Here is a 115,343-nt window from a genome sequence, read left to right as displayed (position 1 = left end):
CCTTCATTAAGCTGTATGCCTCAAGCAAAAATGATGGATCTTCCTTAAATCCGAGCTCATTCATAAAACGCTCAACCTGTGTAAAGGACGGCGCCATTTCGGCTTCCCAATGTTCAAACTGCTGGATGACCCTTTCATACGCCGCCTCCTTTTGCTGGAGCGCTGCACGCTGTGTGAGAAGGTGCTGCTTATTGCGGTCATCCTCCCATAACGCTTCTCTAAGCATTTCAGCTTCTGCTGGTGAAATATCCGTCATGGGTTGTCTTGTCTCTCGGCTGTTTCGAGAAGACGTTTTTCCTGATACAAGCCAATACACAATAAGTGCAGCGCCGAAACTTATGGCAGGAATCCATTGCTGCAGCAGAGAAAAGAGAACGATAAACAACATACCAGCTGCAATGACAGTCTTTTTCTGTTTAGCCTGCTGTCTTTCAAAAAACGTTAGCTGTTCTCTGAGCTTCGCTTGCTCTTGGTGCTGCCCCTGTGTTTCATCATATGCTCTAAGAGCTGCTTCTTTATCTTTTCTTTGGCTGTTTTCAAGAATCGCGGACGAAGCGGCACGAACGGCCTTTTCCGCGTCTTCCAGCTCATGCCGGGCAAGTTCAAACGTCTCGTCAAGCTGCCGTTTTCTGTCTCTTGCCTGTACATATTGCTGCACCGCTTGCTGAAGCTGCCATTCATAATCATATGAGGTGTTCATATTCAGGAGCTCATTTTCATCCGTTTTATTGAGCTGTTCCAGCCCTGCCGCTGTCTGCGCAGACGTCTGGCGCAGCTGTGCCTGAATGGCTGCCAGCTGTTCTCCCCAGGATTGGTACATATGAAACGCTGCCGAAAGCTCTTGTATCAGCGTTTCTTTCGCCAATAGTTCTTTATCGGGGATAAGCTTTTGCCTCTGTTTGTCCAACTCCGCCATCTTCACCCGAAGCGCCTCAAGCTGTGCTGATTTCGGGTGAAGATGGGATTCATATTTTTCCAGCTGATGCAGTCCGTCAGCAGGAAATTGTCCTGCATGTTCCGGACATTCTGCAATCACCTGTTCGAGTGTCGCTTTTTCATTTAGCAGCGGCTTTCGCTCAATCGCCCCCTCAATCATTCGGATATGTCCTGCCGTCTCTTTCAATTCGATTTCCGCGGCTGCAAGGCGGGCTTCAAGCGTTCGTTTTTCCTCGAGAAGCTGATGATAGCCCGCTTCCTCTGCTTCAGCCTGTTTTAGCTTCACTGCCAGCTGCTTAAGCGTTTCCAGCTCCTGATTCAATTGAGGGTTTCGCCCATTTGGTTTATAGAGCCTTTCGCTTTCCTTCGTCAGCCTTGTATCAAGCTTTGATACGGCTTCAGCACCAAACAAGCTGGAAAAGAGCAAAAATTCCCCTATCTTGTCCCGATTAAAGGCGTGAATTTCCTGCAGCCCAAATACGTCAAACGAATAAATGGCTTTGTACAACGACCTGTCTGTGCCCTGGAACAGCTGCTTTAAAACATCTCCCTGCTTTACTTCGCCCTTTTCTGTGTACACGCTTAGTTTTTCGGCAGTCCCTTTCGTCCGTTCGATCTTCAGCACCCCATACTCAGGATGTTCAGCTTCTAGAACACCGCCGTAGACACCGCCTGTTTTCGGTTCATATTTTTTCGTTTTCGGAAAACCGAACAGCATGCTTTCAATAAATGACATCATCGTCGTTTTTCCTGCCTCATTTAATCCGTAGATGACTTGGACAGGAGAGGCGGAAAAGCGAAAGGTCCGATTAGAAAATTTTCCGTATTGGTAGATATGTAAAGATATAATTCGCAAAGCTGTCACCGCCTCATGTATCAAGCACCTTAAGCTGTTTTTTCAATAATATCTGTGCCTGCTCTTTTATTTCCTTTACCTCCTCTTGTCTAAACCGGTCCGCGTGCCTTCTATACACTGGATGCCGCTCAAGCCCTTCCAGCACGTCTGACAGATCGCTGCGATCAATGTCTCCAAATAAACCGCCAAAAAAAGGATCAAGGTTTGTTAGGTTTGCTTCGTTTTCAGTCTCATCATCCAATCTAAGAGGCCAAACGAAATGTTCCTCTTCCGCTTCTTGTTCCTGAAGAGCTTCAAGAAACTCATCCAAGGTGCCTTTTGGCGCCTCCAGCAGCCATTCCGGCGCCGTCCCTTGTAAAACAAGCCTTACACAAACAGGGCTCCCCTTTTGCCGCAGCTTCGAAAACGTGTTCTCCACCATTTGGAAGAGGGCGGTCATATTCTTTGCCTCCGTCACATCAACCGCCGCTTTTTCCCACAGGACATCATGCGCTCTCTGAAATTCATAAGATATATCTCTGTCTGTCACATGAACAAGATAATAGCCTTTATCTCCCGTCTCCTTCATATGGCGTGCTTGCGTGTTTCCCGGGTAAATGACTGCCGGGTGATCGGCAGATAGAACCTGGCGTTTATGTATATGGCCAAGCGCCCAATAATCCATCCCGCTTTTCACGAGGTCGTCATGTGTAAACGGGCAATACGGATCGTGTCCTTCAGATCCTGACAGCGTGCCGTGGAGCATGCCGATATGAAACGGTGCGTCAGTTGATCTCCGATAGCGGGCGGCTTGGTTTTCCGTCACTGCTCTGGCTTGATAGCTGAAGCCGTAAATGCTTGCTATGCGCCTGCCTTCTTTAAAAAACGATTTTTCTTCTGGAACAGCGGACGAAAAAATATGGACATTCTCAGGCCATTCAATCGGCGTCCACTCCCCGCCAAGATGATCGTGATTCCCAAAGATGACGTATACCGAAATCCCGCACTCTCTGAGTCTTTCAAACTGTTTTTTCAAAAAGAGCTGAGCCTTTAAGCTTCTATTGGCTTCATCAAACAGATCTCCCGCCAGCAAAATGAAATCAACGTGTTCTCTCACTGCGGCGTCTATCATATGTCTCACGCTTGCAAACGTGCTTTCTTTAATCCGGGCAAAAATCGGCTCCGGCAGATGCGATATCCCGTAAAACGGGCTGTCAAGATGAAGATCTGCCGCATGAATAAAGGTTAGATCAGTCAACATTCTGCTCCTTTCCAGGATGAAGTACCCTTATTTTAGCACCGAATTCTTGCGAATGCACGTTCTGTCAATAAAGAAACAGCCTGAGAATCCCCAGGCTGTTTTCCAATCAGTTTTTCGCTAAACGAAGCGCTTGTTTGATCGCTTTGAACGCGCTTGAATTGCCGTAAATTAATACACCGCCTTTATAAATTCTGGCGCCGATAACGGCCAGTATGACAATGGTGAGCAGTGTGATTCCGATTCCGACAGCCGCCTGCCAGAACGGAATATCAAGCATGCCGACGCGCAGGAACATAATCATTGGCGTAAAGAACGGAATAAACGAAGTTACCGTAATAAATCCTGCGTCAGGCGCATTCAAACCGAACATCGCGATCATAAAACCGGCGACAACCAAAAGCGTCATCGGCGTGATCGTTTGCTGCACGTCCTCTATTCTGCTGACGACACTGCCGAGAAACGCGGCAAGTGTCGCGTACAAAAAGTATCCGAGCAAAAAGAAAATGACAGCATAGATGACAGTGGTTGCAGATACGTCGGTCAAATTAAGGAATCCGCCGACAGATGAAGCCGTTTCGCTCTTTTGGTTCAGCTTAAGCGACAGAGAGCCGGCTCCTATTATAATAGCAAGCTGTGTGATCCCGACAAGCCCAATACCAAGCAGCTTTGCAAACATTTGCTGGATCGGCGGCATACTTGAGATCAGGATTTCCATAACTCGCGAAGATTTTTCGGTTGCGACCTCCATCGCTATCATGCTGGCATACATAATTACCGAAAAATAAATGACGAACAGCATAATGTAAACAAGCCCTACCGTCTGGCCAAGCTCTTCCTCAGACTTTGCCCCTTCTTTCAGCGCCTTCTGCCCCACAGTAACGGGCGCATAAAGGCTGCTGATCGTTTCCTGCGACACGCCGAGCTCCGCTGTTCCGACAGCTGTTTTGGTTTGCGTCAGCGCCTGCTGCAGCGTTTGATACGTGCTTTCATCAGAAATCGTTAACGCTTTATATGTTCCTGAAATGGTCCTTTTTTCATCTCGTTTGATGATGAGCATGCCATCGAGTGATTCATCTTTGACTTGCTTTGTGACCTCATCCTCCGATTGCTTCGACAGCTTCACATCAAGATCGCCATCTGTATCCACCGCTTTCAGCTGCTTTGAAAAAACCGGATATAATTCGTTTGTTTCATCAACAACGGCAATTTTTTCTTTCGCATCGTCACCTTGAAACAAAGAAATGATCGACTCCAGATTCGTTACAACTAAAACAAGCAGCACCGTGATGACAGTCGATATAATAAAGGATTTTGCCATAATCTTATTTTTGTATGTATGAGAAAGCATGATCCAAAATTTATTCATAGACGGCCCCCACCTTTTCTATAAAAATATCATGCAGTGACGGCTCTTCAAGCTCAAACTTTCTGATAAACCCTTTTCCTTGGAGCATCGCAAAAATCTCTTGAGAAATGTCTTCATTGGCAATCTGCAGCTTGACGCCGTCTGCCGTTTCCTTCCATTGAAGAATGCCTTCATGAGACTGCAAAAAGCGCAGATCGTCATCGGAGTGAATCGTAACATTCTTTTTACCGAAAGAACGCTTGATCTCCTTCAGCTTGCCTTGTACAACCGGTTTTCCTTTCTGCAATATGCAAAGGTTCTCACAAAGCTCCTCCACATGTTCCATCCGATGGCTTGAAAATAAAATAGAAACACCGCTGTTTTTCAGCGAGATCACAGCCTCTTTTAACAGCTCAACATTGACAGGGTCCAAGCCGCTGAATGGTTCATCAAGAATCAGGAGCTCCGGCTTATGCAAAACTGCCGAAATGAATTGGATTTTCTGCTGATTCCCCTTTGAAAGCTCTTCCACCTTCTTATTCTCGTAATCTGTGATATTGAAGCGTTCAAGCCATGTCCCGAGCTCTTTTACAGCCTCCCGCTTCTCCATCCCTTTTAATCTGGCAAGATAGACGAGCTGATCCCTTACCTTCATTTTCGGATAAAGGCCCCGCTCTTCCGGCAAATAACCGATTTTGTTGCTGATATGATAATTCACAGGACGGCCCTTCCAGCTGATTGAGCCCTCCGTAATGCTTAATAATCCTAGGATCATGCGAAACGTCGTTGTTTTTCCCGCTCCGTTTGCGCCTAATAGACCGAACATTTGCTGTTCCGGAATATCTAAGTCCAATCCGTCTACGGCTTTATAATCTCCAAATGTCTTCGTTACGTGATCAATTGTAAGCACTGAATCTCCTCCTTCCCTGACCCATTATATACTAATTTTGGATTAAGCATAATAAAGGATTTTGATTTCCTATTTAGAATATAAATGAAGAAAGACTGATAAACCTTAAAATGGAGGAGAAACCTGATGGCTGATTATTTCCTTACCGTATTTGATCCTTCGGGGAACACGCTGGTAAACGAGCAATTCGAGGCAGAACATGAAGAAGCGGCAAAAACGCATGGTGAAGCCCTCTTAAAAGAAAAAGAGCTTCATAGTCATACTCATCGTTTAGTCAATGCAGCCGGAAAGCTGATTTTGTTTCACAGATGATCAGCTTTCCGGCTGATCTGTTACGCTTGAAACTTCGGCTCCCGTTTTTCTAAAAAGGCACGGATTCCTTCTTGGTGATCCTTGGTCCTTCTCATTCTCTCTTGGGCGCTGCGCTCAAGGAATAGCACTTTTTTCAGTTCTTCAATTTGGAGGCTTTGAAAAATAGCTTTCGTTTCGATCATCGCCAAAAGAGGGGAGGCCAACAGGGTTTCGATAATGGGTCTTGCGCCTTCGGCAGGGTCTCCGGCAAATGTCCCATCAAGAAGCCCCATATCGTCAGCTTCCGAGGCAGATAGTTTTTTTCCGCTCCAAATCAGTTTTTTCGCTTTTGCTTCACCGATTCTTTTCTTCAGCAAATAATGTCCTCCGCCGTCCGGAACAAGCCCAATGCCGATAAAATTCATCGCGAGGACGGCGTTTTTTTCAGCGAGCACAATGTCCGCACAAAGCGCCAAACTCAGGCCTAGTCCCGCAGCAGCGCCATGAATGGCTGCAATTGTCACTTTCTTCATCTGATATAAATTCAGGGTGACAGCCTCAATCGTATCCATCAGCCGTTTAAATTGATCAGAGTCATGCTCTGATGTCATCATCCTGATATCACCGCCGGCCGAAAAGCCTTTCCCGCTTCCTCTCAGGAGAACGATGAGCGCCTCGCTTGCAGCCGCCATTTCGACTGCCTCCTTCAATTCAGACAGCATCTGTTCATTCAGGGCGTGATGGGCATCAGGCCGATTCAGGATAATCTCTGCAACGGCCCCATTACATGCATATTGAACAAACTCCATATGAAGCACCTCCATGTATGCGCTTGCTTTTTTCTTTCTCCTATACATTCCCCGCCATCCTCAAATAAACCTTTTTATTTTTCAAGGTCAATAGATACTGAAAAATGCATATTGTTTGAATGGAAACATAAAGTTTTATATAGTGAAATAGAAGGGATATCTTGATGAGAAGGGAGGAAAGGAACATGGATAAATTGCTGATCAGTTTTCTGTTAAGTTTATTTATGGTGTACTTTCCCCCTTCGGACGTGGTTCTGCCTTCCCAGTTTGAAGCAAGCACTGACAGCTATGTGCCTATGTCCTCATATCCGCAGGAAACACAATCGGCAAAAACGCCGTCGCCGGGCAGCATGCACCCGGCTGAGCTGATCAAAGAGTACAGCCCGCTGGCGCAGTCTGTCAGGCAGCTCTCTGTCAAACCACTTGACGAACCGCTGATAAACAGGCTGGAAAAGGCTTGGGCCGTCCCTGTCAAATACCAGTCTAATTACCTCCGAATATAATTTGCTCAAGTTTTATTTGTAACTCACCCCATACTGCCAACACTACATTCGGAGGGATTTTCATTGAATATTAAAGAAAACGATCTGCCGGGCATCGGCAAAAAGTTTGAAATCGAAACAAGAAGCCATGAAAAAATGACGATTATCATTCATGATGACGGAAGAAGGGAAATTTACCGGTTTAATGACCGGGACCCGGATGAGCTTCTTTCAAATATTTCATTGGATGATACTGAAGCAAGGCAAATTGCAGCTATTCTCGGGGGTATGGTCTATAAACCGCAAGCTCTGGAGTCCATCGAGATGGCCTTCAGCGATCTTATTATTGAATGGTTTAAGGTCGAAAAAGGCGCCAAATCGATCGGACGCACACTCGGAGAGCTTGATGTTCGCCAGAATTACGATGTCACTGTGATTGCCATTATCAAACACAACCAGGAAAAGCTCCTAAATCCCGGAGCCGATTCGATTATTGAAGAAAATGACACCCTTGTCCTCTCAGGTGAGAGAAAGCATCTGAAGAAACTGATTCACGATTTTCTTTCTGGAGAGGGCGTGTGAGCCCCGATGGACCATCTTGTATTTGAAGTCGGAACTGCACTTGTGCTTGTGGCAATCGCCAGTGTGATCGCCAATAAAATTAAATTTTCGATTATTCCGTTTCTGATTGTGCTGGGAATGCTTGTTGGACCGCACGCGCCGAAAATAGGGATTATTGATCTAACATTTATTCAAAGCAGTGAAATCATCGAGTTTTTCGGGCGAATGGGCGTACTGTTCCTCCTCTTCTATCTCGGACTCGAATTCTCTGTCGGGAAGTTAATCAAATCTGGAAAATCAATCGCGGTCGGCGGGACGATTTATATTTTGATTAACTTCAGCCTCGGACTGCTTTACGGGTTTATCACCGGATTTTCCTTTCTGGAAGTCCTCATCCTCGCAGGCGTCATCACAATCTCGTCAAGTGCGATTGTCGCAAAAGTGCTCGTTGATTTAAAAAGAACCGCCAATCCGGAAACCGAATTGATTCTCGGCATCATCATGTTTGAAGATATTTTCCTTGCCGTATATCTGTCCGTTGTTTCCGGCCTTGTGCTAGGTGATGCGACATCCGTAGGGAGTGCACTCTTGTCCATTTTGATCGCCTTCGGTTATATGCTGCTGTTTTTTATCGCAGCAAGAAAACTCCCGCCGCTGTTGAACAAACTGTTGGACATTCGCTCAAACGAAGTGTTTATTATCGTCATTTTCGCAGCGCTCTTTTTTATCGCCGGGTTTTCCGAGACGATTCATGTAGCGGAAGCAATCGGCGCGCTGTTGCTCGGTTTGGTCTTTTCAGAAACAGAGCATTCCGATAGGATTGAACACCTCGTCGTTCCGTTTCGCGACTTCTTCGGTGCGATGTTCTTTTTCAGCTTCGGCCTCAGCATCGATCCGTTTTCGCTCGGTGAAGCGGTTTGGCTTGCGTTGGGTGCAGTGATTTTGACCATTCTGGGAAATTTTATCGCCGGAATGGTGGCAGGACGACGCGCAGGGCTTTCTCATAAGGCTTCATCGAATATCGGGCTGACGATCGTATCGCGGGGAGAATTTTCGATTATCGTTGCGAATCTCGGAATAGCAGGCGGACTGTCGGCCACATTAAAGCCGTTTGCCGCATTATATGTTCTCATTCTGGCGATTTTGGGACCGCTTGTAACAAAGGAATCAAAACGAATTTACCGCTTGCTGAACAAGGTATTTAAATGGAAGCCTGAGGTTCAGCCCGCAAAAAAACAGGGATAAAAAAAAGCAGCACTGTGATCAGTGCTGCTTTGTCGTCTTCTCAAAAATCTGCTCTAAATATTTGATTTTTTCGTCCGTGTAGTGCTCGAAGCGCTCATTGTACGATTTCGGATCTTTCGGATTCGCAAAATGCGTGATTTTCCCTGTATCCCGATCAATAAATTTACTAGCAGCGCCGCAGCCGATTCCGATAATCGTCTGGACCTCTTCCATAATCATAATGTTGTAGATGCTTTCTTGTCCCGGCAAAGAGTATCCGACGTTTTCAAGGTTTCCAAGAATGTTTTTCTGGCGGTATAAATAATAAGGCACGTACCCATGCTCTTTCGTCCAGGCTACCGCGTCTTCCATCATTTGAGAAACCTCTTCCCTGCCGGCAACTTTGTACTTATGCTTGTTTCTCGTCATTTCTGACGCCCGTTTAAATGAAAGAGTATGAACGGTAAGGGATTCCGGCATCAGTTTTTCTGTTTCTGAAAGACTGTGCCTGAACTCCTTCACGCCTTCCCCAGGCAAACCAATAATCAAGTCCATGTTGATATTATTCATGCCGTACTGGCGTGACAGATGATATTTCTCAATGGTCTCTTCAACCGTATGGTGCCGCCCGATCGCCTTTAGCGTTTCGTTTTCATAGGATTGCGGATTGATGCTGATCCGATCAATGTCATATTTGTTTAAAACGGCGAGTTTTTCTTCTGTAATCGTGTCAGGACGACCGGCCTCCACCGTAATCTCACGAATGTTTTTCACATCCGGGAAGGAGCGGACCATTTCTTCATACAGCAGATCCATCTCCTCCGCTGTAATGCTTGTCGGCGTCCCGCCGCCAAAGTAAATGGTTGTAACCTTAACATCATGCTCCTTCAGCCATTCACCGATTTTCTGCATTTCGTAATGCAGTCCCCATAGGAATGAGCCGACTCTGCCCGCCTGTCCCTGGATGGCATACGCAGGGAATGTGCAATACGCGCATTTTGTCGGGCAGAACGGAATGCCGATATAAATGCTGACTTCATCCTTTACTCGGTACAAATCCGGAACTGCCGCCAGCTGACGGTCAACAATTTCCTGCATTAGCATGATTTTTTCATCATGAATTAAATAGTCTTTTTTCAACTCAGCATGCGCTTGCTCCTTGGACATTCCGCTTTGCAGTTTTTTATGAAGCAGCTTTGTGGGCCGGATTCCTGTCAGGATTCCCCACTTCTGCGTAATGCCCGTATGCGCCTGAAGAAGATTGAGATACACATAAGAAATTGTGTTTTTCACTTGCTTAAAAGCTTCTTTTTCAGTCATGCCGGGAGAAAAAATTTTTGTATGCTGTTCCTTTATGCCAGTACCCTTCACTTCTCCCGAAACCGTCACATGCTCATCCGTTTGTGACAACGCTAAAGAAATGACAAAATCTGCGGGCTCCTCTCCGCCATACGCAAGCTCGCACTCTTCATAAAACAAATTTGCAATATTTTGCAGAGGCCGATGCAGGCGGTCATCATGTATGCCTTCTATTTTAATTTGCAACTTCATCACCTAATTTATCAGATTCAAAACTTTCTTTAGTGTACAGAAATAAACTGCTAAAATCAATCCGGCAAAAAAGCCGCCGCACCTGTCAGGGTGCGAGCGGCTTTTTTACACACGTTTCATGTGGAACTTATCAAGAAATCCTTTTCGCTGCTGCATTCGGAAATATTCCTTCATCATATAAGCGACACCTTGCTCGTCATTGGACCTTGTAACCCAATCTGCCTTTCTCTTAATTTCCGGAACGGCATTCCCCATCGCTACCCCAAGACCTGCAAGTTCGATCATCGGCAGATCGTCATACTGATGCCCAATGGCCACGACATCTTCCATACTCAGGCCCAGCTCTGAAGCGACGAGGGCCAACCCCGCTTCCTTCGAGACACCTTTCGGGACGATATTCAGCTTCTCATCGTTTACGCGAATCACGTCCACCGCAGGGAAGGCTTTTGTAATCGTTTCTGTAATGTCATGCTGAATGTCGTGCTCCGTGTACACCTCGATGACGGGTGCACTCACCGGCTCATCCATGAGGAGATCGCTTAATGATTCAACGAACTGGACTGGATAAAAGATCGGGTCAGACGGATGAATGAGTGCTTTCCCTAATAAATTCGAATTCACCTTTTTCTTGTTTCCGATGGAATACTTTTCGTGAAGAAGCCGAATATTGCATTGATAGCTCTCCAGCACTTGAACAATGTTAAAGGTATGATCATCAGAAATTCTTTTTTCAAAAAACGGGGCGTCAATTTTCTCAGCGATATATGCCCCGCTATGGGTGATCAGCTTGGCATCAAGCTTTAGCGATTTCGCTATTTTCTGTGCTGAGCGAAAATGACGGTTGGTCACAAGTGTGACGTAAATCCCTTTTTTCTTTACATATTCAATCGCGTCTTTCGTTGCCTGATGAATCTTCCCGTTCGACCGAAGCAGCGCTCCATCTATATTTAAGGCAAGCAATTGTTTTGACACAGAGATGTCCCCCTCCTTGATGACTGTACTTGTGTATAGGATATGACCCTGTCTCTGTGTTTAGAACAACCTTTTCTTAAAGCAAAAAAAGCCTGGCTCAGCAGACTTTATGTATGGCTTGTTGATAGGATACGATCGAAGCAGCCATTCTCCCTAATATCGTTATTTCGATTTACGAAAAATCATGTATCAGGAACCCCTTGTTTGACCAATGATGCGCTCCGAACACTTACTCTCTGTTGCTTATCCCCTCTATATAACGGCATGATATGCGACCGTATCCATTTGAAATAGGTAAGTGTAGGCGCTTTCAATTTTATTATCTCAGTTTTCCTTGCCGATGACAAGGGTTTTTTTAACTAAAAAAAGTAACCAACTTTTGTATATCCGTGGTAGGATCAGTTGTTAATTTTTAGGACCATACGCTTGATTCAGAACGTATATTCCCATACAATATAAATAATAAACGAAAAAGCGGTGTTTATATGGCTGATTTAAAAGAAATATATAATGAAGAACTGATATCTCAGTTGATCCATCATGTAAGGTCATCCTATCCTGATTTTAACAAAAACAGATTCTTGGATACATTACGGCTGGAGGACTGGCCTGAACTCACTTTAAAAGAGCGGATGCGCCGCATGACAGTTTCTTTATACGAAACTTTGCCAAAGCAATACGTTGAAGCGCTCGCAATTTTACGAGATACAGCCCCTCATTTTAAAGGACTCAGCGGAATTTTATTTCCGGATTATGTGGAACAGTACGGGTTAGCGCATTGGGAAGAATCAATAAAGGCATTGGAATACTTTACGCAATATTCGACCTCAGAATTTGCTGTAAGGCCTTTTTTGCTGTTAGATCAAGAAAAGATGATCGCACAATTGCTTGCATTGTCTGAGCATAAAAATGAACACGTAAGAAGACTTGCGAGCGAAGGCAGCAGGCCCCGACTGCCATGGGGAAAATCGATACCGGCTTTGAAATCGGACCCTTCCCCCGTATTACCGATCCTTGAGAAGCTGATGCAGGACAAGTCCTTATATGTAAGAAAAAGCGTGGCCAACAACCTTAATGATATATCAAAAACGCATCCTCATTTACTGAGAAAAGTCGCAGATCAATGGTACGGAACACATCCCCATACAGACTGGATTATCAAACATGCCTATCGGACCCTATTAAAAAAGGGTGATAAACAGGCCTTAGCGCTTTTTGGTTATGAAAATGCTGATTCGATACAACTACATGATTTAACATGTCAGCCCAAACGTATAGTTATTGGCGAAAGCCTTGAATTTTCTTTCTATATTCATTCAGACAGGGATCAAAAAGTAAGAATTGAGTACGCAATTGATTTTGTAAAAGCAAGAGGCCAGCGTCATCAGAAAGTATTTAAAATAACAGAAACAAATATACGAAAAAACGAAACAAAGTCATACACAAGAATCCAATCCTTTAAGGATTTAACCACCAGAAAGCATTACAAAGGAATTCATACATTATCAGTCATCATCAATGGAGAGGTAAAAGATTCATTGGATTTCCAAGTTTGCTGAATGAATAAAAAATCCCTTCTTATTCAAGAAGGGATTTTGCTGATTAGCCTTCAACACTGCCGTAAAGCTCTTCTAAAGGCTTCATAATGATTTTGTTCAATTCACCAATCAGCATGCTCATGCGCTGCTCCGCTTCCATCAGCTGAGAAATTTTTTCGTGCTGCTGTACAAGCGCAACTGTTTTTTGAGCCTGCGTCACTTCTTCTTGTGTAATCTCTTCTCCTGCCATTTGTTTTTGCTGGAGTCTAAGCTGTACATCACGGAAGTTTTCGAACATGCGCTTCGCTGATTCATCTGCGTTAACTTCGTCGTAAAGGTTTTTTAAACGGGTGAACTCTTCGCTCCCGCGTAATGCATTTTCCAGATCATACGCTACATCATAAAAATTAACAGCCATTGTAAATAGCTCCTTTCATCATTGCCGTTTGACATACCACTCCACTATAACAGACTATGGAGCTCCTTTCATTAATCAAAAACCATTTCTTCTTAAAAAAGGATGACAAACAGTGCTTGAATCGCGCCTATCATTCCGCCGAGAAGGCCCCCCAAATAGGTAATCATTTTAAATTCTTTTTTTGAAATGGACAGCACCATTTCTTCAAGACGCTCCACCGGGAACTGATCCACCTGCTCCTTGACGATTTCCTCAAGACGCAACCGTTTTAAGACACTTTCAAGGTTGGACGAAATCCCTTCAAGCAATTTGTCTAACAGTGCCGGCAGCATTTGCTGGGTCAGCTCAGATTCATAGCGGACGGTAAGCGTGCCAATCGTATTGTCGAAGAAAGGGGCAGTCGAAAATGCTTGCAGCACTCTTCGTTTCAAACTGAAAATGAGCGCCTTTGCATTCCATTTTTCATCTGCTTCATTAAACGTATACTCCCTCAGCTTGCCCCATTCGTTTTTTAAGAGATCAGAAAGCAATTTATTTGTTTCCTCATTCCGCAAGAATTTCAGCAGCTCCGGCAGCACGCGATCCGCAAGGCTTGAATTGCCAAGAAACATTTGCACCATGCTTCCAAGCATGCCGCGCTCTTTTAAAAAGTCATCAATCATATTGCCAAGACGGATTTTTCCTTCATCACTTTCAAAATAACGGACACTCCGTGACAATATATATCCTGAAATCATCGGAATCTTTTCCTCTAGCTTTTCCTGCACCTCTATAGGCACCAGCTCTTTTAACGATTGGTGCCCGTATTGGCGGAAAAGCTCATTCAGCTTATCATCCGTCCAGCTGCTGATCCATGCATCAGCAGCTTTTTCGGGGCGCTTCATCCCGGCTTTTTCAAGCGCTTCTTTTACTGTCACTTCAGAAAGTGACAGCTTTTGAATCAGCTGTTCCCCCACTCGAAGAGCCTGCGTTTTGGCTGCATCAGAGACGAGCCGCTTTTTAATGCCTTCAGGGGTTAAGAGATGATTGACTACCATCAGTCCCATTTGTTTTGCAAGTTCATCTCGCCGTCTTGGAATCAGCCCGGGCGTAAAAGGAACTCGTTTCCCAAACAAATAGTATGCTTTATACGGCCTAAACAGCATTTGAATTGCTAAATGATTGGTCACCGCTCCAATGGCAGCGCCGATCACGATCATAAAAATAAAGGTTCCTGCAATACCCATTCCTATTCATCTTCCTCCATCTGTGCTTCAGCTTTTTTCATATAGATTATGTACCTATACGTATTATAGAGGCTCATGCAATCACTTAGCAAACGAGGAGACAAATTCCTATTCTTAGAAAATCAGCTTGTTCTTTTGGAATAGGGCAAGGTGGAGAATCGTATTCTGTAAAGTAGAATACCGTCAGCTGCGTTCGTCTTACATGTATTTAGTGTAAAGCTGCGGACACCCGCCGACAGCTTTTGAATAAAAGGGGGAGTCTCACCATGATAACACTCGGTTTTATGTCCTTATCCCGCCAGCATGAAGCGGATTATTCCGCAGAACTGGCCAAAAGAGCACCCGAATTCGGCATACGTTTCATCCGGTTTACACCATTTGATATTTCACCTGACACTTTGCGTGTCAAAGCATCGGTCTATCATTCGGCCAGCAGCACATGGAACGAAACTGAAATGGCGATTCCAGATTATATTTATGATCGCTGTTTTTACGGCAAGGATTCACATTCCCAAAAAGCAAAACCAATCGTTGAGTGGCTCAAAAAATATCCGAAAACGGAATTTATCGGGCGGGGTCTTCCCGATAAGTGGACCGTCCTTCACGATTTGCAGCAGCACTCTGTAATCAATCCCTATATTCCCGAAACGATAAAGGTGAACCGCTACGAACAAATTCACTCCTTTTTATCCAAAGAAAAAGCCTGCATCCTTAAACCGGCATTCGGCGCGGGAGGCAGAGGCGTGATTCTTTTGAAGCTGGGCAAGAAAAACATCACTGCTACTTATCACATCGGAAAGGATAAGCAGACAAAAACGTTTTCCAACCAGACTTCTTTTAAAACATGGTGCAAAAAAGTGCTTCAGCATCAATATTTGCTTCAGCCTTACTTAAACATTCAAGATAAGGAACAATACCCTTGTGATATTCGTCTGTTTATGGAAAAAAACGAAGCAGGTGAATGGAATACAGTCGGAAAGGCAGTAAGACGCGGATACAAACACGGGCTGCTGGCCAATTTGTCAGGCGGATCTGATGCGCTGACATTTGACTCCTGGTTTGAAGATATACCGAAAAAACAGCAAGTGGTTTTACTAGATGATGTGTTTTCAATTACCCAATCGGTTCCGTATTATCTTGACGAGCGCTACGGGCCGTTGTTTGAACTCGGTCTTGATATATGTCTTGCAAAGGACGGGAGAATTTGGATTTTAGATATCAATTCCAAACCGGGCAGGAAGTCAATCCTGCGTGTCTCTCCCGAGCAAAAAGAACAGCTGTACACTTGTCCCCTAAAGCGCTGCCAATATCTGTTTTCTGAGCAAAGCCAGAAAGGAGTTCTTCCGCGTGAATCCTAAACGGTTTTTGATCGGCATAGACAAAACCAGTGAAAACACCCTGTTTCTGCCCTCTTCGCTGAAGCAAGACGGACTTTTGCATGCCGCATTCGGAACGAAGGTTGTCAGATGCCACGTTGCTTACAGACGGCATCTGGAACAAACCGTGCTTCTCTCTGAAAATCTGTTTCATGAGCTTTTGCTTCCCCACCGAAGCAGGGCTGATATACTGATTCATGATCATACAGTGCATATCGGGCCGTTAGTCGGCATCTTTACGGCAGGGTTTACTGTATCTCTTGAACGTCCATTTAAGGATCGTTCCCTCTTTTTTTCTAAGCTTGTCACGTTACACGAGCAAGCCGGAGGCTACTGCTTCGTTTTTGGCGCGCACCAAATCAATTGGGAGGAAGGCACGATTGAAGGCCTCCTTTACAGGGAAAACGGCTGGGAGAAAAAAATCGTTCCATTGCCGAACGTCGTTTATGATCGTTTGCCGAACCGAAAAATTGAAGATTCACTTCTCTTGCAACATACAAAAAAGAGGCTGATCGATGAATATCAGATCCCATGGTTTAATAAAACGTTTTTCAATAAATGGAACGTTCATCAATTGCTCGAAAAAGATCCGAGAACGGCACCCTTTTTGCCTAGATCCGAGCTGACACCATCTGTGGAGCTGATAGATGAGCTCTGTGGCGCATACAAAAAAGTCTATATCAAACCGGCAAATGGAGCACTCGGCACCGGCATTTATCAGCTGACAAGAACAGATGGCGGCCTGACGGTAAAGCATACGAATGACGCCAAAACATTTACTTCGATTGATTATTCCGATGCCGCCTCATTCCTTGCAGAATTTCAAAAACAGCACAACCCGTCCGACTTTCTCATTCAGCAAGGTGTTGATCTCATCGAATTTCAAGGCAAACCAGCGGATTTCCGTGTCCATACCAATAAAAACAGAAAAGGAAAATGGACAGTGACAGCAATTGCCGTAAAAATTTCCGGAAAGAACAGCATTACAACACATCTTTCTAACGGCGGCACTGTAAAGACACTTGCGGAAGTATACGATGATCCCGCTGAAAGAGTTGAGGTCATTAAAAAGCTTTCTGCAGCGGCACTGACGGCAAGCCATGTCCTTCATGATCATATCGAGGGGTTTATCGGGGAGATCGGTTTCGATTTTGGCATTGATCAGAACGGTAAAGTATGGATGTTTGAAGCGAATTCGCGCCCGGGCCGAAGCATTTTTTCTCATCCAAATTTGCATCATGTTGATTCTCTTACAAAACGAAGAAGCTTTGAATACGCGTCCTATTTATCTGAGAAGGCAATCACATCTCCTGAAGCATTGTGGCCTTCGTAACCTGTCCGCTTTTTTAATAAAGCGGGCTTATCTTTATCCAAGGCTGGGACAAACTGCATATTAAGGCCTCTTCAATGATGTTCTGGAACAATGATACAATGAACATAAGCCGTTTATATTCAGGTCAATTGATACCAAATGTAAGGAGCGTGGCCGTTATGATTTCTCATTTCAGCTGGAAACCGTTGTTCCCAAAAGAAAAGCTGCCCGGTTGGAAAATATCATTTTATTATAAAGGGACCCATTATGAAGGCATCTATCATAAGAGCGGTGAGATTGAATGGGGAGACTTGTTTCCCGCCCGCGCTGACGAGCCTGCTCTTACAAACGAGATACATGAACTGATGCTTTTTCATATTTATGACTAGCTTAGCCTAAACGGCTAAGCTTTTTTTGCTTTCTCAAGATTTACCACACAATTCTCCGCATGAGTTTCCGGCCATTTTAACATAATACGTAGTAACAAGCCGGCAAAGCATTGGGTTACGCCGAGGCGGCAGTGACACCCGATAAGGGTTCACAGATCTGGTGCAACTCCAGTTAACCCAACCATACTAAATAAAAAGGAGATTTTACACATGGCTAACCAAAACTCTTCAAATGACTTACTAGTTCCTGGCGCAGCTCAGGCTATCGATCAAATGAAACTTGAAATCGCTTCTGAATTCGGCGTTAACCTTGGAGCGGACACTACTTCTCGCGCTAACGGTTCTGTCGGAGGAGAAATCACAAAACGTTTAGTATCTTTCGCTCAGCAGCAAATGGGCGGCAGAGTTCAATAACAATTCAATATATGGCTATAGAGGGCGCGGTTTCCGCGCTCTCTTTTTTTGTCACCCTTTTTTCCTGCTCCACATATCCTAGAAAAAAAGGGAGGAAATCGGGGTGTCATTCATCACCATTGTGAATTGGGAGCTGGTTCAGTTCGTAAGTGTATCCATGATTCATGAATATGTTTCCCATCGTTCTGTTTATTTGTACAGGTATTCTTTCCCGCGCTGTTCAAACTGAGAACATCCTTTTATAATGAAAGGCGAGGAGGTTTTTTGATGAAAATCGCTTTATTAGGAGCCAGCGGCCGCGTCGGACAGGCCTTTTTAACACAAGCTGCAGCAGATGAAAGATTTGATATTTTCGCTCTGATCAGATCTCAACATGCTGATCTTCCCCTTTCAAAAGACAGAACCGTCACGGGAAACGCCCGCCGCTTAGAAGATGTGAAAAAAATAATGGAGAATGCTGAAATCGTGATCAGCTGTCTAGGCACAGATGGTGATGATACCTTGTCAACTGCTATGGCACACATTCTCTCCGCTATGGAGGAACAGCATATCAAACGGCTTATTACGATCGGCACCGCAGGGATCCTAGATTCCCGATATGAACCGGGAAAATACCGGTTTGAAACAAATGAATCGAAACGAAAGCAGACCCGCGCAGCCAAGGAGCATACAAAAGTATACGAAATGCTTAAAGAATCATCATTAGACTGGACAATCATCTGCCCCACTTACCTCCCGGACGGAACAGCAACCGGCGTATATCGTACGGAGCGTAACGTTTTGCCTGAGGGCGGCACAAGCATTTCGGTCGGCGATACTGCGGACTTTTTATATCGTGAGCTCGTTACAGGTAAGTATGTCGGATACCGTGTCGGACTGGCTTATTGACTACATAAACCAAAAACCCAAAACACGATTGTTTTGGGTTTTTTGAGCGTTATGCAATGGAATGTTTCTGTCCCTTTTGCAGTTCATACATTTGATAATATTGGCCTTCTAATGCCATCAGTTCCTCGTGGTTCCCTCTCTCAACAATTTCTCCTTTATCAAGAACCAAAATCTGATCAGCATTTCTGATTGTTGAAAGCCGGTGAGCGATGACGAAGGTGGTGCGTCCTTGTTTGACGACATCAAGCGCCTTCTGGATTACGGCCTCTGTCTCTGTATCAATATGCGCTGTAGCTTCATCTAAAATCAAGATCGCGGGATCAAACGCCAAAGCTCTAGCGAAAGAAATTAACTGCCGCTCTCCCGAGGATAGCGTGCTGCCTTTTTCAATCACGGGCTCATTAATGCCCTTCGGAAGCTTCTTTAGAAGAGGCTCAGCACCGACTTGCCGCAGTGCATTTTTTATTTCTTCTTCAGTCATTCTTTCGTCATCCAGCCTTACATTAGATCCGATTGTACCCGAGAATAAGTACGGGTCCTGAAGCACAATGCCCATATGGGATCTGAGTTCCTGTCTTGACATGTTGTAAATGCTTCTCCCATCAATCAGAATATCCCCTTTTTGCGCATCATAAAAACGAAACAGAAGATTCAAAATCGAGCTTTTTCCTGATCCGGTATGGCCGACGAGCGCTACGGTTTCGCCTTTTTGCGCAGTAAAGGAAATATGCTTTAATACCTCCTCACCTTCTTGATACGCAAATGACACATCACGAAATTCAACCCGCCCCAGCGCACGCTCCTTCGCCGGTTCACCCGCTTCTTCCGTTTTCTTTTCTTCAAGCAGTTCAAAAACACGCCCGGCGGAGACCCTTGCAAGCTCCAGCTTTGAAAACTGATTGACGATGCCTGTGATCGGCTGAAATAACCGGTTCAAATAATCGACAAACGCGTACAGCACACCGATAGAAACAATCCCGGCCGCATTCAGGCTCGCACCGCCAAAATGCCAGATCAGACAGACGAACGCAAGATTGCGGATGACATTGACCAGATTATGGGACATTAAGGAGTTTAAATTCAGCATCCTGTTTTGGAAATAAAAATGTGATTCATTTAATTCCTCAAATTCTCTCATTGTTTCCTTTTGATGGCGGAAAGCCTGAATAATGGTCATGCCTTGAATTGACTCATTCATTTTTGCGTTAATGTCACTGTTGATCGAGCGGATTTTTTGGTTGTAATATGACGCATATCTCCGGTATATGACCGACCACAGCCAGATAATCGGCACAATTGCCAGACATACAAACGCAAGCTTCACATCAAGCAGAAACAAAGCCGTGAATATCCCGAACATATAGATTCCGCTTGTCACAAATGTTGAAAGCACTGTGACATATAAATCCCTGATAGCCTCCGTATCATTGGTAATCCGCGCAACGACTTTTCCGGCCGGAAGGTTGTCAAAATAGCGAATCGGCATTTTCTGTATGTGCGAAAACACGTCCTGCCTCATCTTTTGAATAATCCGATTGGCACTCATCTGCAGCAGATAATGCTGTCCGTATTGAAAGAATACCGAAAACACAAGCAAGCCCCCATACAGGCAGATCAGTAACACCATTCCCTTTATTTCCGGCTGATAGAACTGGAAAAGTTCCTGCTTAGTCAGCTTTTCGGCAGCATATGCCCGGCTCTTGTCTCCGTTTGTGATCGTCAGTTTCCCGTCAGAAACCGTTCTATGCCCGTCGAAGCTGACAGCCTGATCAACAAAATAGAACGCCATTCCCACTTGATAAATATGCGCTTCTTTTGCTTTTGAAACAGGCTCCTGCAAGCGGTCCTCTCTGACATATGAGACGCCGTGAAACTGAACGGCATTTTTATCTTTTTCCGCAGCTTCATACCATGTTTTCTCAATGCCGAGGATATGGTCGTCTATCATTTTTTTGCCAATAAAGGGCCCAGTCAGTTCTGCACCGACGGCAACAGCTAGCAAAAGGACGGCTGTGATCAGCAATTTTCGATAAAGAAGTGCGTATCTCCATAACGTTTTTCCTATTTTCATGCCCCTGCTCCCCCTTCTTCCGCAGTGAACAGCTGCTGTCTTTCATATTGTTCCCGGTACCACCCATTATTGGCCAACAGTTCTTGATGCGTGCCTCTCTCAGCAATGACGCCGCCGTCCATCACAAGGATCAGGTCGGCGTGCTCTACCGCGGATAATCGGTGCGTCAAAATCATTGTCGTTTTTCCTTTGCGGTTTTCTCTGATGTTCTTGATAATTGCAGCCTCTGTTTTGGCATCTACAGCGGAAAGCGAATCATCCAGGATCAAGATTTCCGGATTTGCCATGAGTGCTCTCGCAATCGAAATTCTTTGTTTCTGCCCGCCTGACAGTGCTACGCCTTTTTCACCGACCATTGTCTCCAGACCGGACGGAAGCATGTGCAAATCTTTTTCAAAATGTGCTTCGGCAATGGCTTGCTGAACCTCTTTATCACTTGCATCCTGTTTTCCGTATAAAATATTTTCTTTTACAGTCCGTGAAAACAGTAAATGATCCTGAGGCACATATCCGATCCACCCGCGGAGCCGGTCAAGAGGGATTTGCTGAATCGGTACGCCTGAAAATGTAATGCTCCCTTCACCTGGAGGATACTGGCGCAAAAGCTGCTTAATAATTGTCGTTTTTCCGCTCCCGGTTTTACCTGCAATCCCGACAGTCTGCCCTTTTCGCACCGTAAATGAAATATCCTGAAGATTGTCACTTGTTGAGCTTGGATATGTAAAGCTGACATGACTGAAAACGATATCTCCAGGCTCTTTAAGATCAGCGGGCTGTTTTGGATCTGTCACATCCGTTTCATAAGAAAGAGTTTCATTTACCCGGTCTAATGACGCATTGCCGCGCTGCATCACGTTAATGAGTTCACCGATTGCAAACATCGGCCAAATCATCATGCCTAGATAAACGTTAAAGGACACTAACTCTCCAAGCGTCAGCTCGTTCCGGAATACAAGAAACGCTCCGTAGCCGAGCCCAATCAGATAGCTTGCGCCGACAAGCAGTTTCACCGTCGGCTCAAACAGGGAATCAATAAAAGCCACTTTCATATTTTTCTGATAAACATCAGCGGTCATTTCATTAAACCGGCGAACATCGTTTGTTTCCTGAACATACGCGCGAATCACCCGCACGCCTGAAACAGATTCCAGCACTCTGTCATTCAGCGCCCCGAACGCGTTTTGGGCCTCAGTAAACCGCTCATGAATTTTACTTCCATATAGACTGATTGCAATCGCCATGACTGGAAGCGGGATAATGGCGGCAAAGGTCAGCTTCCAGCTGATCAAAAACCCCATCGTCAAAAAGATCGTCATCATAAACATCGTAGAATCGACTAACGTCAAGATGCCAAACCCTGTCGTTAAACTGACGGCCTGAAGATCATTTGTCCCTCGTGCCATTAAATCGCCTGTCCGGTTTTTTTCATAAAACGGCGGCGACATAGTCAGCAAATGCCCCATCAGCTTCGTACGAAGAATTTTCTCCATCAGATTCGCTCCGCCAAACAGCTGATGCATCCAAAAATAAGACATGATATACACGGCCGCCGTCAGCACAAAAAAGATACCGATATAAAACAGCAGCCCTTCCGCAGTAAACGCCCCTGCTTTCATATCATCTATGGCGTTCCCCAAGAGCTTAGGCGGAAACATTTCAATGACATTGACTGCTAATAAAAGGACAATCGCAATCGTATAGCGCAGCCAGTACGCCTTAAAAAACCAGCCAAGCTTTTTCAAAACTGAAAACATCTATCCCCATCTCCTCATCAGCCGCCTTCTATTTTTTCCTTGCAGCTTTTTTCATCCAATTTGGCACGAACAGCCCTCGCCTCTGTATTTGTCTTCACATCCCATACACCTGTCTTTCCATAGATTTTGTATATAAAAAAGGCATGAAGCGTCAGCTCCATGCCTTTTTTAACCGATATGTTACGCACAGCGCTTTTCAGCGCGCGGTCCGACCTAAAAAACCGTTCACGAAAACAGAACAAAAGGTTTGCCGCGCCAATATGAAACTGTTTGATAAACATGCAAATTCCTTGGCATAGCAAACCCTCCTTCCATTCTGATTTCATCTTTTTATCATCATATAAACAAAACCTTTTATTGTCAATCATTACTTGAATAGGAAAAGGTTAATTGTGCTCAAATTCGGGTAGTAGTGTTGTAAGACGCTTTGAAAGGGTGAGAAGGATGTTCCATGCTGACCGTATCATTGTTGCGTTTGACGGAAGTGAAAATAGTAAGAAAGCGCTTCAGACAGCCATTGATCTTGCTAAAACCGTAAATGCCACTATTACCGTCGCCCATTCACATGATATGAAAGACAATCAGACCGTCATCGACCCGCCCAGACCCGCAGCTGAGGCAAGCTATATCAGCGGAGGCGTGACAAGTGTTCCTGATCCACTGATATCGGATGTAACATCACCTGAGCCAATGATCTATGAAGACCGTACGGAAGAAGTCATCGCCGAAGCCAGAATGATGCTGAATGAACAGCAGGCAGATGGAGATATCGATATATTAGAAGGCGATCCGGCTGAATCAATTATCGAGCATGCAAACCGCATTTCTGCCGATATGATCGTAACCGGAAGCAGAGACCAAAACAGGCTGAAAAAGCTAATATTCGGAAGTGTAAGTGAAAAGCTTTCAGCAAAATCGGATATACCCGTCCTGATTGTAAAGTGAGCACGCCCTGTGCTCACTTCTTTTATATTCATAATTGTGAAAAAACATAGATTTTCGTTTTTTTCTGTTATAATGCTTTCGTGCCCAAAAGCACAAAAGCATTAAAGATAAATATGGGGTGTTATTTTGGATTCTCAAAAAAAGCTGACGTTTCCGTTAGCCGTCGGTTTATTTATATTCATGTTATGCATTATTATTTCTTGCTTATTCTTGCTTCATGTAGAACCTCATATCCCGCTGTTTTTAAGTGTTGTCATGCTTTCAGCAGCAGCTTTATGGTTTGGATTTTCCTGGAAGAGTATTGAAAAAGGGATTGTAGACGGGATCAAAAACGGCGTACAGCCGATTATTGTTCTAGCGCTGATCGGCATCTTAATCGGCGCCTGGATGTACAGCGGCGCAATACCGACTGTGACAGTTTATGCCCTAGCCTTTATTGAACCAAGCCACCTTCTGTTGACTGCTTTGTTTTCATGTATGATCATCAGCACACTTGTTGGCTCAAGCCTGACAACTGTAAGCACAATCGGAGTAGCGCTGATTGGCGTGGCGAGCGCGGCTGGCGTTCCGCTTGAATGGACAGCAGGCGCAGTCATATGCGGCGCTTGTTTTGGGGATAAAATGTCGCCGATGTCGGACACAACCAACTTTGCAGCCGGGATAGGCGAAATACCGATCTTTGAACACATTCGCCATATGATGGGCACAACCATTCCAGCTTTGCTCATCACTGTCGTTCTGTTTTACTTTCTCGGTTCATCAGTGTCAGCGGACGCTGCTTCAACCGATAATATTCAGCAGGTCATAACCGGAATAAAAGATGCTGCAAACGTGACACCGTGGGCCCTTCTTTCTCCGCTCTTAGTCGTTTTGCTGGCAATTAAACGGGTATCAGTAATCCCCGTTCTGACTGCCGGAATTATTTCCTCGGGAATTTTGACTGCTATTTTTGTACCCGACAGCAGCCTGCAGGCGTTTATGACAGCTTTGCAAAATGGCACAACTTTCGAAACTGACAATGAGGCAGCCGCTAAAATTATCAACAGAGGCGGACTGCAATCCATGATGGGCTCTGTCTCTCTCATTATGATTGCATTTGCACTTGGCGGATTGATGGAGAAAATCGGATTGATTTCTGCACTATTGGAAGGCGTCATGAAAGGCATCCGCTCAAAAGGCCGTCTTGTTGCAGCAACTGTCTGCTCAAGCATCGGCGTCAACTTGGCAACCGGCGAACAGTATTTATCGATATTAATACCGGGACAATCATTTAAATCCTTATATGACAAACAAAACATCCAGCGAAAATTTCTGACAAGGTCATTAGAGGACGGCGGAACATTAATTAACCCATTGATTCCTTGGGGCGTCAGCGGCGCATTTATGGCGAGCGCACTTGGTGTTCCAGTCATAGACTACATCCCGTTTACGTTCTTCCTCTATATATCGCCGATGATCTCCATTTTGATTGGATTTGTTAAAAAATAAAAAGAGCCCCGCTGTATAAAGCGGGCTCTTTTCTTCGTTCATTTATGAAATGCTAGCAGCCTGTTGAATGCTTTCTTGAAAAGCAGCCTGAAGCTGTTTGGTCACCGGTCCGGGTTTCCCGCTTCCGACCGATTGTCCATCGAGCGTCACGACCGGAATAATTTCTGCCGTCGTTGACGAAATAAAGATCTCTTCCGCCTGTTTCAACTCTTCTTCACTGACAGGAGTCTCATCCAGTTTGATCCCATTCTTTTCAATCAGTCCCAAAATATTCATCCGTGTAATTCCATTGAGAATGAGCCGGTTAGCTGGATGTGTTCGCACCGTGCCGTTGATAACGGCATAAACGTTAGAGGATGTACCCTCCGTAACAACGCCGTCCCTAAGTAAAATGGCTTCAAATGCTCCCGCTTCATAGGCCTTTTGCTTTGTCATGACATTATACAGTAAATTCAGACTTTTGATATCACATCTTAGCCAGCGAAGATCCTCATCTGTAATGGCCGCCACTCCGTATGCCTGCTCTTGCTCCGGTTTTTTCACCGTAAACGTATAAGCAGTAGTCTGCGGCTCGAGGCCGGCTTCATACTGGTGTTTTCGCGGGGCCACACCTCTTGTTGTCTGAATGTATACCGCTCCCTCACTGACCGCATTTTCCTGTACAAGTTTTTGCAGGTCCCACTCGAGATCTTCTATACTGAATGGCAGTGAAATTCCGATTTCAGCAGCACTTCTGAAAAAACGCTCAGCATGCTCACGTAAGCCGAACAATACTCCTTTGTACACCCTGATCACTTCATAGATGCCGTCACCAAACTGATAACCGCGATCTTCCAAATCGATTGATGCTTCACTGCGCCCAATCAGCCGACCATTGACTAAAACCTTCATAAAAGCCCTCCCTTTTCGAGATGTCCCTGATGTAATTCAAGCTGTCATTGTCACTAATTCTACCATATTGGACAAGCTGAAAAACAGAAAGATCAAGAGATCTATAGCGGAAAGGAGTTTATTTTTTCCTTAAAATCTGACATTTCGACAAATTTTCTATGTGCTTTCCAGTTTTATTCCTGTATACTTGACTGGTAATACATAGGTTGTAAACATAAGGCATCTTCATAAGCTGCCTGCTGTACAGCATTATGTAGAGATTTTATGCCAATGGAGAGATTGTTATGCGACAAACGAGAGGAGAGGCTTCTCCTTCTGCAGTTTCGCTTGCTTTTAAATTTGCAAGTTTAGCAGTTTTATGTGTGCTGCTTTTGCTTATGGTGATTTTGGGTTATTCCAACAGTTCAACGAAAGCAAAGGAAGTCACTGTCACAACTAACGGACAGCTTCGAGATGAGAAGGAAAGCCTTAAGCTGAAAAACGACTCCCCCGATCTGCTGATAAAACATCTGCAGACAAAGCAGGACATGGGAGATAAAACGGTTTACTTAACCTTCGATGACGGCCCGTCAGCCTTTACAAACCGCTTGCTCGATGTACTGAAAAGCGCTGATGTAAAAGCGACGTTTTTTATGCTGTCACCGCGGATGAACGAATTCAAACAAGCTGTGAAAAGAGCAGAAAAGGAAGGCCACGCACTCGGTTTACATGGCGTTACCCACAATAACAGATTGTTCTATCAAACACCGACATCTCCGCTAAAAGAAATGCAGGAGGCGCGTGACACGCTGCAGGACATTACAGGTTATAAAACCGCTCTTGTCAGAACGCCCTACGGAAGCAAGCCGTCACTAACCCCCTCACAAATCCGCAATCTTGAGAAAGACGGTTTTGTGTACTGGGATTGGACGATTGACAGCATGGACTGGAAATACCGAAATTCAAAGTATGTGTCGGCCGTGTTAGAGCAGCTTGAAAATATGGAACACAGCTCTTCAGGCCGCCCGAATGTGATTCTCATGCATGATCTTCCCGCTACCGTAAACGCGCTGCCGGTACTAATCAATAAATTAAAAGAAAAAGGCTATTCCTTCGGAGTGTTAGAGGACACAATGGTTCCTGTTCATGAATAAAAAAGTGAGGCGCATAAGGCGGCTCACTTTTTTATGCCCAAACTTCGGGCAAACTCGCCGATTTTTTGATGGATGACCATGTCAAACAAGCTGTCGCAATACGTTGGTTCAAGGTTTATGATGACTTTCTTCATGCCGGGAATCAGACTTGCATCCTCAGGCACAAATCTAGCCGGAGCCACTTCGAGAGACGTGCCGATAACCAATAAAAGATCTGCTTGATCCAGCTTTTCATAAAGGGTGTCAAAGTGCATGACGGCGTCGCCAAAGAGAACAACATCGGTTTTTAATACCGTTCCGCAAATGTCCCCATTGTTTCCGGGCGCCGTGCACTCCGGCACCTCCCGCTCCAGCAAATGGGGAAGATCATATCGGGCGCCGCATGCCGGACAAGCTGCTGTCTGGATAGAACCATGCAGTTCGTACACATGCCTGCTCCCCGCTTTTTTATGAAGACCGTCAATGTTTTGTGTGAAAATATCGATCTGCTTCCCTTGCTTCTCCAGCTCAGCTAAAAGCAAATGGCCTTCATTCGGTTCAAAGCTGCCGCTCATTTTCATCTGGAACAATTCTTTGAATTTGGGCCAAAACAGACGCGGATGACTTAAAAAATAATCAAGGCTCATCGCTTCCATTCTTGAGGCATCTTCCGTCCAAATGCCACCTGCTGAACGAAAGTCGGGAATCCCTGATTCTGTGCTCATTCCCGCTCCGGTCAGCACAACAATTCTCTGTGCTTCATGTAGAATACTTTTGAATGCTTCCAACTCAACACCGCCTTTTTCTCTTATTTTACCATGAAAAAGACTCCGCCTCTGTCAGACGAAGTCTCTCTTTTAAGCCCGTTCCTTTTCCTCTTTATTTAGATTCACCTGGAATGGGTCGCTTTCGTGCTTTTGCTTGACAACAACCATTTGGCCGGGATATGCAAACTGGACACCTTCCGCACCTAAAATCTCAATAATTTTATAGTTGATATCCTCTCTAATATTAAGGTTTTCAGCCCAAACTGTCGTTTTTGTATAGAAGTTAAAAAATAAATTGTAGTAGCTGTCGGCAAACGTATCGAAGTTGACCATGATTGTTTCATTATCAACGCCCTCATGCTCTAAGAGCATTGTTCTGAGAGAATGAATGGAGCGTTCAAGGTTCTCAATCGGCGTAGCGTAGGACACATGGATGGAAAACGTAATCTGGCGTTTGGTCATTCTTGTCCAGTTCGTGATCGCTTCCATCGACAGCGTAGAGTTCGGCACCGTTACAAGCGCCCCCTGTGCTGTTCTGAATCTCGTGCTCCTAAAGGTAATATCCTCGACTGATCCTGTTACTGTCGACGTCTCCACCCAGTCACCAATTGTAAACGGCTTTTCAGTAATAATAATAATACCGCCGAAGAAGTTGCTGATGGTATCCTTCGCGGCAAGCGCAAAAGCCAGCCCGCCAAGACCTAGGCCCGCTACAAATCCGTTGACATCATAATTGAATTCCTGAGCGATCACACTGACACTGAGCGCAATGATCACAAAACGAAGCAATTTGGATAAAAACGGAGCCAGAATGTCATCCATGTCAAGCTCGAAGCGCTGATTCACCTTATGGAAGATAAACGACGATGTTGCGGTCAAGTTACAAAGACCCCAGCACAAGAGCGCCACAATCAGTGAGCGGTATATTTTGCTGATGACCGGCATTTGCTCATCTAAAAACGGTGAATACCGGATCGCTAAAAACAGCCCAAGGGCAACAAAAAACCATCTGGCCGGCTTATCAAACGCCAGAACCACCTGTTTAAAAATTTCTGTTTTCGGCCGGTTTGTCAAATTAAAAAGCAGGTTAAAGAAATATCTTGTGAATAATTTTCTAAGTATAAGAAACACCAGCAAAATCGCCAAGCTGATGCCGATTTGAATGATGATATCAAGCGTAAAATACTGCTGCAGATAATCCGGCATGACTGTCTCCCCTCTATCCCAATCAATTGTTTATTATACTAAAATATTCGTAAGGATGTTCATTTAAATGTCTTTTGCAGCACAAAACCCCGGCGAAACGCCGGGGTCATTTCTCAATTCATCTATCAGCCAGATTCAATAGGGACAGTCACTTACCTTTTTTCGTTTGTGTCTGATCAAGGAGAGTTGCTTTTTGCATTTCAGCATCCGTTTCGGCTTTAATTCTTTCCTCCACTCTGATTCTCCCTTTTCCCATGATCTCGCCTCCTTTTTTGCTATTATAAAGGATCATATTTTGTTGTGAACATGTCGAAAGACCTAATTTTCTGACGAAATGTGTTCTGATACGCTGAGTGTCTTTTTTTAGTTATACGCATTCCTCAGCCCGGACCATTCCGATATGGCAGAAAAAATTCACCAGTTTGTATCGCGGTGCATATATGGATTTGATACAATAACAGAAATGCCCATACGAGGAGCTGACTTAGCTTGTACATCATTGCCCATCGCGGAGCATCCGGCTACGCTCCGGAAAATACGATTGCCGCATTTGACCTTGCGGTGAAAATGAATGCAGATATGATCGAACTGGATGTCCAGCTTACAAAAGACAGGCAGATTGTTGTGATACACGATGACAGGGTTGACCGAACAACAAACGGATCGGGCTTTGTTAAGGATTTTACCTTGGAGGAATTGCAAAAACTCGATGCAGGAAGCTGGTACGGCCCCGCTTTTCAAGGAGAGCGTATTCCGACCCTGGAAGCGGTGCTCAAGCGCTACCACAAAAAAATCGGCCTTTTAATTGAACTAAAAGGCCATCCGTCTCAAGTCGGAATTGAAGAAGAGGTGGGGCAGCTATTAGGGCAATTTTCTTTTTCTATCAATAATATTGTTCAATCCTTTCAGTTCCGCTCCGTCCAAAGATTCCGCGAGCTTTATCCATCGATTCCGACAGCCATCATTACAAGGCCCAACTTTGGCATGCTGTCCAGAAATCAGATGAAGGCCTTCCGCTCTTTTGCAAACTATGTCAATATAAAATACACACGGCTCAACCGTCTGATGATCGGCTCCGTCCATAAAAATGGCTTAACCATATTTGCATGGACTGTCAACAATCAAAAGACAGCGGCAAAATTACAAGCCATGGGCGTGGACGGCATCGTTACAGATTACCCGGATTTCATCATAAAGGATGGCAAACATGAAAATATATAGCGCGGTTTTTATCGGAGGCGCGCTTGGCGCCTGCCTCCGATACGGATTAAACTTATGGATACACACCGGTCAGTTCCCGGCGGCAACCTGGCTGGAAAATGCGGCAGGCAGCCTCCTATTAGGCATTTTGACCGGATTTTTTATGATCGGGGCAAAACGGCCTCTGCTGTCGGCTTTTTTAGGCACCGGCTTTTGCGGAGGCTTCACAACAATGTCCACGTTTTCTAAGGAAACAGTGATGATTTTGCAAGGACAACCCTCATTGGCTCTTTTATATGTGGCAGCCTCATTGATATCAGGGATCATATTTGCACTGATTGGTGTTTTTGCGGGACGGCGCATAGCAGGCATTCAGCAAAGAAAGGGGCTGCAGGAAAGATGACACTAGCGGGTATTTTCATAGGGGGCGGACTTGGCGCAATGCTTCGCTTCTGGCTTGGCAATGTCATAACCGCCAAAACCAAAGGTCTCAGCCTGCCCATTGGCATACTGACAGTCAATATTCTCGGAGCTCTCGGGCTCGGAATATTTACAGGACTTCACGTTGCAAATGCTTCGGTCTCGCTTATCATCGGCACGGGGTTTTTTGGCGCCTTTACGACCTTTTCCACCTTCAGCGTTGAAAGTATTCAACTCCTTATGGCCAAACGTGTAATAGAAAGCATCTTGTACATCGCCCTGACACTTTGCGGGTCGCTTTTGGCATTTTGGTGCGGCTGGACAATCACAATATAAAAAAACCTTGAGCTTATTTCTCGCTCAAGGTTGCACTGTTCAGCATCACAGGCTCAGGCAGCGGCAGCTTGTGGTGCGCCATAATCCCGGTTGTGTTGCCGGCTTCTTCTTTTATATCGATTTGCTTGATTAATCGGCCGTCCATCTTCAGCACCTTGATCGTATATGAACCGATGCGAATGGATTCACCAGCCTCAATATCGATGTTTTCTTTTAATATCAGCCCGCCGATCGTATCGACGTCTTCTTGAATCGATGCGCCAAGAAGGCTGTTCACCTGATCGATCCGAACCTTTCCATCCATCACATAATGGCCGTCGCCAAGCTTTTGGATCAGCGGCTGTTCATCTTCATCAAATTCATCTCTGATCTCTCCGACAATTTCCTCAAGAATATCCTCTGTCGTCACAAGTCCCGAGGTTCCTCCGTATTCATCCGACAATATAGCCATATGAATGCGCTCGCGCTGCATTTTAATCAGCAAGTCATGAACCGGGATCGTTTCAATCACTTCGATGACCGGCCTCACATACGGATGGATCGTCATCTTCATTCGTTCTTCTTCTGTCATAAACAGCAAATCAGAAAACAAATGCTTCGTATTGACCAAACCGATCACACTGTCTTTGTCTCCATCTGTGACTGGCCAGCGCGTGTATTTTTCCTTCAGCATGACTTCAAGCATCTCGGCCATTGTCATCTCAGTTGACACAGCAGCCATTTCCTTCCGCGGTATCATAATTTCTTTGGCGATCCGATTATCAAATTCAAAAATCTTATTCACATATTTATATTCAGACGGATTAATCTCTCCGTTTTTTAAACTCTCAGATAACAGCATCCTGAGTTCTTCCTCAGAATGGGAACCATCATGTTCTGACGCAGGCTTCAAACCGAACATCCCGCATAAAAGCCGCGCCGATCCATTGAGGATCCAAATAAACGGAAACAGGAACAAATAGAATAAACGCAAAGGGCCCGCTATCAATAAAGTCAGCTGTTCTGCCTTTTGAATCGCGACCGTTTTCGGGGCCAGTTCACCTACAACAACGTGCAGGAACGTGATCAAGCCGTACGCGACTGCAAAAGAGACTGCATGTGAAACCGATTCCGGCAAGCCGAGCGGTTCAAACAGTGGATGCAGCAGCCGTTCAAAGGCCGGCTCACCCAGTACGCCAAGCCCGATTGATGTCAATGTAATGCCTAGCTGGGATGCGGATAAATATTCATCCAAATCTGTAATGACACGCCTTGCGAGTATCGCCCGTTTGTTTCCTTCTGTGATAAGCTGATCTATTCTGGATCTCCTTACTCTAACAATCGCAAACTCGCTTGCAACGAAAAACGCGGTTAAAGCAATGAGCACGCCAATTAAAATCAGACTGTCAATATCGTCCATTTAACCCTATCCTCTCAACAAAGGATAAGGAGTCACCTCCTGATATAATCATTTTTCCTTAACATTGAGGTACGCGGTGTATTGTTGCCTAAGCAGAGGGCCCCATCATACCACCTCCAAAAGTCAAAGTTTGATTATAAATTGTATATTTTATTGTAACACAACTCATTCCAAAAATGATTTTTAATTTTTAGACTTTTATCATGAAGAAAGCCTTAACTGCATGCCTGCTTGTCAATTCTGCGCCTGTCTGGATTGGAAGAGGAAGGATTTTGCGGATATAAAAAGAAAACAGCCTTGAAAACTGTTTTCTTTTCTTTGCCTTCTTAAGCAAAATCTTTATATAAAGAAATGAAAATGTCCCGTGAGTTTTTAATCTGCTCGATCGGCACACTGAAGGATAATCGGAAATGCCCGCTCATTCCAAAACCGCTGCTCGGCACAATTAATAATTTGTATTTTTGGGCGGCATGCACGCAAAATGCAACTTCATCTTCAATCGGCGATTTTGGAAAAACAAAGAAACCTCCCTTTGGCATTTCAAATTCAAAACCGGCTTCTTTTAAAATGTCTACCATTAAATCCCGGCGCTCTTTATAAGCGCTCGCGTCTACCATTAAATCATCCATTCGTGACACAGCCCGCTGCATCATGACAGGGGCATTCACAAATCCAAGCGTTCGATTACAATACACAAAAGCGTTGATCAAAAGGTCCGCATCCGGCATTCGGCTGTCCAATCCGATATACCCGAGCCGCTCCCCGGCTATGCCGAGATCTTTACTGAATGAGCTAGCCAATATCACACGATGGTACGATTGAAACGGATTTGCCAGCTCTTCATCATAGATTAATTGACTGTACGGTTCATCAAACAGCACATAAATCGTCTGGCCGCTCTTCTCTTCTATTTCTTTTAATAAAGCGCCTAAATCGTCTATATTTTTCTGGCTGAGAACCGTGCCTGTGGGGTTATGCGGTGTATTGAGGATCAGCCCTTTCGTCTGTGGAGTGATCGATTGCCTTACCGCTTCAATGTCGATCTCAAACCGGCCTGTCAACGGGCAGCTGACGGGCTTTCCCCCGTAGTTCTCAATATACAACTTATATTCGGCAAAATAAGGTGCGAGAATAATGACCTCTTCCCCAGGGTTTACGATGCTTTTTAACGCAACATTCAAAGCGCCTCCCGCGCCCACCGTCATGACGATACGCTCCGCTGAGAAATCAGCTTCAAAACGCGCCCCCAGAAATTGCGCGACTTTTTCTCTGGCTGCAGGAAGCCCTTGGTTTTGTATGTATCCGTGGCTGCCTTTTTCAGCTTCCTCTATTAACGCTCTCTTAAAAGCTTCAGGCGGTTCAACAATCGGGTTGCCGAGTGAAAAATCAAATACCTGGTCTTCCCCGAACTCCTTCTTCAGCCTTGCACCTTCATCAAACAGCTTGCGAATCCATGATCCTTTATTTAAATTTTCTTCAACTTCCCGGGATAACCCAGCCAATTTCATCTGTCCCTTCCGCATATAAAAATTTGAAAATTCTATCTTCCTATGTTACTTCAATCAGATGATGAATTCCACAACTTCCAATTCCGGTCCGAAAAAAACAATAAACTTGTGCAAGACACCGTTCATATATTAAACTATTCTCATAACTATAACGTGATGGTTGGGAGGGATATAGATGGGGCTGAGACTTATCGCATCAGTGAACTAGCGGCACTCGCCGGAGTAACGAAACGGACAGTTGATTATTATACGAATCTCGGTCTGCTTACGCCGGCCAGATCCTGTTCAAATTACCGTTACTACGACGAAAATGCACTCAAACGACTTATATTTATTGTAGATTGCAAGAAGCAGCGATTGGCCCTGTCCGATATTAAAGATCGACTGGAGAACCAGTTTCCCTCTTCAGCTAAACTTGATGATGAAATTGGAAATCTGGCATTAGAAATTGATCATATGAATCAAAACATCTCCGGAATCTTGCATCGGTTTGAACGGCTGAAGCCCGAGGATCGTGACAAGCTGAAAAGCAAACTCCCGCCTGAAAAGCTCGCCGTGTTCCAATCATTTATGCTGCTGTTAAGTTAAAACCATTTTATCTAACAGGAGGTGTTACCTTCATTCTCATTGCTAGAGTGAAGGTTCTAATTGGACATAGTGAATTTGATTTTAGTTGCTGTTTTAATCGCCCTGACGGCATTTTTCGTGGCATCTGAGTTTGCCATTATCAGAATCAGAGGCTCACGGATCGATCAGCTGATCGCGGAAGGAAATAAAGCAGCAATAGCCGTAAAAAAAGTGACCACGCATCTTGATGAATATTTATCTGCGTGTCAGCTCGGAATTACATTGACTTCCATCGGATTAGGGGTTTTAGGTGAATCAACGATCGAAAGGCTGCTTCACCCGCTTTTCGTACAAATGAACGTTCCAGGTTCCCTTTCACATGTCATATCGTTTATTTTTGCGTATGCCATTATCACGTTCTTACACGTTGTTGTCGGAGAACTTGCACCTAAGACAGTCGCTATCCAAAAGGCGGAAGCAGTGTCTATGCTGTTTGCGAAACCGCTGATTTGGTTTTACCGCATCGCGTTCCCATTCATTTGGCTTTTGAACAATTCCGCACGGTTATTAACCAAAGCATTTGGCCTGGAGACCGTTTCAGAAAACGAACTGGCTCACTCAGAAGAAGAGCTGCGAATCATTTTGTCTGAAAGCTATAAAAGCGGTGAAATCAACCAATCAGAGTTTAAATATGTGAATAAAATCTTTGAATTTGACGACAGGCTCGCGAAAGAAATTATGATTCCGCGGACCGAAATTGTCAGCCTTCCGCATGATATCAAGATTTCTGAAATGATGGACATCATTCAGATTGAAAAATATACCCGCTACCCTGTGGAAGAGGGCGATAAAGATAATATTATCGGGGTTATTAACATTAAAGAAGTGCTGACCGCCTGCATCAGCGGTGAGGTATCTGTTGATTCCACCATTTCTCAATTCGTCAACCCGATCATTCATGTCATTGAATCTGCGCCGATCCAAGACCTGCTTGTCAAAATGCAAAAAGAGAGGGTCCACATGGCCATATTGTCTGATGAATACGGCGGTACTGCCGGGCTTGTGACGGTTGAGGACATCATTGAGGAAATTGTCGGTGAAATCCGCGACGAATTTGATATTGATGAAATTAGCGAAATCCGCAAAATCGGCGAAGGCCATTATATTCTTGACGGAAAAGTGTTAATTGACCAAGTAAACGACCTGCTAGGCATTCATTTAGAGAACGAAGAAGTCGATACAATCGGCGGCTGGTTCCTTACTCAAAAATACGATGTTGAAAAAGATGATTCCATCATCGAAGAGGGCTGCGAGTTCATCATTAATGAAATTGACGGCCACCACGTCGCATATATTGAAGTGAAAAAGCTTCAAGAAGAAGAACTTCTGGAGACAGCTAACCAGCAGGAAGCATAATAAGAAAAGCACCTTGTATAAGGTGCTTTTCTTATTTTCACAGTTTCAGGGCAATCTCTCATAACGCCTTATAGCTGATCAAGTTTATTCTCTAGTTCTTTAATCCGCTGATTCAAAGCCTCTGTCATTGCTGCAAGTCTTTCCTTTGAAGGCAGGTGGGCAAAATCAGCCTGGTGAAGAGGCTCACCGATAATCAGCTTCATTTTTCCTTTTTTGAATAATTCTTTTCCGCTTGAAGGGCCCTGATATGCAGCGGGGACAAGCGGCGCTTTCCCCATTTGCGCAATCGTCACCGCACCTCTTTTCAAAGGCACATCCTCAGAGGTTCTTGTTCCGCTTGGGAAGATACCGACGATCTCTCCTTCTTTCAGCAGCTTAATCGGCGTTTTAATACTGCTTGGCCCGGGATTTTCCCGATCTACCGGAAAGGCATGAATTTTCTTCAGAAACGAACCGATCCATTTATTTTGAAAAAGCTCTTTTTTCGCCATATAGTGTATTTGATAAGGAAGAATCCCGACTCCGAGTGTAATCACATCAACCCAGCCGGAATGTGTACACGCGATGACAAAACCTGAATCGGCCGGAAGGTTTTCTTTGTTATACACCTTCACCCCTCCGCGAAGAGAAAGAATAACTTTTAAAGCATTTGCACAAAACTTATACATATCGCACTTCCTTTGTCGTAATCAATGATTCTTTCTGTCATCTATTATAACAACATTTTTTATTACCTGGTACTAATTTTTAAGATTTCTCCCGTTAAACGCCAAAAAACTGAGGATTCATCCTCAGCTTTTGTTATATTTCCTCTCTGGTCGGCGGGGCCATAAACTCCGGTCCGACAGGGTCTGATATCGTATTTTCCAATATAGTATTGATATCTTTCTGATCTTCACTGTTCAGCGTCCAGCCTGTAATCTCAGATAGGGCCTCAAGCTGCCCAGGCTTTCTTGCTCCCCAAAGAGCGATATCCGCTCCCGGCTGATCTAAGATCCATCTGACAGCCAAGTGAATCACTGATTTTCCATAACGTGTCTTCGCCAGCTTATCCAATTGATTGACAGCAGAAAGATACTCTTTAAAGCGGGGCTTCTGGAATTTTGGATCGTGATTACGCAGATCATCGCCCAAAAATGTATACTCTTCGGTCATTTTTCCTGTTAACAGCCCTCTGCATAAACTGCCGTATAATAATGTTGTTATCTTGTTATCTTTCGCATAAGGAAGAACACTCTCTTCCATCTCTCTTTCAAACAGATTATATGGAGGCTGAATCGTATGGAGAGGTGCGACGGCGCGAAATGTATCCATTTGCTCAATTGAAAAATTGCTGACGCCAATCGCCCGGATTTTTCCCGCATCATATAATTCCTTCATGACTTCAGCCGTTTCTTCAATTGGCACAAGCGGATCGGGCCAATGCACCTGATAAAGATCAATATAGTCTGTTTGAAGCCGCTTCAAAGAATTCTCAACTTCCTCTACAATTCTCGCTCTGTTCGCATGGCGGAACAGCTGGTTGTTCTTCCAGTCCAGAGCCGTTTTCGTTGCGAGAATCACCTGGTCTCTTTTGCCGTACTCTTTGATTGCCTTTCCGACGATTTCCTCGGACTGCCCGAAGCCGTAAGCCGGCGCGGTGTCAATCAGTGTAATCCCCTGATCAAGAGCGGCGCGGATTGTTTCAATCGATGTTTTTTCGTCAGTGCCTCCCCACATCGTTCCGCCAATGGCCCATGTGCCGAGGCCGATTCTGGAGGCTTCTATTCCTGTATCTGCTATACTGGTATATTCCATTTTGCCACTCCTTCACTTTTTCACTATTTTTTCCCCTCTGGAAAAAATGTTAAACATTTCTCCGCACTATCTTTTGGGGCCATTTTTGGGTACTATATAGTAATGGTGTTTGATTAGGTATAAAAAAGCCGTTTGCATGTAATGTGCAACTTTAAACCTTTCTTATGCGTGTATAACATAGAGGGGAGAAAAGGCAGTGACGATCGATGAAATTTACCAAATGTACATGAATGATGTTTACAGGTTCCTGCTCTCCATGACAAAAGACAAGCATCTTGCTGAAGACTTGCTGCAGGAAACCTTTATGCGGGCATACATACACATTCACTCCTATGATCACAGCAAAGTAAAGCCCTGGCTTTTTCAAGTGGCGCGAAACGCCTTCATTGATTACGTCAGAAAGCATAAGAAAGAAGTAACCATTTCTGATGACTTAATCGGAAGCCTCTTTCAAAATGCTGTTCAAAGTCCTGCCCATCAGGTAGAGATAAAGGAAGTGCTGACTGGTTATATGTCCGAGCTCCCCGATAATTATCGGGAGGCCTTAACGCTATATTATTTAAAAGAGTTAAACTACAAAGAAGCATCCCATATTATGAATATTTCAGAGGCGAATTTTAAAAGTGTTTTATTTCGTGCCAGACAGCGGCTGAAAGCACTTTATAATAGAGGTGTTAATGATGAATGAAGAATTTAAAAAGCGTTTTGATCAATATAAAAATGGGGAAATGAGCGACCAGGAAATGACTGCATTTGAGGAAGAACTTGAGAAGCTCGAAGTATATCAGGAACTGATTGACAGCGAACTAGAGGACGATAACGATTGGGATCTCAGCATCAGTCCTGAAAAACAAAAAGCGATTTTAGCCTACGGCAAACGCAAGTCTTATTTGCGAATTTCTGTGCTTGCCGTCATTTCGACATTGATGATTTTGCCGCTTTGTACGCTGGGAAGCTACCTCTATTACGGAATGGGTGGAAAACACAGCACCGGCAATGAGTTTATGGAAACTGCCGCAGTCACTGTAGCCCTGACCATGCCGAATGTTCTTGTTGATACTTCCGGACTGAAAAGCCAAGTGAAACTATTTGGAATGAATACGGAATTCCCGCTGCAAAAGCAGATTGGCACGAAGACGGCTGCCGTAGGGAATGAACGGGTTGAAATGTTTTATAACAAAGTAAAAGCGCCGGCAGTAAACTACTATGACTTAGAAGTGAATAAAACCGGCCATTACTTTACACATCCTTCAAACAAGTCTGAACAAACGACCGCAAAAGCAGAAAAAACGTTAAGCACATTGCCTGAAGGAACGGTATCAGAGGTCTACCTTTCATATGACCGTGCATATCCGACAAAAGACGTGTATAACAAATTCAAAGGCTATGATGTGAGCTTTTTGTGGAACGCAATCGAAACAGAGAAAAACACAAATAAGACAGCTTCCACAGAACCTCTTGGCTATCCTGGGAAGGATTCAAAGTTCTTGGCCGCCCTTAATACAAAAGGCAAGTCGAATGGCGATCAGTTTATCAACGCCCTGAAATTCATGTCCAAACACGAAAAATGGGCTCAGGTCATTTCAAAACGGAAAGACCTGAATGTAGATAACCGATTAGATTATGTAGAGAAAAACGGTGTCAATGTATACGGTTCGGTCGTTACAGGGCCAACCAAGGAAATCCAGCGCATGCTGAAAAATAAATCTGTAAAATCAGCGAATGTCGGCGAGGTGGAATTATGGAACTGGTAAGAATTTTTAAAGAACACAATGTATTCGGCTGGATCTCTGTCGGGACAGCGGTTCTGTCCCTGCTGTTGCTGAATTTGGCCATTATCAGCAACGTCACGTTTTATTCCTATCAAATGCTTCCATTCGCCATGGCTGCCGTTCCGTTCGGCGTTGTTGAACTCTTCATCAAGAGAGGGCGCACAGGCCCCGGCCTGCTCGGCGTCATCCTTAATCTCTTTGTGATTATTTGTGTGTATACCATTGTATCTGTAGATACGAATTTACAGTTTGGCTTTTAAAAAAGACGCCTTTTCAGGCGTCTTTTTTTTCGTTATACCGGTTTTCGGAACAAATAACTTTCTATAGTAAAACCCATCTTATCTGTATAAAATCGATGTGCGTCTTTACGCTGAAGGCCAGATGAAAGACTGACAAAACCAAGTCCGGCTTTTCTCGCCCAGTCTGAGGCATAATCCAAAAGCATTTTGCCGTATCCCTTTGATCGGCAAGGTGCCGTTGTAACAAGATCCGCAATCCACAAGTGCTCTCCTTTATGAATGGAAACCCTCGGCAGAGCCCCGCACAGCGCTCTGATTGCTGTATCCTCATATAAGGCAAACAGCATATACGATTCTTTCTGCACACAGGCTTCAAGCCTTTGTAAATACGTCTCAATATCCAGTTCTGTTCTCAATTCACTCATAATCGGATACGACTCAGCCCATTCTTCTTTCGAGGTTAATTGTTTCATATGGATCATCTTCTCAATCCCCTTTCCTTTCGTTACAATGATCATAGCTAATAAATGGCATTTGCCAAATAGCCAATATCAGAAAAAATGACCATGCCAGATATAAAGGAGACATGAGATGGATATTACGCCGTTTCTTGATAAAAAGAGCAAAACACCGCTGTATGAGCAGCTTTATACCTTTTTTAAACAAGAAATTTCACATGCGCGAATAACAAAGGGAACAAGACTTCCGTCAAAACGCAGGCTCTCCAGCTTGCTCGATGTCAGCACGGCAACTATAGAACGAGCTTACGAGCAATTAACTGCTGAGGGCTATGTCAAAAGCAAGGCGAAAATCGGCTGGTTCGCGGCGGAAGTAGAACCAGGCTTCCCGACAGCTCCTGACCATTTTCAACAGTCTGTACAGCCGGGATTACATGAAAAGAACGCACCTGCTATTGACTTCCATCAGGGCAACGTTAATCCGACCCTCTTTCCCTTTAACGCATGGAGAAAAAGCATAGTAAAAAGTCTTGATCGCTATTCCGGATCGTTTCACACCTCTGGCGACCCTCAAGGAGAATACGAACTCAGGCACATGATTGCCCGATTCGTCAAGCTGTCTCGGGGAGTAAATTGCGAACCCGGCCAGATTATCATCGGCGCAGGAACCACCGTGCTTCTGCAAATTCTTTGCCTTTCGCTAAAGCCAGGTACAAAAATCGGCTTTGAAGAACCGGGCTTTCACCGTTCAAGAAGGATGTTTGAAGCAAATCACATGGATGTCACTCCGATTTGTTCTGATGCAGAAGGCGTCCTGCCGGATGAGCTCTACCGTAAGAATCCTTATCTCATGTATACGACTCCTTCGCATCAGTTTCCGATTGGGACCATTATGACGATTACCCGCAGACAGGAGCTGCTGGCATGGGCGGCAGAAACAAATTCATTCATTATAGAAGATGATTACGATGGAGAATTTCGCTACAGCGGCCATCCCATTCCGTCTTTACAGGGTCTTGATCCGAATGGCAGAGTCATATATCTGGGCACTTTTTCAAAGTCACTTCTGCCTTCTTTGCGGCTCAGCTTCATGATTATGCCCCCTGAACTCATGGAACCAATCAAAAACAACGCTCAGTTAATGAAGCAGACCGTCTCTGTTCACTCGCAATTGGCACTGGCAGACTTCATCGAAACCGGAGAGTGGCAAAAACACATAAATAGAATGAGAAGCTTATACCGAAAAAAACACGCTGTCCTGTTAGAAGCCATCCGCTCTGAACTAGGAAACACCGTTGAGATTCTCGGTAAAAACTCGGGGCTTCACATTCTGCTGCGCCTTTTGTTTCCAGCAAGTGAGGAAGAAGCAATACAAGCAGCCGCAGACCACGGTGTAACCATCTATCCCGTGTCTCCCTCATATAAAGAACAGACGCCTTTTGCTTCTGTCTTAATCGGTTATGGCGGTTTGTCAGAAGAGGACATCAGGCTCGGCATCCAAAAACTGAAAACGGCATGGGCACCGTTGATATCATCTTATTAAATAAAAAACAGGCCCCAGAAACGGAGCCTGTTTTTTTAAAATGATAAAATTCCGATTAAATTTAAGAACACGATAATAATGGCAAGCGGCACGATAAAACGAAGCAAATAAAACCATGTGTAAAAGAATGCTTTACCTGCATTTGATCCATTTCGCATTTCAGCCAAGAGTTCGCTTTTCGAAATTTTCAGCGGGATAAATAGAGAAATTAACAGAGCGCCTGAAGGCATTAAAACATTGCTGACGGTAAAATCGGCAATATCAAAAAACGTTTTGCCAAATAGGTGCACATCACTCAATACGCCATAAGACAAGCAGCATGGGATTCCGACCAAAAAGATCAAAAGCCCGCTCGTCCATGACAGTTTTTTTCTTTTCTTTTCGTCCCCTTTTCCGATTGTGGCAACGATAATTTCAACCATCGAAAATGCTGAGGTCAAGGCTGCAAATAAAAATGCAACGAGAAAGCCGATAAAAAACAACGTGCCGAACGGAAGCTGTTCAAAAACGGCCGGAAGCACTGTAAACAGCAGTGTCGGTCCTTCATTTGGCTGAAAACCGAATGAGAAAACCGCCGGAAAAATAGCCAAACCTGCCAAGAGTGTCACAATGATATTCATCAAGACAATGGAGGCTGCCGAACGAGGGATATTTTGTGTTTTCGGCAAATAGGAGCTGTAGGTCACCATCACCGAAACCCCCAGTGTTAACGTAAAGAAGGCCTGTCCCAGCGCGAATAATATGGATTCCGGAGTCAGATCACCGAAATGAGGCACAAGCAGAAACTTTACGCCTTCCATTGCCCCGTTAAGCGTAAGAGACCGAAGAACGAGCAGAATAAACAATAAAAACAAAATCGGCATCATCACCGCGCTTACCCGTTCAATCCCTTTTTGAACCCCTCTTGCGACAACGAGTACAGTCAGTGCCATAAAGACAAGCTGAGCCGCGAGCGTCTGCAACGGATTTTGGATTATAGAAGCAAAAAGAGCGCCATACTGTGCCTGAGAAAGCCCGGACAGTGATCCTGACGCTGTTTTCACGATATACAGCAAAATCCATCCCCCGATTACACTGTAAAACGACAGCACTAAGAAACACGCGGCTACGCCGATCCACCCTGTAAGAAACCAAGCTGATCGCGGCGCTTCTTTTTTATATGCATCAATGGCATTCGTCTGGTTCCGTCTTCCAAAAATAAATTCCCCCACCAAAAGCGGATAGCCTAAGAGGATGGTAAATAACACGAAGATAAGAAAAAAGGCTCCTCCCCCATTGGTCCCCGCTACGTAAGGGAACTTCCAAATCGCGCCCAAGCCGATAGCCGAGCCGGCCGCTGCCATGACGAAACCGATTTTCGAAGCCCATTGGACTGGTTTTTGCTCAGACAATAAACGTCACTTCCTTTCCAGCCTATATTATCTCTTATTTTTGTCTTCATTTCTATAGATTCATTTGCCAAGAACAGAAAAGAGAGCGGCCTGTATGGCCGCTCTCTTTATCAAAAGGTTATTTATTGATTTAATTTTGAATGCTTTCTTGAATACAGGAAATAAATTACCAAACCGATTAACAGCCACACTAGGAAGCGGACAATCGTCACCCATCCCAGATTTAAAATCAAGAACAGGCAGAACAGAATCGCCAGGCCTGGGATCACGGGAACTCCCGGGCATTTAAAAGCTCTCGGAAGATCAGGCTGTTTCTTTCTCAAAACGATAACTGCCACAGAAATCAGGACAAATGCCGACAGCGTCCCGATGTTTACCAGCTTTGCAAGTTCATCCAGCGGAACAAGTGAGCCGAGAAGCGCCGACATCGTTCCGAAAAACCAAGTGGCTACATAAGGTGTTTTGTGCTTTGGATGCACTTTAGAAAGTGAGCCTGGCACAAGTCCGTCACGCGACATGGCAAACATGACGCGTGTCTGCCCGTAAAGCATCACGAGCATAACTGTTGTCATTCCCAGCACGGCGCCAATATCAATGATGCCAGCCACCCAGTTTTGTCCTGCGCTTTGAAGAACTAGAGAAACCGGATGATCCACACCCGCAAATTGAGCAAACGGGATAACCCCAGTCATGATCGCTGATACGGTGACATATAAAATCGTGCAGACCAGTAAAGAGAAAATAATGCCTTTAGGCAGATCCTTCGCGGGATTTTTCGTTTCTTCCGCAGCAGAGGATACAGCGTCAAATCCGATAAAAGCAAAGAATACGAGCGCCGCTGCACTGAATACGCCGCCAAAGCCCATTGGCATAAACGGCTGCCAGTTGTGCGGCTTCACGTAAACGGCTGCCACCGCGATAAACAGCAGAACAACCAGTATCTTCAAGATAACCATGATATTGTTGACTCTTTTTGATTCTTTGATGCCTAAATAAAGCAAATATGTGATCGCCATTACAATGACGAATGCAGGAAGATTAAACAGGGTAAAGGTGCCTTTCACTGCGCCCGGTGCCGCTGTTAAAGCAACCGGAAGATGAATGCCGAGCCCAGATAAAAACGATTGGAAATAACCAGACCAGCCGACCGACACTGCACTTACCGCCAGCATGTATTCTAAAATTAAATCCCACCCGATAATAAAGGCCATAAGCTCTCCCAATGTCGCATAAGTGAATGTATACACCGAACCTGAAACAGGAACACTTGACGCAAATTCCGCGTAAGACAGGGCGGCGAATAAACAAGCCAGCGCCGCCACAACAAATGAAATGGTCAGTCCGGGACCGGCCGTGACTGCACCTGTTCCCGTCAGAACAAAAATCCCTGTGCCAATAATGGCGCCGATTCCAAGCAACGTTAAATCAAATGCCCCTAATTCTCTTTTTAAAGATTTTTCCCCGCTCGTCGCAGCGATTAAATCCTGAATGCTTTTCTTCCTAAAAACGCTCCCTTTCATTCCCCTTCAACTCCCGATCATCTATTTTTATATATTTTATTTGAATTTTCTGAATTCATGAGCAACAATGGTCATTTTTCTTTTTTTCTACTATATTTGTACTGGTCGCGAATCATTCCTTTCTCCTACTCAATATTATATATAAAATTGCAAAAATGAAAACAAAATTGTTAGAAAAATCGACAAATTTTTTATTTTGAAATTTTTTACCATACAAAAAAACCAGCTCTGGAGCTGGTTTTTCGTTGATTACGTTGAAATAAAACGGCCGCCATTCACATGAATGGTCTGCCCTGTCATATAGGAAGATTCGTCAGACGCCAGCAGAACATAGGCGCCTGCATGCTCAACCGGCTGTCCCGGTCTTCCCATTGGGGTATCCAAGCCATGCTGTTTCACTTTTTCCTCAGGGAATGTCGCCGGAATAAGCGGTGTCCAAATCGGACCGGGCGCCACCGCATTCACTCTGATGCCTTTATCTGCAAGCGACTTCGCCATGGAACGCGTAAAGGAGACAATCGCACCCTTTGTGCTAGAATAATCAATTAACGCCGTATCCCCTTCATAAGCGGTAATCGATGTCGTATTAATAATGGCACTCCCCTCTTGCAGGTGAGGCAAAGCTCTCTTCGTCATATGAAACATGGAAAAAATATTTGTGCGAAAGGTTTTTTCCAGCTGTTCTGTTGAAATATTGAGAATGCTGTCCTGGGGATGCTGTTCAGCGGCGTTGTTCACTAAGATATCGAGTTTACCAAAATGGTCCACTGTTTGCCGCACAGCTTGTTCACAATGGTTCTCGTCCCCGACATCTCCCGGGATAAGCAGGCAGCGGACATTCTCCTTTTCGATCCGTTTACGTGTTTCCTCTGCGTCCGAATGCTCGTCTAAGTAAAGAATGGAGATATCAGCCCCCTCTTTAGCAAAGGCAATAGCTGCTGCTCTCCCTATTCCGCTGTCGCCTCCAGTAATGATCGCGACTTTTCCTTTCAGTTTTCCGCTTCCTCGATAATCCTCGTCCTCTGACAGCGGCAGCGGATTCATTTTTGACTCAATGCCCGGCTGTCTGTCCTGATGCTGCGGTTCTTGTCCTTCTGTTTGTCTGTCCATTGGGTTCACATTCATCACTCCTAGACATGTGGTTGATACTGAACGTTACCACACGACAGAAATGAATAAACGCCAAAATATGTTATGAAAGAACTTCTTCGGGAATGGCACCGGTATATTTCGCTGACGGGCGGAAAATCATGTTGTTTTCTGCTTGTTCCAGCACATGGGCGCACCACCCTACCATTCGGCTTGCTGAAAAGGTCGGAGTAAACAATTCATCGTCAAAATCGATGGCCTTCATTACTGCAGCTGCGTAAAATTCAACATTTGTGTACAGCTTACGTCCCGGTTTGTAGATTTCTAGCAAACGAATCGCTTCTGCTTCTACATGCAGCGCAAGATCAAGATCACGGTCATTGCCGGCCACCTGTTCTGCTTTCTGTCTCAAAGCTTCTGCCCGCGGGTCTTTTGTTTTGTACACCCTGTGGCCGAATCCCATCAAGCGCTCTCCTTTTTCGAGTTTTTCTTTCAGATATGCTTCAGCATGTTCTTTTTCTCCAATGTCTTCAAGCATTTTTGTCACCGCAGAAGGAGCGCCTCCGTGCAGCGGACCTTTCATCGTGCCGAGAGCAGCCGTGACGGCTGACACTAAATCACTCTCTGTAGATAACGTGACTCGTGCTGAAAAAGTGGATGCGTTCATGCCGTGCTCCATGGCCAGAATCATATAGGTTTCAAGCGCTTTCTTTTTTGCCTCTGAAGGCTGTTCACCTGTGAGCATATAATAGTAGTTTTCGACATGTCCGTACTGGGAAGAAGGTGCAATTGCTTGTTCACCGCGCGTCCATCTTTTTCTGTATGCAATGATGGAAGGCGTGATTGCAATCAGCCTGATTGCTTCTTCTGTTTTCGGATGGAATGTGTACGTATTTTCCCCCAATGCTGAAACAACCGTTCTCAGCACCGACATATCGTCCATGTTGTTTGGCAGTGATTGAATCAAGCGCTCAATATGTTCCGGAAGATTCCGTTCCGCAGCCAGCTTATCTTTAAATACCTGCAATTCTTCAGTTGAAGGCAGTTTTCCAAATAAAATCAAATAAGCCGCTTCTTCAAAGCTGTGATTCAGTGCGATGTCTTTTGCATGATGTCCTCTGTAAATCAGACGCCCTTTTTCACCATCAATATGGCTGATGGATGTTTCCACACATGTAATTCCCTTTAATCCGTAATGTACCATTTGTATTCCCCCTATCCTTTTCTGTTATTATAGTAAATATAATATTTAAAAAATAATGAATATTTTAAAGGGAATTAATTAAAAATATTAATCAGAGGGAGAATAGAAATGGATTTCAAATGGCTTCACACCTTTGTGACCGCTGCAAAATATGAAAACTTCCGAAAAACGGCGGAAACGCTTTTCTTATCTCAGCCCACTGTGACCGTACATATCAAGCAATTAGAAAAAGAAATCAGCTGCAAGCTGTTCGAGCGTAAAGGCAGGCAAATCCAGCTGACTGATGAAGGCAGGGCGTATTTGCCGTATGCGCTCAGGCTTCTTGATGATTATGAAAACAGCATGGCAGAGCTTCACAGAGTGAGACAAGGCTACTCTCAAACCTTACAGCTCGCGGTTTCTCCGCTTATTGCAGATACAGTGCTTCCTTCTGTCATGAAGCGGTACACAGCAATGAATACGGAAACAGAAATGGCGGTTACGATTTTCGAATCAGCGGAAATCGCGTCACTGATTAAAGCCGGGGAAGCAGATATCGGACTAAGCTGTTTAAAGGTACAGTCTTCTTCTTTAAGCTGCCACTGCTTATACAAAGACCCTGTCGTCCTTGTTGCCCCGCCCGATAAGCGTTTCATAGAAGACAACGAAATTGATGCCAAAGAGGTGCTCGAACAATACCTGCTTTTGACCCACAATCATCCTGATTACTGGGACGACTTGCTCCGTCAAGTCAGAATGACTTTTCCATTTGTGAGAACAATGAAGGTCACTCAAACACATATAACGAAACGGTTTATCAAGGAAGGACTCGGAGTTTCATTTCTGCCTTTATCTACAGTAAAGCGTGAGTTAGCAGAGAAACAGATGATCAGAATTCCTTATCAGTCTGTACAGCTGCCCTATGCAGGCGCTTACGCGATTGCCCTTTATGAAAATAAGAAAGAAAAAAAATTCTTGGATTTTTTATCACATTTTCATTTTTAGGAGCAACCAAAACGCCTGTGCTCCGTCTAATGAAAAAAACCCGTTCCAATGAACGGGTTTTCTCTAAAAATTAGAATCTTTTCGCACCGAGGTAACGAGGCTTCCAGTAGCTGTTGTTCAGGCTGCTGACTTGTACGCCGTCAGACCCTGCATGAATGAAACTGTTGTTTCCAATGTAAATCCCCATGTGAGAAGGGCCGGATTTATATGTTGTGAAGAAGACGAAATCACCAACAGACGGGCTGGCAATGCTCTTCATAGAACTCCAGTATCCTGCAGTGCTTGTTCTGCCCACACTTGTTTGTTTATTCAGTACGTACCAAATGAATCCGCTGCAGTCAAAGCCGGAAGTTGTCGTTCCGCCCCATTTATATGGCGTTCCGACTAACGCTTTTGCATCAGAAACCAGTTTGCTCACATTAAGTGATGTAGATGACGTTTTGCTGCTTGAAGATGATGAAGATGAAGCAGGTTTTGAGCTGCTTGTGCTTGTTCCTTTCACCTTCAATACTTGGTTGACATAGATTACATCTGATTTTAAGCCGTTTAAGCTTTTTAATTTGCTAACCGTAGTGCCGTATTTGCTCGCAATTTTAGAAAGGCTGTCTCCGCTCTTCACTTTATAAGTAGAAGTGGAAGATGATGACACTTTTGATGAGCTGGAGCTGCTTGAACTAGTTGAACCTTTCAGTTTCAGGACTTGTCCAACACGAAGCAAATCTGATTTTAAGCCATTCAGCTTCTTCAGTTCATTGATTGTCATGCCGTATTTTTTTGAAATTTTCCAAAGGCTGTCCCCGCTCTTTACTTTGTATGTAGAAGAAGAGGAAGAAGAACTGCTGCTTTTTGAACTTGTAGATTTGCCGTTAATCGATAAAGTTTGTCCCACGTAAATAATGTCTGAACGAAGGTGGTTCTCTGATTTAATTTTACTGATCGTTGTGTCGTATTTTCTTGAAAGATCCCATAACGTGTCGCCTTTTTTCACCTTAATGCTTTGTGCAGATGCCGCTCCTGCAAATAACGTCGATCCTAAAACAACTGCTGTCGTAGCTGTAATGATTTGCTTTTTCATATTTTCCTCCCCAAATGTTAACTCTCTATATATGTATCTCTTTTTTTTAATTATTCTTATTGATTTCTATTATAAGGATAGATTCCCATCAGAAATAGTCTTGACTTCATGTGACAAATTTCTTAATTATTCGTTCTAAAAAAAAGTTTTTAAGGGTATTAAATATTTCATTTTCGTTGCAAAGGTGACAAAAAATGAGTGCTTTTGTCATGTTTTATGGGATGTTTTTCAACATAAAGGAAATAAATGAAAAACTTTCGGGGTCGGCTCACATATCGGAAAAATGAGTGATAAAGAATATTCGAGGAGAGCTGCGGTTATCCGCAGTTTTTTTATTTAAACAAACATATCATGCAAAGACAGAGAGGTAAAGATTTTTCTGAAAAATGAATGCTTTACATCAAATAAGGCAAGATAACGAAAAGTGTTTTTTCATTTCCTTACAAGGCTTTACTTATTGTTTACATAATCAACAGCCGCATTTAACAAAATTTCCCTAACATGATAAATGGAATACATTAAAGGAGGCATGAAAAAAATGAGTTTGTTTCAAAATATGAAATCAAAACTTCTGCCAATCGCCGCTGTTTCTGTCCTTACAGCTGGAATCTTTGCCGGAGCTGAGCTTCAGCAAACAGAAAAGGCCAGCGCCAAAAAACAAGACAAAGCTGAGATCAGAAATGTCATTGTGATGATAGGCGACGGCATGGGGACGCCTTACATAAGAGCCTACCGTTCCATGAAAAATAACGGTGACACACCGAATAACCCGAAGTTAACAGAATTTGACCGGAACCTGACAGGCATGATGATGACGCATCCAGATGACCCTGACTATAATATTACAGATTCAGCAGCAGCCGGAACAGCATTAGCGACAGGCGTTAAGACATATAACAATGCAATTGGCGTCGATAAAAACGGAAAAAAAGTGAAATCTGTACTTGAAGAGGCCAAACAGCAAGGCAAGTCAACAGGGCTTGTCGCCACGTCTGAAATTAACCACGCCACTCCAGCCGCATATGGCGCCCACAATGAATCACGGAAAAACATGGACCAAATCGCCAACAGCTATATGGATGACAAAATAAAAGGCAAACATAAAATAGACGTGCTGCTCGGCGGCGGAAAATCTTATTTTAACCGCAAGGACAGAAACTTGACAAAGGAATTCAAACAAGCCGGCTACAGCTATGTGACAACGAAACAAGCATTGAAAAAAAATAAAGATCAGCAGGTGCTCGGGCTTTTCGCAGATGGAGGGCTTGCTAAAGCGCTCGACCGTGACAGTAAAACACCGTCTCTCAAAGACATGACGGTTTCAGCAATTGATCGCCTGAACCAAAATAAAAAAGGATTTTTCTTGATGGTCGAAGGGAGCCAGATTGACTGGGCGGCCCATGACAATGATACAGTAGGAGCCATGAGCGAGGTTAAAGATTTTGAACAGGCCTATAAAGCCGCGATTGAATTTGCGAAAAAAGACAAACATACACTTGTGATTGCAGCTGCTGACCATACAACCGGCGGCTTTACCATTGGCGCAAACGGGGAAAAGAATTGGCACGCAGAACCGATTCTCTCCGCTAAGAAAACACCTGAATTCATGGCCAAAAAAATCAGTGAAGGCAAGCCGGTTAAAGATGTGCTCGCCCGCTATGCCAATCTGAAAGTCACATCTGAAGAGATCAAAAGCGTTGAAGCAGCTGCACAGGCTGACAAAAGCAAAGGGGCCTACAAAGCCATTATCAAGATTTTTAATACCCGCTCCAACAGCGGATGGACGAGTACCGATCATACCGGCGAAGAAGTACCGGTATACGCGTACGGCCCCGGAAAAGAAAAATTCCGCGGATTGATTAACAATACGGACCAGGCAAACATCATATTTAAGATTTTAAAAACTGGAAAATAAAAAGGATGCAGAACGCTGCATCCTCTTTTTTATAAATATCTGCGGTGAACACCTTTTCCGTCGTACGAAAACATGACTTCCTTATCCTCAAGCACAGACTCAATGTGCACGCTTCTACCCCAAAGCTGGAATAAATAAGGAAGCACCTTCTCCAAATATTTCAAATCTAACTCTATTCCCTCATACCAATGCTTAATATAGAGTTCGTTATTTTTCATATAATCGCCGTCGTTTACTGTCAAATATGGAAATCCGCCATTTACCCGCATGCTTACGAGCTGGTCGCGCACCGACTTCCACTGTTTATCGATGATTTTATAATCTCGGCCCTGTTTTTGAAACAAATAAAGATCCTCGCGCATGACCAATTCTTTGGTTAAATAATTGCGGATGAAAGAGATATCGGATTCAATCTCCCTGACCTCAAACATTTTCTCCCGGCCGGAGTCAGGCTGCACGCCCATTTTCTTCATTTCCTCCGTCGGGTTGTTGTACCTCTTTTCAATGTCTTCAAATATTTTCAGCCCTAAATAATAAGGATTAATGCCTGTTTTGGACGGCTGAACGACACCTGCATTCAGCTTGGCGAACTCGATCGCTTCATCAGAGGTCAAATCAAGCTCACGTATAATTCGCTGGTGCCAATAGGAAGCCCAGCCCTCATTCATAATCTTGGTTTCCAGCTGAGGCCAGAAATAAAGCATTTCCTCTCTCATCATCGTTAATATATCACGCTGCCATGGCTCCAGCTCCCGGGAATGCTCCTCGATAAAAAGCAGGATATCTTTTTCAGGCCGCGGCGGGAACGGTTTTTTCGATTTTTTCACTTGTTTTTTCGGTTTCTTTTCATCCAAAGACCATAGATCATCGTAAGGCGTGGCTGCCTCTTCAATCTCCTCTTCCTCATCATCCACACTCCATTGGAGCTTTGGTCGGACCAACGACGGATCGATATGCTCCTGAATCGAAAGGATCGCATCTAAAAAAGATTCGACTTCTTTAATCCCGTGAACCTGCTCATAGTGTTTTATCCGTTCAGCCGTTGCCGCCATGCTTTCCACCATATCGCGCTTCGTGTTTTGGAAACGGCAGTTGTTTTTGAAGAAATCGCAATGGGCAAGAACGTGTGCGACAATCAATTTATTTTGGATCAGTGAGTTGCTGTCCAGCAAAAAAGCGTAGCATGGATCTGAGTTAATGACCAGCTCATAGATCTTACTTAACCCTAGATCATAGTGCAGCTTCATCTTGTGAAACTGCTTGCCGAAGCTCCAGTGGCTGAATCTTGTCGGCATCCCGTACGCACCAAATGTATAAATAATTTCAGCCGGGCAGATTTCATATCTCATCGGGTAGAAATCAAGGCCGAATCCTTTTGCAATTTCGGTAATTTCCTCAATTGCCCGCTGTAATCCCTTTTTCTCCTCCGCGTTCAACCGAATCCCCCCTACTTGGACTTATCTATAATGTATGAGCCCGCCAGACAAAAGATGATAGCCTCACTCAGGCAGAAAAAAATTCCCCCGGCACATTCAGCTGTTTGCTTATTGGATCAGTGGGTAAACACACACCATACTACGAAAAAAAGGAGCGATACCAATTGAATGTAGCAGACATGCTTTCTTCTTATCTCAGTAAGCTGCCAAACGTAATCATTGCTTTACTCGTCTTATTAATCGGATGGGCTATCGCTAAAATCATTGAAAAAGCGGTATACAAAGGGCTCAGCAAAACAAAAATCGACGACAAGCTCTTTGCTGGGAAAAAGCCTTCACGCTATTCCTCAGAAAAAGTCATAAGCAAGGTCGTTTATTTTATCGCACTGATCATCGTCTTTATTTTATTCTTTAACATTTTGCACCTGACAACAGTGGCATCGCCGTTTGTCAGTATGCTTTCGGCGATTGCAGCGGCGATTCCAAGCGTGCTGAAAGCCGGACTCATTCTGCTGTTAGGATGGGCTGCAGCCTCTGTTTTGAGCTTCCTTGTCAAAAAAATCGGGATGAAGCTGAACACGAGTGACAAACTGCGCAAGTGGAATTTGGTGTCTGAAGGAAAAGATATTCACCAGGCTGTCAATACCGCTTCACAAATTGTCTTTTATCTCGTGCTGCTTGTTTTTCTGCCAGGGGTCTTATCTTCTTTGAAAATCAGCGGCATTTCAGGTCCTTTTACAAATATGATGGAAAGCGTGCTCGCTTTTCTGCCGAAATTATTTGCAGCGGCGCTTATCGTATTAATCGGCTGGCTTGTTGCCCGCCTTGTTCGTGATATCATTACGAATTTCCTTGCAAGCATCGGCACCGAAAGATTCGCGGCACGTATGGGTTTATCAATTTACTTAAAAGATACAAGCCTTTCAGCAGTCATCGGAACAATCGCTTATGTGCTGATTATGATTCCGGTGGTCATTTCAGCGCTTGATCAGCTGGATGTCGCCGGCATTTCAAAACCGGCTGTCTCTATGCTGAATACGATTTTAAACATGCTTCCGAACATCATGATTGCCATCGTGCTTGTTTTAGCGGGTATCTGGGCAGGAAAATGGGTGAAATCTATGGTGTCCGGACTGCTCCATCGCGCAGGCTTTGATTCTGTCTTAGGGAAAATGGGCATGGATGCCGGAACGCCTGCAAAGCTGTCCTTGTCTCAAGTTGTCGGTATGATTGCGCAAATCATTGTCATTCTGCTCTTTACAGCTGAGGCGCTTCAAATTGTTCGGCTGCACTTCCTCGTAGAAATTGCCACTGGCATCATCGCGTATCTGCCGAATGTCCTTGTCGCCGTATTCATTCTCGGACTCGGCCTTTACGCAGGAGAATTGGTGAGAAAAGTGCTCGCAAGCATGATAAAAAGCCAGGAATTCAAGTCTTTAGCGCCTATTGCTAAATATACGATTATCGCACTTGCTTTCTTTATGGCCCTGGATCAGCTTGGTGTCGCTGCGACAATCGTCAATTCCGCGTTCATCATCGTTCTTAGCGGCTTCGCACTCGCTTTCGGTTTATCCTTCGGCCTTGGCGGTAAGGATTTTGCATCACGTTATCTGTCTACATTTGAACGCAAAATGCAAAACACAGAAATCGAAAAAAACCGTAAAAACCAAAATCCGCCGAATGACATGTAAGCAAAAAACATGCACCCAGCTGGGTGCATGTTTTTTCAATTCCTTTTTTTTCATTTTTCAATCGATTATGATAAGATATAGAAAATGTCTTATTCTGAGGTCTTATTATGAAGTTAACCAATTATACAGATTATTCATTAAGAGTGTTGATTTTTCTGGCTGCAGAGCGTCCCGGAGAACTTTCAAATATAAAACAGATTGCCGAAACGTATTCTATTTCAAAAAATCATCTCATGAAAGTCATATACAGGCTCGGCCAGCTCGGCTACGTAGAAACGATACGCGGACGGGGCGGCGGCATACGATTAGGCATGGAACCTGAAGACATCAACATCGGTGAGGTTGTCAGAAAAACGGAGGACGATTTTAATATTGTTGAATGTTTTGATGCGAACAAGAATCTCTGTGTTATTTCCCCGGTTTGCGGCTTAAAACATGTGCTGAATGAAGCGCTTTTAGCCTACCTCGCAGTTTTAGACAAATACACACTGCGCGACCTCGTCAAAAACAAAGAAGATATCATGAAGCTTTTAAAAATGAAGGAATAGATTAAGATTCCTTCTTTTTTTATGCCCTTTTTCCCCCTTATTGTTAAGATAATTTGGCTATTTTTATAAAAAGGCAAAACGATGAGACAAATGTGCCGATATAAAAAAGAAACAGCAAATGCAAAATCATTGGGGGAAAAAGGAGAGCTAAGATGAAAAAGAAATTAGCAGCAGGGCTGACAGCATCTGCGATTGTCGGCACAACTTTAGTAGTGACACCAGCTGAAGCAGCAACGATTAAGGTCAAAAGCGGAGATTCTTTATGGAAACTGGCCCAAACCTATAACACAAGTGTGGCGGCCCTCACATCCGCCAATCATCTTTCGACTACTGTTCTGTCGATCGGCCAGACGCTTACTATTCCAGGCAGCAAATCCAGCACTTCTTCATCTACTTCAAGCTCAACAACCAAGAAGAGCGGAAGTTCTGTTTACACAGTGAAAAGCGGAGATTCACTTTGGCTGATCGCAAATGAGTTTAAAATGACGGTGCAGGAACTGAAAAAATTAAACGGACTAAGCAGCGATTTAATTCGTGCTGGGCAGAAATTAAAGGTGTCCGGTACTGTTTCTTCAAGTTCAAGTTCCAGTACAAAAAGCAGTTCCAATAAGAGTTCAAGCTCAAGTTCAAAAAGCAGTTCTAATAAGAGTTCAAGTTCTTCATCTTCTACGGGAACATATAAGGTGCAGCTTGGAGATTCACTTTGGAAAATTGCAAACAAAGTCAATATGTCCATCGCTGAATTGAAGGTCTTGAACAACTTAAAATCAGACATCATTTACGTGAATCAGGTGTTGAAAACAAAATCGAGCGGCTCTGATACGTCTTCTAAAGACAATTCATCCAAATCGAACCAAACTTCAGCAACAACTAAATATACCGTTAAAAGCGGTGATTCACTTTGGAAAATCGCAAATAACTATAACCTGACTGTACAGCAAATCCGAAATATCAACAATCTGAAATCAGATGTGCTTTACGTTGGACAAGTATTGAAGCTGACAGGTAAAGCATCTTCAGGCTCTTCATCATCGTCGTCTTCTTCGTCAAATGCAAGCTCCGGCACGACGACTACATACACGGTGAAAAGCGGTGATTCCTTGTGGGTGATTGCTCAAAAATTTAATGTAACAGCTCAGCAGATTCGCGAGAAAAACAATTTAAAAACGGATGTCTTGCAGGTTGGCCAAAAGCTGGTCATTTCCGGAAAAGCTTCATCATCGTCTTCATCCGGTTCTTCAAACACCACCAGCTCAACGAGTGCGAAGATTAACACAATGATTTCGGCCGCTAAAGCGCAGCTTGGGGTTCCGTATCGCTGGGGAGGCACGACACCGTCCGGGTTTGACTGCAGCGGATTCATTTACTATGTACTGAACAAAGTCACATCCGTATCTAGATTAACGGCAGCGGGATATTGGAACACAATGAAATCAGTTAGCCAGCCTGCTGTCGGAGATTTCGTTTTCTTTACAACATATAAAGCCGGCCCTTCCCACGTCGGAATTTACCTAGGCAACGGGGAATTCATAAATGCCAACGATTCCGGAGTTGTCATTTCCAATATGAACAACTCTTACTGGAAACAGCGCTATCTCGGTGCAAAACGATATTTCTAAAAACAGAAACTGTGCGGCCTTAACGGCTGTACAGTTTTTTATTAGAGCCTAAAGACGTTGATGCTGATCATATGATTTGTCACCGGATGAAAATAGACTTCGGCCCGAACAGAAAAAGTGTCATCTTTCTGTCTGACTGTCACCCGAAAGACATCTTTCGTCTGCTGATCATTCACCTCTGTACGCCCCATATAAGCATAATCAGAAAATGAAGCGCCCTTATATTCATCCTGAATTTTGCTCCAGGCAAGCTGTTCCCACTTTTGAACGGACTCGTTTGTGTCCGTTGAATGACCTTTTGCAGCCATTGACACGATAATCAATCCGCAAAAAAGAAGCGCAATGGTATACGGCAGAGATTTCATTTTTTCAGTCTCCTGTACCCAGAATATGTTCCCTCATAGGTTTACCAAAAGCGATATCTTCATTCAGGCATTTTGATTTTATGTCTCCCTCATATTGCTACCCCTTTACTGACGCAGACGGCAAGTTTTGCCCCGTCAATAACAGAGGATGCGGCATAAACTAATCATGAACTTCTCACCCAAGAAAGGAGAAGCGATTCATGGATTATGCCGATTACGATAAAGCGCTTTATTACACCCATCGTTCTCAATGGGATAATTTATTAATTTTAATGGTGCGTACAGAGGACGATTTGTTGTCCAAACGAATTGAGCATTTTCTGCATGCGTATCATTTTGAACAGGATTACGCCGTTTTAGAAAAGATGCTGTATTCCCTTCTCCGTTATATTGATCATGCCACAGAGCTGACTTATGAAGATCAAATAGCCCTTCTCACATAAACAAATCCCGGCGTTTAGACGCCGGGATTTCCTGCTTTTGCGAACATGCTGAGTTCTTCGACAAGCTCTTTTAAGCTTTCCTTAATGTTTTCAGCCACTGTAGCATTTTCAACATCAATATGCACCGGATCAAGCACCAGCTGCTTCGGAATGACATTGGCGTAGACACCCCGCATCACAGTTCTCATATTGTTCAGCGCATTGATGCCGCCTTTTCCGCCTCCCGCTACTGCCAATAATGCAACGGGCTTATATTTGAATTGTTCGCTGCTTAGAAAATCCAAGGCATTTTTTAAAGCGCCGCTCATGCCGCTATGATATTCAGGTGATAATAATACAATCGCTTCCGCTTTAGTAACGCGTTGTTTAAGCTCCTGTACCTTCAACAGTTCAGATTGATCCGCTTCACCGTTAAAAATCGGCAATACAAACTCACTTAGATCAATCAAATCCGTGTGATACAGTGCTGAAATATAGGATGCTGCAATTCTTGTCCTGCCATGTTTTCTAGGCGTGCCATTTATGACTAACATGTTCATTTCGAGATCTCTCCATTCAGGTTATATTTCACTGCGAAAAGCGCTGCTTGCGTACGATCAGCCACTTCAAGTTTTGCTAAAAGATTCGATACATGGGTTTTTACTGTTTTTTCTGAAATAAACAAGGCTGCTGCGATTTCTTTATTGCTTTTCCCGTTCGCTATTTCAGTCAGAACGTCTTTTTCCCTTCTTGTTAATTGATAGTATTTTTCTTTTTCCGGGTCGTGCTGATTTTTCATATGTGTCAGCACATGGGGCATAATAGCTGTAGAAAGCTTGTATTCGCCAGCATGCACTTGTCTTAGTGTTTTCACCAATTCCTCGGGCTCCGTATCCTTTAATTGATACGCCTTCGCGCCTGCCTGAAGCGCGGGGATGACGTGCTCCTGATCAGAGTAGCTCGTCAGCACAATGATATTCGTCTCCGGGAATTGCTGTATTGCTTTTTTAATGGCTTGAATGCCGTCCATCTCGGGCATAGACAGATCCATTAGCACAAGATCCGGCTTTGTCTCTTCGATGATACGGAGAGCTTCTATTCCGGTTGCAGCTTCTCCGACAACTTCAATATCATCCTGGATGGCAAAGAAAAAACGCAGACCCTTTCTGACAACATGATGATCATCAGCAATGACAATTTTCATACCGCCCCTCCTTTTCGGCTTTTTAGCGGAAGCCTGATGGACAGCTTTGTTCCAGTTCCAAGCGCTGACTCAATCCAAAACTTAGCGCCGGCTTTTTCCGCCCGTTCTTTCATACCCTTGATGCCAAGTGAAGGCAGACCGGCATGCGCTTCATAGCGAAATCCTGCCCCATGATCGATGATATCCAGCTCCGCATGGCACAAAGAAGCAGTCAGACTAACATACGCCGTATCCGTTCCGGCATGCTTTTTGCAGTTATTTAAAGCTTCCTGTACGACACGCCATAGCATATGCTCCTGCTCATCAGTCAGAACAGGACAGCCTTTTTGTGTAAAAATGATCTTCAATCCAATGAGCGCACCATAGCTTTTAATGGCTTCAGCCAGCCCTTTTTCCAATCCTCCGGGGCGAAGCTGCCAAATTAACGCTTTCATTTCTGCGAGCGCGTCCTGTGATAGGTTTTGGATGAAATCAATCATCTGCTGTAAATTCTCATCTTTTGTTAGTGTCTTCGCAGCTTTGGCAGTTAAACTGACGGAAAACAGCATTTGATTGACTGAATCGTGAAGCTCCTGAGCGAGGCGGTTACGCTCCATTAAAAGAGCATTTTTTTGTTGATATTCAGAAAGTCTCATACGCTGAATTGCCGTTCCGATCTGAAAGGCGACAGACTCGAGTAAATGCAGCTCTTCCTCATCAAACATGGTTTTTCCGGCCGCCGCTACATTTAACAATCCGAATCTTCTGTCCCCATCTTCTAAAGGCACAGTTGCATGATGCGTAATCCCTTCTGTGTCAAAACAATGCAGGTTTTCTGCTGATTCGATGCGTTTGCAGTTCATGATATTTGCAGCCTTTCTAAGCCCTCCGTTATTGAATTTCGTCAGGCAGTAACACTCCCCTTCGCACATCAGCACTTTTTCCTTGCGGCTTAAAGCCGGAGGCAGATACGCGTCGGCCGCTAACGTATAAGTTCCATCTTCTTCGATCAGAAAAATCCATCCGGATTGAAGGTTTGTCAGACTCAGCAACTCTTTTAAAACCTCATCCAGTGTTGCTTTGATATCGTGCCCTTGATTTAAGGTTTCCGCAATCATTTTAAGCGTTTTTAATTTTTCCATCCTCGTTTTGCTCACGTTTCTCACTCCGGCATTGATCTTGTATTTAAGATTATACCAGTTTTTTGTATTTCATTACTTCACTTGTAGGATGATTTTCTTTCAGACTTTTGGATGAGAAAAAGAAAAAGCCGGATCATTTACAATGACCCAGCTCATACTTGAATTATTTTGCTGTCGACTCAACAATTTCATCCACCGTCTTCATTACATCTTCAGAAAGGGAGGCAAGACGCTGTTCACTGTCTTCCAAAGATGACCCTTTTACGGCGAAATAAAATTTCACCTTCGGCTCAGTTCCAGAAGGACGAAGACAGAACCAAGACCCGTCTTCCAGGAAGTATTTCAATACATTTGATTTTGGCAAGTCGATGGCTTCTTCTTTGTTTTCAGTCAGAAGCGTCCGTTTGCTTACAGCGTAATCTTCTGCTGTGACAACCTGTTTGCCCGCCATTTTCTGCGGTGGATTTTGTCTGAAGGAAGCAAGAATCGCTTCAATTTGCTCTGCTCCTTGTTTGCCTTTCAGCGTCAGGGATTTCAGCCCTTCACGATAAAAACCATACTCGTTAAAGAGATTGATGAGCGCCTCATACAAAGACATTCCCTGTTTTTTATAGAACGCGCAAACTTCAACTGCCAAAAGCGCAGCCTGAATGGCGTCCTTATCGCGGGCAAAATCCCCGATTAAATAACCGTAGCTCTCTTCATAACCAAATTGGAAGGTATACTGGCCTGATGCCTCGTATTCCTTGATCTTTTCACCGATAAACTTAAAGCCTGTCAGCGTATCAATCGTATCAAGGCCGAATGAAGAAGCTACAGCACGGCCGATTTCGCTTGTGACGATCGTTTTGAGAACAACACCGTTATCAGGCAGGATGCCTTGTTTTTTCTTTTCAGAAAGCAGGTAATGAAGCAGCAGCGCTCCGGTTTGGTTTCCTGTCAGCACTGTATATTTGCCTTGATCGTTTTTCACCGCGATGCCGAGGCGGTCAGCATCAGGGTCTGTGGCGATGAGAATATCTGCATTCTGCTCCTCCCCAAGCTTAATGGCATATTCGAATGCCGCATGCTCTTCCGGGTTCGGCGATGTAACAGTGGAGAAGTTTGAATCCGGCAGTTCCTGTTCTTTGACAACCGTTACATTTTTGTAGCCGAGTGCTTCAAGACCGCGTCTGACCGGTTTATTTGCAGTTCCATGCAGCGGTGTGAAAACAACCTTTACATCTACTTCTTCCGATAATTCAGGATGTACAGAAATCGACGCCAGTTTTTCTGTATAAACTTTATCAATATCTTCACCGATGATTTTAATTAAGCCTTTTTCTTTTAACTTATTTTCTTCGTCTACTGTGATCGTCAGCTCATTTTCAATCGCGTTTACCTGCTCAATGACAATGTCCGCTTCCTTTGGAGGCAGCTGACCGCCATCATCCCCATATACTTTGTAGCCGTTATATTCAGGCGGGTTATGGCTTGCCGTTACCACAATTCCACCATAAGCGTTCAGCTGTCTGACAGCGAATGACAGCTCTGGCGTCGGGCGAAGCTCATCAAACACGTATGTTTGGATGCCTTGTGTCGCAAGTGTTTTTGCCGCTTCCATCGCGAACTCCGGAGATTTATGGCGGGAATCATAAGCAATGACAACGCCCCGTTTTTTCGCTTCCTCACCTTGCTTCGAGATGTATGCCGCAAACCCGGCCGATGCTTTGCGCACAGTGTAAATATTCATCCGATTTGTCCCGGCGCCGATTTCCCCGCGCATTCCGCCGGTACCGAATTCAAGGTCTTTATAGAAACAGTCCTCAAGGGCCTGTTCATCTCCCTCTAATTCAATAAGGCGCTCTTTTAATTCCGGATCTAAATGTTCTGTCTGTTTCCAGCGTTCATAGCTCTTTCTCCAAGTCATATTCGTCCTCCTATGTATCAGCTTATGCCATTATTTTATATGAAGCGGGTGCCTCTGTCACTTGATAACCTGAGATCTGGCCCTTTCCACGTAAAAAGAAATAACGGGCTGCAGACAGCCCGTTATGATTTATTGCTCAAGCGGTACGACCGCATCGTGTAAAAGCTTGTTGAGGTTTTCTGTATGTTTGTTTTTCGCCTGCTCATCCCATTGGAATCGCTCGCTCATAAAATCAATAACGGCATCTTTATATGTTCTTACCCAATTGATATCAAAAAATAAACGTCCCGTTCTGCGGACAAAGAAGTCAGCAGGGGTTGCAGTCATCTCTTCTTCTATACTGTATTCTGCCTCAGCAAGAATATGAACCGGAATGTTGCGTTTCGCGGCTTCATCTTTCAGCGCTTCTACCCGGTCAAAGACGCGATCTACGTTAGAGCCGTATCTGATCGCCAGCTGTTTTGCGTCTTTTTCTGATAAACCGGCTGCAATTCCTTCTTTTGTTTTCGTGGTAACGAAGGACATGAGATTTTTCGAACCGCCGACGTGCCCGCCAGAGATTGGCATGTTTTTCGTTTTACATGGTCCAAAATCCTTTTCGCCCTCTTCTTTTAAGCGATCACGGACAAGATCAACGATGTGCTCCGCCATTTTTCTGTATCCAGTCAGTTTTCCGCCGGCAATGGTGATCAGGCCTGAGTCAGATGTCCAAATCTCGTCTTTCCGTGAAATTTCAGAAGGATCTTTGCCTTCTTCATGAATCAGCGGACGCAGCCCCGCCCAGCTGGATTCGATGTCATTCGCAGTGATATTCAGTTCCGGGAACATGTAATTGATTGATTTGATGACATAATCACGATCCTCCGTTGTCATCCGAGGATGCTCCAGCGCCTCTTTGTAAACAGTGTCTGTTGTTCCCACGTATGTTTTGCCTTCACGAGGAATCGCAAATACCATCCGGCCATCAGGTGTATCGAAATATACAGCCTGTTTCAGCGGAAAGACAGACTGGTCAAATACAAGGTGAATGCCTTTTGTATGCTGCAAATGCTTTCCGTTTTTCGAATGGTCTTTTTCTCTGAGCTGATCGACCCAAGGGCCTGTAGCATTGACAATTTTTTTCGCATACACTTTATATTCTTTCTTTGTCAGCACATCTTCAATTAATACGCCGACGGCTTTGCCTTTTTCGTAAAGAAGCTCCTTCACTTTGGAGTAATTCACAGGCTCTGCCCCGAATTTCACCGCTTCCTTCATGACTTCGATGGTCAGTCTCGCATCGTCAGTGCGGTATTCCACATAATACCCGCCGCCTTTTAAGCCGTCTTTTTTCACCAAAGGCTCTTTTTGCAGCGTTTCTTTTGCTGAAAGCATGCTTCTTCGTTCTGACTTTTTCACACCTGCAAGGAAGTCATAAACTCTTAACCCGATAGATGTTGTAAATGAACCGAATGTGCCGCCTTTATGAAACGGAAGCAGCATCCATTCCGGTGTAGTGACATGCGGGCCGTTTTCATACACAATCGCCCGCTCTTTTCCTACCTCAGCGACCATTTTCACTTCAAATTGTTTTAAATAGCGCAAGCCGCCATGTACCAGCTTCGTTGATCGGCTTGATGTTCCCGCCGCAAAGTCCTGCATTTCGCTTAGTGCGACCTTCATTCCCCTTGATGCCGCGTCAAGAGCTGTTCCGGCTCCTGTAATTCCTCCTCCGATAATAAATAGGTCATATGTTTTTTTCGTCATGTCTGTCAGCATGCGATCTCTTTCAAGACTTGAAAATTGATGTTTCATCATTACGTTTCCTCCTTGTTGTCACGGTAAATAGAAAAAGAGACCACAACAGCCAAAGTGCATGCTTACACTTTGGTGCTGTGGTCTCTCCTCATCTCAGGACCGTTCTTATTAACTTGTAACCATTATACCATAGTATTACTTTATTTAAAAGCCATAGCTGCTTTCACGGCTTTTTGCCAGCCTTTATACAGCTCATTTCGTTTTTCTTCTTCTAATTCAGGTTCAAACCGTTTATCCAGATTCCACTGGTTCGCGATTTCAGAACGGTCCTTCCAGAATCCCACAGCGATACCTGCCAAATAAGCCGCGCCAAGTGCAGTCGTTTCATTAATTTCCGGACGCTCCACAGGAACATTCAACAGGTCTCCTTGGAACTGCATTAGGAAATTGTTTTTTACAGCTCCTCCGTCTACACGAAGCGTCTTTAATGAAATGTTTGAATCTGCTTCCATTGCGTCAAGCACATCTTTTGTCTGATAAGCCAATGACTCCAGTGTCGCACGGATAAAGTGCTCTTTTGTTGTCCCTCTTGTCAGGCCGAAAACCGAACCGCGCACATCGCTGTCCCAGTAAGGCGTTCCCAGTCCGACAAAGGCCGGAACGACATATACGCCGTCAGTTGAATCCACTTTCTCTGCATATGATTCGCTAAGCGAAGAGTCCTGGAACATTCTCAATCCGTCTCTAAGCCACTGGATGGCAGAGCCAGCGACAAAAATGCTTCCTTCTAACGCATAGTTCACTTTTCCGTCAATGCCCCAAGCAATTGTTGTCAAAAGCCCATGTTCGGACTTAATTGCTTTTTCCCCGGTATTCATCAGCATGAAACATCCAGTGCCGTATGTGTTTTTCCCCATGCCTTCTTCAAAGCATGCCTGGCCGAACAATGCGGACTGCTGGTCTCCTGCCGCTCCCGCAATCGGAATATTTTTTCCGAAGAAGTGATAATCAACAGTCTCCGCATACACATGGGAAGACGGCTTCACTTCAGGGAGCATGGATTTCGGTACGCCTAGAATGTCGAGCAGTTCATCGTCCCATTTTAAATCGTAAATATTAAACATCAGTGTTCTTGAGGCATTGGAGTAATCGGTCACATGCGCTTTTCCGCCTGACATTTTCCAAATGAGCCACGTATCAATCGTTCCAAACAGCAGCTCGCCTTTTTCCGCTTTTTCTCTTGCGCCTTCCACATTGTCTAAAATCCACTTCACCTTCGTGCCGGAGAAGTATGGATCGATTAAAAGCCCGGTTTTTTCTCTGAATTTATCATTATATCCTTTTTCACGAAGTTCCTCACAAATGCCGGACGTCTGTCTGGACTGCCAAACGATTGCATTATAGACAGGACTTCCTGTATCTTTATCCCACACAACCGTCGTCTCGCGCTGGTTCGTGATGCCGATGCCGGCAATTTGAGAAGCGCTGATTCCTGATTCAGAGATGACTGAGGCGATAACCGCGAGGACAGAGCCCCAAATTTCATTGGCATTATGCTCAACCCAGCCAGGATGCGGGAAGTATTGTGTAAATTCCTTTTGAGCAGAGTGGACAATTTTGCCTTCTTTATTAAACAGAATCGCTCTTGAACTTGTCGTCCCCTGATCTAAGGATAAAATGTACGTTTCCATAAGATGTCTCCCCTTTGATTAAATATATTTAGAATTTGATAATGTTTTAGCAGAATGTGATTTCGTATAAACATAGAGTCCTAACAATACCACAACCAATATAACGCTTACAATCCAGAAGCTGCTTGTGATGTGCCCTTTAAATGCAGCGTTGTAAAATACGCCGCCGAATGATCCGCCTAAAATCGGGCCGACTACCGGAACCCATGCGTATTTCCAGTTTGATGAGCCCTTCCCCGGAATCGGAAGAAAAGCGTGGGCTATCCGCGGACCTAAGTCACGCGCAGGATTAATAGCATAGCCGGTGGTGCCTCCCAGAGAAATACCGATTGCTACAATGAGGAAACCGACGATTAAAGGATTAAGTCCTTCTGTAAATTGATTTGCCCCAATGGCCAAGATTCCAAGCACAAGGACAAATGTCCCAATCACTTCGCTTAAAACGTTTGCAAATGTATGCGGAATGCTGGGCCCTGTTGAGAAAACACCCAGCTTGGCAGCGGGATCATCCGTTGACTTCCAGTGCGGGAGGTAATGCAGATAAATAATCACCGCACCGATGATCGCTCCGATCATTTGCGCCGCAATATAAACCGGAACCTCTTTCCATGGAAAATCTCCTACAAATGCAAGCGCTATCGTTAGCGCCGGATTCAAATGGGCGCCGCTGATGCCGCCAACCGCGTATGCCGCCATGGCAACACCCAATCCCCATCCAAATACAACAACAATCCAGCCAGACTGGAATGAAAGCGATTTCTTTAAATTGACACCTGCACAAACACCTGCACCAAAAATGATAAGCAGCATCGTACCGATGACTTCTCCCCAAAATGCTGTCATAGCACATTCCTCCTAAAGTCACGATTAAAAAGCATGATAGAGAAGAAGAGAATAAAAAAACCACAACAAACCGCTTTACGGGTGCATAAACATTTGCCGTAAAGAGCTGCTGTGGTCTCCGAGTTCTCCATCACAATGTATTAACCTAGTGCAATTGTATCAGTGCATGAAAGCGGTGTCAATCACTTTCCGTCAAAAAGTTTTCATATTTTTTCCATAATTTGGCATTAGATGTTGTGACAGCTACAGCCCCCGCTTTCAATGCCTGCTCTACATCCTCTTCCGTACGGATGAAACCCCCGGCAAAGATGGGAATCCCTGTTTTCTCTTTTATTTCCTGAATGAGTGACGGAACGATGCCGGGAAGCACTTCGATGAAGTCAGGCTTATGCTTGCCGATAAACTCCATGCTTTTCTCCATCGCGCTTGTATCAAGCAAAAACAGGCGCTGAATGGCATAAATTTTCTTCTGCTTCGCTTTGGCAATCACGTTCGATCTTGTGGAAATAATCCCAGCGGGCTTGATATCCTGACATATAAATTCCGCACCGTATTCGTCATGCTTAATCCCTTGAATGAGATCGACGTGCACCATCATGTTCTTTCCGTGCTTTTGCGCTTCTTTGATCACGCCCTTCAGCTGGCCGAGATGAATATCAAGAATAACACCGTAAGAGAACGAACTGTTCAAAAACTCATCAAATTGCTTCATATTGCGAATAGCCGGTAAGATCGGCTGGTTGTGAAAACTCATCATGTTCTCCTTTAATAAATCACTTTTATATTATATCGTTTGAAAGCTTTCTTTCACCGTTTTCACGATAAAGGAAAGGTCCTCTTCTGTCAGGCAAAATGGCGGCGCGAGCTGGATGACGTTGTTGTAACCGGCGACTGTATCGCCGTTTTTGCCGATGATCAGCCCTTTTTCTTTGCATGCCGCAACCACTTGGTTTACTTTGGCGGCATCAGCCGGCTCTTTAGTCAATTTATCTTTGACGAGTTCGATTCCGATCAGCAGCCCTTTTCCTCTAACATCCCCGACTGCCGGGTGTTCTCTCAGAGCTTGAAGCTCACCTAAAAGCTTTGCTCCAAGATCGCGGGATCGCTGAATCAGCTGTTCGTCCTCCATAATTTGCAGGTTTTTCAACGCCAAGGCACAGGCAGCCGGGCTTCCGCCGAACGTGTTCACGTGGCGGAAACGGTCATAAGGAGCTTCCCCCTGATACGCTTCGAAAATGTCCCGTTTAACAGCAGTCGCTGACAATGGCAGATACGCGCTTGTGATTCCCTTTGCCATCGTAATGATATCAGGCTTCACACCGTAGTGCATAAACCCGAACGGCTCGCCTGTCCGTCCAAACCCGCAGATCACTTCATCGCAAATCAAAAGGGCTCCGTGGCGCCGGCAAATGTCCTCCACCTTTTTCATATATCCGTCCGGCGGCATTAGGATGCCCCCGCCTGTAATGATGGGCTCCATAATGACCCCGGCAATCGTTTCGCTTAATTCCCATGTCATGATGCGGTCGATTTCATTTGCGCTTTCAAGCGTGTCTGCATCATCAGGATTCCGGTATATATCTGGCGGAGCTACATGCAGAAATCCTTGGCTCAAAGGCTCGTATTTATATTTGCGCTGCGCCTGTCCGGTAGCTGAGAGCGCTCCCAATGTATTGCCGTGGTATGCCCGATATCTTGAGATGAATTTATAACGGCTGTGGTCGCCGTTTTGCAGATGGTACTGGCGGGCAATTTTAAAAGCAGTTTCGTTTGCTTCCGATCCGCTGTTGGAAAAAAAGATAACATAATCGCCGCCAAGCCATTCATTCAGCTTTTCCGCCAGTTGAATTGCGGGTGCGTGACTTTGCGTTAACGGGTAGTAAGGCAGCTCCTTTAGTTGCTCATAGGCAGCCTCCGCAAGCTCCTTTCTGCCGTAACCAATGTTGACGCACCACAAACCGGACATCGCATCCAAATAGCGGCGTCCGTCTATGTCGGTTACCCAGGCTCCTTCGGCCTTCTGGGCTATCAGGCTGTCCGCTTGATGCGCTCCCTTCATGGCATGCCACACAAATTGCTCATCTTTTTGCTTTAATCCCTGATTTTGCTGAATGTTTTCCATCCCCATCATCTCCATTTCATTAGCGTTCCCTATAATGCCAATTCAATTGAAACAGACCTTCTCTTTATGTGATGTCTTGGTGATGATTTCCCTGCCTTCAATATAAAGCCAGACCGGGTCAGAGTCAATAAACCATGTAAATAATAAAACATCCTCTTTCTCAAGAAGAAAGAGGATGCAGCATCCAAAGCAAAACAGGCAAAGTGACAATGCTCAGCATCGTACTGATAAAGGTCGCACTCGAAACGACTTGGACAGCCATTGCAATAGCAATGTGAAGCCTAGCCGTTTTCTGTATGATATAGGAAATGGCGAAAATACAGAAACTCCATAAGCACCTTCTTTTCCACTATACAATTTACTTTTAATTTAAAGAAAGCACCTAAACTATTCCGCTTTTGTTTAAAAAAACCCGCCAATTCAGACGGGTTTTTTGGGATTATTTTTTATATTGAATATGATAAATATCACGCCGTCTGTCTTTTAGCTGGCGCACTGTACCGTTTTGGCGCTGTCTTCTGAGAATTTCCAGGTCAACATCGCCGATGACGACCATTTCAATATTCGGGTTTGTTTCGCCGACAATGCCGTCTCGGGCGAATTCAAAATCAGACGGGGCAAAGATGCCTGACTGGGCGTATTGGATATCCATGTTTTCCGTTTGCGGAAGGTTTCCAACCGTTCCCGAGATAACCGTATAAATTTGATTTTCAACCGCTCTAGCCTGCGAACAGTATCTGACACGCAGATAGCCTTGACGGTCTTCTGTACAAAATGGCGTAAAGATGATTTTGGCTCCTTTATCAGCCGCAATACGGGCAAGCTCAGGAAATTCAATGTCATAACAGATCTGGATCGCGATTTTTCCGCAGTCCGTATCAAACACGCGAACCTGGTCTCCTGCGCTGATCCCCCACCATTTGCGTTCATTCGGCGTAATATGGAGTTTATATTGCTTTTCGATTGTTCCGTCCCGTCTGAACAGGTAAGCGATATTATAGATCTTGCCTTCCTCTTCGACGAAATGAGACCCGCCGATAATGTTGACGTTATACTTAACAGCCAAATCAGTAAACAGGCTGATGTAATCTTCTGTATACTCAGTAATTCTCTGCACCGCCAAGCTCGGTGACCGTTCCTCAAGGAAGGACATCAGCTGGGTTGTGAAAATTTCCGGGAACACCGCAAAATCAGATCTTGCGTCGGAAGCAACATCGACATAGTATTCTACTTGATTCGCAAATTCCTCAAAGGAATAAATTTTCTTCATTTCGTATTGGATCACACAAATTCTAACAGGGAACGCCGATTTATAATAGCGTTTTGTCTGCTGCGGTAGATAATCGACATTATTCCATTCCATCAGCGTCGCATACTTGATCGAAGCTGTATCATCCGGGAGATAGTTCGGGTTAATTCGCATAAGGGTAAAGCCGTTCATCAGCTGAAAAGAAAGAACCGGATCGTAAATTTGGTGGCGTGTCACCTGTTCAACATACTCTCTCGCTGTCATTTCCTCTGCATATTTGTGATAGTTTGGAATCCGTCCGCCTATGATGATGCTTTTCAAGTTTAAGCGTCTGGCTAAGTCCTTTCTCGCCTCGTACAAACGGTGGCCGATCTTCATTCGTCTGTATTTCGGGTGCACCATGACTTCAATTCCGTACATATTCAAGCCGTCAGGATTATGGTTGGTGATATAACCGTCATCTGTAATGTCCTGCCACGTATGGCGGTCATCATATTCATCAAAGTTAATCAGGAGACTTGAGCACGAACCGATAATTTCACCTTCGAATTCTGCACAAAACTGTCCTTCCGGAAAATGCTCCAAATGGCTGATTAAATGCTCCCGCTTCCAAGGCTCCATTCCTGGAAAGCAGTCCTTTTGAAGATCGATAATCTTGTCGATGTCTTTTTCTTCGATATTGCGGATAACCATTTTCTTTTCAAACCGGGTCAAATCTAATTTCTCAGACAACCTACTCGCTCCTTTCTAGTTTTGTGAGTTCAGATGATCAAGCAATAGGGCGAGCTCCATCTCCGCCATTGATTCAAGCCTGTGATCATAGTCTTCAAACATCAAGGTACCCGTTACTTTATTCGGGACAATGACACACTTCATGCCTGCACGTTTCGCAGCAATCGAACCATTGACAGAATCCTCAAACGCGAGACATTCCGCTGGCGATACCCCGAGGTTTTTTGCCGCCAATAAATAGAGTTCAGGATTCGGCTTCACCTCTTCCACATCATCCGCCGTTTGAATAACTTCAAAATCATCAAACAGGCCGATTTGCTTCAAATGGCCGGACACCCATTTATAATCAGAGCTGGAGGCAAGGCCTATTTTTAAGCCTACATCCTTTGCCGCATTCAAATACGCTTCGACACCAGGTCTCGCTTTTTCTGTTTCCATGCGTTTGGCGAACCGCTCTCTTCTCAATTTTGTGAGCTCTTCATGGTTCAGTTTTTTCCCGATCTGCTCTTCTAAATAGTCAAAAGGCCGGAAACCCGCAGCAGTTCCGATGACCTTCCCCCAGACAGATAGCGGCAGCACTGAGCCGTGCTCTTCAAATATTTCCTGAAGAACCTCATATTCGTGTGTTTCTGTATCTAGAATAAGCCCGTCAAAATCAAAAATTAACGCTTTAATCACTGGGTACAACTCCTTTAGTCCGAATTGAGACATATGTATACACTCAACTATACCCCGAAACAAATCTGCTTTCAAAAAGTAAGGTTTTATGTGAAGAAAGAGCCTGCACACTGCAAGCTCTTTCTTATTAATGAATGTTTTGGTGAGAAATGTTTGTCAGCGCTGATCCCGCAGACTCGTTCGACATCTGATTGACTGCCAGGTCTCCAAGCGCAACGATCCCGACTAGATTGTTTTGATCTACAATAGGAAGGCGGCGGATTTGGTGCTGGGCCATCAGCTGCGACGCGTCTTCCAGACTCATATTAGGGTTTCCTGATACGAGTTCTGTTGACATCACTTCTGAAACGGGTGTCTGGCCATCACGGCCCTGAGCTGTAGTTCTTAATGCAATGTCACGGTCAGTCAGCATTCCTTTTAAAACACCTTGCTCTACAACGGGGATCGCCCCGACGTTATGCTGTTTCATTAGAGAAGCCGCTTCCTGAATCGTTTGATTCGGAGAAACGGTTGCCACCTGCGTTGTCATTGTATCTTTAACTGAACTCATTGTCAGCACCCCTTTCAATCATTAGTATGTTCAGACACGAGCCGTTTAAAAAGGGAGTTAGAGGAAAGGTTTTATGATATGATTTCTCTGATACAAAAAAGAGCTTTTCTAAAAATAGAAAAGCTCTTGCCGCATGATTATATCAGCCTTCTTTGACCGAAAAAGGCTTTGTTAGTCTTCTTTTGAAAGTCAGAAAAAGCAAACGGAAAATAAATCCCAAAATCATTCAGCATCTTGCTGTTTTTTTCAAAAATCGCCTGATCACTCAAATCAAAGTGCGGCGAAGGCTTGGTCAGGATAATATGTATCATTTGCAGACAAGCCATAATTTGAAATGCTTCTTTTAATGTTCCTTGGTAATAATGGTTATTTAAAGACAGAACGCCTTTCTTTTTAAAGCGCTGAATGTCCAGTTCGGAGAAATAAAGAGGAAATACATCATGGATCAGCTCCATAGACAGCTCCTTGATAAAGCTCTCCTGTTCTGCAGTTGCTGCGTTCACAATTCTCACGTCAATCACCTTTCTTGCCATCGAATATCCTAAGTCTTACTCAAGAATAGCACAGAAAAAAACGCGAAAGCTAAGGTAAGTGTTTCCTATGAGAAACAGCAGCCTTCCGCTTCGAAAAGGAGCCATTTAACATGAATCAAAAAGGCAGAGGGCTTGAGATCCTCATCAATGAAAAACAGGACGGCCAATGGCTGTTTTCCGTACTCAAAACAGCGCTCAAAGCTTCTAAACCAGTGATACAAGACTGGATGTCCCATCAACAGATAAAGGTCAATCACGAATCCGTCTTAAACAATATGATTGTAAAAAAGGGAGACCGCGTGTTCATTGATCTTCAGGAAAGTGAAGCATCTTCGGTCATTCCGGAGTATGGCGAGCTTGATATTTTATTTGAGGACAATCACATGCTCATCGTCAATAAACCCGCTGGCATAGCGACGCATCCGAATGAGGATGGGCAAACCGGCACACTGGCTAATTTGATCGCGTATCATTATCAGATAAATGGCGAAACATGTAAGGTGCGCCACGTCCATCGTCTTGATCAGGATACATCTGGCGCTATCGTTTTTGCCAAGCATCGTTTGGCACACGCCATCTTAGACCAGCAGTTAGAGAAAAAGACGCTGAAGCGTACGTATACCGCCATCGCTGAAGGTAAGCTACGGACGAAAAAAGGGACAATTAATTCACCGATCGGCAGAGACCGATCACACCCGACAAGACGCCGGGTTTCACCAGGCGGGCAAACAGCCGTCACTCATTTCAAGGTAATGGCCAGCAATGCGAAAGAACGGCTGTCGCTCGTTGAATTAGAGCTGGAAACAGGAAGAACACACCAAATCCGTGTTCATCTGGCGAGCCTCGGCCATCCGTTGACAGGAGACTCGCTTTACGGAGGCGGAAGCAAGCTGCTAAACAGGCAGGCACTGCACGCCAATAAAGTACAAGCGGTTCACCCGATAACAGACGAGCTCATAGTTGCTGAAGCCCCTTTCCCTGCTGATATGAAAAACCTTTGCCGCACATATTTTTCATGAAGAAAAGCCGCAGGCACTGCCTCGGCTTTTTAAGTCACTCGTTTTCCATATATAATATAGCGCTTCGGGGCATTTCCGACGTATGAAAACGGATAACAGGTCGTCAGAATCAGCTCTTCCTTTTCATGCTGGAGCGTGATAATAGATGTGTCATCCTTATCGACAATTTTTGTATTTACAATTTCATATGTGAATTCTCCATATGACAGGAGAATGCGGAGCTGATCCCCCTTTTCCAGCTCTCCCGTCCGGCGAAACACGGTATCTCGATGCCCCGACAGCACAATTTGTCCGTTTTCATCAGGATAATAGCTGTCCTTGTAATGCCCGACACCTTTTTCTAAATCATCAGCATCGGTGCCCTCCACGATCGGAAGCTCTGCCTTGATTTTCGGTATTTCCAAAATGCCGCTCGCTTGGCCGGTCTCAGGCTTAAATGATGCTTTGTTCTTTGCTTGATCTGTGCTATTTTTCGTCCCCAAAGGTTCCTGCGGCTTTTCAGCCGCCAGTTTTGCTTCTTTTAATGTCTGTTCCGTTTTCATATTCGTATCGATCAATTTAAAGCCTCCATAGCCTGCGATCACTAGGCCGGCAGCAATGATGAATAGTGGAATAACTTTTTTCACGTTCTGGAGGCGCTCCTTTTTCTTCTGACATATAGATAAGTTCCTGACAATGTCACCGCCGCACCGATTACCATAAAGTTATAGTAGCCCGCTGACGTATCCGGAAGCGGATGATCAGACCCGCTTTCCGCAGTCTCGGTTTGTAACGGCAATGTGCTGATGCTATTAGCAGTATCAGCGGTTTTTGTGTTGTTGATTGGTATTTCATTGAATCTCGAAATGGCTGAAGGCGGCAGCTGATGAACCGGTGCTGTTCCCGGAGTTTCTTTTATATCAGGCAAATCTTCACCTGGCCTTGGATCCTCTTTAATCGGATCCTCCGTCCCCGGATCATCTCCAGGCTCTTCCGTAATCGGGTCTTCTGTTACAGGGTCTTCAATATCACTGGCTTCAGCAAGCTTAATTCTTCCCTCTTTTGTATACGCAATTGGCTCATCAAAACTCTTCACGTACTCAACTGTCGCTTCCAAATCCTCAGGCCCTGTCACCGGATTTTTTCCCAGCAGTCCGATTGGCTGATATTTGGTTCCTGTCGCCGTCGCCATAAAGTTGTTGACGGTCAATGTATATGTGGCATCGGGCTGGATCTCGGTGCCATCTGCCATTTTCAAATCAACTGCTTTTCCGGTTTCTTTATCCCACGTATACGTAAACCCGCTGATGCTGTAGTCAGGCCCAAAAACCGGTGAGATTTGAGCATTGATAATCTCTCTTAAATCTTTTCCTTTAATCTCAAGCTTCGTTAACACATTTCCAAACGGCTGAATATTGTAAAGATCTCCCCACGTAATCGGGCCCTTCTTCAGCGCTTCACGTATGCCGCCGCCATTCATAAGGGCAAAATCCGTTTTCATGGCAGCTTTCATACCATCCGCAATCAGGTTTCCAAGAGGTGTATCGCCGGCATTTGAATACCCCCCTTCCATATCAACAGCGGCTTCGCCGACTACCTCGCTGATAATCGGTTCCGCAATTGTTTCGTATTTCTTTAAAATGGCTGACGCGCTGACATCCGGTTCGATTTTACTTTGATCAACATATACGATTTCCGCGGACTTTTTGACAATGTCTTTTGTCGTTTTATCGATCTCTACATCAACGACACCTATCGCTTTTCCATATTCAAACGCTTGAACAATCAGTTTTCCATTCACTTCACCGTTAACAACCTTATGATTATGCGCGGCAAAAATCACGTCAATTTCAGAATCTGTTTTGTTTGCAAGATCAGCAGACTCCCCGGAAATGGCGTTGCCGTTTTGTTCAGCTGACATATGTGCGAGAACCGCGATGGCCTTCACGCCTTTTTTCTTCAGCTCTTTGGCCGCCTTATTCACCGCTGTTGCTTCATCTGTAAACTCGATATTTTTTATTCCTTCAGGCATAACCATGCCAGCTGCCGACTGTGTGACAACCCCGATAAAAGCAACGGGTACGCCCTCCACATTTATGATGTCATAAGCCGGCAAAAAGGGCTCTCCAGTTGATTTCATTTTACAATTGGCACATACAAGGGGAAAGTTCTGTCCATCATATCCGCTTGTGCCTTTCGGATGATCACCGCCATTTAAGATCCTCAGCAGTTCATCCGTGCCTTCATCAAATTCGTGGTTTCCCACGGTTCCGACATCAAATCCGATGTCCTCCATCAGTTCTACAGTCGGTTCATCCTGAAGAAGAGAGGAAACTGGAGAGCTTCCGCCGATCATATCTCCAGCGTGCACAATCAGCGAGTTTTTCTTTTCAGCCTTTTTTTCTTTTAAATATGCGGCGGCATAATCCATGCGTCCAAACGTGCCGTCTGCAGTTCCATTTCCATCAAGATCAAGCTCATATTGCTGATCGATTTTGCCATGCAAATCATTCATGCTGAGAATTCTAAGCGGTACATGTTCTTGAGGTGCCGTTTGCCTTTTTTTATATCCCGCGCTCTCCGCTTCACTTGCTGAAGCGAAGAAAATTCTGTTTTCCACAGCTACCTTCTTCCAGTCAGCTGGCTGGACATATGTTTGATTCGACGAATCCCCTACATATCTTGTCAAGCCTTTCCCTTGCTCTCTGGCTCTGAATTCAAACGGCATTTCCATGAGCGGATCGTTTTCATTCCAGATTCCTTTTTGGCCTTTTTTTGCAGCGGCTACTGCGGCCTGAAACTGCTGATAATCCTCTTCATTGTCAACCGGCCAAATAAAATACGTCGGAGCATAGCCATTTTTCACAAGCTCTAAGTTCACGTTTGAACCTGATTCGGTTATGACTTGTCCGAGCAATCTGCCATAGCTGTCCTTGGCTTCACTTCCGACCTTGACAGTAATTTTATCACCCGAGGACAGAACCGTTTTTAGATAGTCAGATGCTTTTTTGCCAAATCTTAATTGATTTTCATCTGCGTCATTTTTTGGTGTGTGATATGTTTCGGGTGTATCTACATTTACAAACCGGATTTTTGTCGTTCCAAGCACCGGAGATTTAAGATGAATGGTATCGCCGTCAACTACCCGGTCAACAATCCCTTCATATTCTCCCTCCGCAGACGGAGGTGCAGGCTGCTCTTCAAGCAGCTTCAGGTCAGCCGATTTTCGCGGAAGCAGCTGAAAGGTTTGGTACCTGCTTAACACACCGGTAAAGTCATACCATTTGCCCTCATCAAGCTCGTCTATCACCCCTGTTTTATTCATAACCCGGAGCGTCATTGCATGATGGTCGTCATCAATCATTGTTACATTGTAACCGCCGCCGGCAGGAGAACTTGGAATTGAGGAAACAAAAGCGGTTAGTTTCACAAGGCGTCCTTCATACTGATCACCTAGGCTGCCGTTAATGAGTTCATTGATTGTTAAGTGTTTTGGGGCGGGGAGGGATTGGTTTGACTGGTTGATTTTGATGCCTGATGAGCTTGGAACGATTTCTTTCAGCCCCTGGTAAGACGTGATTTTCCCTGTCACCGTGACATCCATACCCTCTTTTAATTCGGGAAATTGTTCAGGGGATGGCGAATAAATGTTAATGCCTCCGGTTTCATCTTGCAAAAAGGTCGACAGCTTCCCGCCTCCGATTGCGTTTTGATCAGCTGTAATGATCCCTTTTATCGTTACTTCTTCATTCAGCCTTCCCCGTGCTTCATTTATGGTCACTGGCTGTTCAGCCGGCGGAGTTTTCGTGTCATCGGTTACGTTCATCGACTGAACGTTTTTAAGTCCTGTCGCATTAAAGTAATTTTCAAGCTTTCCTTGAACCGTTATCTTTTTCCCAAGAAGAAGCGGATTGGTTTGCAGCCCAAATTGGCTTCTGAAAGCGGAGGGGATTTGCACAGGAAGGATGTGATCGGGCGATGTCTCATTTTTACGGTCTGCCAGCGCGACATTATAATCATTTGAAAAAGGGCTTGTCAGCTTATAATGCTGCGGGGAAACAGCCTGGCCGACTGCATATCCTTCGACAAGCGCCTGTCCTTCTTTTTGCTGTATTGCCTTCTCAACTGATATAGGCTGTTGCGGTTCAGCTGCCTTTACAGCTTCGAACGTGTACATTACATTTAAGAACATTAATGCCGTGATCAACACAATATGCAGAATACGCCTCATCATATTTCCTCCCTTAATATACACATAATGACAACGGTTTTGTCTGCTTATCATTTCGACAGACAGCATATAATTCCTTTCAGGCTTCTGCATAATACACGGCAGACTGACACAAAATACAGCTGATCTGAAAAAAAAGGAGGAATTCGGTTTGGATCAGTTCAATCAGCAGCAGCAATCCCAAATGAACAAAGGTATTCCTGGCAAACCGCATAAAAACCACGGCGGACATGAAATGTTTGATATGCATGAGGTGCTTTCCGGAACACTTACTGTGCTAGATCAGTTTATGATGCTAAGACAATTCTGTAAGGATCAAGAATTATTAAACATCCTTGATCGTCAACATCAATTCATCACATCTCAATACAATATAACTGCAGAATGCTTCAAAACAGGAAGCGAACCTTCACAAAAAACAGCAACTTATATGATGAAGGAAGACAACCAGACTGTTTACGGCATGCAGCCGTCACAGCCTAAAAAACCTGTTCAATCCATGAATGATATTGATGACAGCATCATCAGCCGACAAATGCTTTGCGCGATTAAAGCACAAGCTTCTATGCTGACAATGGCTTCTCTGGAAATGACAAATCCGGCCGTAAGACGCGTACTGTCTGCGCAAATTCAGGAGTATGTTGAAATGGCATTTGAAATTTTCCTATACCAAAACAAACACGGCTATTACCAGGTTCCTCAGCTTGATGCGCAGGATATGGAACAGCTGAGAAATTCATTCGCCCCTGCCCAAGGACAAATGCCTCCGACACAAGGCGGAATGGGCCAGCAAGGACTTCACTAATAACAAAGGCATTGGATAGATACTATCCAATGCCGCACTGTTTTTTTCAAATTTTTTCTTAAAATCTTTTTCAAATTGATCAAGACTTTCCTTTGTTGCTGATTTAAACCCTTTTTCAAAGTCCCCTTTTTTTGCTGTTTCCTTAATCATTTCTGAAATAACGTCTTTCCCGTATTTGTCCGTCAGCTCATCGATCATATAAAAGCTTTGCAAATAGACATCAGTGTTATATTCGGCTCTGGCTTCCTGCCAGTCTCGATCAGTCTGCAAACGGTCAAAGGGCACGACAGAAAACGTGATCGGATCTATGAGCAATTCATAGTTCGCAATCCACTCGCTTAACCCTTCATGAAACCATAACGGAAACTCATCGGGATCCGTCTCAAGCTCCTTCAATTTCTGGTGAAATGCATGGTGCGAGTATTCATGAATCAACAATCTCTGGTACAAATAAACCGCTACCTCGTCCCCTTCTAACAGTTTCTTTTTCTCTTCAGGCAACAATCCAATCAGCTGCTCCCGTTCAGAATAAAAACCAACTACATCCAATAAACCGGAGTAAGCCTCCATCTGTTTTTCATTAGGAAAAAAAATAATGTCAATAGGCTTTTGATTCGAATATCCAATCATAATCTGATTAATACTGACCGCATATTCAAGCGTTTCTTTCGTCAATGGCAGTAAGGACTTTTCCTTAGAAGTGTAATAAATATCGGCCTGTTTGAATGACTCTTTCTTCATGTGCTTCGTCACTTGTTCTTTTGTTATTCCAGATGCCTGACCTGGAAAAGACAGGATATACATCGCGCTTGATACGATGGCTGAGCTTACAGCCAGCATCACAAGGACTCCGCACAGGAATAGAGCGGATGCCGCACGCTTTCCTATGCCATCCCGCAAACGTCTCCCTCCCTGAGCCGGTCCGTCTTGTACCTTTTTATTTTTACTCTATGCAGCCTGAGTTCGCAGTGTGTCATTAACGCAAAGAAAAAGCCGCACAATTTGTGCGGCTTTTTTCATTTATTCAGCGTTAGGGAATACACGCTGTACAGTTTGTGTAAATTCATCAAATAATCCGGCGATTGGGTCACCATTTTGAATACGCTTTCCATATCCTTGCATACGCTCTACAAAATCAGGGTTAGCTGAAACGTAAACATTATCAATGTTTTTGTCAGTAGATCTTACCTTTTTGGCTATTTTTTTCTTCAAATTGTCTTCTACTGCACCTTTATTTCCATTGGTTAAAACGACTGCAACGTAGGCTTGATTTCCAGCCACAATGATATCGGCATGCTTTACTTCTTTTAGGTCTGTTACTTTATCAGCTGCTTCATCAGCAACCTCAAGTTTTCGGTCGTTGTTATTATCGTCATTTACACGATTGTTATTGACATTATCATTAACATTGTTGTCAACGTTATCCCGATTGTTTACATTGCGCATATCGTCATTGGCCGGATTTCGATAATTTACGTTTCTTACATCATTATTATCACGTCTGCCCTCACCTTGGTCGGCCACACCGCAGCCAGTCATAAGCAAAGGGATAAGAAGCATAGACGCAAGGACTTGTTTTTTTCCAAACATGTGAATTCCTCCTTTATCACTTTACTTATAGGTTTTTCTAACTGGCTTTAATTATGCATGCAAATCTGGAGGAAATGCTTTCCCGGGAAATATAACGGTTAATTTGTCTAACGAGGGGGAAAATATGAATACACTGCAAAGGAGGGATCATGTTGTTCAACCAGCGAAGAGGAATCAGCCCCGCAGCATTGATCATAGGATCAACTATGCTTATTGCTGCATTATCACCTCAGATCCGCCACAGAATCAGCGGGTTTATCACAGGACAAATGAACAGACGAAATTCAGAAAATAGCACGTTTGATGCTTCTAATGTAGGAAACATGGTCAAACAAGCATTTAGCGGAAGCAGCGGTGATAACCAAGACCGTTCGCAACATCAAAGCCAGCGGCAAAATGGCCGTCAGCACCAGCACGCAGGACAGCAGCAACCACAGAATCAGCATACACAGTCTCAAACTAGGCAAACTGAGACAGCCGCGAAAAAAAGACAGCCGCATTATGCTGAACCCATTCATTTTGAACAAAGCGCAATGAATGTCATGGACGACAACACGATGCTGGAAATGCTGGAGGACTTAGAACCCGGCCGTTAAAAAAACGTGTAATCCTGTCGGATTGCATAAGGGCTCAAATAGTTAATTATATTGCCCTTTAAGGTGGTTTTTCCCTTTTAAATTTTCTATATTTCCCCGCCTGTTTTGGAGTGCAATTGATGAGCTAAAAAAATCCTTCTTTCGTTCAATGAGAACGTTTGAAGGATTTTTTTGTTTATGCTGCCACTCTATCCGAAGCAATCTTTATCGATTCATTATTAGCTCCCTCATCAAGCTGAAAAGGACAGAACACTATTCATTTTGTTTCTTGCTTCAACACTCAACATTTAGAATTTTCTCGAGCGTTGGAAAATACTGTTGACTATTCAGTTGAACTGTATTACATTATTATTAAGTTGAACTATATAGTCAAACTGAATAGAGGGTGCAGATATGAAACACAAATTATTACCGTTGTCTGAAACCATGCATTATATTTTATTAGCTCTCCGTGAGCCGCTCCATGGCTATGCCGTAATGCAGAAGATAGAAAAGATAAGTAAGGGTACTGTTATTTTAGCAGCGGGTACATTATACGGTGCAATTGAAAACTTGAATAAGCATGGTTGGATTGAACCTGTTGGAGAGTCAGGCCGGAGAAAAGTTTACATGATAACTGAAGAAGGAAGCGCCATTTTAAAAATGGAACAAAATAGGTTATTGCATATTTTATCCTTGTACGAAGGAAGTGAATCGAATGAAGAAATTTAAGATGTTTTTTGATATTGAAAAAGAGGAACAATGGCTGAACGAGCAATTACAAAAAGGCTATCGTTGTACAAATATTAGTGGATTAGGAATATACACTTTCGTAAAAACCGACAAGAGATATGTAATCAGACTGGATTACCAAGATATTTTACCAAAGAAAAAGTTCAAAGATTACAAAGGGATATATGAAGACTTCGGTTGGAATTATATAAATGGCCCTTGGCTTAGTGGGATTCGATATTGGCAAAAAGAAGATGATGGTCAAAATGAAATCTTCTCGGATCGCCAATCAAAGAGTAATTATTATAAAAGATTGATGAATTATTCTTCTGGTTTAGGTTTCATGTGTTTGTTTTTTTCTTATATGATCTATAAGGATTCAGGTTTATATTTAACTGAAGGTCTTTGGAGTATGAAAGGTGAATGGTTTTGGAAAGCATTTTTATTTGAAACTCCATTTGCTCTTTTGAGGTCGCTTCCCGCCCTTATGGTTGTTTTATTTGCGGCCAGTTTCTATAAAGTGTATCGAAAGTATTCAATGTTAATAGAAAAATAATGCGAAGAGGTTCATTATGAACTTTTTTAATTCAATGAAGCACGATTGAATTAGATTTGGATACTCATCTTCTAGCAGGAATCTTTTATGTGTGCCTCAGATTAGTTGGCGACTTCCAAGATACCATGAATACTCGTTAAAAAAGCAATTTTCATTTCAATTAAATCAATCCATTGATCAGCAATGCCGGCTGATCTCCCCAAAAATGAGAAAAAGAAACCCATGAAACCTTTATATTACAAGGTTCATGGGTCTTATTAACGTGTAATCCTGTCGGATTACACGTTTTCATATGTTACGCTTCTTCAGCTTCAATCACTCTGGATTGATCATGAAATGCCCCTTGATCAATTTCCTTTGTGACCTTACTTGTAATAAGACCGGATGTCATGCTTCCGCTGACATTCAAAGCAGTACGCCCCATGTCGATTAACGGTTCAATTGAGATTAATAAACCTGCGAGCGCGACAGGCATGTTTAATGATGATAAAACAAGAAGCGCCGCGAATGTCGCTCCGCCGCCGACTCCGGCAACACCGAAGGAGCTGATGGCAACGACTGCGATAACAGTGATAATAAACACCGGGTCAAATGGATTTTGGCCGACAGTCGGAGCAATCATCATCGCCAGCATCGCAGGATAAATGCCGGCACATCCATTTTGGCCGATCGAAAGACCAAATGAACCGGCAAAGTTTGCGATTCCCTCCGGTACACCCATGCTTCTCTGTGTTTTAATATTCAGCGGTAAAGCACCTGCGCTAGACCTTGACGTAAATGCAAATACAAGTACAGGCACCGCTTTTTTCAAATAAATCACCGGATTCAAGCCGCTGAACGTCAGCAGCAGCAAATGAATGATAAACATAGTGATTAACGCGGCATATGAAGCAATCACGAACATGCCCAGTTTTAGAATGCTGTCAAGATCACTCGTGGCAATTGTTTTTGTCATGATGGCCAGCACCCCATAAGGCGTCAGTCTCAAAATGAGTGTGACAACACGCATAACAATGGCATAAACGGCATCAACCAGTTTTTTAAATGTTTCTGCCTGTTCCGGCTGTTTGTGCTTTACGCCGAGGAATGCCACTCCAAGAAAAGCGGCAAAAATAACGACAGCGATCGTTGAAGTCGGTCTAGCTCCCGTAAAATCTAAAAACGGGTTTCCAGGCAGCAGTTCAACAATCTGCTGCGGCAGCGTTTTCGCTGTCATATCCTCTGATTTCTGCTGAAGCTCCTGTCCCCGTGAAAGCTCTGTACTTCCTTGGTCAACCTGAATCGCCTGCAGATCAAATGAAAGCGCGGACGCGATACCGACAGCTGCAGCAACTGCTGTTGTTGCTACTAAAATCCCGATAATCAAACCGCTGATTTTCCCAAGATTTTTTGTCAGCTTCAGCTTTGTAAATGCACCGAGAATCGAAATAAAGACGAGCGGCATGACAACCATCTGAAGCAATTTGACATATCCGCCCCCGGCAATATTAAACCAGTCGGCTGTTTGAATGACTATATTTGAAGTCGGGCCGTAAATCAGCTGAAGCGCAAATCCGAATACAATCCCCAGCCCCAGCGCAGTAAATACACGTTTAGAGAAGGAAACATGTTTTTTCTGCATAACAAAGAGCCCTAAGATAAGTAAAAATAAAATAAATACATGTAATACAACCAGTAAAGTCTCCAAAGCAGGTAAACTCTCCCTTCAAATTTTCTCATTTACTATATTACACTAATTCCGATGGGTCAAGTGCGAATTATTTCAACTTATCAATTCAAGTAAAAAAACCTTATATAATGCCTTTTTTGTTCTTTTCTTTCCCTTCCATCTTTAGTACCTTATATAAGGGTGATAATATTTGCTGAAAGAACTGTTTGTAAATTTGACCATTTTAATCACATTTAATTATCTCTTCACCCACCTGTTTAAAGAAAGGCTAGTACATAAAAAAGACAGCATATCTTTTCAAGCTGTTAAAGGACTGGCCTGCGGTTTGCTCGGGGTTATTCTGATGGTTTTTGGATTTACCTATCAGCATTCAATTATTGATCTTCGAAATATCCCTATTATGATTGCCGCTCTTTATGGAGGCTGGGTTTCAACGGCAACGGCTCTGGCCATGATCACTGCAGGCCGCTTGCTGATTACGATGAACACATCTGCACTATACTCGGTTATTATCATTTGTATCGCTGCCATTCCGTCACTCATTGTTTCTAGAAGAAAAAAAGTTCAACTAAAACATGCTTTCTATCTTTTAATCATCACAAATAGCTTGATCTCCTTTTCCTTTTATTTTCTTATAGATTTACATTCATACGAACTTCATTTGTATTTTTGGATCATATCAATAGCGGGCGGCATGCTCAGTTTATATATTATTGATCATGAAACAAATGCACATCTTCTTTTTAAACAATATAAGTTTCAGGCGCACTTTGACTTTTTAACAGGCGTGTATAACCGAAGAAAGTTTGAAGAAACCACAAAAGCTCTGTATCAGCAGGCGGCCGATACCCCGCATTTTCAATTTGCACTGATTTATATGGATATCGATCATTTTAAGACCATCAATGACCAATATGGCCATCATGAAGGAGATCAGGTGCTCAAAGAGCTGGGGTTACGTCTGAAGCAGAGCATCCGAAATACTGATCCTGCCGCTCGGATCGGCGGTGAAGAATTTGCCGTGCTCCTGCCGAACTGTTCTCTTGATAAAGCAGCCCGGATCGCTGAACGGATCAGGAGCACTGTAAGTGATGCACCGATTGTATTAACAAACGGCGAAGAGCTTTCAGTTACGATATCACTAGGGGCCGCTCATTACCCCAATAATACGGAACAGCCAGGATCCTTGCCCATTCTTGCCGATCAAATGCTTTACAAAGCGAAAGAAACGGGACGGAACAGAGTGTGTTTTTCAGAAAAAAAAGAATGAATTCAATGTACGAATTCATTCTTCCAATCTGAAAGACGTTTCAAAGGCAGAAAAGCGGGAACAAGATCTCCCTGATATTCTTTTTCTATAAATGCCGCTGTATCATCAGCTTGATAAAGCTCAAGAATGGTTTGCAGCGCTTCCCGATCTTGATCCTCCGCTCTGACAACAATCAAATTCATCTCTTCCTCAGACATGAGTCCGCCGCTCTTTAGCGTATGCTTTTTCGGGTTCAGGCCCGCTTTTTTTGCTTCTGATGGTTTCATGACAAACACGTCGGCACCGCTCACTGCATCCTGTTGCCGGACAGCTTTTAATTTCAGGTGTCTCGGATTATCTTTAATCATATCAACTGAACCTGTTCCGTTAAATCCGTTTTTCAGCGTTAGCAAACCCGCTTCCTGGAGCACCGTAAGTGCCCTGCCAAAATCTAACGCTTTATCCGGAACAGAAACGACAGCTCCCCGCGGTATATCTCGGATTCGGTCATATCGTTTTGAATAAATGCCCATGGGCGTTATGTATGTCGTCCCGAGCGGCGCCAAATTAAGTTTGTATTTTTGAGTGAACGCCTGAAAATATGAAATGGTTTGAAAGGCGTTGGCATCAATTTCTTTGTTAGCGAGTGCGATATCAGACTCCGCATAATCAGAAAAAGGGATCAGCTGAATATCCAGCCCTGCCTCTTCAGCCTTTTGAGCAATATAGTTCCATATTGCCCCGTCAGACTCAGCAATCCCGATTTTTATCGATTCATGTTCTGCAGACGGTGAACATGCAGTAAATGAAACGAGAAGAACAAGGACGAAACTGCATATAAGCCACTTTTTCATTGTGACCATACTCCTATCTATGTATTAGAGCATGCAAGCAATATCAGACATAAAAATCATACGCTCTCTTAGTTGATAAACGTTGTCATTTGTCATATTGATTAACTTTTACCTTACTCATATCCAATAAGGTTGTCAATTCCTATTACTTATCTTCCCAAAATGAAGGAATACTAAGGCAAACGTATGATCACATATCGAGAAAGCAGATGAATTTCCGCAAATAAATATCAAATTGAAAAATAAATATGGTATCTTCCGAAAAAAGTTTCAATAAGCAGTTGTTTTTTCTGAAGATTACTGGTAGAGTAAAGGTAATTATTTTTGTTCGAACTATCTTTAAGAAGAAAGTTTTGTAAGAGTTTTCGTCTTGAAAGTTTGTTAAGAGCAAGAATAGTGAATTTAAGCGTTATGATCGCTTTAGGAGGAAATTTCATGTTAGAAGGTAAAGTAAAATGGTTCAACTCTGAAAAAGGTTTCGGATTCATCGAAGTAGAAGGTCAAGACGATGTATTCGTTCATTTCTCTGCTATTCAAGGCGAAGGCTTCAAAACTTTAGAAGAAGGCCAAGCTGTTTCTTTTGAAATCGTTGAAGGAAACCGCGGACCACAAGCTGCTAACGTTACTAAAGAAGCGTAAGCATAAATTGATATGAAAAACTGCAGGTGCAAACCTGCAGTTTTTATTTTGACAAAAAAACTGTTTTGCATAAGCAAAACAGCTTTCTTTATTAGTTTGCAATATCCCGCTTCATGAAGATTCCGAAAGCAAGCAACAGGAAGATGATAAAGTAGATCGCCAGCATGACGATAGAAAACGTCATAGTCATCCCTTTTATTAACGGTGTGCCATCCACATACTGAGTCAAGTCGACATTAGCAAACAATATATACTTTGCCCAGTCAAATTTCGCTGCAATAAATGCAGTTGCAGTCGTACCGGCAACCAACAAGAAGATGGAAAAACCAACCGCAAGAGAGCTGTTTCTGAATACCGCAGACAGCATAAACGCCATCGTCGCCACCATTAAAGCCGAGACGGATTCAGAAAGATATGTTGTGGCCAAATGCCCCATCATGTTTTGCTCAATGACATGGCCATCCTTATAGATTAAATGAATATTCGCGGCGGTTTCACCACCCGTCCCGAAGAAGATCAACCCTAATAAAGTAGAACCGATAAATAAAATCAACAGCAATAGGAGCCCAAACAGGAGAACCGTAATATATTTGGACAGCAAAATCTGAAAACGGCTGAGCGGCCGAATCATTAATAGCTTAATCGTTCCCCAATTAAATTCGTTCGCGACAATTCCGGCTGCGATGATAATGGTAAACAGTCCGGTAAGGATGGTAAAACCTGCTGAATCCGTTACATATGACCATACCGTATAGCCCGTGTCACTAGGGATATTATGCTCGATGCGATAGTCGTTGAGTGTGATTGTTTCTTTATATCCATCTTTCAGTGAAGGATCTTCTTTGATTTCTTTCTTTAATTCGGCGTTTTGTGCTTGAAGTTCTTGTTTCCAATGGGAATTTGATTCACCAGCAGAAAAATGGTTCGCCAAAAATGCAAATCCAACCATTGTCAGCCCCAGAATTCCGATCATCACCCATGTTCCGGCACGGTTGAAAATTTTAAGCCACTCATTATAAATCAAATTAAGCATGCTGAACCTCCTCTTTTGTTTCACCAGTCATTTCTAAGAAACGGTCCTCTAATGATTTTGTTATGACCTTGACCTCATAAATACGGATTTGCTGCATCACCAGCAATTCAATAACCGCAGGGACTTCGTCTTTAGCCAGTTTGATTTCTACACCATTTGTCTTACTCAGCAAATCGTACTGATTTAAAACAGCAGCGGCTTCATTCGGCTGCTCAACCTGGAAGAAATATGTATCGTTCTCATCAATGTTTTCATCTTTTACATTTTGAATATCGATCAGCTTTCCTTTTTGCAGAATCGCAATTCGATCACACATCAGTTCCATTTCTGACAGCAGGTGGCTTGAAACGATGACAGCCATTCCTCTTTCTCGGGTCAGCTTCTTTAAATGATCCCTGATTTCTCTGATTCCCGCCGGATCAAGGCCGTTTGTCGGTTCATCCAAAATCAGCACTTTCGGATCGTGCAGAAGGCATTGTGCCAAGCCAAGACGCTGTCTCATCCCCAGAGAATATGTTTTCACCTTGTCGTGGATTCTGTCTGTTAAACCGACCAGCTCAACAACTTCATCAATTTTTTCCTTCGTGACACCCTTGACCATCCTTGCGTATTGCTGGAGATTTTTATATCCGCTCAAAAATTTATACAGCTCGGGGTTCTCTACAATCGCTCCAATATGCTTAATCGCCTTGGCATATTCTTTCGTAATTGATTGGCCGCAAATGAGGACATCACCTTTCGACAGCTTCATTAACCCCACCATCATCCGGATGGTTGTCGTTTTCCCCGCTCCGTTTGGTCCCAAAAAACCGAATACCTCGCCTTCACGAATCGTAAAACTGAGATCATCAATGATCGTTCGGCCTCTGATGTTTTTAGTCACGTTTTTCAATTCCAACACTGTTTTCATCATATTCCTCCTCTTTCTAGCAAACTTCCATTTTTGATTTAAACCATTGCAAAACAGACATGCCTTCCTGTTCACGAATATCTTCTACTTCACGCTGCGCAACTTTTTCTCCATTGGCGAGGATGATTACTTCGTCTAACAAAGTCTCAATTTCATCAATTTCATGTGTCGCAATCACGACAATCTGCTGCTCAAAATCAATGTACGACACAAGGCTGTTTACGATGGAATCCCTGACCATCGGATCAAGCCCGGAAAAAGGTTCATCAAGCAAGATGACGTCTGCCCGTCTCGCTAAAGCAAGAACGATTTTCAGCCGGCCCCGATTTCCTTTTGATAGCTTTTTGATCTTTTTTTCCGGATTCAGCTGCATCTCATTCAATAGCTTATAAGCCTGTTCTGTTTGAAAATCAGTAAACTGCGACTGATAAAAATTCACCATATCTTTAACAGTGAAATGCGGATAAAACATATCAAGCTCAGTAAGATAAGCCGTTTGACGCACCATTTCTCTCGTAACCTGCTCTTCATCAACTTTCACAAATCCTGAAGTCGGAAACAGAAGGCCAGCCATCATTTTCAGGGTCGTTGACTTGCCGCTGCCGTTCGGTCCGATCAGGCCATAAATCCGTCCGGATGATAGGGTGATTGACACATCATTGACGGCCGTATGGCGGCCGTATTTTTTTGATACATGTTCTAGCTTGATTTCCATTTTAGCCTCCCTCTGTGAATGTTTTAATCCCTTCTACCATTTCCTCTTTCGTTAGCCCCAGCTCTTTCATTTGCTTGACAAAGCCTTCCAGCACCTCTCGTGTCAGCTTGTCTTTCAGCTCGTCTACGATTTCTGCTTTTTCCGCAATAAACGTCCCTTGACCTCTTCTTGTCTCCACAATACCCAGCCTTTCCATCTCACTGTAAGTTCTTTGAATTGTATTGGGATTTACCTTCGTTTGAATCGCCATTTCTCTTACAGAAGGAAGCTTGTCTCCTGGGAGCAGTTCTTTCCTGACCAGCCTATAAAAGATCTGATCAGCGATCTGCAGATAAATCGGTTTCGAGGATTGGAATTGATTATCCATATTTACACCTCTACTTTACGATCAAGCAGTTTTGAAGCCATGATGAGCAGCAAGAACGTGATGACTATAGCAATAGGAAACCCTAGCACAGACAGATGGATAGGTTTTAATTCCAATCTCCAAACATTGTGGAAGTGGAAATCAAAATTGCAATAGACTGTTACAGGCCAGAAATGCTTTTGAGATTCAACCAAAGGGCTTATGATGTATTCATCGAAGAATAACCACACTGCGACCAACAGAACCATCGCAGCCCACCGCATTCCGCGCCAATTTCTGAGAGAGTGAAAAACAGTCCAAAACACAATGACTGTTACTGACATATCTAACGAAGAAATAAGCCCATACATATTCAGCAAAGCCACTGTACTCGTTATATCAACTTGATGCTCCAGCAGATTTTTTACAGAGAGCATATGATACATCCATATGCCATAGGCTGTTAATGCCAACTGAATCACAAATTGATAGAGCAAAGATGCTGCCAATTTAGAAGAAAACAGCCAGAAGCCGCCATTTGGATTGTACAGCCAAAGCTGTGATTTCCCTTCCTTGCGAAGGTGATAAAACACAAAAACAGGAGATAAGAAAAGCAGAAAAAAAGCAACTGCAACAAAAAAACCAAAAATGACTAGAGGTTCTTTCGTGCGAGAAGCTATAATATGGCCTGTTCCCAATAAGAAAATGATTCCGCATATCCATACTAGCAGCCACATTCTTGAAAGCTTGATATCTTTCTTTAATAAACCTAAAAAAGAATTCATGTCTTTACCTCCCGGAAAAAATCCTCGGTGTATGAGTAACATAGTACACTAGATCAAGATGGAATACAACATATTCCATGGATTTATTTGATAAAAACATAATTGATGGAAACAGCAAAAAAGGCAAACCCGCCATGAGTAAACGGATTTGCCTTTTTCATTACTTTTTCTTATTTTTCATAGAGAGCAGCGCATCACGATAACTGCGGTCCTGCATTTTGTCACTTTCCTCAGTGACCTCTTCTTCTGCATGAACTTCATCAGAATGCTTAAACTTTTGCAGCGCCTGCCTGTAAATATCATCACCCATTGTGTCACGCTTCTCTTTTGGAGAATCGTTTTTGACAACGGATGGCGTATGCTCGGCAGCCCTTGCTTCAGCAGGGTAATGCGCTTCATTTTTTTCCTCTTCTGGAGGTGCGATTCTATCGGTTGCTTCTTGCTTCTCAGGTCCAGGTGAGGTGTTGCGGACGTTAAATGTAATAAGGGCCGCAATGACAATGACAGCAGCAATTATTGCTATAATAATGGCCATTTCAACCTCTCCTTACTGTCCTGCTGTTAGGTTTCCTGTAACTTGGCTGACACGTCTTCCCAACGCGCGTCCAAGCTGAATACCTTCCTCAGACATTAACTCATCACTGTCTACCGGACAAGTGACACCTGCTCCGTAATAAGAGCCATAAAGTGCGTTTTCAGGCACGTTGCCAGGCAGTCCGACAACAATCATGCCTTGGTGGAACATCGGCGTGATTAAATTGTGCATTGTCATTTCCAAGCCGCCGTGTGTTGTTGCCGTTGTGCAGAAGACAGCACCGACTTTGTTGATCAGCTCGCCTTCAGCCCACAAGTAGCCAAGTCTGTCGATCCAAGTTTTAAGACCGGAGCTGATTGTTCCAAAATGCCCTGGGCATCCCCAAATAATCGCATCCATATCTTTAAGCTTGCGGATATCAGCCTGATCTACATGGTCGATGAACACTTCAGCCGCGTCGTTTTCTCTCGCGCCTTCAGCGATCGCTTCTGCAAGCACTTTAGTATGTTCGCCTTCACTATCATATACTACATAAATTTTCATTCAGGAAACCTCCCTGTACAGATTAAGATTCCTTAGCTTCTTTTGGAGCAGGAAGTAATGAAAGCTCCTCTTTTTTCTTCTTACGCAATTTATCTTTTCTGACGTCACGCAGGAAGATACTTAAAATCAAACCTGCTACACAGAATAAGGTTGCCCACATAAAGGCATCATTTATCCCCATGACATTGGAATCGAGTGACGCGTGTTTATAAATATGGGAGTACACATATGTTTTCGCCGTATCATAAGACACATTCATATTCACCATTAAATTCGAAACTGCATTTTGGAACGCATGGAGGAAGTTCGGGTCCGCCGTGCTTGTTTTATCTGCAATTTGTGAATAATGGAATGTCGTCCGGTTTGTATAAATCGTCGTAATTAAACTTGTTCCGATTGATCCGCTGATTTGGCGAAGCGTGTTACTCATCGCCGTTCCGTGGCTGTTCAGACGGGCAGGAAGCTGGTTCATCCCGGCTGTCATGACTGGCATCATTAAGAGAGACATACCAAATGCACGAATTGAATAGATCAGCATGATGTGTGTATATGGTGTATCAATTGTCAATTGCGTGTATTGATATGTTGTTACCACTGTCACGAGAAGCCCGATAATCGCAAGCGGTCTCGGTCCGAATTTATCGAACAATATACCTGAGATCGGTGACATAATCAGCATAACGATCGCACCCGGAAGCAGAAGCAGACCGGATTGAAGCGCCGTAAAGCCGACCAGGTTTTGCAGATAGATCGGTAAAAGGAACATACCAGTGTAAAGTGCTACTGTAATAATGATATTAATGACACTCGAGAGTGAGAAAATGTCATATTTAAACACTCTGAAATCAAGCATCGGATCATCATGACGCAATTGCTGAACAACAAAAGCAACAATTGCAATGGCTCCGATAATAACTGTAGACAATACAATCGGGTCGGTCCAGCCGTCAGACCCGGCTTCACTGACTCCGTATAATAAGGAGGCGAATCCGACAATCGAGAGGATTGCGCCAAGAGTATCGAGTTTGATTTTTTGCGGCTCCACCATATTTTTAAAGATGAAGAAAGCCACAATGATAACAATTGCGCCGATCGGCACAAGTCCGTAAAACATAATGCGCCATGTATAATGCTCAATAATCCACCCGGAAAGAGTCGGGCCGACCGCTGGAGCAAACATCATCGCTAGCCCGAAAATCCCCATTCCTTTCCCCCTGCTTTCAGGCGGGAAAATTAACAGAATGGTTGTCATAACGAGCGGCTGCAAGATACCTCCGCCCACGGCCTGAATCAAACGGCCGATCAGCATTGTAGAGAAGTTAGGTGCGATACCGCAGACTAACGTACCGAGCGTAAAACAAAACATTGCGACGAGAAAGAGACTCCGCTGGCCAAATCGTGTAATCAGGAAAGCAGATAACGGAATCAATACTCCGTTAACAAGCATGTAACCTGTTGTCAGCCACTGAATCGTCGTTGCACTTACGCCAAATTCAGTCATTAAGTGCGGCATTGCAACATTAAGCAGTGTTTGGTTTAGAATTGCCAAAAATAAACCCGCCATTAGCACAATCAGCAATGACATAGGGTTTTTTGCATTTTTTTCTTTGCCTGTAGCCATCTAAGACAACCTCCTTTCATGGTTTGATGACTGATCTGTTTTACTCAGAAATTTTAACAGATGCATTCATTCCAGGAAGCACCTTATCAGATGGGTTTTTGATTGAAATTTTCACAGGAATTTTTTGTGTTACTTTTGTGTAGTTTCCGCTTGAATTTGTAGAAGGAAGCATATCAAAAGTTGAGTTAGTCGCATAACCAATTTCTTCTACAGTACCGTCAAATGTTGTATCAGGGTCTCCGTCAACTACTACGTCTACACTATTTCCTACTTCAATATCCGCAATATCTGTTTCTTTAATATTTGCTGTGATGTATAGGTTGTCCATGTCAATCGTTTGTGCAATTGTTGTACCAGCTTGTACGGTTTGTCCGTTTTTCACTTCGTTTTTCACAATTGTTCCATCCATAATGGATTTTACGTCAACAGTTTGTTCACCTTTGATTTTTGCAACTGTGTCGCCTTTTTTCACTGTTTTTCCTTCGTCCAGATCCCAGTCAGATACTTTACCTGCTGCTGGAGCAGTAATAGCAGCCATATCGCCCGCTACTTTTGCTTCATCTGTTTTTACATAGTTTGTGCTTTGATAATAGTAGTAAGCACCTCCAGCTATAATTGCAAGAACAACAATCAAACCGATAATGTTGGTCAGAATTAAACGTCCTCTGTTCATTTTGTTTTCTCCTTTCGTTTCATCCTCTATCATTTTGCGGAAAGCTGGTGAAAATATGTGAGAAGTTTTTAATTACCGCTTTTTTCTGAACAGCCTTCAGCAAGCTTCGTTAAGCTTCCGGCTAGTTTGCGCAAATACTGCAGCTGGGAGGTATCAAGCTTTTGGTACAAGCCAGCACCCATTTTTGCATATTGCACAGCGGCTTTTTCTATCAGTTCTTCCCCCTCTTCGGTTAACTGAATCATGACGATACGGCGGTCATCCGGACTGTCATATCGATTCATCAATTGGCGCTTATACAGAATATCTGTCATCCGCGTCACAGAAGCAGGCTTAAGATCAAGCGACATTGCCAGCTTGCTTAGCGGGGTGCTTCCGCTTTGATGAATTTTAAACATCAGCAAATATTGAAGGACTGTAATATCAAAAGGCTCAAGCACAATCTCCAATATCTTCTTCTGTTTTTTATATATCGCCCGAGACGTATCGAAGAGCTGTTCAAAAGTGAGCAAAGCACGTTCTGATTCAGTCAACTCCTTTTCACCTCATTCCTCAATAATAGTTCACAAGATAAAATATTAATAAATGAAAGAAGATTTGTCAAAGGAAAAATTTCTTTTTCTCCCGTATTTTTTTCGCAAACGTTTTCTTGCTTTTATTAAATAAAAAAAAGCCCTGAAATGGGCTTTTCATTACGAAAATTGATGGCTTACACCAGACTCTTCATTTCTGAAAAAATTCTTAAGAGCCTGAAAAACATCAGATTTCTGTTTTAAAATATAGTACTTAAATTTCTCATCTTTTACATTTTTATATGCAGACATTAACGTTGAATGCCTGTTGTACTGATTGACCTCGCCGTAGCAAAACAGATTGGCCTTCTTCATAATATCATTGACCAGCTTCACACAGCGCGCGTTATCAGATGTCAGGTTGTCACCGTCAGAAAAATGAAACGGGTAAATGTTATAGCGGGCGGGATTGTACTTTTCATCAATAAGCTCAAGCGACTTCCGATATACGGAAGAACAAATGGTTCCGCCGCTTTCTCCCTTTGAGAAAAAATCCTCCTCCGAGACCACTCTTGCTTCTGTATGATGGGCAATAAATTCAATTTCCACAGTCTCGTATTTTGTCCGCAAAAAACGGGTCATCCAGAAAAAGAAGCTTCTGGCCATGTATTTTTCCCAAACCCCCATACTGCCGCTTGTATCCATCATGGCTAAAACGACCGCTTTTGATTCGGGCTTTGTGATGTCATTCCACGTCTTATATTTCAGGTCCTCCGGATAAATTGGGTAGAACGACGGTTTTCCTGACATTGCGTTTCGTTTAAAGGCTGACATCATCGTTCTTTTCTTATCAATATTACCGGTTAACCCTGTTTTACGGATATCATTAAACTCGATATCTGTATGAATGATATTGTCCCGCTCTTTTTGCTGGAGATTCGGAAGCTCTAATTCTTTAAAAAGCGCTTCTTCTAAATCCATTAATGAAACTTCCGCTTCATAATAATCCTCGCCTGCCTGATCACCGGCACCCTGCCCTTTTCCAGGCCCTTGTTTTTTGTCTGAACCATCCCGGGCCACAACATCTCCAACCTGGCTCTCGCCGTCTCCTTGCCCTACATGTTTATTTTTATCATAGTTATAACGGATTTTATACTCATCAAGTGAACGGATTGGGATCTTCACTACATCTTTTCCATTAGACATAATAATGCTTTCCTCAGTTACGAGGTCCGGAAGATTGTTTTTGATCGCTTCCTGCACTTTTTTCTGGTGGCGCTGCTGGTCATCGAAGCCTTTGCGATGGAGGGACCAGTTTTCCTCAGAAATCAAAAAATGGCCGCTGTCATTTTGGGACATGAATTCCCCTCCTTAACCATTTGTGGTCGTGATACATACGTATTCCGGCTTGTGCCAGATTATGAAACAAGTCTTTCGAAAAGATTTATATTCATCATATGCACATATGCACGTTTAATTGACAAACTATTTAGAAAATGGGACAAAATAACCCGCCCTATTCGGACGGGTCACGTTGCTTATCGGTTCAGCAGGCTGCCGACATATTTCAGCAGCTCATTGGCGCTCGTCGAGTTGTAGCCGTGCTCATCAATTAAACGGGCCACGACTTCATTTACCTTTTTCAGCTGCTGCTCATCCGGCGTTTTTGTTGAAGTCGTAATTTTAACGACATCCTTCAGATCAGCAAACAGCTTTTTCTGAATAGCTTCACGCAGTCTTTCATGGGAATTGTAATCAAACCGCTTGCCTTTTCTCGCATAGGCCGAGATTCGGATTAAAATTTCTTCGCGGAACGCTTTTTTGGCGTTTTCTGAAATGCCGATCTGCTCTTCGATGGATCTCATCAGCTTTTCGTCAGGGTTCATTTCCTCTCCAGTCAAAGGATCACGAAGCTTGTTTTTATTGCAATAAGCCTCTACGTTATCGAGGTAATTGTCCATAAGTGTTTTTGCTGATTCTTCATACGAATACACAAACGCTTTTTGAACTTCCTTTTTCGCAATGTCATCATATTCCTTGCGGGCGGCAGAAATAAAATTCAAATACCGCTCCCTGTCCTCGCTTGAAATTGATGGGTGCTGATCAAGACCTTCTTTTAAGGAGCGAAGGACATCGAGAGAATTAATCGATTCCATATTTTTTCTGATAATCGTTGAAGAAATCCGGTTGATCACGTACCGCGGATCAATGCCGCTCATGCCTTCATCATTATATTCTTTTTTCATATCCTCAACGTCGACAGAATTATATCCTTCCACACTTTCTCCATCATACAGTCTCATTTTCTTGACCAGATCAATATCCGACCGCTTCGGCTCTTTTAACCGGGTAAGGATTGAGAACATCGCGGCGACCTTCAACGTATGCGGGGCAATATGAACATCCGCCACATCGCTCTCAGCGATCATTTTTTCATAAATTCTCTCTTCCTCAGACACTTTTAAATTATAAGGAACCGGCATCACGATGATTCTTGAGTGCAGGGCTTCATTCTTCTTATTAGCAATAAATGAGCGATACTCCGTTTCATTCGTGTGAGCCACGATCAGCTCATCAGCAGAAATTAACGCAAACCGCCCAGCTTTAAAATTCCCTTCCTGTGTCAAGGAAAGCAAATGCCAGAGAAATTTCTCATCACATTTCAGCATCTCCTGAAACTCCATCATCCCGCGGTTCGCTTTATTCAGCTCTCCGTCAAACCGGTAAGCGCGCGGATCCGATTCTGAACCGTACTCGGCGATTGTTGAGAAATCAATACTCCCCGTCAAATCGGCAATATCCTGAGACTTCGGATCAGAGGGACTGAATGTTCCAATTCCCGTACGCTTATCTTCTGAAAAGAAGATGCGTTCCACCTTCACATCCTCAATTCTTCCTCCGTACTCTTCCTCCAGCCTCATGACATTTAAAGGAGAAAGACTTCCTTCTATTCTAATGCCGTATTCCCTGTAAAAGTCATCGCGTAAATGATGGGGGATTAAATGTAGAGGGTCCTCGTGCATCGGGCAGCCTTTAATCGCATATACAGCGCCATTATCTGTCAGCGTGTACGCTTCGAGACCTTTTTTGAGCATCGTGACCAGCGTGGATTTACCGCCGCTCACAGGCCCCATCAGCAATAGAATCCGCTTTCTGACATCTAGACGTTTGGCAGCCGGATGAAAATACTCTTCCACAAGACGCTCCAGAGATTCTTCAAGCCCGAACAGTTCGCGGTCAAAAAAACTGTACTTCTTGCGTCCATCAATCTCCTCTATCCCGCTGTCTTTTATCATATTAAAAACTCGAGAATGAGCAGATTGCGCGACCATCGGATTTTCTTTAATAATCTCCAAATAATCGGCGAAAGTTCCTTCCCATTTCAGCCGCTGCTCTTCCTCTCTGTACTGTTCAATTTTCTTTAATATATCCATAAGGACCTCCTCTATCATGTTTGATACACTATGCAAATAAGGTACTTTGATACAATCTATGCCGCCATCTCGTGATACATGCTTTGGTTTCTTAAAAATAAAGATACTTATACATCGTTGACAAGGCAGACTGCGACCGTTCATAATAAAGAAAAATACAGAATCATCCAGACTCGGACAGCACGGAAAAATTGAAGAGGGGGAGAGACGGTGAAAACAATCATCATGATGGGTGTCATTGTCACTTTTTTAGTATCAATTTTTACCGCAGGATACGAAAGCAAGCCTGGAAAAGAATAAAAAAGGGTGCTCCTGAAAGAGCACCCTTTTTATATAACAGAACAATGTTTTATAGTTTTGTTTTTTCTTTAATCTGTGAATGCGGATTGCATTCATATTTGTTTTCGTACTCAATTGTTCCGATGCTGCATCCTGGCCCGATGATCACTTCTTTTCCCCTGACGACTGCCGCTTCGGTATTCTCCAAATAAACCCGATCGCCTTCTATGACATCGGCGATCAGCTTCCCTTTCTTCCGGTTAAAAAAACTCGCGCGTCTATTCACTGTAATTGTTGTTCCGCCGATTTCCTGCACATGGCTTATATCATGGCTCAATCCCAGCTTGATCTCACCCGAATTTAATAACCCCGATACATCAACACAGCCTGTGACATGGAACATTTCTGTTTCACAATCACCTTTTACGCTAAGCTTCCCTTTCACATCGCAGGATTCTCCAGTCATATTCCCGCCAATTTCAGTCTGGCCTTTCAGATTGAATCGATCAAATTGAAGTGAGCCGCTGACTTTCATTGTCCCATATATATTGATTTTGCCGGCTGTCAGATCGCCTTTACATTCACTTTCTCCGAGCACACGCAGCCGCTCAGTCTCTGCTTTTCCGAGAAAAAGGCCCGTTCCGTATATGCGGCAGCCTACAGCAGACAGCCCTTCTCCAACTACACCTTCTCCTTTGATGCTGACATTGTGATACGCGCCTCCTGCGGCATGCCCAGCACCATATAATTTTAAATTTCCCAGTTTTGTTGTCTCCATTACGATCCTCCTTACAACTTTGTAGATGTTTCAACCGATGCGCTTGGGTCACAGGTATAGTCCCCGCTGTATTCGACAGTTTCAATCTGGCAATCCGGGCCGATGACCACTTTATTTCCGCGCACGGTTTTCGCCTTTGTATTTGTCAATTCAATCACGTCACCTTCGATCAGCTCTGCTGTTAGAACAGGCTGCGGCATCAATCTGAGCAATGTCAGCATTCCTTTTCTGCAGGTCACTTGAAGATGGCGGCAGCCGATCTCCCGCGCATAGCTTTCCCCTGCAGAAAGCTTAATGATCACCTGGTCTGCATTTAAAAGCCCGCTGATTTTGCATTTCCCTTCTGATTGAAAGGTTTCTGTTTCACAATCTGCTTCCATGACAGCTTTTCCGCTAATGTCAATGGCATCAGCCTTGACAGTGCCGCCAAATGTTGATGATCCAGCGATTTTCAATTGTTTTGCAGATACCTCTCCTTGAATAAAACCAGTGCCATTCATCCGGATAGATTCTGCTTCAACGTCTCCATGTATCTTTCCTGAACCGCTGATGGTTACCGCTTTCGCTTTGACGCTGCCGTCCGCTTTTCCGTTTCCATTAAAAGAAAAAGTGTCACACTCCACGTCCCCGGCCACTGTCCCGCTGCCATTAATCTCAACAGATTGAAATGTTCCTCCCTTTGAACTTCCTGATCCGTTTATCACCAGCTTTTCCACTACATCCATTGATGGCCCTCCTGCATAAATGTTGTTTTTAATTCCTCTGAAGCTTTTAATAAATCTACCCGTTCCACAACCTTTACGGATGATTCAAACAAAATGCTGTCCGCCGCAGCCGCTATAAAACAAGTTGTGACACCGAGCTTGCGGAGCACAATCAGCTCCGTCTGTTTTTCAATCTCTTCAGTATCATGCTTCTTTAATACCTCTGCAGCCATTTTTGCTTCTGCAAGGCTGACATTTCCAGACTGCAGCAGTCCCTCAAGCACATACAGCGAAAGCAAATCGCTGGATGAAAAAACCCGACTTTCTCCGTCTTCTGAATAGGCTTCAAGAGCAGGCCTTGAAACCAAACCTTTATGAAGCAATTCATCAGCGGTCATGCTGACATCCTTCATTTTCGGCGACAGCATTTCCCTCATTTCATCCAAAGACAAATTTTCCTTCATCTTTTGAATCATTGAGATACGTTTTAAAATCTCCTCTCTCGGAAAAAACGTCTCTTGCCCTGTAAATGTGGATTTACGAATAAACCATTCCTCAGGTATTAAGTTTTTCCGCTTCCATCGATACAGCTGACCGTATGAAATCGATGTTCTTTCAAGTAATTCTTTTTTAGAGATTAATTGTTCTTCCATAAGTCCAGCTCCTTTGATGGGTACATTGTAACATAACACTGTTACGTTGTTAAGCCCAAAAACGAAACAAAGCATTTCAACATCTGCAAAAAAACCCGCCCATCATCGATGAGCGGGTTTTTTCACTATTTTAAATCACGGTAATTTTGCTGGCGCAGCGCTTCATAAACAAGAATCGCGGCAGTATTGGACAGATTTAACGATCTGACGTGCTCTGTCATCGGAAGACGCAGGCAGCGGTCCATATTATTTTGAATTAAATCCTTTGGCAAACCGCTTGTTTCTCTTCCGAACACGAAGAAATAATCCTCGTCAAGATCAGTGTAATCAAATGATGTATGAGGCTGCTGGCCAAATTTTGTAATAAAGAAAAACTGGCCTTTTTCATATGCCTCAAACAATTCTTCTAACGAATCATGATACACAACGTTAACAAACTCCCAATAATCGAGTCCGGCACGCTTCAGCATTTTATCATCCGTTGAAAAGCCGAGCGGACGAATCAGGTGTAGCGTTGTATTGGTTGCTGCACAAGTACGTGCAATATTCCCTGTGTTAGCGGGAATTTCTGGTTGATATAAAACGACATGTAATGCCACAATGTTCACCTCTGTTTTTCTTATCCGCCCATCATTATAACATTAATTACTCTTTTGTCGTATCATCAACGATATGAAAAAAGGCATATCGTATTGACGGCGTGTATGCCGTAGAATCCTCATATGACCAATACCTCATCCGGCTGTCATAGGTTTGGGCGTTGACAAGCGGCATATTGCCTTTGTCCTTTGCCACGACAATCGTTGTATGATTAAACCGGCCGTCTCCTTCGAAGTCATAGCAAATCACATCGCCCGGCATCAGTTCTTCCGCTGATTTCACCCGCACCGCACGCAGTCCGGCCTTTGAATTCGACAAATACATTTTCATAGAGTGAGCCACCGTCCAGCTGTAGCTCCATGAGCTTTGTTTCATCCACCAGCCTGATCCCCTGTTCGGATGACCGCGCATCGGCGCGCCTCCTGCATGAAGACACTGAGAAATAAAATTGGTACAGTTATCGCTGAAATTTTTATAAGCAGGATTGCGCTTGTTCCAAAATTTCTCGGCATATTGGACAGCGCCGAGACGATCGTATTGAAAAGCCCTGCCAAACGCTTCTCTTTCCTCTTCAGAATAGTCAATAATACTGGTCCCTTCATGAAATCCAGCCGGCTTTTTCGCAATTTCCTGATCACTAATCAAAATGTGATCATACAGGAAAGCCATTCGCTCCTCTATGTGCTCTTCTATATACAAGCTGTCATCTTGTTCCTTACACACGTATTCGTAATGGATGGTATACGAAAGGCAGGTCGTTCCGTCATCCTCAACCCGCACATGATTAATCACGGCCTTTGCTTTCGCTTTTATGATGTCAACTTTACGTTTTTCCAGAAGCTTTTTCTTACGCTCCATGACTTTAAGGTCTCCGACTTGAGACTCCTGTCTCATAGCATGCCCGTTAACCAGAAAGCCCAGCCGCTCCTCCGCTAATTGTTCTAAAATGTGCTTCAAGCTCACCCCACCCGCCATACTTTTTTATAGAGAAAAAACACTTGGATGATCTCAAGTGTTTTTTCCTTCTGCTCTATACGTATGTCAGGACAGGCCTTGTTTAGTCATGCCTGAAGCTTTTAGCAACTCAATTCCTTTTTCAATTTCCAGCTTTGCCTCTTCATCCTTCTCTTTTTCCAGCGCTTTTTCAAGCTCTTCCGCGTAGTCGGGGTCTCCGATTTTTCCGATTGCCCATGCGGCTGTCCCCCTGATGACAGGACGCGGATCCTTGTGCATCAGTTCCGCCAATTCAGGCAGTGCGGAAGCATCCTTAAAATGCGCAAGCGCGAGAATGGCGTTTCGCTGAATCGGTTTTTTCCCGCGCCAAGAACCTGAGACATGCCCGAATTTCTCCTTAAATTCCCGATTGCTGATGGTCAAAAGCGGCTTCAATAACGGTTTGGCAATCTCAGGATCAGGCTCCATTTCCGGATGAAGATGAAAATCCTTCCCTTTATTGAGAGGGCATACCGTTTGGCACGTATCGCACCCGTACAGGCGGTTTCCGATTTTTGTCCGGAATTCATCAGGCAAAAATCCTTTTGTCTGGGTCAGAAAAGAGATGCAGCGCTGCGCATTAAGCTGCCCGGGATTAACCAGTGCTCCCGTCGGGCAGGCGTCCAAGCATTTCGTGCAGGACCCGCACATATCTTCAATCGGCACATCAGGCTCAAAAGGGATATTTGTGATCATTTCCGCCAAATACACATAAGAGCCATACTCGGGTGTTGTGATCATACAGTTTTTCGCACTGAATCCGATTCCGGCACGTTCCGCAACGGCGCGATCAGACAATTCACCTGTATCAACCATTGACTTCGTTCTGATATCCTCATGCTTGCTTTTTAGAAAATCCTCCAGCAGATCAAGCTTTTCCCTCAGCACATCATGATAGTCTTTTCCCCAGGAAGCTCTGCAAAAAATGCCCCTGCGCTCAGTTCTCGTGCTTCTCGGTGCATCCTTCATTCTGGAAGGATATGCGAGAGCAATTGCCACTATTGATTTCGCTTTCGGCAAAAGAAGCTTCGGCGTCACCCTTTTTTCGATATCCGGCTCTTCAAAGCCGGAGAGATAGCCAAGTGATTCTTGAAGAATCAAACGGTCTTTTAAACTGTCAAAAGTATCAGCGGTCGTAAAACCAATCTTGTCCACGCCAATGCTTTTCGCGTATTCAATTAATTCTTCTTTGAGCTGATAAACGTTCATGTTTTGCACAGCCTCCTTTCTTTGTGATAAAACGATACAGCGTTTATAATAGGTTGATATCACGTAACTGGAGTGAATGCTAGTGAATATCAAACTTGATTCTGTTATTACTGAACGTGCGGCCGGCTTACATGCAGCTGCTGTCATTTATGAGAATATCGAAGTCGGCTCCTCACCGCAAATGCTGAAAGGCAGACTCCGCCTGTTTCAAGAATCCTTGTTTTTCGACTATGCGGACTGCGGTATATCCGATGAATCCTTCGTCAAGGAATGGCAGGAACTCTTTAAACAGCTTAACCCTTCATTTGAGGGAGAAACAACCCCAATGGAGGACATGCTGGTCCCGATATCCAAGGAACAATTCATGGAAAGTAAAGACTCGGCCCATGACACAATCAATTTTTTCGCATTAAAATATTCTCTGCCCATTATGATTTATGATGCCGGCAAGCTTCACGAGCAAGTCCGGATCTCATTGGGAGAAAAAGAAAACATATTGATTTTCTCTGATGAAAACGGCGTATTTGGCGATTTCAAAAACAACGTCAACCACTATCCCGTTTCAAACGAGACTAAGAATATGCTGCAAATCATTTTTTTCCCGCCATCCATTGAGAAAAGCAGCGCTGTTAACCTCTTATCATCATTAACGAAAATGTTTGAACAAATTCACGGCGGCACCCATACAGTACATTGGCTTACGTAAAAGAACACGAATACCGTGTTCTTTTTTACATAAAAAAACGCAATACTTCGTTTATCTGAGAAACGAAACACTGCGTTAATAACGTATGTATGGAGCGGGTGATGAGAATCGAACTCACGACATCAGCTTGGAAGGCTGAGGTTTTACCACTAAACTACACCCGCATTTGTGGTTGTCAGTAACAGTACCGCTCTGACTTTTTTTATATTACATGTTTATTTATTTTTCGTCAAGGGAATATAAAAATTTTGTCGAAAAAAAGTTATCTTTTTGTAAAGTTGTTAAGTTCCATTTACATAATGTTAAGTATACTATACAATATAATCAATCGAGATTGTGAAGGGGACAGACGTCATGATGAAAAATAAAGTAAAAGAGCTGAGGGCACGCTTCGGCTATTCTCAGGAAAAACTCGGAGAAACGGTCGGCGTCACAAGACAGACTGTGGCAGCTATTGAAAAAGGCGATTATGTTCCCTCACTGCTGTTAGCACTGAAAATCTGCAAAGCCTTCTCCATGAAAATGGAGGATGTCTTTTGGTTAGAGGAGGAAAACTAAGATGAGCATGAAAACAAAAGCAGCTTTTCACCTTGTGTTATTTGGCCTTGCATGCTGGACGCTGATTTCATACTTTGAAGCCTCAGAAGGCATAGCATCTTTTTTCGGCACAAAGAGCGGCGGGATGGTATTTGAATTAAACCTCACCCCCTTTATTCTGTTTGTTGCGGCGTCTGCGGTTTATTTGTACTTACAGAAAAAAAGCCGCCCTGCCAGAAAGCAGCTTCTTCTGCCTGATGAGTTTGAAGAGCAGGATGAAAGAGAGCAGATGATGACGGCAAAAGCATGTCGCGCGTCATATATCGCTGTCTACTTCTCGCTGCCTGCCGCAGCGGTTCTTCTCATTTTTTATCCGCTATTTCAATCACGTATTCCGTTTTTCCCTATTATTATTGTGTTTATCATCATGATCATCCAGCACCTTTCCTACGTCATCTCTTTCAAGAAAAACGAAAAAAACTCCGGCGCGCTATAATCGGCCGGAGTTTTTTCTTACCAGCTTGCTTTTTTCACACCGGGAATCTGGCCTTTATGGGCCAGCTCCCTGAAAGCGATTCTGGACATTTTAAACTTCCTCATATATGCTCTCGGGCGCCCCGTTACCATGCAGCGGTTGTGAAGCCTTCCCGGTGCTGAATCTCTTGGCAGCTTGCTGAGTGCCTCGTAATCTCCTTTTTCCTTCAACTCGCTTCTAATACCAGCGTATTGCTCAACAAGCTGTTGGCGTTTTAACTCTTTTGCCAATTTTGATTTTTTAGCCAAGTCACATTGCCTCCCTTTTAAATCGAAATTGTTACGATTTAAAATGTATCATGCACCATTCAAAAAAGCAAGCATACCGCTTTGTAAAACAGACGGCCTGAAGCCGCCCATTCTAATGATGCAATTCCACATAATACAGTAACGCATCTTGATGCTTAATGAGCTCTTTTTTATGTTCAGAGGTGTGCATTGTCTCGTCAGTCCCTCTAATACTGCTGCCGAACAAAGCAGGCTTCTCGAAAGTAATCGGTTCCGGCGATGAAATGTTCTGAGTCATTTCCTGTGTTGTGCTATCGTCGCGTTTCACCGATGAATCAGCCGCTATATTTCCCTGTTTATCTACAATGCCAAAATGAATGGTGGTATGTTTATTCTTTCCTTCCCCCTCTTCATTCTCAAAATAAACAAATTGTATGGTATCGGTTTTTTCCTCTGAATAATCTGCACGAACCGGTCCAAACCTCTCAACAAGCTTTCCCTTTTGATAATGTTCGATGTACATGTCAGCTGAAGAAATACCTTCACCGATATTGACGGCTTCGGCAGTGAATGCCTGTGAAGCTGCGACATCCATTCTGTTTTTTTCAAGATCTGATATGTCCGCCGCTTTGATTTCCATCTGTTTTGAATGTCCGCATGCAGACAGCATAGCTATGAGGCAAATGACTGCCGCGCTTCTCAATGTTTTCAGAAAAAAAGCCCCCTTTTTTTGAATATCATACCATGTTCGGGGGGGCTGTATTTTAGTTAAACTCATGCATTTTTCTCTTTAACAAAATAAGTGTTTCCTACCGCTTCTCCCCTTTTGTTCTGAAGCTTTCTCGTCCGATCATTTTCAAACGGCAAAAGCGGAAATACAAGCTCTGCAAAATAATACGCTTCTTCTAAATGCGGATAGCCGGAGAATATAAACGATTCTATGCCGAGTGCCTGGTACTCCGCTATCCGGTCGGCAATCGTCTGCGGATCACCGACAAGAGCTGTTCCTGCCCCTCCTCTGACCAGGCCGATCCCCGCCCACAGATTCGGGCTGATTTCAAGCTTCGTCCGATCGCCTTGATGAAGGACGGCCATCCGCTGCTGGCCTGAAGAGTCGTAACGGCTCAAAGCTGCCTGCGCTTTGGCAATGGTGTCATCATCCAAGTGGCTGATCAAGCGCTCTGCCGCTTCCCATGCCTCTTGTTCAGTTTCACGGGCAATGACATGCAGCCTAATGCCAAATCGAACGGACCTCCCTTCTTTTGCCGCTTGCTTTTTGACTCTTTCTATCTTTTCTTTTACTTGTTCAGGCGGCTCACCCCATGTCAAGTACACGTCTGTATGCTTTGCGGCAGCTTCAATCCCAGCCTGGGACGAACCGCCGAAATAGATGGGCGGATGCGGCTCTTGCTGCGGCGGGAAAAGCAGATTGCTATTTTCCACTTTTATATGCTTTCCTTCATAGGAAACCGTTTCTCCCTGCAAAAGTCTCCGCCAAACGGTTAAAAATTCGTCTGTTGCCTCGTAGCGCTCATCATGGCTGATAAACAGGCCATCGCCTGCCAGCTCATACGGATCGCCCCCTGCCACAACGTTGATCAGCAGCCGGCCGTCTGAAATGCGGTCTAGGGTGGATGTCATTCTGGCTGCTAAAGAAGGCTGCATTAAACCAGGTCTTACCGCGACTAAAAACTTTAAGTCCTTTGTTTCTCCTGCCAGTGCCGACGCTGTAAGCCACGGGTCCTCGCACGATCTTCCCGTTGGCAGAAGAACTCCTGTATATCCCAGCCTGTCTGCCGCCTGCGCGACTTGTTTAAAGTAAAGATGATCCGCAGTCCGTCCATCACTTTCAGATCCTAAATATCTCGCGTCTCCATGAGTCGGTATAAACCAAAGAATTTCCATATTCATCTCCCCTTTATATCTTTTATCCTTCGTAGCTGTTTCTCCACTTTAACAGCTTTCGTTCAAGCAGCCTGACAAAGGAATCCGTCAGCTTTCCAACCACTGCAAAAATGATAATCCCTGCAAAGACTTTATTCGTTTGTGAAAACTGTCTCGCATCCATGATCATATAGCCGACTCCCGAGCTTGAGCCCATCAGCTCTGCCACAACGAGCCCGAGCCATGCAATGCCGAGCGATAAGCGAATGCCTAGTAATATATTGGGCAGGGCTGCCGGCAATATCACTTTGGATATCTGCTGATGCCATTTAAATTCAAGCACCCGGGCGACTTCAAACAGCTTCGCGTCACCCCCGCGGATGCCGTTAAACGTATTGATATAGACAGGAAAGAAGGCACCGAGCGCAATCAGCAAAATTTTAGATACTTCGTCAAATCCGAACCATAAAATAAACAGCGGCGTGACGGCCAGATGAGGTACGGTTCTAAGCATTTGCAACGACGGATCAAGATACAGCTCCGTCCGTTTGGAGAATCCGGCCAAAATCCCGATCATCAATCCAAGCCCCGCGCCAAGCAAAAAACCAAGCGCCGCCCGATAAATGCTGATTTGCAGATGGCCGAACAGTTCGCCGGACAAAATAAGCTCCTTAAAGGTCAGAACAATCGTAACAGGTGTAGGCAGCACTGTAGCGGACACACCCCCCAGCCCGCCGATGACCTGCCAGATGGCAATGATGACAGCGGGCAGTAAAAGCCCCTTCATCCAGCCGTATCTCTTCCTTCCGGGCTTTTTTCGCACCGCTTCCGCATTCGTTTTGGGCAGCGAGCCCGCAGCCTCTGCTTTCATCATTGATCACCTCCTGAGGAATGTTCCTTTAATGCTTTTTTGATAAAAGTGTTATCGACAACATCCTTCACATCAATCTTCTTATCTATCGCCTTTGTTCGAAATTGAAAATCTGCTGTTTCCTGCTGCGCTTTCACAATGTCGTCACTGATGACCTCATTCAGAGGTTCAGTATTTTTCAGCACATTTTCGACGACCTTTTTATCGAGATCTTTAATGTCAGAATATAAGTCCGCTGCTTCATCCAGATGTTCCTTTTGCCATACAACGGCTTTATTAAACACCTTCAGAAAACGGACCACTTCGTCTGGATGCTCTTCTGAAAACTTTGTTCTTACTAAAGTAAAACCCGGTGAATATAAATCTGTGCTTTCTCCGTTCACAAGGATTTTTGCTCCGTGTTTTATTGTTTCTAAGGACAAGTACGGCTCCCAAATGGACCAGGCATCAACGGATCCGTTTTCGAATGCGGAAGCTGCTTCATCAGGCTGAAGCTGAATAATTGTCACATCGTTAGCTGACAACCCCACTTGATCAAGCGCTTTATACAAAAAATCAAACCCGCTGCTGCCTTTGGCGACTGCAATTTTCTTCCCCTTTAAGTCCTTAACGTCTTGAATGCCGCTGTTTTGATTGACAAGGATGCCGTTTGCTTTCAAACCGTCCTGAGACAAACCGATTTCTTTAAAGTCAATGCCTGCCGCCTGTCCAGCGATCACAGGCGAATTACCGACTTGAGAAAAATCAAGTTTGTCTGCCGCAAGGCCTTCAAATTGGGGCGGACCGCTTTGAAACTCCACCCATTTCACTTTGATGCCTTCTTTTTCAAATGCATCTTCGAACCAGCCTTTTTCCTTTGCGATCAAAAGCGGGCTTAAGCTTTGCTGAATACCAATACGAATTTCCTTCAATTGTTTGTGGTCACCGCTGGCTCCATTTGCTCCACAGCCTGCGAGCAGAAAAATAACGGCAACCAATACAATGAGTCCTTTTTTCATTTCCGCTTCCGCCCTTTCTATATCCCTGATCCTTCTGCGTACTCCAAATCTTCTGTTTTCTCGAATTCCGACAGCACTCTCTGTCTGATCGCTTGGAAATCCGGAGTCGTCCGGTTCCGCGGATACGCCAGGTGAATAGGCATCAGCTTATGGATTTCCCCAGGTTTGGCCTTAAGGATCGCAAGCTCATTTCCTAAATAAACAGATTCATCTATGTCATGAGTGACGAGAATCATCGTTGTTTTTTTCCTCCTCCATATATCCAGCAGCACGTCCTGCAGGTGTTTTCTTGTAAAAGCGTCGAGTGCACCAAACGGTTCATCTAAAAGCAGCACCTCAGGCTCCCGCAGAAGGGCCCGGGCGATGGCTACTCTTTGTGACATGCCGCCTGACAGCTCGCGCGGATATGCTTTTTCCGATCCTTTCAATCTGACAATCTCGATCAGTTCATCCACCTTTTGTTTGACTTTTGGGTCCTTCAAATTCAAGTCGGCTGCAATATTCTGCTCAACAGTCAGCCAAGGAAAGAGGCGGTGTTCCTGAAAAATAAATCCTTGCTGAATACCCGGAGCTGTTACGCTGCGGCCGTTAATTTCAACACTCCCGTCATATTCAGAATCAAGCCCTGCAATAATCTTTAACAGGGTGCTTTTTCCGCACCCGCTCGGTCCGATAAGCGTTAGAAATTCGCCTGGTGCGATTGATAATTCTATGTTCTCTAAGACCGTGTTTTTGCGGCCCTCTTGAACAAATGCCTTTTCTTTGATGCTGATGGTCACAGCCACTTTTATCCCTCTCTTTCTGCCAACCCCGCCTTCAAAAAAAACAAAAAGGCCCCCATCTCTGTTCTTGTAGAGATGAGAGCCTTCGGCGGTCCGATCAGCTGCCCAATTGTTTTTTTGTTTGAATAACATGTTAATTCAAATTATTCCGATATGTCAACTCTTTTTTAAATACGATTTTTGATATCCTTGTTTATCACTTACTCTGCTTGTTTCGCAAATAGAGAAGGAAAAATTATTTCTCCAAAAATTATTAAGTGTCATAAAAAGCTGTTACAACAAGGTTTTTCAACACTTTCGATACTAGATATCGATTAATAGAGATAACTATTTTATAATAATTATAAAATAATATTGACTTTTTACTTAGAGATGATATTATGTTCTTATAAATTCCAAGAGGTGATAACATGAGTTCAAATAAACTGACAACTAGCTGGGGCGCTCCGGTTGGAGATAATCAAAACTCAATGACTGCCGGTTCTCGCGGACCAACTTTAATTCAAGATGTACATTTACTCGAAAAATTGGCCCATTTCAACCGAGAACGTGTTCCTGAACGTGTTGTTCACGCCAAAGGAGCAGGCGCACACGGATATTTTGAAGTGACAAACGACGTAACAAAATACACGAAAGCCGCTTTCCTTTCTGAAGTCGGCAAACGCACACCGTTGTTCATCCGTTTCTCAACAGTTGCCGGTGAACTTGGCTCTGCTGACACAGTTCGCGATCCGCGCGGATTTGCTGTTAAATTTTATACTGAAGAAGGAAACTACGACATCGTCGGCAACAATACGCCTGTATTCTTTATCCGCGATGCGATTAAGTTCCCTGATTTCATCCATACACAAAAAAGAGATCCAAAAACACACCTGAAAAATCCTACGGCTGTATGGGATTTCTGGTCACTTTCACCAGAGTCACTTCACCAAGTGACAATCCTGATGTCTGACCGCGGAATTCCTGCGACACTTCGCCACATGCACGGCTTCGGAAGCCATACATTCAAATGGACAAATGCCGAAGGCGAAGGCGTATGGATTAAATATCACTTTAAAACGGAACAAGGCGTGAAAAACCTTGATGTCAATACGGCAGCAAAAATTGCCGGTGAAAACCCTGATTACCATACAGAAGACCTTTTCAATGCAATCGAAAACGGTGATTATCCTGCATGGAAACTATATGTGCAAATCATGCCTTTAGAAGATGCAAACACGTACCGTTTCGATCCGTTTGATGTCACAAAAGTTTGGTCTCAGAAAGACTATCCGTTAATCGAGGTCGGACGCATGGTTCTAGACAGAAATCCGGAAAACTACTTTGCAGAGGTAGAACAAGCGACATTTTCACCTGGAACACTCGTGCCCGGTATTGATGTTTCACCGGATAAAATGCTTCAAGGCCGACTGTTTGCTTATCATGATGCACACCGCTACCGTGTCGGTGCAAACCATCAAGCGCTGCCAATCAACCGCGCACGCAACAAAGTAAACAATTATCAGCGTGATGGACAAATGCGCTTTGACGATAACGGCGGCGGATCTGTGTATTACGAGCCTAACAGCTTCGGCGGTCCAAAAGAGTCACCTGAGGATAAGCAAGCAGCATATCCGGTACAAGGTATCGCTGACAGCGTAAGCTACGATCACAACGATCACTACACTCAAGCCGGTGATCTGTATCGTTTAATGAGTGAAGATGAACGTACCCGCCTTGTTGAAAATATCGTTAATGCTATGAAGCCGGTAGAAAAAGAAGAAATCAAGCTGCGCCAAATCGAGCACTTCTACAAAGCGGATCCTGAATACGGAAAACGCGTGGCAGAAGGCCTTGGATTGCCGATTAAAAAAGATGCTTAATGTAGAAATGCAAAAACCCGCTGTAGTCAGCGGGTTTTTTTATATTTAGTTACACATTGCGTATGCTTCTCATCAATCTTCATATAAATTTCTTCCATGAGCTCCGCGCTGTTTATAATCTCTCGTTTGTTTTTTTCAATCAGCAGCTCAAGCGGCAAAATCTGATTCCCGTAGGTTTTTCGCTTCCTGAATCGTTTTCTCCCCTTTTCTTTTTTGACTCCCATCAATAATCCCTCCTTTTCATACAAAAAAGGCCCTTATCTAAACGATAAGAGCCTTCGGTGTTCCGATCAGCGCGATAAATTTGAAAAATTTGTACTGACCATGTTAATTCATACAATACCGACCTGTCAACTATTTTTTTGAGAGTGTTGACACTGTATCAGATTGCATCCCCGCTTTTTCCTTATACACTCTTTTCCCCTAACGCATAAGCTAGAGAAACTAGAATACGAGAGAAAGAGAGGTGGGAGTGTGGAAAAGACAAAATTGACCGGACGTATCGTAACACGGGATGATCCGGACTATCGAGAGAAACGATGGGAGACTACATAAATTGGCCAGATATCGAAATCAGAAACTGGCCAAGAACATATTACGGCGAAAACGTTGAACGACTCCGCCGTGTCAAAACGAAATATGATACAGAAAATGTTTTCCGCTTTGAACAGAGTATTCCGCCGCTTCGACGCTCTCTGTTTTTCTAAAAAAAAAATGAAGATGGAGCATTCTCCATCTTCATCTTTTTTATTGATATAAATTGCTTCCCGTATCGACAAACTCTTTTGCTTTTTCTTTTAATCCTTTATTTATGGCTTCTGCTTCACTGAGATCGTTTTTCTTCGCATAATCCCGAATATCCTGTGAAATTCTCATGCTGCAAAATTTCGGACCGCACATGGAACAAAAGTGAGCGGTTTTTGCTCCTTCAGCAGGCAAGGTTTCATCATGGTATTCAAGCGCTCTCTCTGGATCAAGAGATAGATTAAACTGATCCCGCCAACGGAATTCAAAACGGGCTTTCGATAACGCATCATCCCGGATTTGCGCCCCAGGATGCCCTTTTGCAAGGTCTGCAGCGTGCGCAGCAATCTTATATGTAATGACTCCTTCACGAACATCATCACGGTTTGGCAGCCCTAAATGCTCCTTCGGCGTTACATAACAAAGCATTGCTGTCCCGTACCAACCGATCATCGCCGCTCCGATCGCTGAAGTAATATGGTCATATCCCGGGGCAATATCCGTTGTCAGCGGCCCCAATGTGTAAAAAGGCGCTTCTTTACAAATGTCCATTTGTTTATCGACGTTCTCTTTGATTTTATGCATCGGAACATGTCCAGGACCCTCAATCATCACCTGAACATCATGCTTCCAGGCAATTTGCGTCAGCTCTCCAAGCGTCTCTAATTCAGCAAACTGCGCTTCGTCATTGGCATCAGCAATTGATCCGGGACGCAAACCATCCCCAAGAGAGAAAGCAATATCATACGTTTTCATAATCTCACATATTTCTTCAAAATGTGTGTATAAAAAGCTTTCTTGATGATGAGCCAGACACCACTGCGCCATAATCGCTCCCCCGCGTGACACAATACCAGTTGTCCGTTTGGCAGTCAGCGGTACATACCTAAGCAAAACACCCGCGTGAATCGTAAAATAATCCACTCCCTGCTCTGCCTGCTCGATTAGCGTATCACGATAAATCTCCCACGTTAAATCCTCCGCTACGCCGTTTACTTTTTCAAGCGCCTGATAAATCGGAACAGTTCCCACAGGCACGGGGCAATTGCGGATAATCCATTCACGCGTCGTATGAATATCTTTTCCGGTAGAGAGATCCATCATTGTATCTGCTCCCCAGCGGATGGCCCACGTCATTTTTTCCACTTCTTCTTCAATGGATGACGTAACCGCTGAATTCCCGATATTTGCATTAATCTTCACATGAAAATTCCGGCCGATAATCATTGGCTCACTTTCAGGGTGATTAATGTTTGAAGGAATAATCGCCCGGCCGCTGGCTACCTCGTCTCTGACGAATTCAGGAGACACATGCTCACGAATGGCGATAAATTCCATCTCAGGTGTAATGATCCCCTTTTTTGCATAGTGCATTTGAGTAACATTTTGACCTGCCTTCGCCCTCAGCGGTTTCCGCTTTAATCCTGGGTAGCTTACGTTTGGATTTGCTTTTTTATAACCGTTATCTTCTGGTTTTATAGCCCGACCTTCATACTCTTCCACGTCACCGCGCTCTGTGATCCATTTTTGGCGGAGCGGCTTTAATCCTTCTTGAATATTAATGGTTACTTCAGGGTCCGTATACGGTCCGCTTGTATCATAGACACGCACAGGCGCGTTTTCCTCTTCGCCGAACGATCCCGTCGTCGGACTCAATGCAATCTCCCTCATCGGCACTTGGATGTCCGAAGAAGAACCCTCCACGTATACCTTCTTGCTACCTGAAAAACTTGACATAATGGAAATGTTGGCTTGCTGCACTGAATTGTTTTGCATTACTTTTCCTTCCCCTTTCTTCGTTTGAAAGGACAAAATCAAGCCCATAACCAGCACAAAAAACCGGATTCATATAAATGAACCCGGTTACAGTCAGAAAGAAACATATTATTGCCCAGCACGACAATAACAAAAACAATTCCTCTACTTCCCCACGCTGGTACGAACCAGATCAGGTCCAAAGGGTTAAGAAGCTTACCTTCTCTCTCAGCCCGAAAGCGGGCACCCCCAGTAACTATTGATTTCGCCCTCATCTTAACATAAAACCAATCTGAAAAAAAGAGGAATATAGAAAATATTCAGCTAATTCATCCCAAATATTTGACCGGCAACGGGATTTCAGATACTTCATGTTCCCCCATTATCACCCGATATGCCTTTGCACCCGCTCTTGAACTCACGATTTGAAACAGCTGATCATTTATGAAATGGAGAGCAGCCCCATCATCCGCTGCATAGCCACTGCATAAGAACTTGTTAGATATCAACTGGTGGTATGCCGGTCTCCGATCCTTTTCCCCGTCATAATGGGGACAAAAGCTCCCTTGCAAAAAACCTAAACTTTTCAAACCTGTCAGCGGTCCGGCTGAATCTGTCACCCCTTCTTCAAACCAGCAGATCGCACCGGCACTTAATCCAGCTAGGACCACACCGTTCTTCCATGCTTCCCTGAGAATATGGTCCAGCCCCCACTCTTTCCATAACACAAGTAAATTCCGCGTATTTCCCCCGCCAACATAAATCACGTCCATTTCCATAACAAAAGAAGCTAAATCTGTTGATGGCGGCTTAAACAAAGATAAATAGACGGCACACAATCCAGTGTTTGAAATGCATGATAAAACCGCTGAATATAGTTTTGGGAATCTCCGCTCGCCGTCGGCAAAAAACAAATACGAGGCTGCTCTCGTTTTGATTGATTGAGGATATATTGATCGAGGGACAAATTATCCGGCTCCATCGAAAAACCCCCGCCCCCCATCGCAATAATCTGCTTCATCATCACACCCCCCAACAAATTTGTTGCTTATTATAGCATTTTGTATAGAAGCAAGAAACAAAGCCAAATACTTTCTTATCAGGAGCTGCTAAAAAAACAAAGGAGGTGGTTTCCCATTGAACAAAGTCTTTGTCCCAAAGATATTCTTGATTTGTTAACAACAATAAAAACCAGCATTAACAAATACACTGTCGCAATAACAGAAGCCGAAAATCCCCACATCAGAAGAGCGTTGCATGATCAATTAGATACAGCCATTCATCTCCAAGATGAACTGTCAGATTTTCTGTTAGAAAAGGGGTGGCTCGGGTGAGCAATTTCAAATCGATTCGCTTTATCTTACAGCAAAGACCACCAAAAGAGACGGGATCTCAAAGATGAGATGCCGCCTCTTTTTTATTGCTCCACTCTTCTTAAAGCCTCGTTTACCGTTTCTTTTATAAACGCGTCTTCACCGCTTAATCGGTCTAAACTGAGATCGCCGTTTCTCAGCCTTTCGGAAATATTGTTTATATCCTCCTCTACTGTGATTTGCAGCTCACCAGCCAAAAACATTCTGTGTAATTCATCTGCAACCAAACTTTCTTTATTCACTTCCATCCACTCCTTTATTTTCAATATTATTCTTAGTCTGTCCCTAGGCCGAGACGAATAATAGGAAAAAAGTATGAATTAAACGAATCTTTTTTCCTCCTTCTTACGTATATCTGTTGAGAAAAAAGAAAAAGGGGAAGATCTAACATGTCATTTTTTAAAAAGCTTGCGGCAAGTGCCGGAATTGGAGCTGCAAAAGTAGATACAATTTTAGAAAAAGACGCATATTTTCCAGGAGAAGAAGTACGGGGAACGGTACATGTCAAAGGCGGAAAAATCGCTCAGGACATCCGTTATATCGATTTACAGCTTAGCACACGGTATGTCATTGTAAAAGACGATGAAGAGCACCGGAAATACGCTACAATTCATTCTTTCCGGGTCACTGGTTTATTTACCATTCAGCCTGGTGAAGAGCATCAATTTCCGTTCACATTCACTCTGCCTCTAGATACGCCGATCACTGTAGGGAAAGTAGAGGTTGCCGTGGTGACAGACCTTGACATTCAAGGCGGTATCGATAAATCCGATCATGACCGCATTTTCGTTGAAGCGCACCCTTGGATTGAAAATGTGCTTGAAGCAATCGAAAACCTGGGCTTCCGTCTTAACGAAGCAGACTGCGAACAAGCGCCCTACTTCCAGCGTCGTCTTCCGTTCGTTCAAGAATTCGAATTCGTTCCGACTTCCGGATATTATCGTCAGATGCTTGATGAATTAGAGCTCATTTTCCTTTTAGACGAAGACGGTTTGGAAATCATTTTCGAAGTCGACCGCAGAGCTAGAGGACTCCGAGGGTGGCTGGAAGAGATGTATAATGACGGAGAACAGCTTGTACGCGTCCGTTTCAGCCAATCAGAGCTTGAAGATACAGAAGAGCTAGAAGAGGTGCTAGAAGAGATCCTAGACCAATACGCTGAGTAAATAAAAAAAAGGAGCTGAGGCTCCTTTTCTTTAATAAAAAATAAAAACCCGTTTCTGTTAAGAAACGGGTTTTTCAGTATACCGGTGGTCGGGGTCGAACCGACACTCCAGAAGGAACACGATTTTGAGTCGTGCGCGTCTGCCAATTCCGCCACACCGGCAAGTTTTACGTCGTATCTAACCGACGAATATAAATATATCATGGATCTCATAAAGTGTCAACGTATTTCAAAAAAGTTTTTTTGGAAATATAAAATAAAAGTGTTGAAAGACTAGCTAAACAGCCGCTTTATAATAGGCCTCGGAACTTAACTTGTTATGATAAATCAAAGCATTAAAAAAATGATCTACTTATGTAGATCATTAATATGATTAGTTATAATGATAAAATACAAACACCAATTCAACTTACCATGTAAGTAAAATT

Annotated in this window: 115 protein-coding genes, 3 tRNA genes, 6 pseudogenes and 1 riboswitch (2 of these 125 cut by a window edge); of the genes and pseudogenes, 43 read left to right on the top strand and 81 right to left on the bottom strand. The window is 43.9% G+C overall.

Annotated features, from left to right (window positions below):
• From sbcE to AC0OMA_RS05590, 4 genes are all read right to left on the bottom strand, one after another.
• Window positions 1-1,801, bottom strand: partial view of a DNA repair/recombination ATPase SbcE gene (gene sbcE / locus AC0OMA_RS05605; protein ID WP_474221959.1) — the 5' portion only. The gene continues 1,091 nt to the left of window position 1, outside the view; the window shows 1,801 of its 2,892 coding nt (coding positions 1-1,801); the start codon lies at window positions 1,799-1,801; the stop codon falls past the left edge of the window.
• Window positions 1,802-1,805: 4 nt separating this feature from the next.
• Window positions 1,806-3,032 (bottom strand): metallophosphoesterase family protein, encoded by a 1,227-nt coding sequence (locus AC0OMA_RS05600; RefSeq protein ID WP_100506238.1) that lies wholly within the window; start codon window positions 3,030-3,032, stop codon window positions 1,806-1,808.
• A 106-nt stretch (window positions 3,033-3,138) separates the two neighbouring features.
• Window positions 3,139-4,398, bottom strand: coding sequence for an ABC transporter permease (locus tag AC0OMA_RS05595; protein ID WP_474221958.1), 1,260 nt, complete (start codon window positions 4,396-4,398; stop codon window positions 3,139-3,141).
• Window positions 4,391-5,287, bottom strand: a complete 897-nt coding sequence (locus tag AC0OMA_RS05590; protein WP_003233262.1) for an ABC transporter ATP-binding protein — start codon at window positions 5,285-5,287, stop codon at window positions 4,391-4,393. Before AC0OMA_RS05590 ends, AC0OMA_RS05595 begins: the two co-directional genes overlap by 8 nt.
• 126 nt (window positions 5,288-5,413) lie before the next feature.
• Between AC0OMA_RS05590 and AC0OMA_RS05585 the strand changes: the two genes are divergently transcribed.
• Window positions 5,414-5,599, top strand: a complete 186-nt coding sequence (locus AC0OMA_RS05585; RefSeq protein ID WP_003233264.1) for a YhzD family protein — start codon at window positions 5,414-5,416, stop codon at window positions 5,597-5,599.
• A 20-nt stretch (window positions 5,600-5,619) separates the two neighbouring features.
• Here the strand turns inward: AC0OMA_RS05585 and AC0OMA_RS05580 are convergent, their stop codons facing one another.
• Window positions 5,620-6,387, bottom strand: coding sequence for an enoyl-CoA hydratase (locus AC0OMA_RS05580; RefSeq protein ID WP_015483023.1), 768 nt, complete (start codon window positions 6,385-6,387; stop codon window positions 5,620-5,622).
• Between the two features lie 164 nt (window positions 6,388-6,551).
• Between AC0OMA_RS05580 and khtS the strand changes: the two genes are divergently transcribed.
• The 3 genes from khtS (at window position 6,552) to khtU (ending at window position 8,675) form a co-directional block, all read left to right on the top strand.
• Window positions 6,552-6,890: a K(+)/H(+) antiporter modulator KhtS gene (gene khtS, locus AC0OMA_RS05575; RefSeq protein WP_080030652.1), complete on the top strand. Its 339-nt coding sequence runs from the start codon at window positions 6,552-6,554 to the stop codon at window positions 6,888-6,890.
• Between the two features lie 63 nt (window positions 6,891-6,953).
• Window positions 6,954-7,451 carry a K(+)/H(+) antiporter subunit KhtT gene (khtT, locus tag AC0OMA_RS05570; RefSeq protein WP_015383233.1) on the top strand — a complete coding sequence of 166 codons (498 nt, stop codon included), beginning with the start codon at window positions 6,954-6,956 and terminating at the stop codon, window positions 7,449-7,451.
• Between the two features lie 6 nt (window positions 7,452-7,457).
• Window positions 7,458-8,675, top strand: a complete 1,218-nt coding sequence (gene khtU / locus AC0OMA_RS05565) for a K(+)/H(+) antiporter subunit KhtU (protein WP_063334972.1) — start codon at window positions 7,458-7,460, stop codon at window positions 8,673-8,675.
• Between the two features lie 18 nt (window positions 8,676-8,693).
• Here the strand turns inward: khtU and AC0OMA_RS05560 are convergent, their stop codons facing one another.
• The gene (locus tag AC0OMA_RS05560) at window positions 8,694-10,199 is read right to left on the bottom strand and encodes a coproporphyrinogen III oxidase (RefSeq protein ID WP_181218702.1); all 1,506 of its coding nucleotides are present in this window, start codon (window positions 10,197-10,199) and stop codon (window positions 8,694-8,696) included.
• A 111-nt stretch (window positions 10,200-10,310) separates the two neighbouring features.
• Complete coding sequence (locus AC0OMA_RS05555; protein ID WP_181218700.1) at window positions 10,311-11,177, bottom strand: Cof-type HAD-IIB family hydrolase; 867 nt, start codon at window positions 11,175-11,177, stop codon at window positions 10,311-10,313.
• Window positions 11,178-11,662: 485 nt separating this feature from the next.
• Between AC0OMA_RS05555 and AC0OMA_RS05550 the strand changes: the two genes are divergently transcribed.
• Window positions 11,663-12,736 (top strand): DNA alkylation repair protein, encoded by a 1,074-nt coding sequence (locus tag AC0OMA_RS05550; RefSeq protein WP_181218698.1) that lies wholly within the window; start codon window positions 11,663-11,665, stop codon window positions 12,734-12,736.
• A gap of 43 nt (window positions 12,737-12,779) precedes the next feature.
• On the opposite strand, the gene AC0OMA_RS05545 is transcribed toward AC0OMA_RS05550, so the two are convergent.
• A complete protein-coding gene (locus tag AC0OMA_RS05545; protein ID WP_003224239.1) occupies window positions 12,780-13,133 on the bottom strand; it encodes a YlbF/YmcA family competence regulator in 354 nt (117 codons plus the stop codon).
• Window positions 13,134-13,225: 92 nt separating this feature from the next.
• A complete protein-coding gene (locus tag AC0OMA_RS05540) occupies window positions 13,226-14,359 on the bottom strand; it encodes a DUF445 domain-containing protein (RefSeq protein ID WP_063334969.1) in 1,134 nt (377 codons plus the stop codon).
• A 266-nt stretch (window positions 14,360-14,625) separates the two neighbouring features.
• Between AC0OMA_RS05540 and spaC the strand changes: the two genes are divergently transcribed.
• The 6 genes from spaC to AC0OMA_RS05510 all read left to right on the top strand — a co-directional run bounded on the left by spaC (window position 14,626) and on the right by AC0OMA_RS05510 (window position 18,738).
• A complete protein-coding gene (gene spaC / locus AC0OMA_RS05535; RefSeq protein ID WP_003233283.1) occupies window positions 14,626-15,717 on the top strand; it encodes a spore coat associated protein SpaC in 1,092 nt (363 codons plus the stop codon).
• Window positions 15,707-17,068 (top strand): spore coat associated protein YheD, encoded by a 1,362-nt coding sequence (yheD, locus tag AC0OMA_RS05530; RefSeq protein ID WP_015383228.1) that lies wholly within the window; start codon window positions 15,707-15,709, stop codon window positions 17,066-17,068. The genes spaC and yheD overlap by 11 nt, the downstream gene beginning before the upstream one ends.
• A gap of 149 nt (window positions 17,069-17,217) precedes the next feature.
• Window positions 17,218-17,436 carry a YheE family protein gene (locus AC0OMA_RS05525; protein ID WP_010886462.1) on the top strand — a complete coding sequence of 73 codons (219 nt, stop codon included), beginning with the start codon at window positions 17,218-17,220 and terminating at the stop codon, window positions 17,434-17,436.
• A 210-nt stretch (window positions 17,437-17,646) separates the two neighbouring features.
• Window positions 17,647-17,850 carry a beta type acid-soluble spore protein SspB gene (gene sspB, locus AC0OMA_RS05520; protein WP_003233287.1) on the top strand — a complete coding sequence of 68 codons (204 nt, stop codon included), beginning with the start codon at window positions 17,647-17,649 and terminating at the stop codon, window positions 17,848-17,850.
• A gap of 103 nt (window positions 17,851-17,953) precedes the next feature.
• Window positions 17,954-18,079: a hypothetical protein gene (locus AC0OMA_RS05515; protein WP_003245136.1), complete on the top strand. Its 126-nt coding sequence runs from the start codon at window positions 17,954-17,956 to the stop codon at window positions 18,077-18,079.
• Between the two features lie 38 nt (window positions 18,080-18,117).
• Window positions 18,118-18,738 (top strand): SDR family oxidoreductase, encoded by a 621-nt coding sequence (locus AC0OMA_RS05510; protein WP_015383226.1) that lies wholly within the window; start codon window positions 18,118-18,120, stop codon window positions 18,736-18,738.
• 49 nt (window positions 18,739-18,787) lie between these two features.
• Here the strand turns inward: AC0OMA_RS05510 and bmrD are convergent, their stop codons facing one another.
• The 3 genes and pseudogenes from bmrD to AC0OMA_RS05495 form a co-directional block, all read right to left on the bottom strand.
• Window positions 18,788-20,809: a multidrug resistance ABC transporter ATP-binding protein/permease BmrD gene (gene bmrD, locus AC0OMA_RS05505; protein ID WP_015383225.1), complete on the bottom strand. Its 2,022-nt coding sequence runs from the start codon at window positions 20,807-20,809 to the stop codon at window positions 18,788-18,790.
• A complete protein-coding gene (gene bmrC, locus AC0OMA_RS05500; RefSeq protein WP_100506244.1) occupies window positions 20,806-22,563 on the bottom strand; it encodes a multidrug ABC transporter ATP-binding protein BmrC in 1,758 nt (585 codons plus the stop codon). The genes bmrD and bmrC overlap by 4 nt, the downstream gene beginning before the upstream one ends.
• A gap of 122 nt (window positions 22,564-22,685) precedes the next feature.
• Window positions 22,686-22,844 (bottom strand): annotated as a pseudogene (locus tag AC0OMA_RS05495) (hypothetical protein); the annotation flags it as partial.
• Between the two features lie 163 nt (window positions 22,845-23,007).
• Here AC0OMA_RS05495 and AC0OMA_RS05490 point away from each other — a divergent pair.
• Window positions 23,008-23,508, top strand: coding sequence for a universal stress protein (locus AC0OMA_RS05490; protein ID WP_015383222.1), 501 nt, complete (start codon window positions 23,008-23,010; stop codon window positions 23,506-23,508).
• 126 nt (window positions 23,509-23,634) lie between these two features.
• Window positions 23,635-24,996, top strand: a complete 1,362-nt coding sequence (nhaC, locus tag AC0OMA_RS05485) for a Na+/H+ antiporter NhaC (protein WP_181218696.1) — start codon at window positions 23,635-23,637, stop codon at window positions 24,994-24,996.
• Window positions 24,997-25,038: 42 nt separating this feature from the next.
• On the opposite strand, the gene dat is transcribed toward nhaC, so the two are convergent.
• Window positions 25,039-25,887: a D-amino-acid transaminase gene (dat, locus tag AC0OMA_RS05480; protein WP_015483020.1), complete on the bottom strand. Its 849-nt coding sequence runs from the start codon at window positions 25,885-25,887 to the stop codon at window positions 25,039-25,041.
• A gap of 284 nt (window positions 25,888-26,171) precedes the next feature.
• Here dat and AC0OMA_RS05475 point away from each other — a divergent pair, with 284 nt between their 5' ends.
• A complete protein-coding gene (locus AC0OMA_RS05475) occupies window positions 26,172-27,020 on the top strand; it encodes a polysaccharide deacetylase family protein (RefSeq protein ID WP_181218694.1) in 849 nt (282 codons plus the stop codon).
• Window positions 27,021-27,043: 23 nt separating this feature from the next.
• Here the strand turns inward: AC0OMA_RS05475 and srtN are convergent, their stop codons facing one another.
• From srtN to AC0OMA_RS05460, 3 genes are all read right to left on the bottom strand, one after another.
• The gene (gene srtN / locus AC0OMA_RS05470; RefSeq protein ID WP_015383219.1) at window positions 27,044-27,787 is read right to left on the bottom strand and encodes a sirtuin NAD-dependent deacetylase; all 744 of its coding nucleotides are present in this window, start codon (window positions 27,785-27,787) and stop codon (window positions 27,044-27,046) included.
• A 69-nt stretch (window positions 27,788-27,856) separates the two neighbouring features.
• Complete coding sequence (gene mscY / locus AC0OMA_RS05465; RefSeq protein ID WP_015383218.1) at window positions 27,857-28,972, bottom strand: small-conductance mechanosensitive channel protein MscY; 1,116 nt, start codon at window positions 28,970-28,972, stop codon at window positions 27,857-27,859.
• A 148-nt stretch (window positions 28,973-29,120) separates the two neighbouring features.
• A complete protein-coding gene (locus tag AC0OMA_RS05460; protein WP_009966908.1) occupies window positions 29,121-29,228 on the bottom strand; it encodes a YhdX family protein in 108 nt (35 codons plus the stop codon).
• 233 nt (window positions 29,229-29,461) lie between these two features.
• Here AC0OMA_RS05460 and AC0OMA_RS05455 point away from each other — a divergent pair, with 233 nt between their 5' ends.
• The 3 genes from AC0OMA_RS05455 to crcB are packed head-to-tail and all read left to right on the top strand — an operon-like array spanning window position 29,462 to window position 30,928.
• Entirely contained in the window at window positions 29,462-30,193 is a 732-nt protein-coding gene (locus tag AC0OMA_RS05455) for a glycerophosphodiester phosphodiesterase (protein WP_015383217.1), read from the top strand.
• Window positions 30,180-30,575, top strand: coding sequence for a fluoride efflux transporter FluC (locus AC0OMA_RS05450; protein ID WP_181218692.1), 396 nt, complete (start codon window positions 30,180-30,182; stop codon window positions 30,573-30,575). The genes AC0OMA_RS05455 and AC0OMA_RS05450 overlap by 14 nt, the downstream gene beginning before the upstream one ends.
• On the top strand, window positions 30,572-30,928 hold the full coding sequence (crcB, locus tag AC0OMA_RS05445; protein ID WP_003233320.1) for a fluoride efflux transporter CrcB: 357 nt from the start codon (window positions 30,572-30,574) through the stop codon (window positions 30,926-30,928). The genes AC0OMA_RS05450 and crcB overlap by 4 nt, the downstream gene beginning before the upstream one ends.
• 13 nt (window positions 30,929-30,941) lie before the next feature.
• On the opposite strand, the gene AC0OMA_RS05440 is transcribed toward crcB, so the two are convergent.
• Window positions 30,942-32,327, bottom strand: a complete 1,386-nt coding sequence (locus AC0OMA_RS05440; protein ID WP_181218690.1) for a hemolysin family protein — start codon at window positions 32,325-32,327, stop codon at window positions 30,942-30,944.
• A gap of 326 nt (window positions 32,328-32,653) precedes the next feature.
• The gene (locus AC0OMA_RS05435) at window positions 32,654-33,835 is read right to left on the bottom strand and encodes a pyridoxal phosphate-dependent aminotransferase (protein WP_181218688.1); all 1,182 of its coding nucleotides are present in this window, start codon (window positions 33,833-33,835) and stop codon (window positions 32,654-32,656) included.
• A 156-nt stretch (window positions 33,836-33,991) separates the two neighbouring features.
• On the opposite strand from AC0OMA_RS05435, the gene cueR reads away from it, so the two are divergent.
• Both cueR and AC0OMA_RS05425 read left to right on the top strand, forming a co-directional pair.
• A complete protein-coding gene (gene cueR / locus AC0OMA_RS05430; protein ID WP_010886460.1) occupies window positions 33,992-34,423 on the top strand; it encodes a Cu(I)-responsive transcriptional regulator in 432 nt (143 codons plus the stop codon).
• A gap of 60 nt (window positions 34,424-34,483) precedes the next feature.
• A complete protein-coding gene (locus tag AC0OMA_RS05425; protein ID WP_009966903.1) occupies window positions 34,484-35,818 on the top strand; it encodes a hemolysin family protein in 1,335 nt (444 codons plus the stop codon).
• Between the two features lie 68 nt (window positions 35,819-35,886).
• Here the strand turns inward: AC0OMA_RS05425 and AC0OMA_RS05420 are convergent, their stop codons facing one another.
• Together AC0OMA_RS05420 and akrN are read right to left on the bottom strand one after the other, a co-directional pair.
• A complete protein-coding gene (locus tag AC0OMA_RS05420; protein WP_003233335.1) occupies window positions 35,887-36,486 on the bottom strand; it encodes a 1-acylglycerol-3-phosphate O-acyltransferase in 600 nt (199 codons plus the stop codon).
• Between the two features lie 133 nt (window positions 36,487-36,619).
• The gene (gene akrN, locus AC0OMA_RS05415; protein WP_181218686.1) at window positions 36,620-37,615 is read right to left on the bottom strand and encodes an aldo/keto reductase AkrN; all 996 of its coding nucleotides are present in this window, start codon (window positions 37,613-37,615) and stop codon (window positions 36,620-36,622) included.
• Between the two features lie 196 nt (window positions 37,616-37,811).
• Between akrN and sigM the strand changes: the two genes are divergently transcribed.
• From sigM to AC0OMA_RS05400, 3 genes are read left to right on the top strand one after another with little or no spacing between them, the layout of a single operon-like run.
• Window positions 37,812-38,303, top strand: coding sequence for an RNA polymerase sigma factor SigM (gene sigM, locus AC0OMA_RS05410; protein ID WP_003224177.1), 492 nt, complete (start codon window positions 37,812-37,814; stop codon window positions 38,301-38,303).
• Window positions 38,293-39,369, top strand: coding sequence for an anti-sigma factor (locus AC0OMA_RS05405; protein ID WP_010886459.1), 1,077 nt, complete (start codon window positions 38,293-38,295; stop codon window positions 39,367-39,369). The genes sigM and AC0OMA_RS05405 overlap by 11 nt, the downstream gene beginning before the upstream one ends.
• Complete coding sequence (locus tag AC0OMA_RS05400) at window positions 39,357-39,647, top strand: anti-sigma-M factor (RefSeq protein ID WP_003233341.1); 291 nt, start codon at window positions 39,357-39,359, stop codon at window positions 39,645-39,647. Before AC0OMA_RS05405 ends, AC0OMA_RS05400 begins: the two co-directional genes overlap by 13 nt.
• A gap of 32 nt (window positions 39,648-39,679) precedes the next feature.
• Here the strand turns inward: AC0OMA_RS05400 and AC0OMA_RS05395 are convergent, their stop codons facing one another.
• Window positions 39,680-40,108: a GNAT family N-acetyltransferase gene (locus AC0OMA_RS05395; RefSeq protein ID WP_015483014.1), complete on the bottom strand. Its 429-nt coding sequence runs from the start codon at window positions 40,106-40,108 to the stop codon at window positions 39,680-39,682.
• Between the two features lie 109 nt (window positions 40,109-40,217).
• On the opposite strand from AC0OMA_RS05395, the gene pdxR reads away from it, so the two are divergent.
• The gene (gene pdxR / locus AC0OMA_RS05390; RefSeq protein ID WP_181218684.1) at window positions 40,218-41,627 is read left to right on the top strand and encodes a MocR-like pyridoxine biosynthesis transcription factor PdxR; all 1,410 of its coding nucleotides are present in this window, start codon (window positions 40,218-40,220) and stop codon (window positions 41,625-41,627) included.
• 35 nt (window positions 41,628-41,662) lie between these two features.
• Here the strand turns inward: pdxR and AC0OMA_RS05385 are convergent, their stop codons facing one another.
• From AC0OMA_RS05385 to citA, 4 genes are all read right to left on the bottom strand, one after another.
• On the bottom strand, window positions 41,663-43,018 hold the full coding sequence (locus AC0OMA_RS05385) for a sodium-dependent transporter (protein ID WP_181218682.1): 1,356 nt from the start codon (window positions 43,016-43,018) through the stop codon (window positions 41,663-41,665).
• Between the two features lie 122 nt (window positions 43,019-43,140).
• Complete coding sequence (bcaP, locus tag AC0OMA_RS05380; RefSeq protein ID WP_003245791.1) at window positions 43,141-44,538, bottom strand: branched-chain amino acid transporter BcaP; 1,398 nt, start codon at window positions 44,536-44,538, stop codon at window positions 43,141-43,143.
• 249 nt (window positions 44,539-44,787) lie between these two features.
• Window positions 44,788-45,657, bottom strand: a complete 870-nt coding sequence (locus AC0OMA_RS05375; protein ID WP_181218680.1) for an SDR family oxidoreductase — start codon at window positions 45,655-45,657, stop codon at window positions 44,788-44,790.
• Window positions 45,658-45,730: 73 nt separating this feature from the next.
• Window positions 45,731-46,831, bottom strand: coding sequence for a citrate synthase CitA (gene citA / locus AC0OMA_RS05370; RefSeq protein WP_047182345.1), 1,101 nt, complete (start codon window positions 46,829-46,831; stop codon window positions 45,731-45,733).
• Window positions 46,832-46,939: 108 nt separating this feature from the next.
• Here citA and citR point away from each other — a divergent pair, with 108 nt between their 5' ends.
• Window positions 46,940-47,815, top strand: coding sequence for a transcriptional regulator CitR (gene citR / locus AC0OMA_RS05365; protein WP_003233357.1), 876 nt, complete (start codon window positions 46,940-46,942; stop codon window positions 47,813-47,815).
• Between the two features lie 70 nt (window positions 47,816-47,885).
• Here the strand turns inward: citR and lytE are convergent, their stop codons facing one another.
• Entirely contained in the window at window positions 47,886-48,890 is a 1,005-nt protein-coding gene (lytE, locus tag AC0OMA_RS05360) for a peptidoglycan endopeptidase LytE (protein ID WP_063334956.1), read from the bottom strand.
• A gap of 529 nt (window positions 48,891-49,419) precedes the next feature.
• Between lytE and phoA the strand changes: the two genes are divergently transcribed.
• Window positions 49,420-50,805 carry an alkaline phosphatase PhoA gene (gene phoA / locus AC0OMA_RS05355; protein WP_251218183.1) on the top strand — a complete coding sequence of 462 codons (1,386 nt, stop codon included), beginning with the start codon at window positions 49,420-49,422 and terminating at the stop codon, window positions 50,803-50,805.
• 29 nt (window positions 50,806-50,834) lie between these two features.
• Here phoA and spoVR read toward each other — a convergent pair whose 3' ends face one another.
• Entirely contained in the window at window positions 50,835-52,241 is a 1,407-nt protein-coding gene (spoVR, locus tag AC0OMA_RS05350) for a stage V sporulation protein SpoVR (protein WP_003233364.1), read from the bottom strand.
• Window positions 52,242-52,405: 164 nt separating this feature from the next.
• On the opposite strand from spoVR, the gene AC0OMA_RS05345 reads away from it, so the two are divergent.
• The 3 genes from AC0OMA_RS05345 to lytF all read left to right on the top strand — a co-directional run bounded on the left by AC0OMA_RS05345 (window position 52,406) and on the right by lytF (window position 56,099).
• Window positions 52,406-53,932 carry a mechanosensitive ion channel gene (locus tag AC0OMA_RS05345; RefSeq protein ID WP_474221957.1) on the top strand — a complete coding sequence of 509 codons (1,527 nt, stop codon included), beginning with the start codon at window positions 52,406-52,408 and terminating at the stop codon, window positions 53,930-53,932.
• A 107-nt stretch (window positions 53,933-54,039) separates the two neighbouring features.
• A complete protein-coding gene (gene nsrR, locus AC0OMA_RS05340) occupies window positions 54,040-54,480 on the top strand; it encodes a nitric oxide-sensing transcriptional repressor NsrR (protein ID WP_014479293.1) in 441 nt (146 codons plus the stop codon).
• A 152-nt stretch (window positions 54,481-54,632) separates the two neighbouring features.
• Complete coding sequence (gene lytF, locus AC0OMA_RS05335; protein WP_249852602.1) at window positions 54,633-56,099, top strand: peptidoglycan endopeptidase LytF; 1,467 nt, start codon at window positions 54,633-54,635, stop codon at window positions 56,097-56,099.
• A 41-nt stretch (window positions 56,100-56,140) separates the two neighbouring features.
• Here the strand turns inward: lytF and AC0OMA_RS05330 are convergent, their stop codons facing one another.
• The gene (locus AC0OMA_RS05330) at window positions 56,141-56,464 is read right to left on the bottom strand and encodes a YqzG/YhdC family protein (RefSeq protein ID WP_014476269.1); all 324 of its coding nucleotides are present in this window, start codon (window positions 56,462-56,464) and stop codon (window positions 56,141-56,143) included.
• 200 nt (window positions 56,465-56,664) lie between these two features.
• Here AC0OMA_RS05330 and AC0OMA_RS05325 point away from each other — a divergent pair, with 200 nt between their 5' ends.
• Window positions 56,665-56,907, top strand: coding sequence for a YhdB family protein (locus AC0OMA_RS05325; protein ID WP_003233373.1), 243 nt, complete (start codon window positions 56,665-56,667; stop codon window positions 56,905-56,907).
• A gap of 14 nt (window positions 56,908-56,921) precedes the next feature.
• Here the strand turns inward: AC0OMA_RS05325 and yhdA are convergent, their stop codons facing one another.
• From yhdA to AC0OMA_RS05255, 14 genes and pseudogenes are all read right to left on the bottom strand, one after another.
• Window positions 56,922-57,446 (bottom strand): FMN-dependent NADPH-azoreductase, encoded by a 525-nt coding sequence (gene yhdA, locus AC0OMA_RS05320; protein WP_063334951.1) that lies wholly within the window; start codon window positions 57,444-57,446, stop codon window positions 56,922-56,924.
• On the bottom strand, window positions 57,443-58,090 hold the full coding sequence (gene yhcZ, locus AC0OMA_RS05315) for a two-component system response regulator YhcZ (RefSeq protein ID WP_474221956.1): 648 nt from the start codon (window positions 58,088-58,090) through the stop codon (window positions 57,443-57,445). Before yhcZ ends, yhdA begins: the two co-directional genes overlap by 4 nt.
• The gene (yhcY, locus tag AC0OMA_RS05310) at window positions 58,087-59,226 is read right to left on the bottom strand and encodes a two-component system sensor histidine kinase YhcY (protein WP_063334950.1); all 1,140 of its coding nucleotides are present in this window, start codon (window positions 59,224-59,226) and stop codon (window positions 58,087-58,089) included. Before yhcY ends, yhcZ begins: the two co-directional genes overlap by 4 nt.
• A 148-nt stretch (window positions 59,227-59,374) precedes the next feature.
• A complete protein-coding gene (locus AC0OMA_RS05305) occupies window positions 59,375-61,120 on the bottom strand; it encodes a phospho-sugar mutase (protein ID WP_100506257.1) in 1,746 nt (581 codons plus the stop codon).
• 129 nt (window positions 61,121-61,249) lie between these two features.
• On the bottom strand, window positions 61,250-62,917 hold the full coding sequence (gene glpD, locus AC0OMA_RS05300; protein WP_015383198.1) for a glycerol-3-phosphate dehydrogenase: 1,668 nt from the start codon (window positions 62,915-62,917) through the stop codon (window positions 61,250-61,252).
• Between the two features lie 140 nt (window positions 62,918-63,057).
• Window positions 63,058-64,548, bottom strand: a complete 1,491-nt coding sequence (gene glpK / locus AC0OMA_RS05295; RefSeq protein ID WP_003233384.1) for a glycerol kinase GlpK — start codon at window positions 64,546-64,548, stop codon at window positions 63,058-63,060.
• Between the two features lie 18 nt (window positions 64,549-64,566).
• Window positions 64,567-65,391 carry a glycerol uptake facilitator protein GlpF gene (gene glpF, locus AC0OMA_RS05290; protein ID WP_003233386.1) on the bottom strand — a complete coding sequence of 275 codons (825 nt, stop codon included), beginning with the start codon at window positions 65,389-65,391 and terminating at the stop codon, window positions 64,567-64,569.
• Window positions 65,392-65,569: 178 nt separating this feature from the next.
• Window positions 65,570-66,148 (bottom strand): glycerol uptake operon antiterminator GlpP, encoded by a 579-nt coding sequence (glpP, locus tag AC0OMA_RS05285; protein ID WP_080344178.1) that lies wholly within the window; start codon window positions 66,146-66,148, stop codon window positions 65,570-65,572.
• A gap of 27 nt (window positions 66,149-66,175) precedes the next feature.
• Window positions 66,176-67,528, bottom strand: a complete 1,353-nt coding sequence (locus AC0OMA_RS05280) for an aminotransferase (RefSeq protein WP_474221955.1) — start codon at window positions 67,526-67,528, stop codon at window positions 66,176-66,178.
• Between the two features lie 145 nt (window positions 67,529-67,673).
• Window positions 67,674-67,775 (bottom strand): annotated as a pseudogene (locus AC0OMA_RS05275) (AEC family transporter); the annotation flags it as partial.
• Between the two features lie 177 nt (window positions 67,776-67,952).
• Entirely contained in the window at window positions 67,953-69,494 is a 1,542-nt protein-coding gene (locus tag AC0OMA_RS05270; protein WP_003245514.1) for a bifunctional GNAT family N-acetyltransferase/carbon-nitrogen hydrolase family protein, read from the bottom strand.
• A 15-nt stretch (window positions 69,495-69,509) separates the two neighbouring features.
• Window positions 69,510-70,172 carry an HAD family hydrolase gene (locus AC0OMA_RS05265; RefSeq protein WP_474221954.1) on the bottom strand — a complete coding sequence of 221 codons (663 nt, stop codon included), beginning with the start codon at window positions 70,170-70,172 and terminating at the stop codon, window positions 69,510-69,512.
• Between the two features lie 127 nt (window positions 70,173-70,299).
• Window positions 70,300-70,722, bottom strand: coding sequence for a CBS domain-containing protein (locus tag AC0OMA_RS05260; protein ID WP_003245462.1), 423 nt, complete (start codon window positions 70,720-70,722; stop codon window positions 70,300-70,302).
• A gap of 137 nt (window positions 70,723-70,859) precedes the next feature.
• Window positions 70,860-71,255 (bottom strand): YhcU family protein, encoded by a 396-nt coding sequence (locus AC0OMA_RS05255; RefSeq protein WP_327844201.1) that lies wholly within the window; start codon window positions 71,253-71,255, stop codon window positions 70,860-70,862.
• 110 nt (window positions 71,256-71,365) lie between these two features.
• Between AC0OMA_RS05255 and AC0OMA_RS05250 the strand changes: the two genes are divergently transcribed.
• Complete coding sequence (locus AC0OMA_RS05250) at window positions 71,366-72,274, top strand: RluA family pseudouridine synthase (RefSeq protein WP_046160372.1); 909 nt, start codon at window positions 71,366-71,368, stop codon at window positions 72,272-72,274.
• Window positions 72,275-72,303: 29 nt separating this feature from the next.
• Here AC0OMA_RS05250 and srtA read toward each other — a convergent pair whose 3' ends face one another.
• A complete protein-coding gene (gene srtA, locus AC0OMA_RS05245; protein ID WP_474221953.1) occupies window positions 72,304-72,900 on the bottom strand; it encodes a sortase SrtA in 597 nt (198 codons plus the stop codon).
• On the bottom strand, window positions 72,897-76,553 hold the full coding sequence (gene yhcR, locus AC0OMA_RS05240) for an endonuclease YhcR (RefSeq protein WP_474221952.1): 3,657 nt from the start codon (window positions 76,551-76,553) through the stop codon (window positions 72,897-72,899). Before yhcR ends, srtA begins: the two co-directional genes overlap by 4 nt.
• An 82-nt stretch (window positions 76,554-76,635) precedes the next feature.
• Between yhcR and AC0OMA_RS05235 the strand changes: the two genes are divergently transcribed.
• Window positions 76,636-77,289 (top strand): spore coat protein, encoded by a 654-nt coding sequence (locus tag AC0OMA_RS05235; protein WP_009966881.1) that lies wholly within the window; start codon window positions 76,636-76,638, stop codon window positions 77,287-77,289.
• On the opposite strand, the gene AC0OMA_RS05230 is transcribed toward AC0OMA_RS05235, so the two are convergent.
• Together AC0OMA_RS05230 and AC0OMA_RS05225 are read right to left on the bottom strand one after the other, a co-directional pair.
• Window positions 77,221-78,189, bottom strand: coding sequence for a gluzincin family metallopeptidase (locus tag AC0OMA_RS05230; RefSeq protein WP_047182335.1), 969 nt, complete (start codon window positions 78,187-78,189; stop codon window positions 77,221-77,223). The two genes, AC0OMA_RS05235 and AC0OMA_RS05230, sit on opposite strands and share 69 nt — an antisense overlap.
• A 120-nt stretch (window positions 78,190-78,309) precedes the next feature.
• The gene (locus tag AC0OMA_RS05225; protein ID WP_015383188.1) at window positions 78,310-78,879 is read right to left on the bottom strand and encodes a YhcN/YlaJ family sporulation lipoprotein; all 570 of its coding nucleotides are present in this window, start codon (window positions 78,877-78,879) and stop codon (window positions 78,310-78,312) included.
• 149 nt (window positions 78,880-79,028) lie between these two features.
• Here AC0OMA_RS05225 and AC0OMA_RS05220 point away from each other — a divergent pair, with 149 nt between their 5' ends.
• The 3 genes from AC0OMA_RS05220 to AC0OMA_RS05210 all read left to right on the top strand — a co-directional run bounded on the left by AC0OMA_RS05220 (window position 79,029) and on the right by AC0OMA_RS05210 (window position 80,742).
• Complete coding sequence (locus AC0OMA_RS05220; RefSeq protein WP_322840001.1) at window positions 79,029-79,475, top strand: hypothetical protein; 447 nt, start codon at window positions 79,029-79,031, stop codon at window positions 79,473-79,475.
• 393 nt (window positions 79,476-79,868) lie between these two features.
• The gene (locus tag AC0OMA_RS05215; protein ID WP_047182333.1) at window positions 79,869-80,186 is read left to right on the top strand and encodes a PadR family transcriptional regulator; all 318 of its coding nucleotides are present in this window, start codon (window positions 79,869-79,871) and stop codon (window positions 80,184-80,186) included.
• A complete protein-coding gene (locus AC0OMA_RS05210; RefSeq protein WP_021479687.1) occupies window positions 80,173-80,742 on the top strand; it encodes a DUF2812 domain-containing protein in 570 nt (189 codons plus the stop codon). The genes AC0OMA_RS05215 and AC0OMA_RS05210 overlap by 14 nt, the downstream gene beginning before the upstream one ends.
• Before the next feature lie 104 nt (window positions 80,743-80,846).
• On the opposite strand, the pseudogene AC0OMA_RS05205 reads toward AC0OMA_RS05210, so the two are convergent.
• Both AC0OMA_RS05205 and tcyP read right to left on the bottom strand, forming a co-directional pair.
• Window positions 80,847-80,951, bottom strand: a pseudogene (locus tag AC0OMA_RS05205) (hypothetical protein); the annotation flags it as partial.
• A gap of 86 nt (window positions 80,952-81,037) precedes the next feature.
• Complete coding sequence (gene tcyP, locus AC0OMA_RS05200) at window positions 81,038-82,429, bottom strand: L-cystine transporter TcyP (protein WP_003244685.1); 1,392 nt, start codon at window positions 82,427-82,429, stop codon at window positions 81,038-81,040.
• Between the two features lie 172 nt (window positions 82,430-82,601).
• On the opposite strand from tcyP, the gene dgcK reads away from it, so the two are divergent.
• Window positions 82,602-83,681 (top strand): diguanylate cyclase DgcK, encoded by a 1,080-nt coding sequence (gene dgcK / locus AC0OMA_RS05195; protein ID WP_015383186.1) that lies wholly within the window; start codon window positions 82,602-82,604, stop codon window positions 83,679-83,681.
• Window positions 83,682-83,683: 2 nt separating this feature from the next.
• Here the strand turns inward: dgcK and AC0OMA_RS05190 are convergent, their stop codons facing one another.
• Window positions 83,684-84,514, bottom strand: a complete 831-nt coding sequence (locus AC0OMA_RS05190; protein WP_474221951.1) for a MetQ/NlpA family ABC transporter substrate-binding protein — start codon at window positions 84,512-84,514, stop codon at window positions 83,684-83,686.
• A gap of 435 nt (window positions 84,515-84,949) precedes the next feature.
• On the opposite strand from AC0OMA_RS05190, the gene cspB reads away from it, so the two are divergent.
• Entirely contained in the window at window positions 84,950-85,153 is a 204-nt protein-coding gene (gene cspB / locus AC0OMA_RS05185) for a cold shock-like protein CspB (RefSeq protein WP_003224086.1), read from the top strand.
• A gap of 91 nt (window positions 85,154-85,244) precedes the next feature.
• Here cspB and AC0OMA_RS05180 read toward each other — a convergent pair whose 3' ends face one another.
• The 19 genes and pseudogenes from AC0OMA_RS05180 to queG form a co-directional block, all read right to left on the bottom strand.
• Window positions 85,245-86,186, bottom strand: a complete 942-nt coding sequence (locus tag AC0OMA_RS05180; protein WP_063334940.1) for an ABC transporter permease — start codon at window positions 86,184-86,186, stop codon at window positions 85,245-85,247.
• Entirely contained in the window at window positions 86,179-87,096 is a 918-nt protein-coding gene (locus tag AC0OMA_RS05175) for an ABC transporter ATP-binding protein (RefSeq protein WP_021479692.1), read from the bottom strand. Before AC0OMA_RS05175 ends, AC0OMA_RS05180 begins: the two co-directional genes overlap by 8 nt.
• A 16-nt stretch (window positions 87,097-87,112) precedes the next feature.
• Window positions 87,113-87,811 carry an ABC transporter ATP-binding protein gene (locus AC0OMA_RS05170; protein WP_322839999.1) on the bottom strand — a complete coding sequence of 233 codons (699 nt, stop codon included), beginning with the start codon at window positions 87,809-87,811 and terminating at the stop codon, window positions 87,113-87,115.
• A gap of 1 nt (window position 87,812) precedes the next feature.
• Window positions 87,813-88,178: a GntR family transcriptional regulator gene (locus AC0OMA_RS05165; RefSeq protein WP_015252495.1), complete on the bottom strand. Its 366-nt coding sequence runs from the start codon at window positions 88,176-88,178 to the stop codon at window positions 87,813-87,815.
• 2 nt (window positions 88,179-88,180) lie between these two features.
• Window positions 88,181-88,942, bottom strand: a complete 762-nt coding sequence (locus tag AC0OMA_RS05160) for a hypothetical protein (protein ID WP_322839998.1) — start codon at window positions 88,940-88,942, stop codon at window positions 88,181-88,183.
• 4 nt (window positions 88,943-88,946) lie between these two features.
• Window positions 88,947-89,103, bottom strand: a pseudogene (locus AC0OMA_RS05155) (hypothetical protein).
• Window positions 89,103-89,477, bottom strand: a complete 375-nt coding sequence (locus AC0OMA_RS05150) for a hypothetical protein (RefSeq protein ID WP_322839997.1) — start codon at window positions 89,475-89,477, stop codon at window positions 89,103-89,105. The pseudogene AC0OMA_RS05155 and the gene AC0OMA_RS05150 overlap by 1 nt, the downstream one beginning before the upstream one ends.
• Window positions 89,478-89,489: 12 nt before the next feature.
• Entirely contained in the window at window positions 89,490-90,020 is a 531-nt protein-coding gene (locus tag AC0OMA_RS05145; RefSeq protein WP_003233428.1) for an NAD(P)H-dependent oxidoreductase, read from the bottom strand.
• A 22-nt stretch (window positions 90,021-90,042) separates the two neighbouring features.
• Entirely contained in the window at window positions 90,043-91,641 is a 1,599-nt protein-coding gene (locus AC0OMA_RS05140; RefSeq protein WP_003233429.1) for an MFS transporter, read from the bottom strand.
• Window positions 91,642-91,681: 40 nt separating this feature from the next.
• On the bottom strand, window positions 91,682-92,347 hold the full coding sequence (locus tag AC0OMA_RS05135) for a biotin/lipoyl-containing protein (RefSeq protein ID WP_014476241.1): 666 nt from the start codon (window positions 92,345-92,347) through the stop codon (window positions 91,682-91,684).
• Between the two features lie 35 nt (window positions 92,348-92,382).
• Window positions 92,383-92,847 (bottom strand): MarR family transcriptional regulator, encoded by a 465-nt coding sequence (locus AC0OMA_RS05130; protein WP_003233431.1) that lies wholly within the window; start codon window positions 92,845-92,847, stop codon window positions 92,383-92,385.
• 159 nt (window positions 92,848-93,006) lie between these two features.
• Window positions 93,007-94,185, bottom strand: a complete 1,179-nt coding sequence (yhbH, locus tag AC0OMA_RS05125) for a sporulation protein YhbH (protein ID WP_003233432.1) — start codon at window positions 94,183-94,185, stop codon at window positions 93,007-93,009.
• A 179-nt stretch (window positions 94,186-94,364) separates the two neighbouring features.
• Window positions 94,365-96,260, bottom strand: coding sequence for a serine/threonine protein kinase PrkA (gene prkA, locus AC0OMA_RS05120; protein WP_014476240.1), 1,896 nt, complete (start codon window positions 96,258-96,260; stop codon window positions 94,365-94,367).
• Window positions 96,261-96,609: 349 nt separating this feature from the next.
• Window positions 96,610-97,317 carry a hypothetical protein gene (locus AC0OMA_RS05115; RefSeq protein ID WP_474221950.1) on the bottom strand — a complete coding sequence of 236 codons (708 nt, stop codon included), beginning with the start codon at window positions 97,315-97,317 and terminating at the stop codon, window positions 96,610-96,612.
• 11 nt (window positions 97,318-97,328) lie between these two features.
• Window positions 97,329-98,042, bottom strand: a complete 714-nt coding sequence (locus AC0OMA_RS05110; protein ID WP_015383176.1) for a bactofilin family protein — start codon at window positions 98,040-98,042, stop codon at window positions 97,329-97,331.
• Window positions 98,033-98,674, bottom strand: a complete 642-nt coding sequence (locus AC0OMA_RS05105; RefSeq protein WP_063334934.1) for a YhbD family protein — start codon at window positions 98,672-98,674, stop codon at window positions 98,033-98,035. Before AC0OMA_RS05105 ends, AC0OMA_RS05110 begins: the two co-directional genes overlap by 10 nt.
• A 125-nt stretch (window positions 98,675-98,799) precedes the next feature.
• Window positions 98,800-99,282: a tRNA (uridine(34)/cytosine(34)/5-carboxymethylaminomethyluridine(34)-2'-O)-methyltransferase TrmL gene (gene trmL, locus AC0OMA_RS05100; protein WP_003233442.1), complete on the bottom strand. Its 483-nt coding sequence runs from the start codon at window positions 99,280-99,282 to the stop codon at window positions 98,800-98,802.
• Between the two features lie 37 nt (window positions 99,283-99,319).
• A complete protein-coding gene (locus AC0OMA_RS05095; RefSeq protein ID WP_080467280.1) occupies window positions 99,320-100,249 on the bottom strand; it encodes an amidase domain-containing protein in 930 nt (309 codons plus the stop codon).
• 66 nt (window positions 100,250-100,315) lie between these two features.
• Window positions 100,316-101,476 (bottom strand): tRNA epoxyqueuosine(34) reductase QueG, encoded by a 1,161-nt coding sequence (queG, locus tag AC0OMA_RS05090; RefSeq protein WP_251218172.1) that lies wholly within the window; start codon window positions 101,474-101,476, stop codon window positions 100,316-100,318.
• Between the two features lie 82 nt (window positions 101,477-101,558).
• Here queG and AC0OMA_RS05085 point away from each other — a divergent pair, with 82 nt between their 5' ends.
• Complete coding sequence (locus AC0OMA_RS05085; RefSeq protein ID WP_047182328.1) at window positions 101,559-102,182, top strand: B3/B4 domain-containing protein; 624 nt, start codon at window positions 101,559-101,561, stop codon at window positions 102,180-102,182.
• Window positions 102,183-102,272: 90 nt separating this feature from the next.
• On the opposite strand, the gene AC0OMA_RS05080 is transcribed toward AC0OMA_RS05085, so the two are convergent.
• Window positions 102,273-102,346: transfer RNA gene (locus tag AC0OMA_RS05080), tRNA-Gly, on the bottom strand.
• Between the two features lie 193 nt (window positions 102,347-102,539).
• Here AC0OMA_RS05080 and AC0OMA_RS05075 point away from each other — a divergent pair.
• Window positions 102,540-102,740 (top strand): helix-turn-helix transcriptional regulator, encoded by a 201-nt coding sequence (locus tag AC0OMA_RS05075; RefSeq protein ID WP_009966860.1) that lies wholly within the window; start codon window positions 102,540-102,542, stop codon window positions 102,738-102,740.
• 1 nt (window position 102,741) lies between these two features.
• On the top strand, window positions 102,742-103,215 hold the full coding sequence (locus AC0OMA_RS05070; RefSeq protein ID WP_014476230.1) for a membrane protein: 474 nt from the start codon (window positions 102,742-102,744) through the stop codon (window positions 103,213-103,215).
• 17 nt (window positions 103,216-103,232) lie between these two features.
• Here AC0OMA_RS05070 and rpsN read toward each other — a convergent pair whose 3' ends face one another.
• The 6 genes from rpsN to AC0OMA_RS05040 form a co-directional block, all read right to left on the bottom strand.
• Complete coding sequence (gene rpsN, locus AC0OMA_RS05065; protein ID WP_474221949.1) at window positions 103,233-103,502, bottom strand: 30S ribosomal protein S14; 270 nt, start codon at window positions 103,500-103,502, stop codon at window positions 103,233-103,235.
• A 112-nt stretch (window positions 103,503-103,614) separates the two neighbouring features.
• On the bottom strand, window positions 103,615-104,151 hold the full coding sequence (locus AC0OMA_RS05060; protein ID WP_474222422.1) for a hypothetical protein: 537 nt from the start codon (window positions 104,149-104,151) through the stop codon (window positions 103,615-103,617).
• 104 nt (window positions 104,152-104,255) lie between these two features.
• Window positions 104,256-105,386 (bottom strand): FMNH2-dependent alkanesulfonate monooxygenase, encoded by a 1,131-nt coding sequence (ssuD, locus tag AC0OMA_RS05055; RefSeq protein ID WP_003245787.1) that lies wholly within the window; start codon window positions 105,384-105,386, stop codon window positions 104,256-104,258.
• Window positions 105,387-105,408: 22 nt separating this feature from the next.
• The gene (locus AC0OMA_RS05050; RefSeq protein ID WP_181218637.1) at window positions 105,409-106,239 is read right to left on the bottom strand and encodes an ABC transporter permease; all 831 of its coding nucleotides are present in this window, start codon (window positions 106,237-106,239) and stop codon (window positions 105,409-105,411) included.
• On the bottom strand, window positions 106,236-107,234 hold the full coding sequence (locus AC0OMA_RS05045; protein ID WP_063334930.1) for an aliphatic sulfonate ABC transporter substrate-binding protein: 999 nt from the start codon (window positions 107,232-107,234) through the stop codon (window positions 106,236-106,238). Before AC0OMA_RS05045 ends, AC0OMA_RS05050 begins: the two co-directional genes overlap by 4 nt.
• A gap of 17 nt (window positions 107,235-107,251) precedes the next feature.
• Window positions 107,252-108,019, bottom strand: a complete 768-nt coding sequence (locus AC0OMA_RS05040) for an ABC transporter ATP-binding protein (RefSeq protein ID WP_181218635.1) — start codon at window positions 108,017-108,019, stop codon at window positions 107,252-107,254.
• A gap of 407 nt (window positions 108,020-108,426) precedes the next feature.
• Between AC0OMA_RS05040 and katA the strand changes: the two genes are divergently transcribed.
• Window positions 108,427-109,878 carry a catalase KatA gene (gene katA / locus AC0OMA_RS05035; protein ID WP_014476225.1) on the top strand — a complete coding sequence of 484 codons (1,452 nt, stop codon included), beginning with the start codon at window positions 108,427-108,429 and terminating at the stop codon, window positions 109,876-109,878.
• A gap of 26 nt (window positions 109,879-109,904) precedes the next feature.
• Here the strand turns inward: katA and senS are convergent, their stop codons facing one another.
• Window positions 109,905-110,102 carry a transcriptional regulator SenS gene (gene senS / locus AC0OMA_RS05030; RefSeq protein WP_003245192.1) on the bottom strand — a complete coding sequence of 66 codons (198 nt, stop codon included), beginning with the start codon at window positions 110,100-110,102 and terminating at the stop codon, window positions 109,905-109,907.
• Between the two features lie 294 nt (window positions 110,103-110,396).
• Here senS and AC0OMA_RS05025 point away from each other — a divergent pair.
• Window positions 110,397-110,585 (top strand): annotated as a pseudogene (locus tag AC0OMA_RS05025) (BBE domain-containing protein); the annotation flags it as partial.
• A gap of 40 nt (window positions 110,586-110,625) precedes the next feature.
• Here the strand turns inward: AC0OMA_RS05025 and thiC are convergent.
• Both thiC and AC0OMA_RS05015 read right to left on the bottom strand, forming a co-directional pair.
• On the bottom strand, window positions 110,626-112,398 hold the full coding sequence (gene thiC, locus AC0OMA_RS05020; protein ID WP_130572139.1) for a phosphomethylpyrimidine synthase ThiC: 1,773 nt from the start codon (window positions 112,396-112,398) through the stop codon (window positions 110,626-110,628).
• A 132-nt stretch (window positions 112,399-112,530) separates the two neighbouring features.
• A riboswitch (TPP riboswitch) is annotated at window positions 112,531-112,638 on the bottom strand.
• 68 nt (window positions 112,639-112,706) lie between these two features.
• Window positions 112,707-113,359 (bottom strand): annotated as a pseudogene (locus tag AC0OMA_RS05015) (Type 1 glutamine amidotransferase-like domain-containing protein).
• A 79-nt stretch (window positions 113,360-113,438) separates the two neighbouring features.
• On the opposite strand from AC0OMA_RS05015, the gene AC0OMA_RS05010 reads away from it, so the two are divergent.
• Entirely contained in the window at window positions 113,439-113,711 is a 273-nt protein-coding gene (locus tag AC0OMA_RS05010; protein WP_015383160.1) for a spore coat protein, read from the top strand.
• A gap of 83 nt (window positions 113,712-113,794) precedes the next feature.
• On the opposite strand, the gene AC0OMA_RS05005 is transcribed toward AC0OMA_RS05010, so the two are convergent.
• Entirely contained in the window at window positions 113,795-113,998 is a 204-nt protein-coding gene (locus AC0OMA_RS05005) for a hypothetical protein (protein WP_014479229.1), read from the bottom strand.
• A 141-nt stretch (window positions 113,999-114,139) separates the two neighbouring features.
• On the opposite strand from AC0OMA_RS05005, the gene spo0M reads away from it, so the two are divergent.
• Window positions 114,140-114,916, top strand: a complete 777-nt coding sequence (spo0M, locus tag AC0OMA_RS05000; protein WP_181218633.1) for a sporulation control protein Spo0M — start codon at window positions 114,140-114,142, stop codon at window positions 114,914-114,916.
• A gap of 79 nt (window positions 114,917-114,995) precedes the next feature.
• Here the strand turns inward: spo0M and AC0OMA_RS04995 are convergent.
• Both AC0OMA_RS04995 and AC0OMA_RS04990 read right to left on the bottom strand, forming a co-directional pair.
• Window positions 114,996-115,077 (bottom strand) — tRNA-Leu (locus AC0OMA_RS04995).
• A 265-nt stretch (window positions 115,078-115,342) separates the two neighbouring features.
• Window position 115,343: transfer RNA gene (locus AC0OMA_RS04990), tRNA-Leu, on the bottom strand (it continues 88 nt past the right edge of the window).

This window comes from Bacillus sp. AMCV2 (genome assembly GCF_056033925.1).
Note: the sequence above shows the minus strand (reverse complement) of the source record. Positions and strands in the feature narration are given on the sequence as shown.

Coding starts and splice junctions, on each gene's coding strand:
- AC0OMA_RS05600 (WP_100506238.1), bottom strand. CDS start 3,032: ATGTTGACTGATCTAACCTTTATTCATGCGGCAGATCTTCATCTTGAC.
- AC0OMA_RS05595 (WP_474221958.1), bottom strand. CDS start 4,398: ATGAATAAATTTTGGATCATGCTTTCTCATACATACAAAAATAAGATT.
- AC0OMA_RS05585 (WP_003233264.1), top strand. CDS start 5,414: ATGGCTGATTATTTCCTTACCGTATTTGATCCTTCGGGGAACACGCTG.
- AC0OMA_RS05580 (WP_015483023.1), bottom strand. CDS start 6,387: ATGGAGTTTGTTCAATATGCATGTAATGGGGCCGTTGCAGAGATTATC.
- khtS (WP_080030652.1), top strand. CDS start 6,552: ATGAGAAGGGAGGAAAGGAACATGGATAAATTGCTGATCAGTTTTCTG.
- khtU (WP_063334972.1), top strand. CDS start 7,458: ATGGACCATCTTGTATTTGAAGTCGGAACTGCACTTGTGCTTGTGGCA.
- AC0OMA_RS05550 (WP_181218698.1), top strand. CDS start 11,663: ATGGCTGATTTAAAAGAAATATATAATGAAGAACTGATATCTCAGTTG.
- AC0OMA_RS05545 (WP_003224239.1), bottom strand. CDS start 13,133: ATGGCTGTTAATTTTTATGATGTAGCGTATGATCTGGAAAATGCATTA.
- AC0OMA_RS05540 (WP_063334969.1), bottom strand. CDS start 14,359: ATGGGTATTGCAGGAACCTTTATTTTTATGATCGTGATCGGCGCTGCC.
- spaC (WP_003233283.1), top strand. CDS start 14,626: ATGATAACACTCGGTTTTATGTCCTTATCCCGCCAGCATGAAGCGGAT.
- sspB (WP_003233287.1), top strand. CDS start 17,647: ATGGCTAACCAAAACTCTTCAAATGACTTACTAGTTCCTGGCGCAGCT.
- AC0OMA_RS05510 (WP_015383226.1), top strand. CDS start 18,118: ATGAAAATCGCTTTATTAGGAGCCAGCGGCCGCGTCGGACAGGCCTTT.
- bmrD (WP_015383225.1), bottom strand. CDS start 20,809: ATGAAAATAGGAAAAACGTTATGGAGATACGCACTTCTTTATCGAAAA.
- bmrC (WP_100506244.1), bottom strand. CDS start 22,563: ATGTTTTCAGTTTTGAAAAAGCTTGGCTGGTTTTTTAAGGCGTACTGG.
- AC0OMA_RS05490 (WP_015383222.1), top strand. CDS start 23,008: ATGTTCCATGCTGACCGTATCATTGTTGCGTTTGACGGAAGTGAAAAT.
- dat (WP_015483020.1), bottom strand. CDS start 25,887: ATGAAGGTTTTAGTCAATGGTCGGCTGATTGGGCGCAGTGAAGCATCA.
- AC0OMA_RS05475 (WP_181218694.1), top strand. CDS start 26,172: ATGCGACAAACGAGAGGAGAGGCTTCTCCTTCTGCAGTTTCGCTTGCT.
- mscY (WP_015383218.1), bottom strand. CDS start 28,972: ATGCCGGATTATCTGCAGCAGTATTTTACGCTTGATATCATCATTCAA.
- AC0OMA_RS05460 (WP_009966908.1), bottom strand. CDS start 29,228: ATGGGAAAAGGGAGAATCAGAGTGGAGGAAAGAATTAAAGCCGAAACG.
- AC0OMA_RS05450 (WP_181218692.1), top strand. CDS start 30,180: ATGAAAATATATAGCGCGGTTTTTATCGGAGGCGCGCTTGGCGCCTGC.
- crcB (WP_003233320.1), top strand. CDS start 30,572: ATGACACTAGCGGGTATTTTCATAGGGGGCGGACTTGGCGCAATGCTT.
- AC0OMA_RS05440 (WP_181218690.1), bottom strand. CDS start 32,327: ATGGACGATATTGACAGTCTGATTTTAATTGGCGTGCTCATTGCTTTA.
- AC0OMA_RS05435 (WP_181218688.1), bottom strand. CDS start 33,835: ATGAAATTGGCTGGGTTATCCCGGGAAGTTGAAGAAAATTTAAATAAA.
- cueR (WP_010886460.1), top strand. CDS start 33,992: ATGGTTGGGAGGGATATAGATGGGGCTGAGACTTATCGCATCAGTGAA.
- AC0OMA_RS05420 (WP_003233335.1), bottom strand. CDS start 36,486: ATGTATAAGTTTTGTGCAAATGCTTTAAAAGTTATTCTTTCTCTTCGC.
- akrN (WP_181218686.1), bottom strand. CDS start 37,615: ATGGAATATACCAGTATAGCAGATACAGGAATAGAAGCCTCCAGAATC.
- AC0OMA_RS05405 (WP_010886459.1), top strand. CDS start 38,293: ATGATGAATGAAGAATTTAAAAAGCGTTTTGATCAATATAAAAATGGG.
- AC0OMA_RS05400 (WP_003233341.1), top strand. CDS start 39,357: ATGGAACTGGTAAGAATTTTTAAAGAACACAATGTATTCGGCTGGATC.
- AC0OMA_RS05395 (WP_015483014.1), bottom strand. CDS start 40,108: ATGATCCATATGAAACAATTAACCTCGAAAGAAGAATGGGCTGAGTCG.
- pdxR (WP_181218684.1), top strand. CDS start 40,218: ATGGATATTACGCCGTTTCTTGATAAAAAGAGCAAAACACCGCTGTAT.
- bcaP (WP_003245791.1), bottom strand. CDS start 44,538: ATGAAAGGGAGCGTTTTTAGGAAGAAAAGCATTCAGGATTTAATCGCT.
- citA (WP_047182345.1), bottom strand. CDS start 46,831: ATGGTACATTACGGATTAAAGGGAATTACATGTGTGGAAACATCCATC.
- citR (WP_003233357.1), top strand. CDS start 46,940: ATGGATTTCAAATGGCTTCACACCTTTGTGACCGCTGCAAAATATGAA.
- lytE (WP_063334956.1), bottom strand. CDS start 48,890: ATGAAAAAGCAAATCATTACAGCTACGACAGCAGTTGTTTTAGGATCG.
- phoA (WP_251218183.1), top strand. CDS start 49,420: ATGAAAAAAATGAGTTTGTTTCAAAATATGAAATCAAAACTTCTGCCA.
- nsrR (WP_014479293.1), top strand. CDS start 54,040: ATGAAGTTAACCAATTATACAGATTATTCATTAAGAGTGTTGATTTTT.
- lytF (WP_249852602.1), top strand. CDS start 54,633: ATGAAAAAGAAATTAGCAGCAGGGCTGACAGCATCTGCGATTGTCGGC.
- AC0OMA_RS05330 (WP_014476269.1), bottom strand. CDS start 56,464: ATGAAATCTCTGCCGTATACCATTGCGCTTCTTTTTTGCGGATTGATT.
- AC0OMA_RS05325 (WP_003233373.1), top strand. CDS start 56,665: ATGGATTATGCCGATTACGATAAAGCGCTTTATTACACCCATCGTTCT.
- yhdA (WP_063334951.1), bottom strand. CDS start 57,446: ATGAACATGTTAGTCATAAATGGCACGCCTAGAAAACATGGCAGGACA.
- yhcZ (WP_474221956.1), bottom strand. CDS start 58,090: ATGAAAATTGTCATTGCTGATGATCATCATGTTGTCAGAAAGGGTCTG.
- AC0OMA_RS05305 (WP_100506257.1), bottom strand. CDS start 61,120: ATGACTTGGAGAAAGAGCTATGAACGCTGGAAACAGACAGAACATTTA.
- glpD (WP_015383198.1), bottom strand. CDS start 62,917: ATGATGAAACATCAATTTTCAAGTCTTGAAAGAGATCGCATGCTGACA.
- glpK (WP_003233384.1), bottom strand. CDS start 64,548: ATGGAAACGTACATTTTATCCTTAGATCAGGGGACGACAAGTTCAAGA.
- glpF (WP_003233386.1), bottom strand. CDS start 65,391: ATGACAGCATTTTGGGGAGAAGTCATCGGTACGATGCTGCTTATCATT.
- glpP (WP_080344178.1), bottom strand. CDS start 66,148: ATGATGAGTTTTCACAACCAGCCGATCTTACCGGCTATTCGCAATATG.
- AC0OMA_RS05280 (WP_474221955.1), bottom strand. CDS start 67,528: ATGGAGATGATGGGGATGGAAAACATTCAGCAAAATCAGGGATTAAAG.
- AC0OMA_RS05260 (WP_003245462.1), bottom strand. CDS start 70,722: ATGAGTTCAGTTAAAGATACAATGACAACGCAGGTGGCAACCGTTTCT.
- AC0OMA_RS05255 (WP_327844201.1), bottom strand. CDS start 71,255: ATGGCAAGAAAGGTGATTGACGTGAGAATTGTGAACGCAGCAACTGCA.
- AC0OMA_RS05250 (WP_046160372.1), top strand. CDS start 71,366: ATGAATCAAAAAGGCAGAGGGCTTGAGATCCTCATCAATGAAAAACAG.
- yhcR (WP_474221952.1), bottom strand. CDS start 76,553: ATGCTGTCTGTCGAAATGATAAGCAGACAAAACCGTTGTCATTATGTG.
- AC0OMA_RS05225 (WP_015383188.1), bottom strand. CDS start 78,879: ATGTTTGGAAAAAAACAAGTCCTTGCGTCTATGCTTCTTATCCCTTTG.
- AC0OMA_RS05220 (WP_322840001.1), top strand. CDS start 79,029: ATGTTGTTCAACCAGCGAAGAGGAATCAGCCCCGCAGCATTGATCATA.
- AC0OMA_RS05215 (WP_047182333.1), top strand. CDS start 79,869: ATGAAACACAAATTATTACCGTTGTCTGAAACCATGCATTATATTTTA.
- AC0OMA_RS05210 (WP_021479687.1), top strand. CDS start 80,173: ATGAAGAAATTTAAGATGTTTTTTGATATTGAAAAAGAGGAACAATGG.
- AC0OMA_RS05190 (WP_474221951.1), bottom strand. CDS start 84,514: ATGAAAAAGTGGCTTATATGCAGTTTCGTCCTTGTTCTTCTCGTTTCA.
- cspB (WP_003224086.1), top strand. CDS start 84,950: ATGTTAGAAGGTAAAGTAAAATGGTTCAACTCTGAAAAAGGTTTCGGA.
- AC0OMA_RS05180 (WP_063334940.1), bottom strand. CDS start 86,186: ATGCTTAATTTGATTTATAATGAGTGGCTTAAAATTTTCAACCGTGCC.
- AC0OMA_RS05175 (WP_021479692.1), bottom strand. CDS start 87,096: ATGAAAACAGTGTTGGAATTGAAAAACGTGACTAAAAACATCAGAGGC.
- AC0OMA_RS05170 (WP_322839999.1), bottom strand. CDS start 87,811: ATGGAAATCAAGCTAGAACATGTATCAAAAAAATACGGCCGCCATACG.
- AC0OMA_RS05165 (WP_015252495.1), bottom strand. CDS start 88,178: ATGGATAATCAATTCCAATCCTCGAAACCGATTTATCTGCAGATCGCT.
- AC0OMA_RS05160 (WP_322839998.1), bottom strand. CDS start 88,942: ATGAATTCTTTTTTAGGTTTATTAAAGAAAGATATCAAGCTTTCAAGA.
- AC0OMA_RS05150 (WP_322839997.1), bottom strand. CDS start 89,477: ATGGCCATTATTATAGCAATAATTGCTGCTGTCATTGTCATTGCGGCC.
- AC0OMA_RS05145 (WP_003233428.1), bottom strand. CDS start 90,020: ATGAAAATTTATGTAGTATATGATAGTGAAGGCGAACATACTAAAGTG.
- AC0OMA_RS05140 (WP_003233429.1), bottom strand. CDS start 91,641: ATGGCTACAGGCAAAGAAAAAAATGCAAAAAACCCTATGTCATTGCTG.
- AC0OMA_RS05135 (WP_014476241.1), bottom strand. CDS start 92,347: ATGATAGAGGATGAAACGAAAGGAGAAAACAAAATGAACAGAGGACGT.
- yhbH (WP_003233432.1), bottom strand. CDS start 94,185: ATGTCCCAAAATGACAGCGGCCATTTTTTGATTTCTGAGGAAAACTGG.
- prkA (WP_014476240.1), bottom strand. CDS start 96,260: ATGGATATATTAAAGAAAATTGAACAGTACAGAGAGGAAGAGCAGCGG.
- AC0OMA_RS05115 (WP_474221950.1), bottom strand. CDS start 97,317: ATGGAGACAACAAAACTGGGAAATTTAAAATTATATGGTGCTGGGCAT.
- AC0OMA_RS05110 (WP_015383176.1), bottom strand. CDS start 98,042: ATGGATGTAGTGGAAAAGCTGGTGATAAACGGATCAGGAAGTTCAAAG.
- AC0OMA_RS05105 (WP_063334934.1), bottom strand. CDS start 98,674: ATGGAAGAACAATTAATCTCTAAAAAAGAATTACTTGAAAGAACATCG.
- AC0OMA_RS05095 (WP_080467280.1), bottom strand. CDS start 100,249: ATGGCGGGTGGGGTGAGCTTGAAGCACATTTTAGAACAATTAGCGGAG.
- queG (WP_251218172.1), bottom strand. CDS start 101,476: ATGAACGTTTATCAGCTCAAAGAAGAATTAATTGAATACGCGAAAAGC.
- AC0OMA_RS05075 (WP_009966860.1), top strand. CDS start 102,540: ATGAAAAATAAAGTAAAAGAGCTGAGGGCACGCTTCGGCTATTCTCAG.
- AC0OMA_RS05070 (WP_014476230.1), top strand. CDS start 102,742: ATGAGCATGAAAACAAAAGCAGCTTTTCACCTTGTGTTATTTGGCCTT.
- AC0OMA_RS05060 (WP_474222422.1), bottom strand. CDS start 104,151: ATGCTGTCTGCATGCGGACATTCAAAACAGATGGAAATCAAAGCGGCG.
- ssuD (WP_003245787.1), bottom strand. CDS start 105,386: ATGGAAATTCTTTGGTTTATACCGACTCATGGAGACGCGAGATATTTA.
- AC0OMA_RS05050 (WP_181218637.1), bottom strand. CDS start 106,239: ATGATGAAAGCAGAGGCTGCGGGCTCGCTGCCCAAAACGAATGCGGAA.
- AC0OMA_RS05045 (WP_063334930.1), bottom strand. CDS start 107,234: ATGAAAAAAGGACTCATTGTATTGGTTGCCGTTATTTTTCTGCTCGCA.
- katA (WP_014476225.1), top strand. CDS start 108,427: ATGAGTTCAAATAAACTGACAACTAGCTGGGGCGCTCCGGTTGGAGAT.
- senS (WP_003245192.1), bottom strand. CDS start 110,102: ATGGGAGTCAAAAAAGAAAAGGGGAGAAAACGATTCAGGAAGCGAAAA.
- thiC (WP_130572139.1), bottom strand. CDS start 112,398: ATGCAAAACAATTCAGTGCAGCAAGCCAACATTTCCATTATGTCAAGT.
- AC0OMA_RS05005 (WP_014479229.1), bottom strand. CDS start 113,998: ATGGAAGTGAATAAAGAAAGTTTGGTTGCAGATGAATTACACAGAATG.
- spo0M (WP_181218633.1), top strand. CDS start 114,140: ATGTCATTTTTTAAAAAGCTTGCGGCAAGTGCCGGAATTGGAGCTGCA.